The organism is Paracoccus sp. (in: a-proteobacteria) (assembly GCF_047973135.1).
Classification (GTDB): domain Bacteria; phylum Pseudomonadota; class Alphaproteobacteria; order Rhodobacterales; family Rhodobacteraceae; genus Paracoccus.
Genome location: NZ_JBKEBL010000027.1, coordinates 1 through 81,162 on the forward strand (window position 1 = coordinate 1; position 81,162 = coordinate 81,162).

Below are 81,162 nucleotides of genomic sequence, written 5' to 3' on the forward strand. Positions count from 1 at the left end.
TGACCGACGAACAGCTTGCGACCGCCCGCCCGTTCCGCAAGGCGCATCCCGAACTGCTTTCCGGGATGCAGGAAGAGGAGGCCCGCCGCGGGCGTCCGCCACTGGAAAATCCGAAGGTGTCCATTTCGGCCCGGCTGGACGCCGATCTGGTCGCGGCGCTGCGCGCGACCGGTCCCGGCTGGCAAACCCGCGTCAACGCGATATTGCGCGAGGCATTGGGACTGTAGGCCGCTGGCGCTGAAAGGAGAAACCCATGCGTTACGTTGCCTTCCTGCACACCGACGAAGCCGATGGCTTCGGCATCAGCTTCCCTGACTTCCCCGGCGCGATCTCGGATGGCGAGACCGTCGATCAGGCGATCCAGCGCGGCGAGGAAGCTCTTGCCTTCCATGTGCAGGGCATGCACGAGGATGGGCTGGGTATTCCCGTACCGCGAACCGTGGATGCCATTCTGGCCGATCCCGAGCTTGCCGAATGGCGCGCAGGCGCGCAGATCGCCCATGTGGCACTGATCCTTGACCGAGGGTCTCCGAAGCGTGTGAACGTGTCGCTGGACCCCGGCCTGCTGGAAGCCATCGATGCCGAGGCGGCGCGTCGCGGCATGACCCGCAGCGCCTTCCTGTCCTCGGCCGCGCGGGCGGAAATCAAAGCCGCGCATTGAGTGAAGGTGCGCTTTGGCAAGCTGTTTACCCACGCCCTCGGCGATAGCCAGCGAGGTTGTGATCGGATTTCCGGATTGATTGATTGATGGATGCGATGGCGCTCATTGTGCAGCCCTCCAGAGACAGGTGTTAACCCGACCACTGGGACGCCAATCCCGGCCACGCCTTTTTCGCGTGACTGGCCCGCGTGATGCGGACTTGCGATCACTCTGCCGTTCGTGGCGCGGTTTGTCAATCTGGCTGTCGATATTGCGCCATAGCATAACAATTCAGACGCCGATCTGATCGCATCGATGCCCGCGACCGGTCCCGGCTGGCAAACCCGCGTCCGCACCGTTGCAACACAGGCGATCATATCAGCACATCCTGCACGGATGCCTTGGGCGCGGGCGGTGCCACAAAAAGGTCTTTCTGGCGGTGCGCGTCGGTAACGCGGCTCACCGCGATATCAAAATATGCGGGGTTCGTCTCGATACCCACAGCCCTGCGCCCCATGCGCGCGGTGGCGACCAGCGTGGTGCCGGACCCCATGAAAGGGTCAAGGATGGTGTCGCCAGGATTGGTAAAATCGGCAATGATTTGAGACATTAAGCGCCATGGCTTTTCTGTTGGGTGCCCCCCGTGTCTGTCCGGCGGATTGGTCAGGTGTGTATACACCCCGCGCTTGCCCCCCGCGTTCCATTTCGCGTGACCCTGCCCGCACCACGCGGTGACAAAGCATTCCGCGCCCTGCGCCGGACCTTGGCCGTTCATTTGCGGCAGGCTGTCAGGCTTGACCCATATGCAGGCCCGCTTGTACTTAATCGGCGATGGGTTGATGACATCCGCCCACCGCGCCACGCCCTCGATTGTGCAAAAGGCGACAAACCAGCCACGGCAAAGACCGGCGCACAGGTCGATAAAATCCCCCCGAATCGCATCGATGCCCGCGAAATCAAGCCCGCGCAGTTCGGGTCCGCCATCGGTGCGCATGCGTCTTTTTGCGTTGTTTTTCAGATCGTGCAGCGATTGTTCGTAGGGCGGATCACAAATTATGTGGTCCACCGGGCCGACCATGGGCAACAGCGCCATCGCGTCGCCCTGTATCAGGCGACAATCCCCGATAGTCACCTCACGCACAGTGGATCCGCTCACGGCGCGCATCGCATCGGCGCTGGCCGAGCGTGACATTGCGGCGATGGAGGGCGGCGAATGACCCGTGACAGGCGGATCGTGGAGGGCTACGGCATCGTCTTCGATGAACCCACGCGGCTCGCCCATCAGGCGCTGCTCGAATGGGCCACCTATGACCCGGAGGGGGACGGCTGGCCGACCCCCGCTGACGTGGTGCGCTTCGCCCGCTTCTATGGCATCCCCGCCGCGCGGCTGGGCGGCCTGTTCGGGTTGCTCTCGCGCCGCGTCGGGCGGCGTGTCGTCTGGGCAGACATGGCTCGCGCGCCCGAGGTCGGGGCGCGGATCGGCGTGGCGACCTTCTCGCACGACGCCTTGGTGGCCTACGGCTTCTTCCGCGCAAGCTGGGCGGTGTTCGAGTGTGACCGGGCGACCATCCACTAGGGCAGTCGCCCGGTCCCTTGTCAGAATGGCACGTCATCACCGACCTGCGCGAAGTCCGGCCCGCGCAGGTCTTCGGGGTCGATGAAGATGTAGGCCCCGCCGGGGCCGTCGCGCGGCTCCTTCTCGGGCAGTTCGTCCAGCGGCACGACCTCATCGAGGCTGCCGTGGGCGTTGGTCACGCGGACAAACTTGCCGCCCTCCCGCTCACGCAGCCACGCGAGGGCCGAGAGGTTGACGTTGCCCGCTGCATCCTGATAGGCATACTGGCGCGACCGCGCGCCAGTATGGCCCACCTGAGAATCAAGATGGGGCGAGCCGGGTCGCATTGCAAGTGCGAGTTTCCCCGGGCTAGCCGCTCAGCGGCCCAAGCTCTCCGTTGGCATAGTCATAGAAGTCGGGGTTGCGGATTGCCGTCACCTGCAACAAATCATCCAGAGCTTCCGACAGTGCCACTTGCTTGTTGGGCTCTCCGACAAGGAAGACCCTGAAATTCGCGTGGCTGGAGGAGGCGTCAAGCAACACGATGTAGAGCCGTTCATACTGCTCATCGCGCCCACCGGGATCATCGCGTCCGGTGAAGAGGCGAAGCCGGGTGTGGGCATTCAGGAAGGTAGAGCGCTGCCCTCCTTCCGGGTTCTTCCGCTCCGGTTGTGGTTCACCATGCCAGAGACACAAAATCTAACCAACCGCAGAATACGCTGTTCTCACAATGTTCTCAAGAAATGATTGACCACGCGGCGCTCGGAGCCTTACGCGGGCTTTACTTTTCAGCCTTACGCGAGAAATTTCGGGAAAAGAAAAACCCTCTAAGTCATTGACCTAGAGGGCTTATCTTGGCTCCGGCGGTAGGGATCGAACCTACGACCAATTGATTAACAGTCAACTGCTCTACCGCTGAGCTACGCCGGAACACGGGGCGGATATAGCAATGTGTTTCGGAACCGTCCAGAGGGCGCGACGATTTTTTTACGCCGCCTGAAAACGAGCGTTTTCGGACAGGGTTTCCTGGGGAAAGACGACGCCGAGGGTTGTCAGGGCGACCAGATGGGCCAGGACGTTGCGGGCTGCGGCGGGCATCAGCAGCGGGGGGACATCATAGATTCTGCGGGCGAGTTCGGCGGCGGTGCCGGGGGTGTCGCGCAGGGTGGCGAGGATCTGGGCGGTGCGCTTGCGGCGGTGCGCGGCAAGTTCGGCAAGCCGCGCGGCGGGGGTCTCGACCGGATCGCCATGGGCGGGCAGCAGGCGTCGGGCGTCCAGCGCGGCGATCTTGTCGAGCGAGCGGAAATAATCGGCCAGATCGCCATCGGGCGGGGAAATCAGGGTCGAGGACCAGCCAAGCACGATGTCCCCGCAAAACAGCGTCTCATCCTGTTGAAAGCACAGGTGGTTTCCCGAATGGCCGGGGGTGTGGAGGGCGCGCAGGCTCCAGTCCGGGGTGGTGATCGTCTGGCCGTCGGTCAGGGGGATGTCAGGGCGAAAGCCCGTGTCCAGTCCCTCACCGCCGCCGGCCAATCCCGATTCGGCCAGCCTCTGCATGACCGGCGACCGGCCCGACAGGGCGTCGCCGAAAGCCAGCAGGGGCGCGCCGGTCATTCGCGACAGGGCAGAGGCACCGGCGCTGTGGTCGCGATGGGCATGGGTCACGAAGACATGGCTGATGCGGCCGCGGCCGGCCGTGACGATCGCGGCCAGATGGCCCTCGTCCTCGGGGCCGGGGTCGATGACGGCCACATGGTCCTGGCCGATCAGGAAGGTGTTCGTGCCTGGCCCGGTCAGGGGTGAGGGATTTGGTGCCAGCAGGCGAACCGGCTCTTTCGGAAGGTTGCTCATGGGGCTAGCCTAGGGCGGAACGGACGGGTTTTCCATGGTGAATGGCATCGAACCAAAGTGGCTGCGACTTGTGTTTCCGCGCGGGCTTTACTGGCGCGCGGCGCTGATCCTGTTTCTGCCGGTCGTCGTCGTGACGCTTGTGGTTACGGTGGTCTTTCTGCAGCGCCATTTCGAGGGCGTGACGCAGCAGATGACGGGCAACATGGTCCGTGAGCTGGGCTTTGTGGTGCAGCGCATGGATGGGGCAGCGGATCCGCAGGCCGCGATGCGGGCGGGTGAGGCGATTGCCGCGCCGCTGGAGCTGGTCGTGACCATGCCGGCACCTGAGGAGACCGGCGATGTGCGGCATTTCTATGACCTGTCCGGACGCGTGCTGATCCAAGAGCTGCATGACAGGCTGCCTCAGGTAACGGCGGTGGATCTGGCCAGCGATGACGGCAAGGTTGCTGTGACCATGACCGGGGTGTTCGGTCCCTATCTGCTGTCCTTTGAACGCAGGCGGGTCAGCGCCTCGAACCCGCATCAGTTGCTGGTGCTGATGGTGTTCACGTCGCTTTTGATGACCGGCATCGCATCGGTCTTTCTGCGCAATCAGTTGCGCCCGATCCGCAGGCTGGCGCGCGCGGCGGATGCCTATGGCAAGGGGCGGATCGTGCCCTATCGCCCGACCGGCGCGGTCGAGGTGCGCAGCGCAGGCACCGCCTTTCTGGATATGCGCAACCGGCTGGAGCGGCAGAACGAACAGCGCAAGATGATGCTGTCGGGAATCAGCCACGATCTGCGCACGCCGCTGACACGGCTGCGGCTGGGCCTGTCGATGATGGCGCCCGGCATCCCGCCCGAGCCGGACGAGATCGCCGCGATGGAGGCCGATATCGCCGAGATGAATCGCATGGTGAACGAATTTCTGGATTACGCCCGTGACGATGCGCAGGAATGTCCGCCTCAGGCGACCGAGGCGCTGGCCTTTCTGCGCGGTATCGTGACCGATGCGCAGCGGGCGGGGCAGAATGTCGGCATCGCCAGCCTGGAGGGGGACGAAGGCGGCCGGGTCACTTTCCGGCCCGACATGCTGCGCCGGGCGCTGGAAAACCTGATCAACAATGCCGCCCGTTACGGCAAGCGGATCGAGGTGGATGCGACGCTTGGCCCGCGCAGCCTGCGCATTGCGATCGAGGATGACGGGCCGGGCATCCCCGAGGACAGTCTGGATGCCGCGATGCGCCCCTTTACCCGGCTGGATGCGGCACGCAACCGTAACAACGGGCAGGGCGCGGGGCTGGGCCTGGCCATCGCTGCCGATGTCGCGCGCGGCCATGGCGGGCATCTGCGTCTGGGGCGTGGTCAACGGCTGGGCGGATTGCGCGCCGAAATCGTGCTGCCGCGCTGAACGCGTGCGTAAAAGGGAAATAGATCGTATTGTCGTGGTCATATTGAATGCGGCAGGGCCTGCGCTTAGATTGACGGCAGGCAGGGGCCGCGTGTCGCCATGACGGGACTGCGGCTTCGGGCGGAAAGGAAAGCATGACATGAGTGAATTCACTTCCCAGACCTATCCGGTATTGCCCCTGCGCGATATCGTGGTCTTTCCCCACATGATCGTGCCGCTGTTCGTCGGACGCGAGAAATCGGTTCGCGCGTTAGAGGCGGTGATGGAATCGGACGGCCCGATTCTTCTGGCCGCGCAGATCGACGCCTCGGTCGATGAGCCGACCGAAGATGGAATTTATCGCACAGGCGTTCTGGCGAATGTCCTGCAATTGCTGAAGCTGCCCGATGGCACGGTCAAGGTTTTGGTCGAGGGGCGCGAACGCGTGCAGATCACCGGCTTTGTTCCAAATGACGATCATTTCGAGGCGGCGGCGCTGTTCCTGCCGGAAACGGCGGGCGATGTGGCGACTGTGACTGCGCTGATGCGCACCGTGGCCGAGGAATTCGAACGCTATGTGAAGGTTCGCAAGAATATTCCCGAAGAGGTCGTGACTGCGGTTGCCGAGGCGGACGAACCCGGCAAGCTGGCCGATCTGGTTGCCGGCCATATGGGGATCAGTCTGGATCGCAAGCAGGATCTGCTGGACTCGCTGGACGTCGCCGAACGGCTGGAAAAGGTCTACTCCCACATGCAGGGCGAAATGTCGGTCCTGCAGGTCGAGAAAAAGATCAAGACCCGCGTCAAGACCCAGATGGAAAAGACCCAACGCGAATATTACCTGAATGAGCAGATGAAAGCCATTCAGAAGGAACTGGGCGATGGCGAGGACGGCCAGAACGAGATCACCGAACTGGAAGAAAAGATCGCCGGGACCAAATTCAGCAAGGAGGCCCGCGAAAAGGCCGAGGCCGAGCTGAAGAAACTGAAATCCATGTCGCCCATGTCGGCCGAGGCGACGGTCAGCCGCAATTACCTCGACTGGCTGCTGGCATTGCCCTGGGGCGTGAAATCGCGGACCCGCAAGGATCTGGGCAAGGCCGAAAAGGTGCTGGACGCCGATCACTATGGCCTGGAAAAGGTCAAGGAACGGATTGTCGAATATCTGGCTGTGCAGGCGCGCAGTCAAAAGCTGAAAGGCCCGATCCTGTGCCTTGTCGGCCCTCCGGGCGTGGGCAAGACCTCGCTGGGGCGGTCGGTCGCGCGGGCGACGGGGCGAGAATTTATCCGTATCAGCCTTGGCGGCGTGCGCGACGAATCGGAAATCCGGGGCCATCGGCGGACCTATATCGGCTCGATGCCCGGCAAGATCATTCAGGCGCTGAAAAAGGCAAAAACGACCAACCCGCTGATTTTGCTTGATGAAATCGACAAGATGGGTCAGGATTTCCGGGGCGATCCGGCCAGCGCCATGCTTGAGGTGCTGGATCCCGAACAGAACTCGACCTTCGTGGACCACTATCTTGAGGTGGAATACGACCTGTCGAACGTGATGTTCGTGACCACGGCCAACAGCTATAACATGCCGGGGCCGCTGCTCGACCGGATGGAGATCATTCCGCTGGCCGGCTATACCGAGGATGAAAAACGCGAAATCGCGCGTCAGCATCTGCTGCCCAAGCAGATCGCGGCCAATGGCCTGCGCAAGGGCGAATTCAGCGTCAGCGACGAGGCGCTGACCCATGTGATCCGCTATTACACGCGCGAGGCCGGGGTGCGGTCGCTGGAACGCGAAATCGCCAAGCTGGCTCGCAAATCCGTGACTGAAATCCTTAAGGGCAAGGTCACGTCTGTCGATGTGACGCCGACGAGGGCCGAAGAATATCTGGGCGTGCGTCGGCATCGTTATGGTCTGGCCGAAAAGGACGATCAGGTCGGCGTTGTCACCGGGCTTGCCTGGACGCAGGTTGGCGGCGATCTGTTGCAGATCGAGGCACTGCGTCTGCCGGGCAAGGGCCGGATGAAGACCACCGGGAAACTGGGCGAGGTAATGAAGGAATCGATTGATGCGGCCTCCAGCTTCGTGCGCTCGATTTCGCCCGAGATCGGGGTCAGGCCGCCGGAATTCGACAAGCGCGACATCCATGTCCACGTTCCCGAAGGTGCCACGCCCAAGGATGGACCATCGGCGGGTATCGCGATGGTGACAAGCGTGGTCTCGGTCATGACCGGCATTCCGGTCCGCAAGGATGTCGCCATGACGGGCGAGGTCACGCTGCGGGGCAATGTTCTGGCCATTGGCGGGCTTAAGGAAAAGCTGTTGGCGGCCCTTCGCGGCGGCATCAAGACGGTGCTGATCCCGGCTGATAACGAAAAGGATCTGGCCGAGATTCCGGATAACGTAAAAACCGGGCTGACCATCATCCCCGTCACCAATGTGCGCGAGGTGCTGAAACACGCCCTTGCCCGCATGCCCGAACCTGTGGATTGGGACGAGGCCGCCGAAGAGGCGGCCGAGGCCGCGCGCCTAGCCGCCCGCCGGGATGACGGCGCAAGTGGCGGTGCCGTCGCGCACTGAGTTTACATTCGTATCACGACAGGACCGAACCGGGGGCCAACCGGTTCGGTTTTGATTCTGCGTCGCGGCGCAGAATATAGTTGACGCATGGGCGCGATCGGACCACTTTCATAAACAGTTTGGTTCGCGAGAAGGGGGTGGGTCATGGTTGACCACTCAAATGAAATATCAGGCGACCGTCCCGATACACCGGGAAGGCCGCAGCCGGCGCAGGTCGTGCAGAAGAAAGATTTCGTGGATCGGGTGGTCGCCGCAACCGGCGCCAAGAAATCCGATGCACGGCCCATCATCGAGGCGACTCTGGAACAACTGGGCGCTGCGTTGTCGATGGGACAAACCCTTGCGGTGCCTCCTTTGGGGCGTGGCCGCGTCAATCTGGAAAAGGACCAGCGCGGCGGCGACGTAATCACGTTGCGATTGCGCCGCAAACCCACGGGTGTCAGCCAGGGCGTCGCCCGCTAGCCCGGCGCTTCGCCACCGGGCAAGGCGCTTGGCGCAGCTTGTCCGGTGGCGTGAAATCATCGTCGTCAGGGGCTTGCGGCTGGTTCTGCTTGCTGTTAGATGCGCCCTCATGGGTGATTAGCTCAGTGGTAGAGCGCTTCGTTCACATCGAAGATGTCAGCGGTTCAAATCCGTTATCACCCACCATTTCACCACAGCGGTGCGCCCAAAAAAGGCCGGACATGGTCCGGCCCTTTGGTATCTTGTCTGTCCGTGGCGACTATTCGCGGCTGCCCAGGAAGGACAGCAGGAACATGAACAGGTTCAGGAAGTCCAGATACAGATGCAGCGCGCCCATGATGGCGGATTTGCCCAGAAATTCCTGATCCGAGCCTGCCAGTTGCAGGTAGGTGTTCTTGATCCGCTGCGTGTCATAGGCGGTCAGCCCGGCAAAGACCAGTACGCCAAGGATCGAGATTGCGAATTGCATCGCCGGGGATTGCAAGAAGGAGTTCACGAGCAAGGCGACAATCAGCCCGATCGCGCCCATGATCAGGAAACTGCCCCAGCCGGAAATATCCTTCCTCGTAGTATAACCCCAAAGCGACAGCCCGGCAAAAGATATGGCCGTCACCAGGAATGTCTGGACGACGGAATAGGGGGTATACATCAGGAAGATCGAGCTGATCGACAGCCCCATAAGCGCGGCAAAGCCATAGAACAGCATGGTTGCGCCCTGCACAGACAGCCGGTTCAGCGCGGTGCCAAAGGCAAAGACCACCAGCAGCGGGGCTAACGTGATCACCCATTTCAATGGTGTGCCATAGATGGCATTGCCAAGCTGTGTCGCCTGACCGCTGGCATCCACCGCAGCCGAACTGATGCCATAGGCCGCGACGGCGGTTACGCCAAGGCCGACCGACATCAGCCCATAAACCTTGTTCATATAGGCGCGCAGGCCTTCGTCGGTCACCATGTCACGGGCGCCGATGCGCTGCGTGCTGCGGTAACTGTTGTAATCTGCCATCAAAGTCTCCCTTACAGAACGGCGTCCCGGATCCTGCCGGGGTTGATCGGATATCACTCTAATATTGGCGAAGCCGCGCCGCGATTCAACTGTCTGTGCGCCGAAATGCAAGCGTTTTACAGGGTAATGACGATCTTTCCGACCGCGCGGCGGGTCCGCAGCGCCTCGTACCCTTCGGCAATCCTTGTCAGAGGCAAAGTTTCGCCGGTGACGGGGCGCAGTTTTCCCGCCTCGAACAGGGTAAAAAGCTGCGACATGCTGCCGCGCAGCGCGGCAGGGTCGAGGCTGCGATACCCGGACCAGTAAAATCCGTGGATGGCGATATTCTTGACCAGTGCGTGATTCAGCGGCAGGCGCGGGGGGCGGCCGCCCGCAAAGCCGATGACCAGAAACCGCCCGCCACGCCGCAGCGCGCCAAAGCTGGCCTCGCCGGTGGCATCGCCCACCGCGTCATAAACGACATGCGCGCCGCCCAGGTCGCGCAGCGCGGTTTTCAGATCGTCGCATGTGTCGCTGTCGATCACGGTTTCGGCACCGGCGGCGCGCACGGCCTTCAGCCGGTCGGCGCCGCGCGCCACGCCGATCACCCGAGCGCCCATCGCATGCCCGATTTCCACCGCCGTCAGCCCGACGCCGCCCGCCGCGCCGGTGACAACCAGCGTTTCGCCCGGTTGCAGCGCGGCGCGGCCCGCCAACGCCAGGTGGCTGGTGCCATAGGCAATCTGGAACCCGGCGGCCTGTTCAAGGCTCATGCTGTCGGGGATGCCAAGCAGGTCCGTTCCGGGCACGGCGATCAGGTCGGCCATGGTGCCCGCCGTCAGAACTGCCACCCGGTCCCCCGGCGCAAAGGCGCTGCCTGGCCCGGCCTCCTGGACCACACCCGCGCCTTCTATTCCGGGGATGAAGGGCGGGGTTTCGGCCTCTTGGTACTGGCCCTTCGCCTTCAGCAGATCAGCGAAATTCAGGGCCGAAGCGTGCATCCTGACCAGAATCGCATCGCCCCGCCGGACGGCCGGATCGGCGGCGCGGATGACGGGATCGCTTCCCAAAGTCTCGACAAGGGCGATTCGGGGCGTATCGGACATCAAAACCTCGCGGAAATAAAACAATCAGTTCACTTACTTGTCTGGACATGGCTAAAAAGACAAGTCCCGCTTGATCGGAACCTGTCTTTTTGGTTAGAAACATAGACATTAACCACACTGACACTCGCAAATTGTCGGGGGTTGAGTTAGTACCAGTATAGATTGTAACGAGGTTGGGCTATGAAGCACGGTGTAGATGTTCATGTTGGCAAGCGTATCCGCCATCGTCGTTGGATGATTGGCATGACGCAACAGCAGCTTGCTGACAAGGTTGGGATCAAGTTCCAGCAGATCCAGAAATACGAAACCGGGATCAACCGTGTTTCGGCATCCCGTTTGTGGGATATCGCGCGGGCGGTCGATGTCCCGGTCAGCTTCTTCTTCGAAGGGCTGCATGAGGGCGCGCAAACCGAAGAGGTCGAGGGGGATATCCTCGCCGACAAAGAGGCCCTGCAACTGGTTCGCGCCTATTACGCGATGCCAGCCGCGCAGCGCCGCCAGATTTTCGAACTGGCGCGGGTTCTTTCCGACGCGGCCTGACGCCGCCACTTTCCGATACCGAACCAGAGCCGCGCTTGCCGTCGGCTCTGGCAGCTTTTGCGCTGGCGCGTTAAACCTGCCCCTGACCATGTGACGGGGGCGGCGATGGATGACGCGCAACAGATTATCGAAACCGCGCATCGGATGGCCGATGCCGCGCGGCATGCCATCCTGCCGTTGTTTCGCTGCGCCGGGCTGGAAGCCGACAACAAGCGTCCCGCCGATTTTGATCCGGTCACAGAGGCTGATCGTGCGGCGGAACGTGCCATGCGTGCGATTCTGGCCCAGGCCCGGCCGGATGACGCGATTCTGGGCGAAGAATATGGCCACAGCGCGGGGCGCAGCGGTCTGACATGGGTTCTTGACCCCATCGACGGCACTCGCGCCTTTATATGCGGTGCCGCTAGCTGGGGCGTGCTGATTGCGTTGCGCGACGCGCAGGGGGTCCGCTATGGCCTGATCGATCAGCCCTATACGCGCGAACGGTTCGAGGGCGGGCTGGGTCGTGCCGTGCTGAATGGTCCGGACGGGATGCGGCCTCTGGCGGTGCGGCGCGGGGTCGGGCTGGACGGCGCGACGCTGATGACCACCTATCCCGAGATCGGCACTCCGCCGGAATGCGCGGCCTTTCAGCGCGTCGCCTCGCGGGTCCGGCTGACGCGTTACGGGCTGGATTGCTATGCCTATGCCTTGCTGGCATTGGGGCAGGTCGATCTGGTGATCGAGGCCGGGTTGCAGCCCTATGACATCGCCGCGCCGATTGCGGTCATTCAGGCGGCGGGGGGCGTTGTCAGCGACTGGCAGGGCGGGCCTGCCGCCGGGGGTGGGCGGGTGATCGCCGCCGCGACGTCCGACCTGCATCGCGAGGCAATCGGCTTGTTGAACGGCTGATCCGTCCGTCCTATTCATCCGCTCAACCCCACACGCGAAGGAGACGCGGCATGGCTGACGACGAACGCCCCCAGCCCGAGGAAAAGCCCGCCGACGCATCGCCCGAGCGTGACGAGGAAGACGATTTCCTGCCCCGCCGCGAGCTGCTGGAGCAGATTGACGACGCCATCGAGGCCGAGGATGCGGCGCGGCTGAACCTGCTGCTGGAACCGATGCACGCGGCCGATATTGCCGATATCATCGAGCGGCTGGACGGGGCCGGGCGTCGCGCCTTTCTTGGCCTCTATTCGGGTGAGATCGACGGCGAAATCCTGTCCGAGATCGACGAGGCCATTCGCGAAGAGGTGCTGGACGCCCTTCCGCGCGCGGTCCTTGCCGAGGCCGTCCGCGAGATGGACAGCGATGACGTCGTTGACCTGATCGAGGATCTGGATCAGCCGGATCGCGAGGAAATCCTTGCTGCGCTGGATGAAAGCGATCGCGCCGCAGTCGAACAGTCGCTGACCTATCCCGAATATTCGGCCGGTCGCCTTATGCAATCAGAGGTTGTTACCGCGCCCGAGCACTGGACCGTGGGCGAGGCGATCGACTTTCTGCGCAGCGCCGACTGGCTGCCGGAACAGTTCTACCATGTGATTCTGGTCGATCCGCGCCGTCACGCGTTGGGGTATGTCGCCCTCGGGCGGCTGCTGGCGTCGCGGCGCGAGGTGGCGCTGCGCGACATCGTCGAGGACAGTTTCCGCACCGTCAGCGTCTATGCCGAGGAAGGCGATGTCGCCTATGCCTTTAACCAGTATCACCTGATTTCCGCGCCGGTCGTGGACAAGGATGACCGGCTGGTCGGTGTCATCACCATTGATGACGCCATGTCCGTGCTGGACGAGGAACACGAAGAGGACATCCTTCGCCTTGCCGGTGTGGGCGAGGATTCGGCCATCACCGACACGGTTCTTGAAACCCTGCGCCAGCGCCTGCCCTGGCTGATGGTGAACCTGATCACTGCCATCGTTGCATCGCTGGTCATCGCGCTGTTCGAGGGCACGATCCAGCAGATTGTGGCGCTGGCGGTACTGATGCCCATCGTGGCCTCGATGGGCGGCAATGCAGGCACCCAGACCCTGACGGTTGCGGTCCGCGCGCTGGCCACCAAAAGCCTGACGGGCAGCAATGTCTGGCGCGTCGTGCGGCGCGAGGCCATTGTCGGCCTGTTGAACGGGCTGGCCTTTGCGGTGGTGATGGGGATTGTCGCCTGGATCTGGTTCGACGGGGTCAATCTGGCCGCCGTGATCGGCATCGCGATGATCGTCAACCTTGCTGTGGCGGCACTGGCGGGGATCCTGATCCCGCTGGCGCTGGAAAAGGCCGGGGCGGATCCGGCGCTGGCCTCGGGGACATTCGTGACGACCGTGACCGATGTGGTCGGCTTTTTCGCCTTTCTGGGCCTTGCCTCGGCCGTGCTGCTATGAGCCTCAAGGCCGATTTGCGCGCGCGGGCGCTGGCTGTGCGGGCCGGGCAGGGGGGGGACGGGCAGGCGCTGACGGCGCGGCTGCTGGCGGCACTGGCCCCCTTTGCTGGCCGGGCGCTGGCCGGGTACTGGCCCATGCGCGACGAGGCCGATCCGCGGCCCGCCATGGCTGCCCATGAGGGGCCGCTATGCCTGCCGGTGGTGACGGGCAAGGGCGTGCCGCTGATCTTTCGGCAATGGAATGGCGGCGCGCTGGAGCCCGGTCCCTTTGGCACCTCGCATCCTGGCGAATCGGTCCCCGGAATTGTGCCACAAGTTCTGGTTGTGCCGCTTGCCGCCTTTGATCGTGCGGGAAACCGGATCGGTTATGGCGGAGGATACTATGACCGAACCCTGCAATTGCTGCGTGAAAACGGCGCGGTGACGGCGATCGGGCTGGCATTTTCCTGTCAGGAAGTTCCGGAAATTTCAGCGGAAAGCTATGATCAGCCGCTGGATATGGTGGTGACGGATTGCGAAATCATTGACCTGCGACGTTCCGGCGCAAAAACCTGACGCCTGTGGCGTGGCTGCATCAGGTGTGCACAACCTTGGGATGAATCAGGGGATAACCCTGTGGACGGACCGGGAAGGTTTCTCTATAATCAAATGAAATCACACATTAAATTGTGAACGTTGCAGGCTGACGTGAAGCCCGCGCGCTGCCCTGTGTGCGAATCTCTGGTTCTGCAACCTGACGTGATGTCAACGCGCTGCGGTTACGAAAAACTCAAAAAATGTGATTGAAATTTTGGTAAACTCACGTCAGTTTGTGCGTCGTGGCGAGGTTGGCACAAGATGTAGTGGTCTCAGACCGGCATCTAAAGAATCGACCGGCTGGCAATTCGACCCGGACTGACAGGCGGTTCGTCCGCCTGCCGCTTTTCCGCCCGTCAGCGAGGGCGGCGCCGTCCGGAAATCGGGGCCGGGGGACAGTGAAGATAAAGCTCAGAGGGGCAGGCATGAAGATCGAACGGCGCTTTACCAGTGAAAAGACCGGCGCTTACGGCGAGGTCGATTTCACGACGACGACCAGCGAAATCCGCAACCCGGACGGCAAGATCGTGTTCCGCAACGATCAGGTCGAGGTGCCGCATGGCTGGTCGCAGGTGGCAAGCGACGTCATCGCGCAGAAATATTTCCGCAAGGCTGGCGTGCCAGCCGCGCTGAAACGCGTCAAGGAAAAGGGCGTGCCCGAATTTCTGTGGCGCAGCGTTGCCGACAAGGACGCGCTGGACAAGCTGCCCAAGGATCAGCGGCATGTCGGCGAAACCAGCGCCCGGCAGGTCTTTGACCGTCTGGCCGGTGCCTGGGCCTATTGGGGCTGGAAGGGCGGCTATTTCAGCAAGGAAGCCGACGCCCGCGCCTATTACGACGAGATGCGCTTTATGCTGGCCCGGCAGATGGCTGCGCCGAACAGCCCGCAATGGTTCAACACCGGCCTGCACTGGGCCTATGGCATCGACGGCCCGAGCCAGGGGCATTACTATGTCGATTACAAGACCGGCAAGCTGGTCAAATCCGACAGCGCCTACGAACATCCCCAGCCCCATGCCTGCTTTATCCAGTCGGTCAGCGACGATCTGGTGAATGAGGGCGGCATCATGGATCTGTGGGTCCGCGAGGCGCGTCTGTTCAAATATGGCAGCGGCACCGGCACCAATTTCTCAAGCCTGCGCGGCGAGGGCGAGGCCCTGTCGGGCGGCGGAAAATCCAGCGGGCTGATGGGTTTTCTGAAGATCGGAGACCGCGCCGCAGGGGCGATCAAATCGGGCGGCACCACGCGCCGCGCCGCCAAGATGGTGATCTGCGACATGGATCACCCCGACATCGAGTCCTTCATCAACTGGAAAGTCATCGAGGAACAGAAGGTCGCAAGCCTTGTCGCAGGTTCCAAGATGCACGAGGCCCGTCTGAACGACATCTTCGCCGCGATCCGCGCATGGGATGGCGGCATGGACGACGCGACCGACCCGACGACGAATGACGGGCTGAAATCGGCGATCCGCGCGGCCAAACGCGCGATGATACCGGAAACCTATGTCAACCGCGTGTTGCAATATGCGCGTCAGGGCTTCGACAGCATCGAATTTCCGACCTATGACACGGACTGGGACTCGGAAGCTTACGTAAGTGTATCGGGACAGAACTCGAACAATTCGGTACGGGTGACGGACGCTTTCCTTGACGCGGTGCGCAATGATGCCCCGTGGGAGCTGCTGCGCCGCACCGATGGCAAGGTCGCCCGGACCATCAGCGCGCGAGAGTTGTGGGACCAGATCGGACATGCGGCCTGGGCCTGCGCCGACCCCGGAATCCAGTTCCACGACACCGTGAACGCCTGGCATACCTGCCCCGAAGACGGCGCGATCCGTGGCAGCAACCCGTGCAGCGAATACATGTTCCTGGACGACACCGCCTGCAATCTGGCCTCGATGAATCTGCTGACCTTCTGGCAGGATGGTCAGTTCGACGCCGACGCCTATGTCCACGCGACAAGGCTGTGGACCGTGACGCTGGAAATCAGTGTGCTGATGGCGCAGTTCCCGTCGAAAGAGATCGCTCAGCGGTCCTATGATTACCGCACGCTTGGGCTGGGTTACGCCAATATCGGCGGCCTGCTGATGAATATGGGCCTTGGCTATGACAGCGATCAGGGGCGCGCGCTGTGCGGTGCGTTGACCGCGATCATGACCGGCGTGGCCTATGCGACCTCGGCCGAGATGGCGTCGGAACTGGGGGCCTTTCCGGGCTACAAGCGCAACGCGAAGCACATGTTGCGCGTGATCCGCAACCACCGCGCCGCCGCGCATGGCACCGATGCCTATCACGGCGTCAATGTCCGCCCCGTCGCGATGGATGTGCAGAACTGCCCCGATCCGCGTCTGGTGGCGCTGGCCCGCGAGGCGTGGGACGAGGCGCTGACCATGGGCGAGGATCACGGTTTTCGCAATGCGCAGGCGACGGTCATTGCCCCCACCGGCACGATCGGGCTGGTCATGGATTGCGACACCACCGGGATCGAGCCCGATTTCGCCCTGGTCAAGTTCAAGAAGCTGGCGGGCGGCGGATATTTCAAGATCATCAACCAGTCGGTTCCCGCCGCGCTTGAGATGCTGGGCTATGGCAGTGCCCAGATCGAAGAGATCATCGCCAGTGCCGTGGGCCATGCCAGCCTTGGCAACTGCCCCGGCATCAACCATACGGCGCTGGCCGGTCATGGTTTCGGCCCGCGCGAGATCGAAAAGGTCGAGGCAGCGCTGGCCACTGCCTTTGACATCCGCTTTGTTTTTAACCAGTGGACTCTGGGCGAGGATTTCTGCACCCGCACCCTGGGCATCCCGGCTGACAAGCTGAACGATCCCGGCTTTGACCTGCTGCGTCATCTGGGCTTTACCCGTGCCCAGATCGACGCCGCCAACGACCATGTCTGCGGCACCATGACGCTGGAGGGCGCGCCGCATCTGAAGGCCGAACATTACGCGGTGTTCGACTGCGCCAATCCCTGCGGCAAGAAGGGCACGCGCTATCTGTCGGTGGACAGCCATATCCGCATGATGGCCGCCGCGCAGTCCTTTATCTCGGGCGCGATCTCCAAGACGATCAACATGCCGAACGACGCCACCATTGCGGATGCGCTGTCGGCCTATGAGCTGTCCTGGTCGCTGGGGATCAAGGCCAACGCGCTGTATCGCGATGGTTCGAAACTGTCGCAGCCGCTGGCCGCCGCTCTGGTCGAGGATGACGAGGAGGCCGAAGAAATTCTGGCTACCGGCAGCCCGCAGGAAAAGGCCGCCGTCATCGCCGAGAAGATCGTCGAAAAGATCATCGTGAAAGAGGCCGTCCGCAGCCATCGCGAGAAACTGCCGCAGCGTCGCAAGGGCTATACCCAGAAAGCCATTGTCGGCGGGCACAAGGTCTATCTGCGCACCGGCGAATATGATGACGGTGCCCTGGGCGAGATTTTCATCGACATGCACAAGGAAGGCGCAGGCTTCCGGGCGATGATGAACAATTTCGCCATCGCCGTGTCCGTGGGCCTGCAATACGGCGTTCCGCTTGAGGAATTTGTTGACGCCTTCACCTTCACGCGGTTCGAGCCGGCGGGCATGGTGCAGGGCAATGACAGCATCAAGAATGCGACCTCGATCCTTGATTACGTGTTCCGTGAACTGGCCGTGTCCTATCTGGACCGTACCGATCTTGCGCATGTGAAACCGCAGGGGGCAAGCTTTGACGATCTGGGCGAGGGCGAGGCCGAGGGGCCGAACCTTACCCCGGTCCGTCAGCAGACCGAACTGAAATCGCTGACCATGCTGAAACAGATCAGCAGCGCCGGCTATCTGCGCAAGCGTTTGCCGCAGGAATTGATGGTGTTGCAGGGCGGAGTCTCTACAGCCGCCGTCGCAACCGGCATGGCCGAAACCGCCACCGGCTTTCAGGCCGCAGCTTCGGTCAAGACCGAACTGGACGCGCGCACCAAGGCCAGGATGCAGGGATACGAGGGCGATCCCTGCGGCGAATGCGGCAACTATACGCTGGTCCGCAACGGTACCTGCATGAAATGCAACACCTGCGGCGGCACCTCGGGGTGCAGCTAAGCTGATCGCGCGGGCCGGGGAACCGGCCCCGCAACCGAACGTCAGGCGAAGGGCGCGGGTCTCCACAGTATTTCCCCCGCGCACCTATCGAAGCAGCCAGCCGCCCGGCAAGAGGCGCGCAGCCTGACTGCACAGCCCCCCGGACCGCGGCAGCCGGTTCCGGGGGGCTGATTTTTCTGGTGGTTCGCTGCGTCCCGCCGGAACACCCAGGCAATCGGCGGGTCGGGCAGGCTCAGACCGTCCAGCCACCGTCTATGATATGGCACTGGCCGGTGGTGAAACCGCTGTCCTCGCTGGCCAGATAGACGGCCAGCGCGGCGATTTCCCCGGCTTTGCCGACGCGGCCCATGGGCTGACGGGCGATGAATTCCGTCATGGCCTTGTCGTAATCGCCTGTGGCGCGCAGTCGGTCATGCAGCGAGGGGCTGTCCACGGTGCCCGGACAGATCGCGTTGCAGCGGATGCCGCGCGTGACGAAATCCGCAGCGACGGATTTGGTCAGGCCAATCACCGCTGCCTTGGACGCGCAATAGACAAAGCGGTTGGGCACGCCCTTCACCGAGGACGCGACCGAGGACATGTTGATGATCGATCCCGCCCCTTTGGCCAGCATTCCGGGCAGAACCGCGCGAATCAGGCGGTACTGTGCCTTGGCGTTCAGGTTGAACGAGAAATCCCAGTCCTTGTCCTCGCATTCCAGGATCGAGCCGGCATGCACGAAACCCGCGCAGTTGAACAGCACGTCCACGGTGCCGATCTCGGCCACCAGTGCGTCGATGGCGGATTTGTCGGTCACGTCCAGTTGCCGCGCGGTTGCGCCCGCGATCGAGGATACCGTCTCGACGTTCAGGTCGGTCGCCCAGACGGTTGCGCCTTCGCGCAGATAGGCCTCGACGGTCGCGCGTCCGATGCCCTGTCCGGCGGCGGTGACAAGGCAGGTTTTTCCGGTCAGTCTTGCCATGATCTCTCCTCAGGCTGGCAGGCAGGCGGGCCCGATGGGCTCGAAGCTTTTATAGGTCAGGATAAATTCGGCATGCCCAAGCGCCTCTGAGGCGGTTTGCTGGCCGCGTGCGACCTGCAGGGTCAGGTCGAAGATTTCGTCGCCCACATCGGACAGGGGCGTGCCGGACAGGATGCGACCGGCATTGACATCCATGTCATCGGCAAGGCGCGCATAGGTTTCGGGGTTGGCGCAGATCTTGATGACGGGCGCCAGCGCAGACCCCACGACCGAGCCGCGCGCCGTCACGAACAGCGTCAGATGCGCGCCCGAGGCCATCATCTCGACGATTTCGGCATTGTCCGAGATATTTGGAAAGCCAAAGCGCACCTCGCCATCCGGGACCACATCCATCAGGTACAGCCCGCCCTTCGGGGGAATGTCGCCCGGCTTGATCAGGCCGCTGATCGCCGAACTGCCGGATTTCGCATAGGCGCCCATCGATTTTTCCTCGATGGTGGACAGCCCGCCCTCGGCATTGCCGGCGGCAAAGCTGCCATATCCCAGAGTCGCATAATAAGAGGCGGCCTTTTCGACCGATGCGGTCAGCTCCGCCGCCAGTTCCGGGGTTTTCGCCCGCGCGGACATGATGCCCTCGCAGCCGATCAGTTCGCCGGTTTCCTCGAAGATGCAAGTCGCGCCCGCCTCGACCAGACGGTCGAAGGCCAGCCCGACCGCCGGGTTGCCGGTCAGCCCGCTGGTACCGTCGGATCCGCCGCAGACCGTGCCGACGACCAGCTCCGACAGCTCCATCGGCACTTTCTCGGCCTGTGCCAGCGCCTTGATCTGACCCGCCACCCAGTCGCGCCCCTTCTGGACCGAGGCGCGAGTGCCGCCGCTGCGCTGGATCACGATGGTCTCGACCGGTCGTCCGCTTGCCGCGATGATCTTTTCCAGCTTGAAGCGGTTGAAGCTTTCGCAGCCAAGCGACACCAGCACGACCGCGCCGACATTTGGATGGGTGCAAAGCTGTTCCATCATCCGTTGCGCATAGTCGTTCGGAAAGCAGCCCGGAAAGCCGATCACATGCGCGCCTTCCTCGCGATAGGGCAGAACGATTTCGGTCGCGACGTGGTGGGCGCATTCGACCAGATAGGCGACGGCGACGTGGTTGCGGATGCCCTTGCGGCCGTCGCTGCGCAAATAACCCTCAAGCATCGCTGCCCCCCTTCGCCGTTTCGTCCAGCACATGCGTGGCCGTATAGTCGCTTTTCATATTGTGGATATGCACATGTTCGCCTGCGGCGATGTCAGCCGTGGCCGAGCCTATGGGAACAGAGTATTTAAGGATTTTTTCGCCCCTGGCGATGTCTCGCGCGGCCACCTTGTGACCCAGAGTGACCGCCGCCAGCAGCGTGATCGGATCGCCGCCATTGACGTGGGCGGGGCCGGGGCCTGCCGGGCCGGTGGCAACCAGCACGTTGTCGCTGGCCGCCAGGCGTAACAACCCGCCTTGGGTGTTGGACATGCGTTCGCCTGACAATTACATCTTCTCCATGGTCGAGTTTTCGATCAGATCCCAGTCCAGAGACTGCCCCAGACCCGGTGCCTGCGGCAGTTCCGCGATGCCGTTCCGCACCGGCAGCCCGTCCTTCAGCCCGAAGGCGAAATCGCTGACCGGGGCCAGCAGTTCAAGATAGGTGCAGTTCCGCACCGCCGCGCAGAGATGCAGGTTCACCAGTTCCAGCGGGTGAAAGATTGCGGTGTGGATTTCACAGTTCATGCCAAATGCCTCGGCCAGATGCGCCGATTTCAGCACCCCGGTAACGCCGCCTGTCCAGCTTGCATCGGCGCGGATGGCATCGACCACATGGCGCGCGACGATGTCAGCCAGGCTATAGGGATGCCCGGCCAGCGTTTCGGTGCCAACCACCGGAATATCCAGTTGCCGGGTCAGTTCGGCCAGCGCGGGGATGCTTTCATCGGCCATCGGTTCTTCGAACCAGGCATAGTTCATCCGTTCCAGCCCGCGCCCGTAACGCAGCGCCTGCGGCAGGGTCATTGTCGTGACCGGGTCGCTCATCAGGGTATAGCCGGGACCGACGGCATTGCGCACCGCCTCGTGGATCAGCAGATCATCCTCGACCGAGCGGCCGGGGGGATGCAGCTTGTAGGCGGCAAAGCCCGCATCGCGGATCGACAGCGCCTCGGCGACGTAATCATCTGCCGTGTCCAGAAACATCGAACTGGCATAGACCGGCACCGTGTCACGCACCGCCCCGATATACCGGTACAGCGGCAGTTCCGCCGCCTCGGCCGCCAGAAGCCACAGGCAGCAATCGACCGGCCCCCAGATGTAGATCGGAAAATGCCCCCACATCCGGTTGCGCAGGCGGAAATCGTGCCACAACGCCTCTCGGTCATGGACATTGCGGCCAGCCAGGAACGGCGCCAGCGATTTCGCCAGATGGGCCGAACCAACTGCGCTGGCCCCGCCGAAACCGAACATCGAGGCGCTGCGCCCGCATTCGGTCCGCAGCGTATAAACCAGAAATTCGTGCCGCTTGCCCCCGCCCGGACCGCGCAACCCGCCCCGGATTTGCTGCTGATCGACAGCGCAGACGTGCAGCTCAAGGTCGGCGATGCGCATCAGAACTTGCCATATTTCAGATAGGCCTGCTGCGGGTCCGTGCCCGCAAGGATGGCGCTGCGGACCTTGCTTTCGGTCTGCATCGCCTCGACCGCCTTGTCGGTGACTTCGGCCACCACGCTGCGCGGCACCCGCACCATGCCGTCACGATCCCCCAGAAGGAAATCGCCCTGCGCGATCGCGACCTCGCCGATATGGATCACGTGGCCCGTGCCGGTCGGCAGCCAGCGTCCGACAACATCCTTTGGTGTATGCCCGCGTCGCCAGGTCTGAAAGCCGATCTTCACCAGAAAATGCGTGTCGCGCGCCTGCCCGTCCAGGACACAACCCGGAACGCCCTTGTTCTTCAGCGTTTCGGCCGACAATTCGCCCATCTGCGCAAGGTCGTGCGTATGCGGTTGACAGACCCAGACATGCCCCGAGGGGGCCTGCGACAAAAGCCCGGTCCAGGCCAGCAGCGTCTCGTGATCGCCCGCCGTATCGTCGGGATGCCCCTCGATGGTGAAGGCGGGACCGCAAAGAACCTTTTCCGGCATCAGCGGGGTAATTTCGGCGGGCAGGGTGAAATTCTTCAACCCCATCGCCCGCATCACATCATGCACGACCCCGGTATAACACCCTGAAAGCCGCTGGCTCAGCGCCGCATCGTCAGCCATTCCTCATCCCCCCGTGATCCCTCCTGTGCCACCCGCCGGCGGCGTGTCGAAACGGATTGCAAGCACCCTTAACCGCACCGTAATCAAAGATGTCGCAGAGAATCCAAAGGAGACGGCTGCCACGATCTTCACCTGAAAACTGCAGTCGCTAGTATTTGTATTTGAGTGGTGTATTCATAAGTGGGGGCTATTGCCGAGTCAACCGTTTTCTTGTGAAAAGCGGTGGCCACCGGTGGGCAAGAAGGGGGAAGGCATGTCGAACGGATCATCTGACGCGGTGCGCTATCGTGCGCCTGCGCTGGACAAGGGGCTGGATATTCTTGAACTGCTGGCCGCCTCGTCGGATGGTCTGACGCAGGCCGAAATCGCCAAGGGTCTTGGCCGCGGGCCGAATGAAATCTACCGGATGCTGGATACGCTGGTGCGGCGCGGATATGTAATCCGCAGCGTTGATGGCGACCGCTATTATCTCAGCCTGCGCCTGCTGGTGCTGGCCGATGCGCATCCGCCGCGCCGAAGGCTGCTGGACGCCGCCGAGGGGCGGATGCGGGTCTTTGTCCGCGAGGCCGAACAGTCGATCCACCTTGCCGTTCTGGAAGAGGGCGAGGTGATCATCAGCAGCGCTTTTTCCGCCCCCGGCAACTGGCGGCTATCGCTGCGGACGGGCTCGGTCATCGGCTTGTTCAACACCGGTTCGGGTGCGGTTCTGGCCGCGTTTCAACGCCCGGAAATCCGTGGTCGGCTGATGCAGGAACACCGGCTGGTGCGTGGCGAAACGGCCATTCCGCGCAAAGAGTTCGAGCCACATCTGGACCGGATCCGCGAGGCGGGTTTTTTCTGCGGGGCAAGCCAGACGGCGATTGGTGCGGTGAATATCTCGTTCCCGATTCTCGACCCGTTCGGCAATGCGATTGCCGCGCTGACCTGCCCGTATCTGCGCCGTATCGACAATTACGCCGCCCCGCCGCAAGACGACGTGCTGGCGATTCTGCGCGACACCGCCGGCGAAATCTCGGGGCAGGTACTTGGCCCGCCGCCCGATCCCGGTGTAGGGACAGATGAATGACGATCCGGCTGGACAGGATTTTTGACAAGGGCACGCTGGAACGCGGGCTGAACTATGCCCGGCGCGACCATGTCGTCTCGATCGATGTCGCGGATGACGGCCTTCTGCATACGCGGGTCGCGAACGGACGCGGGCGAAGCTATCGCCAGCAGATCAGCGTGGGAAGCTCGGCGGTCGAGGGGTTTTGCACCTGCCCGGTCGGCTATAACTGCAAGCATGTCGCCGCAGCGATGGTGGTCTGGATGGAACGGCAGGGCCAGAGCCCGTCGCTTTCGCCACAATATCTGGGCTGGCTGGGTCAGATCAAAAAATGTGCCGTGCCAGATACCGAAAAGCCCGAGGCGCGGCCCGAGGATTATCCTGACAAGGTCAACGCCCGGCTGCTTTACGTGCTGATCCCCCATGGTCAGCAGGTGAAGATCGACATTTACAAGGGGCAGATCAACGCTGCCAGGACCGGGCTGAACAAATCCATCCGGCGGCACGATGTCTCAGGTACCTTGCGGGGCGGTGTCGCCGAGGCATTCATCCGCCCCGTGGATCTGGATTTGCTGACGGCTCTGGCGCGGGCCGGGCTGTGGGACTGTCATTCCGGCTATGGCCTGCCCGAATTTCTGCGTCCGGCGGGCGGGGATGCCGCTGCCGTCATCCAGAGGCTCTGCGCGACCGGGCGGTTCCTGCATGACAACTTGCCCGATGCGCAACTGACATGGTCCGGCGAACGGCCAGAGCCGGAACTGGGCTGGACGACGATGGCGAACGGCAAACAGCGGCTGATCTTTCAGGACGGCCAGGGTCAGCCGCTGGATCTGCGCATGATGAATCGGGCAATGCTGTGGGTCGATGCCGCGCGGGGATTGATCGGCGAGGCCGGGCACTGCCTCAGCGACAAAATCCTGCGGATCGTGCAGTCCAGCCCCGAGGTCGAGCCCCTGGACGTTGCGCCGCTGGCCGAGGCGTTGCCCAAGGCGCTGGCCGGTCTGACGCTGCCCGCGCCCCGCACCATCCGCCAGACACGCCGCGCCGCGAAACAGCAGGTCGCGCGGCTGGTTTTGGGGGCTGAAACCGCGCGCCAGGGCGGGCGGTACCATGGCCAATCGGTGCAACTGCCCACGCTGACGCTGCAATTCATGTATGACGGGCAGCAGGTGCATTGCGGCGATGACGACCCGCGCCTTGTCGAGAACGGCGATGTCGTCGTCCTTGCCCGCGATCACCGATGGGAGGCGGATTGCGCCGCGCGGCTGCAAGAAGCGGGCGCATTGCCCGTGTCCGCGCTGGAATTTCATCGCCCCGGCGAACGTATGCAGGCCTGCGGTTTTGCCTTCGCCGAGGGCGAGCTGAACTGCCGCACGCAGAGGGTCTCGACCGCGCGGGACGGTATCGAATTTGCGTTCCATGTGGTGCCCGAATTGCAACGCGACGGATGGCAGATAGAAGAGACGAAGAAATGGCCCTTTCTTCGTGGTACGGAACGGGCGGTGCTGTCCGTTGAAACCCGGTCCGAGGCGGGTGCGGCGTTTCAGGGCAATGACTGGTTTTCGCTGGGGTTTCAGGCCGAGATCGGCGGCTATGTGCTGGATGTCGCCGCGCTGATCGCCGCCTTTCTGGAACAGGCGCGGCTGGCTTTGCCGGGCCTGCTGGATCTTGACACGCTGACACGCTACCTTGCGGAACGGCCAATCTGGCTGGATCGCGGCAAGCAGGGATATGTGCCGCTTGACCTTGGCCCCGTTGCGCCGCTGCTGCATCTGTTCCTGACCCATCACACTCAGCTTGGCGCGCTGCATCCCGCCGAGGCCGACATTGCCGGCCTTGCGGAAGAGGCGCTTGAGGGCAGTTCCATCCGCTTTGCCGACCATGCCGGGATCCTGCCGCTGGCGCGCAGCCTGCGGGTGCTGGCGAAGGCGCAGGCGCGGGATTTCGTGCCGCCACGGGGATTGACCGCAAAGCTGCGTGATTATCAGGCCTTTGGTGTCGCGTGGATGATGCGGCTGCTTGAGACGGGCTTTGGCGGCGTTCTGGCCGACGACATGGGGTTGGGCAAGACGATCCAGACCCTTGCCCTGTTGCAGACCCGGCACGAGGCGGGCGCGCCCGGCCCGGCGCTGCTGATCGTGCCGACCAGTCTGCTGCATGGCTGGCAGACGCAAGCGGCGCAGTTCACGCCCGGCCTGCGGCTGGTGATTCTGCACGGGCAGGGCCGCGCCGCGCTGCACGATCAGGTCGCTGGCGCCGATCTGGTGATCACGACCTATCCACTGCTGGCGCGCGATCGCGACTGGCTGGCGGAACAGGACTGGCCGCTGGTCATTCTGGACGAGGCGCAGACCCTGAAGAACCCGGCGTCGCTGATGGCCAAGGCCCTGCGCGATATTCCGGCAAAGGGGCGGCTGGCGCTGACCGGGACGCCGCTGGAAAACTCGCTGCAAGATCTGTGGACGCTGACCGATTGGGTGAATCCCGGCCTGCTGGGGGATCGCAAACGTTTTCAGACGCTGTTTCGCACGCCCATCGAAAAGCAGGGCGACATGGCCGCGCAAGCCCGTCTGAACCGCCGCCTGCGCCCCTTTCTGTTGCGCCGGACCAAGGAACAGGTGGCTGCCGAATTGCCTCCGCGAACCCAGATCCTCGACCGTGTCGATCTGCCGAAAACCCAGCAGGCGCTGTATGAAACCGTGCGCAGTGCCATGGATGCCCGCGTCCGCGAAGCCATCGCCGCGCGTGGCCTTGCTGCCTCGCGGATCACGGTGCTGGACGCGCTGCTGAAGCTGCGGCAGGTGTGTTGCGATCCGGTGCTGGTCAAGACAGATGCGGCCCGTTCCGTCGATAGCGCCAAGCGCGCCCGTCTGGGCGAATTGCTGGCGGAACTGATGGCCGAAAACCGCCGCGTGCTGGTCTTTTCGCAATTCGTTGAAATGCTGCGCCTGATCGAGACCGATCTGTCAGCGGCGGGCATCCCATTCTTGTCTTTGACCGGTCAGACAAGGAATCGTGCCGAGGTGCTGGACCGCTTTGCCCGTGGCGAGGCGCCGGTCTTTCTGCTCAGCCTCAAGGCCGGCGGGTTGGGTTTGACCTTGACCGAAGCTGACACCGTGATCCTGTATGATCCGTGGTGGAATCCTGCGGTGGAACGACAGGCGATGGACCGCACCCATCGCATTGGCCAGACCAAGCCGGTCTTTGTTCACCGTCTTGTGGCCGCCGGTACCGTCGAAGAGAAAATCCTGGAGATGCAGGCACGCAAGCAGGCGCTGGCGGATGCGCTATTCGACGAATCCTGCGAGGCCGCAGATATGCTGCTGAACGAGGCGACGTTGCAGGATCTGTTCGCGCCGTTGCAGGCGTAATGCGCCTGTCTCATGCGGTGACGTGGGATAGCCGGGCCTCTGCGGCTGCTGTCCCGGCGGGTGGAAGGGCGTTTTCCACCGCTGCCAGCAATTCGGCGCGGACATAGGGTTTCTTGAGAAAGCCGCTGATCGTGCCTGCGTCCAGCATCGCAGTGATCGAATCGTCCTCCATCCCGCTGGCGACCAGAACGGGGACGGGACCAATTTTCTGCCGGACGACGCTGACAATATCCGCTGATCTGGAATCAACCAGAATATTGTCGCTGATAACAATATCGCAGGGAATATCCGAGGCGTTGATCGCCTTCACGAAACTTGCCATTCCGTCAAAGGCGTGAACGGTGGCGCCGCGCGCCTCAAGTGAAATCCGGGTGATTTCCAGCAACGCCTCGTCATCGTCGAAAAGAAGAATTGAAATGCCGCCAAGGCCACGGCTTTTGACGACAGCCTTCTGCGCGGCTTTTCTTTCGATTGTCACCGCCGGCAGGATCATCCGCATCGTCGTGCCCTTGCCGACCTGACTTTCGCAAACCAGCTTGCCGCCATATTGCTGCGCAAAGCCATAAGCCATCGCAAGCCCAAGCCCGGTTCCCTTGCCTGCGGCCTTGGTGGTGAAAAACGGTTCAAAAATCCGCTCGATCACCTCTGGCGGCATGCCTTGTCCACTGTCAGTGAAGGCAAGGGAAATGAAATCTCCGGCAGCAAGATCATAATGCTTTTTCTCATTCTCCAGAATGCGCCGGGCCTCGATCCGGACCTTTCCACCATCGGGCATGGCATGTCTGGAATTGACCGAAAAATTCATCAGGACGACGTGAAGCTGATCCTTGTTGACATATATACCAAGACCCTGTTCGTAAGAAACGGCAAGCTTGATGTCAGCCATCAGCAGCGGTTGCAACAATGTGCTTGCCTCGTCAAGAAAGGCCGAAAGATCTATTTTTTCCTGCTCAAGCGGTTTGGTGCGGGAAAACAGCAAAAGCTGATTGATGATTGCCCGGCCCCGCTCTGCGGCATTCTGGATCAGCGAGATATTCCGGCTTGACGCATTCTCGGCTTTCGATCCCTCAAGCTCTGCCGCGCCAAGGATAATCGCAAGAACGTTGTTGAAATCATGGGCGACACCAGAGGCAAGCGAGCCAAGGGCCTCAAGCTTCTGCGTTTGTGCCCGCAGTTTTTCTGCCATGTAAACAGCGGTTTGGTCGGAAAAAATCATGGCGTCAAATTTGTCGGGATAACAGACGATATCGGCGACCCAGAATTTTCCGTCGTTCATCTCCATGAGAATCTGGCTTTTTGAGTCACGATCATCGGTCCCGTCGGCAATCAACAGGCGGTGCCCGGCACAGCTTGACGACTGGTCGCCGATCCAGTGTTCAAAATCCGAAATGGAATAGATCGGCTTTTCGGTCAATTCCTGAATGACCGGATTTTTAATATTTGAGAATCTGTTGAAGTTCGTCCGCGTTCGACCGTCTTTCGCCTCGACCACGATAACAGTATTCTGAGCGTACATGACATCCTGAAGAATTTCGCTTTCAAGGGTGCGAAGCTCTTTTTCAGTGCGAATTTTCTCCTGCATGTGGTTAAATTTTGTTGCCAGTGAACCGAAAGCGTTGGAACCCTCATAGTTCATCTGTGTCAGATCGCCAGTTTTCAGGGTGGAATCGACGGCGCGGGTCAACGCAGCCAAAGGTTTTCTTACATATCCGTTCAAGACATAATATAATGTCAGGCCGCAGGGAATAATAATCAGAAACGTCAGTAACGATGCCCAAAGCATAAGTCCGGGAAGTTCGTACAGAATGTTGCGCTGATTTCGCTCAACAGTTATCGATCCGACAATAACGCCTTTGGCATCTTTGATGTCATGGTTGTCGGTGAATATTTTGTCGTCTTCCAATGTGTCAAAAATGGCATAGCCGAATCTTTCGGAAACCTTGACACCTTTCAGATCTGCGATGGCCTGTAGCTCGGTCGCGTTTTTCTTGACCGTGTCGAAATCATAATTTTGCAACGACGGCAGGAAGAAATTTATATATTGAGCAATATGTTCCTTGGCCGCACGTTCTTCGTCACGAATTTCCCTTAGCGAGATGAACAGATAGTAACAGAAAAAACCGATGAAGAATAGCAATGTGAACTTTGTCAACGCACTATACAGCGCCTTGATGTCGGTTTCAAAGGATGCTTCAGAGCGTGAGGCGTGGTCAGCCCCGTCGTTTGGGGCAAAGGCAGGCTCGGCCATTTTCTACGATTTTTCTCTGATCTTCTTTTTCTTGACTATTTGGAAAAATTAATATTTAATATAAAAATCAAACAAGCAATATGGACGCTAAAACAGCGAGCTTGCGTAAGGTATTCTTACCTTTATTCTTCTGCTTTTATCGGCCATTATATTGCATGAATTTACCCTTTCAATCCTCATTCGCGTAGCGCTTGGGCAAAAAATGTTCCTGCCTCGGGGTCGCCAGCAACTCGGGCCTGAAATTTTGTACTTGAAATATTCAGGTACATGTGTTTGCATATATCCAGATAAAAGGCATGCCTCAAGGCACTGACAGGGAGTGAGTGATGAATACAACGGATGTTCTTGGAAAATTTGCGACCGGGTTGCTGGATGGGTCGATCCGGGTGGTGGACTGTTCGGCGCCGCTTGGACCCGAGACGCCGATCCTGAAGCTGCCGCCCGAACTGGCCGACGACACCCCCAAGGTCGAGATTCACAAAATCTCGGAATACGGTGATCGCGGGCCGTTCTGGGCGTGGAACTGGCTGAAACTGGGCGAACATTCGGGCACGCATTATGACGCGCCGCATCACTGGATCACCGGCAAGGATTTTCCGGATGGCGCGGTCGATACGATCAACCCACAGAATTTCGTCGCCCCCGCGAATGTCATCGACTGCTCGGCCGAGGCGGCGGCGGATGCCGATTTCCTGCTGACTCTGGACCATCTGAAGGCATGGGAGGCCGCGCATGGCACCATCAACGAAGGTGAATGGGTGCTGATGCGAACCGACTGGGATCAGTACAACACCGATGAGGACCGTTATCTGAACGCCGACGAAAACGGCCCGCATACGCCGGGGCCGACCGCCGAAGTGATCCAGTATCTGATGGACAAGAAGGCGCTTGGATGGGGAACGCAATGCGTGGGCACCGATGCAGGTGCGGCTGGCGGGTTCGAAATTCCATTTCCCGCGCATAACCTGCTGCACAAGAACAACCGCTATGGGCTGGCCTCGCTGACCAATCTGGACAAGCTGCCGCCCAAAGGGGCAGTGCTGATCACCGCGCCGCTGAAGATTGTCAACGGTACCGGCTCGCCCGTCCGCGCGCTGGCGCTGGTGGCGGGCTGATCGTCAGGGCGCGGGGATCATGGCCGCGGCTGGCGAGGTTGTCATCATCGGATCGGGCATCAACGCGCTGACCGCCGGGGCCATGCTGGCCAAGGCGGGCAGGCGGGTGACGCTGTTCGAACGCGAGGCGGTGGCAGGCGGCTGCATCCGCTCGGAAACGCTGGTCGAGGGGGTGGTGCATGATCCCCTTGCCACGACCTTTGTGCTGTGGGTCACGGGGGCCGCGCATGGCGCGCTTGCCGCCGATCTGGCCCGGCACGGGGTCGAATTTTGTGCAACCGATACCCCGACCGGGGTGCTGCTGCCTGACGGGCGGGCGCTGGTTTACAAAACCGACCGCGCGGCGAATGTGGCGGCCTTCGATGCGGCGCATCCGGGCGACGGGGCGCAGCTTGCGGCGGATCTGGACGCTTTCGCGGGCAATGCGAACCTGCTGTTCGGACTGATGGGGGGCGACCCGTGGTCGCGGTCCACGGCAAAGCTGCTGGCGAAAGAGGGCTGGCGGCGCAAGCCGCGCGGGCTTGCCAGCACGCTTGGCGGGGCGCTGACCTCGATGCGGGGCTGGCTTGAGACCTCGTTCGGGTCCGATCTGACACGCGCTCTGTGGGCACCGTGGTGCCTGCATGCGGGGCTTGGCCCCGAGGCGGCGTTTTCGGGGCAGATGGGGCAGGTGATCGGCTTTGCGCTTGAGGCGGCATCCGCGCCCGTGGTCAAGGGCGGGGCGGCGAATATCGTCCGCGCGCTGGTCGCGATCATCGAGGAACATGGCGGCACGCTGCGCACCAATGCCGAGGTGGCGGAAATCACCGTCGCGGGCGGGACGGCGACGGGCGTGCGACTGACAAGCGGCGAACAAGTCGCGGCGGCGACGGTGCTGGCATCGGTCACGCCAAACCAGCTTTACGGGCGGCTTGCGCCACAGCCCGCGCGGCAGGACGATCTGCGCAAGTATCGATATGGAAAGGCAAATTTTCAGATTCACTATCTGATTGACGGGGATGTGCGGTGGAAAACGCCGGGGTTGGAGAGGGTGCAATTGCTGCATCTGACGCCGGGGCTGGACGGGGTGTCAAAGGCTGGAAACGAGGCGGAACGCGGTATGCTGCCCGAAACCCCGACGATCTGCGTGGGCCAGCCCTGCGCCGCCGATCCGACCCGCGCGCCTGCGGGTCAGACCGTCCTGTGGCTGCAAATGCCCGAGGCTCCGCGCGTGGTCAAAGGCGATGCGCGGGGGGAAATTCCCGTGTCGGCTGACGGGCAATGGAACGAGGCGCTGCGCGAGGCCTTTGCCGACCGGATCGAAGCGATCCTTGACGAACACATCGAAGGGTTCCGCGACGGGGTGGTGAAACGCCGCGCGATCTCGCCCGCTGATCTTCAGGGCTATAACATGAACCTTGTCGGCGGCGATCCCTATGGCGGGGCCTGCACGCTGGACCAGTTCTTCCTGTTCCGCCCCTTTACGGACAGCCGCCGCCACGACACGGGCGTCGGGGGGCTGTATCACATCGGGGCCTCGACACATCCGGGGCCGGGGCTGTCAGGCGGATCGGGCTTTCTGGTCGCCAAGGAGTTGGGCGCATGACCAGCCTGCCCGGCGATCTGGAACAGTTCACCCCCTATCTGATGAATCGCATCATCGCGCGCTACAACAGGGCGGTCGAGACCGCGCTGAAAGAGGTTGGAATTTCCGTGCCGCAGATGCGCGCGCTTTCCGTTCTGGCCGAAAGCGGGCCACGCACGGTCAACGAGCTGTCGGTGATGACGGTGATCAAGCAATCGACCTTTTCGCGCACGCTGGATTCGATGGAGCAGGCGGGGCTGATCCGGCGCGAGGCGCAGGACGATGACGGTCGCGTCCGTCTGATCGTTCTGACCGATGCGGGCCGTGCGGCCTATCGCGCCGCCTGGCCCGCGATGTCGGGCATGCGCGACACGATGCTGGCCGCGCTGAGCGAAACCGAACGCGCGATTTTCAACGCGCTGCTGACGCGGATCCTGCATGACATCCGCCACCATGATTTCTGATCGTCGCCCGCGCCGTGCGGGCCAGATGTAACCTGAAGGGAACCACCCATGGCCGAACGCTCATTCGCCAAGGAAGTCAAAAAGTTGAAGATGGGTGCGGGCGAGACCTTCACCGGCGAGGGGATTCTTGCGATCACCAAGGCGCTGCTGGAAAGCGGTGTCGGCTATGTCGGCGGTTATCAGGGCTCGCCCATATCGCACCTGATGGATGTGCTGGCCGATGCGCAGGATATTCTGGGCGAGTTGGGCGTGCATTTCGAGGCTTCGGCATCCGAGGCGACGGCAACCGCGATGCTGGCCGCGTCGGTGCATTATCCGATCCGCGGGGCCGTCACCTACAAATCGGTGGTGGGCACGAATGTCGCCTCTGACGCGCTGTCCAATCTGGCATCCGGCGGAGTGACGGGCGGCGCGCTGATCATCGTGGGCGAGGATTATGGCGAAGGCTCGTCCATCATGCAGGAACGCAGCTATGCGTTTGCGATGAAATCGCAGGTCTGGATGCTGGATCCGCGCCCCAACCTGCCTTCGATCGTCAAGGCGGTGGGCGACGGTTTCGCGCTGTCCGAGATCTCGAATAGCCCGGTGATGTTGCAGGTGGGCATCCGGTCCTGCCATGTCCACGGCCAGTTTACCGCATCTGACAACCGGCGCCCGCCGCTCACGGTGTCGGATGCGCTGGAAAACCCGAAACGCGACCTGAACCGCATCGTCCTGCCGCCCGCGACCTATCTGCACGAGGCGGAAAAGCTGACGAAACGTCTGCCCGCCGCGCAGGATTTTATCCAGACACAGGGCATCAACGAACGTTTCGGCAAGCCGGATGCCAAAATCGGGCTGATCCTGCCTGGCGGAGCCTATAACACCGTCATCCGCGCACTGAACCGGCTGGATCTGGCCAATATCTATGGCGACACCGATCTGGACATGCTGGTCCTGAATTGCGTCTATCCGCTGGTGGACAGCCAGATCCTCGATTTCTGCGACGGCAAGGATGCCGTTCTGGTGATCGAAGAGGGGCATCCCAATTACATCGAACAGCAGATTGCCCATATGCTGTACAAATCCGGCCGCACCGTCGCGCTTGAGGGCAAGGGCATGCTGCCGATGGGCGGAGAGCTGACCGGGCAGGTCATGGTCGAGGGCATCGGCAAGTTTCTGACCGCCCATGCCCCCGACCGGATGCCGATCGCCAAGCTGGCCACGAACGAGGAACCCGTCGCCATCCCCGACCTGTCGCAGGTGCTGCCCGCGCGTCCGCCGGGGTTCTGCACCGGCTGCCCGGAACGCCCGATCTTTGCCGCGACCAAGCTGGTCGAACAGGAACTGGGCAAGCATCACATTTCATCGGATATAGGTTGCCATCTGTTCTCGATCATGCCGCCCTTCGATCTGGGCGCGACGACGATGGGCTATGGCCTTGGTCCGGCCTCGGCGGCGGCGTTTCACAACAAGAACAAGGGTGGACGGCGCGCGATTTCCTTCGTGGGTGATGGCGGGTTCTGGCATAACGGGCTGACCAGTTCCATCGGGAATGCGGTGTTCAACAAATCCGACAATGTGATCATCATTGTGGATAACTATTATTCCTCGGCCACGGGCGGGCAGGACATCCTGTCCTCGCGCGCAGATAACGCGACCAGGCAGACGCAAAATTCCATCACCGACGCAGTGAAGGGCATGGGCGTCAAATGGGTGCGCCAGATCGACCGCACCTATGACGTCACAAAGATGCGCGACACCCTGAAAGAGGCGCTGACCACCGAAGAAACCGGCCCCAAGGTCATCGTCGCCTCGTCCGAATGCATGCTGAACAAGCAGCGCCGCGTCAAACCCGAAATGGCAAAGGCCGCCGCCGATGGCCAGCGCGTCGTGCGGCCCCGGTTCGGCGTGGACGAGGATGTCTGCACCGGCGATCACGCCTGTCTGCGGCTGTCGGGCTGTCCGTCGCTGTCGATCCGCGACACCGGCGATCCGCTGCGCGATGATCCGGTCGCCTCGATCGATCAGACTTGCGTCGGCTGCGGCAATTGCGGCGAGGTCGCGGATGCCGCCGTGCTGTGCCCCAGTTTCTATCAGGCCGAAGTGGTCTCGAACCCGAATGAGCGTGAAAAGCGCCGCGCGGGCCGGGCGCAAAGGCTGATGTCGTGGCTACAAGCCCGCCGCGACGCCCGCCGCATCTTGATTGCCTGAGGATCGTTCCGATGAATGCGCAAACCAAACCCATCGTCGCCCGCCGCTCTCCCGGTCCTGATGGCGAAACCATTATTACCCTCGCCGCGCTGGCCGTGGGCGGGCAGGGCGGAGGCGTTCTGACCGACTGGATCGTCGGCGTGGCCGAGGCCAGCGGCTATCGCGCGCAATCCACCTCGGTTGCGGGCGTGGCGCAGCGGACCGGCGCGACCATCTATTATATCGAGATGTGCCGCGATACCGGGCGGGCGCCGGTCTTTGCGCTGTCGCCTGCCGTGGGCGATGTCGATATCCTGATCGCTGCCGAGCTGATGGAGGGCGGGCGCGCCGTCATGCGCGGTTTCGTGACGCCGGGCCGCACCACGCTGATCGCTTCGACCCACCGCATTCCCTCGGTCGCGGAAAAGATCGTTCCCGGCGATGGCCGTGCCGATGGCCCGCAGGTGCTGGAGGCGATGGGTATCGCCGCCGATCAGATCGTGGCTTTCGATATGGAAAACATCGCCAGGCAGGCCGGTTCGGTGATTTCCTCGTCGCTTCTGGGTGCGCTCGCCGGGTCGGGCGCGCTGCCCTTTTCGCGCGACGCCTATGAACAGGTGATCCGCAGTTCCGGGCGCGGGGTCGATGCCTCGCTGGCCGCCTTCGCCGAGGCTTACGAGGTCGCGCAGGGTAATAAATCGGCCCCGGTGCTTGAGGAAACCCCGCCACGGCCTGCCCCGGCGCTGAAGGTTCCGGACCGGCTCAAGGCCAGATGGCAGGCGCTTGAGGCACGGGTTGCCGCCCTGCCGGAACCCGCGCGCGACATGGCGCATGCGGGCTTGGGCAAGGTCGTCGATTATCAGGATGTGGCCTATGGCGCGCAATATCTGGACATGGTCGAAAAACTTGCCGCTCTGGATGCGGCACCTTTCGATCTGACGGTGAATGCCGCGAAATACTGCGCCCGCGCGTTGTGCTATGACGACATCCTGCGCGTGGCCGATCTGAAAACCCGCGCCGCGCGGATGGATCGCGTCCGGGCCGAGGTTTCGGTGGCGGATGATCAGGTTCTGATGCTGACCGAATATTTTCATCCCCGGTTCGAGGAATTCGTGACGACCCTGCCGACCCCGCTTGGCCGCCTGTTGCGCCGCAGCAAGGGGGTTCAGTCGCTGTATGCGCGCTGGTTCGACAAGGGCCGCCGCATCCGCACCGACCGCATCGGCGGGTTCCTGTCGCTGTGGATCGTGTCGGCGCTGCGGCCCCGACGGCGGTGGCTGCTGCGCCACAAGGGCGAGATGAGTTTCGTCGGCGAATGGTTCGTCACCGTCCTGCGGCTGGCCGCGACGGACCGGGCGCTGGCCGCCGAGCTGCTGGCCAATTACCGGCTGATCAAGGGCTATTCCGACACTCACAGCCGCAGCCTGTCGAAGTTTTCCCGCGTCATGGGCGCTTTGCCCCTGCTTGAGGGGCGGCCCGACGCCGCCGACTGGATGCGTCGCCTGCGCGTCGCCGCGCTGGAGGATGAGCAGGGCGAGAAACTGGACGGAGCCATCGCCACCGTCAAGTCTTTTGCGGCGGGCTGAGATGGACAAGCCGGTCCTGATCATCGGTTCCGGGATCAACGGTCTTGTCGCGGCTGCCGATCTGGCGGCGCGGGGCAAGCCTGTGCGGGTGCTGGAACGCGGGCCCGCGCCCGGTGGTGCGGTCAGAACCGAGGAGCTGACCTTGCCCGGCTTTCGCCACGATGTTGCGGCGATGAACCTGTCGATGTTCGCCGGTTCCGCCTTCATGGCGGCGCATGGGCCGGAAATGGCGCGGCACGGGCTGGAATTGGTGCCCATCTCCAACCCCTTCGCGCAGGCGCTTGAGCCGGGCGATTTCGTCGGCGTCTCGACCGATATGAACCGGACGCTGGCCAGCTTTGCCTCAGAGGCCGACAAGGACACCTGGCGCAAGCTGATGGATGATTTTCCCCGGCGTGTGGCCGTGATCGGTGCCCTGCTGGGTACGCCAATGACACGCGGTTCCCTTGCGCGCCTTCTGGGCAGGACGCTCTGGTCGTGTGGATTCGCCGAAACGATGCAGATCGCGCGGTTTCTTGTCACCTCGCCCCGAAGCTGGCTGGAACAGACCTTCGAGGATCCGCGCCTGATCACCGCCCTGTCCACCTGGGGCATGCATCTGGATTTCGCCCCCGACATCGCGGGCGGCGCGATTTTTCCGTATCTTGAGGCGATGGGCGGGCAGGCCATGGGCATGGTCATTGGCAAGGGCGGGGCCGATACGGTGACGCGCGCGCTGGTTGCCATGATCGGGGCGCATGGCGGCACGGTGGAATGTGGCTCTGAAGTCACCGCGATCCGGCACCGTGATGGCCGTGTGGCGGGGGTTGACGCGGGTGGCCAGACCATCGCGGCCGACAGGGTTCTGGCAGGGCTTGCGCCGAAACATCTGCTGCGCCTCATCGGTTCCTCCGGAGACCAGCGTTTCGACCGGGGCCTTGCGCAGTTCCGCCATGCGCCGGGCACGATGATGCTGCATCTTGCGCTGGACCAGCCGGTGCCCTGGCTTGCCCCGGACCTGAGGGATTTCGCCTATGTCCATATCGGTCGTTCCATCGACACGGCGGCGGCGACCTATGCGCAGGCCATGGCTGGGTTGCTGCCTGCGGCGCCGCTGCTGGTCGTGGGCCAGCCCTCGCTGTTCGACCCGGCCCGCGCGCCCGAGGGCAGGCATGTGCTTTGGGTGCAGGCGCGCGTCGTTCCCGCTGATATCAGCGGCGACGCCGCGGGCCGGATCGACGCGCGCGACTGGGATGCGGCAAAGCAGCCGATGGCCGATCGCGTGCTGGACCTGATCGAGGAACAGGCCCCCGGCTTTCGCCAGACGATCCTTGGCCTTGCCATCCACTCGCCGCCGGAACTGGAGGCCGACAATCCCAATCTGGTCGGCGGGGACCAGATCTGCGGCTCGCATCACCTGAACCAGAATTTCCTGTTCCGGCCCGTCAGCGGTTTTGCCGACGGGCGCACGCCACTGGCGGGATTGCACATGATCGGTGCGGCCTGCTGGCCGGGGGCGGGAACCGGCGCAGGATCGGGCTTTCTGACCGCCCGTTCAATCCGGTGACGGCCACGCATTCATAACACACCCGGCCAATCGGGGTTAACGACCAACAGGAGAGTGTAACGATGACCCAAGGGACAAATCTGACCAGGCGGGGCTTTCTTGGCAGTTCGGCCACGCTGACCGCGCTGCTGGCCTCGGGGCTGCCGGGGCTGGCGCAAGAGGGCGGGGATCTGACCATCGCCTATAATCTGCCCGTTCAAAGTTGGGATCCGACCACCGGCCCCTCGGCGGTGAATCCGGCGTTGCAGGCGGTCTATCTGGCGGTGTTCGACCGTTATATCGGCCAGAACCCGGATCTGTCCTTTGGCCCCGGCCTGCTGACCGAATGGGGCTTCAGCGAGGACAGGACAAAGATCACCATGACCGTCCGCGAGGGGGTCAAATGGCATAATGGCGACGATTTCACGCCCGAGGACATCGTCTGGTCGCTGACCCGCGCGGGCGATCCGGCAACGGGCAATCCGATGCAGTTCGTCTGGGGCAAGATCGGCAATTTCAGCGTCGAGGGGAATGTGATCACCGCCGACGTACTGGATTTCGAACCCGCGCTGTTCAAGTGGATGGCCTTTCTGACGGGTTTCGTCCTGCCCAAGACCTATTACGAACAGGCGGGTGCGGCGGGCTTTGAAAAGGCCCCGGTCGGCACCGGCCCCTATGTGGTCGATGCCTTCGAACAGGGGGCCTATCTGCGGTTGAAGGCGTTCCCGGATTACTGGGGCGACAAGCCCGCATTCGATACGGTGACGATCAAGTTCGTGACCGATGCCGCCTCGCGCGTGGCCGAGGTGGAATCGGGCAATTCCGATGTGACCGCCAATATCCCGTACGAGGAATATGACCGCCTGACCGCAAGGGACGGGCTGTCGGGCGAAGCCGTGCCCGTCACCGATATCGGCATGATCTTTTTGAACGATATCGGCGTCATGCTGGACAAAAATGTCCGCCTCGCCGCCCATCACGCCATCGACAAGCAACTGATCATCGACCGTCTGCTGCGCGGCTATGGCGTGCCGCTGTCCACGCTTGAGGCCCCCGGATACGCCGCCTATGACCCCGGTATCGTCATCGGATATGACCCGGAAAAATCGAAAGAGCTGCTGGCTGCCTCGGGCTTTTCGACCGACAACCCGGTGAAATTCACCATCCAGACCACGCGCGGCTTCAAGCCCAAGGATTACGAGATGATCCAGGCCATTGTCGGCATGTGGCGCAAGGTCGGGATCGAGGCCGAAATCGAGGTCTATGAGATTGCCAAGCATTACGAATTGCGCGCCGCCGACACGCTGGCCCCGGCGGCCTTCTACAATTGGGGAAATTCCATCGGCGACCCGTCTACCTCGACCGGGTTCGCGATGTTCGGCCCCTCGCCGCATTCGGTCTGGGATTCGTCCGATCTGGCCGACATGATCGCCCCGCTGTTCACCGAACCCGACGAGGAAAAGCGGATCGCGGGGTACAAGGCCGTGTCGGGCTATATCGCCGAACAGGGCTATGTCATCCCGATCCTGCAATATGTGATGCCTGTGGTGTTCCGTTCGGATCTGACGGTGACGCCTTACACCTCGGGCGACCTTCTGCCGCAGGCCATAGGCAGGGCCTGATCGGGTGCTGTTTCAGACCGTTCTGATCCGGCTTCTGACAACGGTGGTGACGCTGTTTGGTGTTGCCGTCGTGGTTTTCACGCTGGTGCGCGTCGCGCCCGGCAACCCGATCGCGATGATGCTGCCCCCCGGCGCGACCGAGGCCGACATCGCCCGCCTGACCGCCCTGTACGGGCTGGACAAAAGCCTGCCGCAGCAGTTCGCGATCTGGCTGGGCGATGTGATGCAGGGGGATTTCGGCACCTCGATCACGCTGCGCCAGCCCGTCGTCGGACTGGTGTTCAGTCGCCTTCCCGCAACGCTTGAACTGTCGCTGATGGCGCTGGTCATCGCGGTTCTGCTGGGGGGCTGCACCGCCATCCTTGGCGCGCGCAGGCGCGGCACCGTGACGGAACTGGGGCTGGATCTGACCTCGGGCGCGGTGCTGTCCATCCCCGATTTCCTGTGGGGTCTGATCTTTGTGCTGCTGTTCGGCGTGCTGTGGCCGGTCTTGTCCATCTCGGGGCGGATCGACCCGAGGCTGAGTTTCGATTTCACGACGAATTTCTATGTGGCCGAAGGGGTGCTGCGCGGTCGATGGGATGTGGTCGGATCGACGTTGGCGCATATGCTGATGCCGGCGATGGCGCTGGCCCTGCCTCTGGCGGCGATGATCGCGCAGATGCTGAAACAGAACCTGAAAGAGGCGCTGTTGCAGGATTATACGACGCTGGCGCGGGTGCGCGGCTTTTCGGAAACCGCCGTGATCCTGCGCGAGGCGTTGCGCAACGCCGCCCTGCCGACGCTGACCCTGATCGGGGTACAGTTCACATTCCTGATTGGCGGCACGGTGATCGTGGAAAGGCTGTTCGCCTATGAGGGGCTGGGGAACATGGCCATCGACGCGGTGATCAACCGCGACCTGCCACTGATTCAGGGCATCGTTCTGCTGTTCGCGGCGCTGTTCATCGCCATCAACCTGATGGTCGATCTGTCCTATACCCTGCTGAACCCGAGGCTGCGCCATGGCTGATCTTTCCGCCGCAAGGTCCCGCCGCACGGGCGGCCCGAACCTGAGGCTGTGGTTGCCGCTGATCTGGCTGGCCATCCTTGCGCTGGCCGCGATCCTTGCCCCGTATATCGCCCCACAGGATCCGCTGATGCAGGATCTGATGCTGGAACGCCTGCCGCCCTTGTTCATGGCAGGCACAGAACCGGGGTTCTGGCTGGGGACCGACAGTCTGGGGCGCGATGTCCTGTCGCGGATGATTTTTGGTGCGCGCATCGCGCTGTTCGTCAGCCTGATCGCCGCAACGCTGACCTGCCTCGTCGGATCGGCGCTTGGGCTGGTCGCAGGCTATTTCGGCGGTTGGTGGGATCGTGTCATCTCGCGGCTGATCGACATCTGGATGGCCTTTCCGCCGGTGCTGTTCGCCGTTCTGCTGGTCGCCGTGATGGGCACGGGCCTGACCTCGGTGATTGCCGCAATCGCGCTGATCGACTGGACCCGCTTTGCCCGCGTCATCCGGGCCGAGACGATGGTGCAGGCGCGCATGGACTATGTGGACAGCGCGCGGATCGGCGGGGCAGGGCGGCCGGGCACGCTGATCGGGGAAATCCTGCCCAACGTCCTGCCTTCGATCATTGCGCTGCTGATGCTGGAAATGGGTATCGCGGTCATTGTCGAGGCGATCCTGTCATTCGTGAACCTGTCGATTTCGTCCGACGATCCCACATGGGGCTCGATGATTGCCGAAGGGCGCAATGCCATCCATTTCGCCTGGTGGGTGCTGCTGTTCCCGCTGATTGCCCTGTTCCTGACCGTTCTCAGCTTTTCGACGCTTGGCGAGGGGTTGAAACAACGCTTTGATCCGGTGCTGCAATGACCCGGCCCCTGACGCTTGATGTGCAAAGCCTCAGCATCGCGCTGCCCAACGGCCAGCGGCTGCTGCGCGATGTATCGCTGACGCTTGAGCCGGGCGAGGTGCGCGCGCTGGTCGGAGAAAGCGGCGCGGGCAAGTCGATGATCGGCAAGGCGGTGCTGGGTATTCTGCCCCCGGCGTTGCGCGTCACCGGCGGTCGCATCCTGCTTGAGGACCGCGACCTTGGTGCGCTGACGCCCGCTGCCCGCCGTGCCGCGATTGCCGCGCAGGCAGCGCTGATCCCGCAGGATCCGCTGACCGCGCTGAACCCGGTGCGCCGCATCCAGCCGCAGATCACCGACCCGCTGGTCCGCATCCATGGCTGGAGCCGCGACCGCGCGCGGGCCCGCGCGAACGAATTGCTGGAACTGGTGCATATCCGTGACCCCCGCCGTGTTCTTGCCAGCTATCCGCATGAATTGTCGGGTGGTATGCGGCAACGGATCCTGATCGCCTCGGCCTTCGCGCCCTCGCCCCGGCTGATTGTCGCGGACGAGCCGACAACCGCGCTGGATGTGACCGTGCAGAAACAGATCCTGCGGCTGATCCGGGAATTGCAGCGCGATACCGGGGCCTCGGTCCTGTTCGTGACGCATGACATGGGCGTTGTCGCCAAGATCAGCCAGAAGGTCACGGTGCTGTTTGCCGGAAAGGTGATGGAAGACAGCCCCACCAGCCGGATTTTCGCCGATCCCCGCCATCCCTATACCCGCGCGCTGATCGACGTCACGCCCAGTCACGCGGATGCAAGCCATCCGTTCACCCCCGTCCCGCCCGCGCTGATCGCCGGTCTGCACCGCCAGATCGCCGAAGAGGACAGCCGCCACGCAGGGCCGCGCCGATGACCGAACCACTGTTTTCCGTGCGCGACCTGCGCCTTTCCTTTCCCGACATGGCGCATAAGCCGCTGTTCGGCGCGGCCCCGCGTGTCGAGGTTCTGAAAGGCATTTCCTTCGACATCCCCAGAGGCCGGATCACCGGCGTCGTGGGCGAAAGCGGTTCGGGAAAATCGACGGCGGGGCGGGTGCTGGTGCGCCTGCTGCGGCCGGATTCAGGGCAGGTGATCCTTGACGGCCGCGACATCGCCCATCTGGACGAGGATAGTCTGCGCCCGCTGCGCAGTGATTTGCAGATGATCTTTCAGGATCCCATGTCCTCGCTGAACCCGCGCCACCGGGTCTGGCGGCTGATCGCCGCGCCGTTGAAACGTTATGGCCGGGGCGGCACACGTGAACAGGCGGTCGGGATGCTGGTCAAGGTCGGGCTGCCGCCGGAATTTGCCGATCGCTATCCGCATCAGCTTTCGGGCGGCCAGCGTCAGCGCGTCGGTATCGCGCGGGCCATCGCATTGCAGCCGCGCTTTATCCTGGCGGATGAGATCGTGTCGGGGCTGGACGTCTCCAGTCAGGCGCAGGTTCTGGCCCTGCTGCGCGATCTGGCCCGCGACATGGGGCTGACCGTCGCCTTTATCAGCCACGACCTGTCGGTGATCAGGCTGCTATGCGATCATGTGATCGTGCTGAACCATGGCGAGATCGTGGATCAGGGGCCGGTCGAACAGGTTTTCGACCGGCCTGAATCCAAGGTCACGAGACAGCTTCTGTCGGCGATTCCCGTGCCGGAACCGGATGATGGCTGGTTCGACGATTAGGACAGGGCGCCATGGACCACGCGGCCCTCGAACAGGGTCGCGTCCGGCGTGATTGCGCCGATCTCTTCGGGTGTCATGTCCTCAAGCGGGCGCTCCAGCACGACCATATCCGCCGAAAAGCCGGGCTTCAGCCGACCGATGCGGTCTTGCAGATTCATCGTGCGGGCACCGTTCACGGTAAAGATCGTCAGCGCCTGTTCCAGCGTGATCGCCTGATCCGCGCCGACCGTTCCGGGGAAACGGCCGGTCGGGTCGCGGCGGCTGATCATTCCGGCAAGCCCGGTCCAGGGGTTCGCGTCCGGCGCTGCGGCGGGCCAGTCCGAGCCATAGGACACCTCGGCCCCGGCGCGCAGCAGATCGCCGATCCGGTGGCACAGATCGGCCCGTTCCTCACCCAGTGCCGCCTGTTGCCCTGCGGTCACGGGGTTCGGGAACCAGATTTTCGGCGAGACCTCGGCCACGGCATCCAGTTCGGCAAAGCGGGCGATGTCCTGATCGCGGATATAGGGGCAATGGGCCAGCTCGTGCCGCAGGCCGGACGGGCCGTTGGCCTTGCGCGCCGCCTCGATCCCGTCCAGTCCGGCCTGCACGGCGCGGTCGCCCACGGCATGCATCTTGACCGTGAACCCGGCTGCATCCAGTGCCGTCACCTCGGCGGCCACGACATCGGGCTTGAGGATCAGCATGGCCTGCGGGTCATGCGCGGCGGGATCGGCCCCCAGATAGGCCCCGACAAATGCCGCCGTCCGGCTGGGGGCGACGCCGTCCAGAAACAGCTTGGCAAAATCCGTCGAGATATGCGGCCTTGCATAACGTTTCCGCCAGTCTTGCAGGGTTTCGATCGGGGTCATGCTGGCGTCAACCGGAGATTGCCGGGTCAGATGCGCGGCGACATGGACGGTCAGCGTGCCTGCATCCTCGGCCTCGGCATAGCCTTCCAGTTCGGCTTCGAAGGCCATCGGTTCCTTGAAGGCGGTGATGCCGTGGCTGTTGAACGTCTTGATCATGTGTTGCACCGCGCGCGCGCGTTCCGACGGCGGCGGCAGGATCTGCGTTGCCACCAGCGACATGGCGTTTTCACGCAGGATGCCGGTGGGGTTGCCTTGCGCGTCGCGTTCGATCTCGCCCCCCGGAATATCGGCGGTCGAGGCGTCGATCCCGGCGTCGCGCATCGCGGCCGAGTTCAGCCACAGCGAATGCTGGGTAATGTCCTTGATCGCGACCGGAGTTTCCGGCGCGATCCGGTCGATGATATCCGCCGGACGCGACCCCATTTCGGGGCGCATATGCGTTTTCCACGGGCCCGCGATGATCCAGTGTCCTGGCTTGGTCTGCGGCACCCGCGCCGCGACGGCGGCCAGCATTTCGTCGTGACCGGAGGCGAGGCCGGTGAACACCTCGACCAGATCCCGCGTGGCCCCCCACAACCCATGCGTATGCGAATCGATCAGGCCGGGAATGACCGCCCGTCCGCCAAGGTCGTGGGTCCGGGTGTCGGGCCCGGCCAGCGAATCGACTTCTGCGGCGGTGCCAACCGCCACGATCACGCCCCCGGCGACGGCAATCGCTTCGGCAAAGGGTGTGTCGGGATCCATGGTTCGGATGCGGGCATTCGTCAGGATCAGATCGGGTTGGGTCATTCTTGGGTCTCCTCCAGGGCACTCGGTGTTTCAGGCAAGGGCAGGTCGGGCAGGGTCTCGCAAAGCTCGGTCAGGGCGTGCAGATGGTTCAGCAGTTCCAGCAGGCGTTCGCGGCCAAAGGCGTTTTCGATGTCACGGTAAACGGCTTCGGACAGCAGGGCGACCTTGTCGAACAGTGCGCGGCCTTCTGATGTCAGGCTCAGGCGCTGGCTTCGGCCATCCGGGGCGTCGTGCCGCTGGATCAGCCCGCGATCCAGAAGGACGCGAACGATCCGCGACACAGAGGGCGGCAACAGCGCGCAACGCAGTGCCAGCGTGCGCGAATCCAGCGGCGTGCCGGGGGCCAGCGCGCGCATGATCCGCCATTGCGGCTGGGTCAGGCCGGCGGCGTCCGTGTGTGGCTTGAACTTGTGGGCTGTCGCCGAACGCGCGCGCAGCAGCGCGATGGGTAAGGCGGCCTCGAATCCGCGGATCGCTGTCGGCTGGTTTTTGTCGGTCATGCGATCCTCTTGCGGACGGCCTGGGTTCTTTTCGCGGCAACCGATCAAGGCGCTTGACGAATTAACGTGTTAATAGTTAACCTATTAACTTATAACTTGGCAAGTGGCGGTTAGGGGCCACGACAAGATTGGGGGAGAGAACATGAATTACCTTCGCGGATTGGCCATGTCTGCGTTTCTGGCATTGCCTGTTGGTGCCTCGGCGGAAACCACGATCCTGTTCAACAATTTCATCGGGCCGAACGACACGTTGTATACGCAAGTCATCAGGCCCTGGCTGGACGAGATCGAAACCGTCACCGAAGGCCGCGTGAATTTCGAAATCCCCGAGGCGTCGCTGGCTCCGCCGCCAGAGTTGCTGACCATGGTGCAGCAGGGCATCGCCGATGGCGGTTATATCATGACGGGTTTTCTGGAGGGGTCGAATCCGTTGTTGCAGATCGCGATGCTGCCTGGCCTGAACGCCAGCGCGGAATCGGCCTCGGTCGCCTATTGGCGCACCTATCAAGAGTATTTCACCGAAGCTGATAAGCTTGAGGGGGTGGAACTTCTGGGCCTGCTGTCAGTGCCGACGGGCAGCTTTTATTCGATGACCAACCGCAGTTTCACCAGTATCTCGGATTTCAAGGGGGCGAAATTCTGGAGCCTGCCCGGATATTCCGCCCGCGCGCTGTCCGAACTGGGTGCGGTCGTTTCGCCCGGTCCGGCCGTGCGCATGTACGAGGTAATCTCGGGCGGGGTGGTCGATGCCTATTGCTGCATCAACTATCCCTCGGTCGAGAATTTCAACGTCAAGCAATTCACCAAATCCGTGACCGAGATGCCCAACGGCCTGTACGCACCGGCCTTTGCCTTTTATGTCAGCAGCGACATCTGGGGCACCATCTCGCCCGAGGATCAGGAGGCGATCCACAAGGTTTCAGGCGAGGCGCTGGCGCGACGCATGTCCGAATCGGATGCGCTGATGGCCGAAGCCCGCGACCGGATCGAGGCTGACGGCGTCACCGTCACCCCGGCATCCGACGAGATGCTGACCCAGCTATACGAGGCATGGCAACCCATCTATCAAACCTGGACCGATGCGGCAGATACTGCGGGCGTCGATGGCAAGGCCGCGCTTGATTTCTATCGGGAACAGGTGGCCCAGGTGGCCGCCGGCAACTGAGGCGATCCGGCAATGATCGGACGTATCTGGTTTGGGGTCGAAAAACTGCTTGAGGCGGTCATGGCCCTGTTTCTGCTGGCCATGGCCATCATCACCGCTATCGACGTCGTGGGGCGCTATTTCCTGAGCGCCCCGCTGCATGGCGGCTATGAAATGGTGCAGTACCTGATGGCGCTGTCCGTGTTCGCCGCGTTGCCTCTGGCGACGCGCGCCGATGCGCATCTGACCATCGACCTGTTCACCGGCAGGCTGCGTGGCCGCCCGCGCAAGGTGCATCGCGTCATTGTCCTGATCCTTTCCACCATCGTGCTGGCCTTTCTGGCATGGCGCATGGGGATTCAGGCGGGGCATCTGCAAAAGGGCCGCGCGCTGTCGGGATCGCTGGGGATGCCACTGGCACCGATCGCCTGGATCATGACGGTTCTGGCATGGCTGGCGGTCGCGGCCTCGGTGTCGCTGATCGTGCAGGCCGTAACCGGGCGCGAGGTCGCGCCATCACATCATGGTGAGGAAATCGGATGACCCTGTCCCTGATCGGTTTTGCCGTCCTTCTGGCGATGGCCTTTCTTGGCGTGCCGCTTGGCCTGTCGCTGATCGCGGTCGGGGTCATCGGCTTTGCCTGGGCCCGCGCAGATATGGTCAATCAGGCCCTGTTCTCGTGGGGCGATGCCGGGTTCGAGATCAACGCCCGCGCCTTCAATGCTGCCTATGCCATGGCCGGGCAGCAGATGTTCGATGTGGCCACATCCTATGCGCTGACAGTGATTCCGCTGTTCGTGCTGATGGGAGCCTTTATCCATCGCAGCCAGCTTAGTCAGGATCTGTATGACGCGGCCAATGCGTTTCTGGGTCACAGGCGTGGCGGGCTGGCGATGGGCACCATCGCAGCCTGCGCGGGCTTTGCGGCGGTTTGCGGATCGTCCATCGCGACGGCGGCGACGGTGTCGCGGGTGGCAATGCCCTCGATGCGGCGCTTTGGTTATGACGACGCGCTTTCCACCGGCTCTATCGCGGCGGGCGGCACGCTGGGGATCCTGATCCCGCCATCCGTGCCGATGGTGCTGTATGGCCTGCTGTCGGAAACCGACATCGCCAAGCTGTTCATCGCCGGTATCCTGCCGGGGCTGCTGCTGACGATGCTGTTCTTCCTGGCCATCGGCGTGACGACCATGCGCAACCCCGCTGCCGGCCCGCGTGCCGACAAGGTGCCGTGGCGCGCGCGAATGGGCCTTCTGGCCCGCGTCTGGGGGATCGTGGTCATCTTTGTCGTGATTATCGGCGGCATCTATCTGGGCATCTTTACCGCGACCGAGGCGGCGGGGATCGGCGTTGTAACGGCAGCGCTGTTTGCCGTGATGCGCGGCCGGCTGACCCCCCGGAGCCTGTGGGAAAGTCTGGTCGAGACCGGCATCACCACCGGCATGATCTTTGTCGTGGCCATCGGCGCACTGATCTTTTCGAATTTCGTGAACCTTGCGGGCTTCACGCGCGAAATGAGCGCGATCCTGACCGGGCTGGAAATCTCGGGCACCCAGATCGTGCTGTGCATCGTGGTGATGTATCTGCTGATGGGCTGCGTCTTCGACAGTCTGGCGATGCTGACCCTGACCGTGCCGGTCATCGCTGCGATCCTGAAACCGATGGGTGTGGACATGATCTGGTTCGGCATCGTCGCGGTGATCGCGGTCGAACTGGGCCTGATCACGCCACCGGTGGGGATCAACGTCTTTGTGGTGAAGGCCGCGACCGAAGATGTCAGCATCTGGACCATCTTCCGCGGCGTCGCGCCCTTCGTGGTGGCCATGCTGGCGCTGCTGGTGGCTGTGCTGATCTTCCCGCAGATCGCGACCCTGCTGCCCGCGCTGATGGGCCGATGACATCGCGACGGGCCGCGCTGGGGATTGGCGCGGCCCGTTTGCGCGGGGCAACCGGTCGCGGATTTGGCGGAATATCCGTCGATGGGAGGCTGTCCCATGAAAGGTCACGAAAAAAGCCCAAGAAAATCGCTTGACGCCCCCCGCGCCACCACGTAAATCGCCCACACTCTCTGGCGGAGTAGCTCAGTTGGTTAGAGCAGAGGACTCATAATCCTTGTGTCGGGGGTTCAAATCCCTCCTCCGCTACCAATCCCCCCCCTGTCGATGATCGCGACCGGCCCAAGGCCAGGGGCGCGGTGAAAACCGGGTTCCGGCCTGATATGGCTGCGGCGCAGGCAAACCCTGTGCCGGGTTCTGCCTGCGATCATGCGGAATCGGGGATCAGTCGCGGGGGGCCTTCCATGTGTCGATGGCCTCGACCGCCTCATCTGCGGTCTCGACATATCGGAACAGGTCCAGATCGCTGTCACTGATGGTTCCGGCCAGCGCCAGAGCCTCCCAGTCGATCACCTTGTCCCAGAAGTCGCGTCCGAACAGCAGGATCGGGATTCGGGTCATGCGTCCGGTCTGCACAAGGGTAAGGGTCTCGAACAGTTCGTCCAAGGTGCCAAGGCCACCCGGAAAGATCGTCACGGCCCGCGCCCGCATCAGGAAATGCATCTTGCGGATCGCGAAATAGTGGAAATTGAAGCACAGATCCGGCGTCACATAGGCGTTTGGTGCCTGTTCATGTTCCAGCACGATTCCCAGACCGATGGATTGCCCGCCCGCCTGATCGGCACCCAGATTGCCCGCCTCCATCACGCCGGGGCCACCCCCTGTGCAGATGACATATTCGCGGCCATAGGTTTTCAGGCTGCGTTCCGTCATCAGAAAGGCAAAGCGCCGCGCCTCTTCGTAGTAATGCGACAATTCGGCCAGAACCGGTGTGCGTGCCTCGCTTGCCCGTTCCGGCGCAAGGATGCGCGCACCGCCGAACATCACCACCGTCGATTCGATCCCGCGTTCGTCCATCACAAGCTGCGGCTTCAGCAGCTCCAGTTGCAGCCGTACCGGGCGCAGTTCCGGGCGCAGCAGGAAATCGCGGTCCGTGAAGGCCAGGCGATAGGCCGGGGCGCGGGTCTGCGGGGTATCCGGGGACTGGTCGGCGCGCGTGGCGTCCTCGCCGCTATGGGGAAAGGAATAGGCGCGGTCGGTGGGGTCGGTCATGCGGGCCTCGGGTCTGGGCGCGGATTGCGCGGACTGCCCGTCAGGCTTATAGCGGCGTGACGACAGTTTCCACCCGGACCGCAACGATTGAAAAAGAGGCCAGGATGACCAAAGCTCTGGAACATGCCATCGAAACCGCGTGGGAGAACCGCGCCGACATCAGCAGCGCCACCAGAGGCGAGGTCCGCGAGGCCGTGGACGAGACGCTGAACCGCATGGATACCGGCGCGCTGCGCGTGGCCGAGCGGCGCGGCGCGGACTGGCATGTGAACCAATGGGCCAAAAAGGCCGTGCTGCTGTCCTTTCGCCTGAACGACATGGAGGAAATGCCGGGCGGACCGCAGGGCGGCAACTGGTGGGACAAGGTGCCCAGCAAATTCGTCGGCTGGGGCGACAATCAGTGGCGCGCGGCGGGGTTCCGCGCCGTGCCGGGTGCCATCGTCCGCCGCTCGGCCTATGTCGCGCCGGGGGCGGTGCTGATGCCGTCCTTCGTGAACCTCGGCGCGCATGTGGGCGAGGGCACGATGGTTGACACCTGGGCCACGGTCGGATCCTGCGCGCAGATCGGCAAGAATGTACACCTGTCGGGCGGTGTCGGCATCGGCGGCGTGCTGGAACCCTTGCAGGCCGGCCCGACGATCATCGAGGATGACTGCTTCATCGGCGCGCGCTCCGAGGTGGTCGAGGGCTGTATCATCCGCGAGGGCAGCGTGCTTGGCATGGGCGTGTTCATTGGGCAGTCCACAAAGATCGTGGACCGCGAAACCGGGCAGGTCATGTATGGCGAGGTTCCTGCGGGATCGGTGGTCGTGGCCGGTTCGATGCCGTCGAGAAACGGCGTCAGCCTGTATTGCGCGGTGATCGTCAAGCGCGTGGATGCGCAGACGCGGTCGAAAACCTCGATCAACGAGCTTTTGCGCGACTGATCTGCCGATCGGCAAGAAAATTCGCAGGACCAGCGTGAACCTTGGCCGGACCTGCGCGTTGCCATCTCACAAGGGAACAGGCAACGGAGTTTCGCATGCAGGGTTTGGGATGGCTGGCCGCGATCATCGTCGGCGGCTTGGCGGGCTGGATCGCCAGCAGCATCATGAAGGCCGATACCGGGATCATCCTGAACGTGATCCTGGGCATTATCGGTGCGGTGGTCGGCAATGCGCTGCTGGGTCTTGTCGGACTAAGCGCACAGGCCGGCAGCTGGGTGGCGCAGGGCGTGGCGGGACTGTTCGGCGCGGTGGTGCTGATCTGGCTGTACCGGGCGGTGACCTGACGGCACGGCCATGCGGAAAAGGCAATGGGGCGGGGCTTTCGCCCTTTTTCATTGTGCCGGACGGTGGAATTCGGACAGCGCTATTCAGACGGTGAAATCGGCTTGTCGCGCAGACGTGATGCGGACCAGATCGGCCGGCGTAATTGCAAAGACATGGCGCGGCGTGCCGGCGGCGGCCCAGACCGTGTCGAATTCCATCAGCCGGGGGTCCACATAAGCCTCGATCCGGCGCAGATGCCCGATGGGGGCCACGCCGCCGATGGCAAAGCCGGTCTCGGCCCGGATCAGGTCGGCATCGGCCTTGCCAAGCGGTTGGCCCGCCACCGCGGTCGCCTTGGCGGGATCGACGCGATTGCCGCCTGCGGTCAGAAACAGCACGACATGGCCCGATACCTCGCCGCGAAAGATGATCGACTTGGCGATCTGGTCGATCTCGCAGCCGACTGCCGCCGCCGCGCCCTCTGCCGTGCGCGCGCTGTCGTCGGTTTCGCGAATTTCGATATTCAGGCCGGCGGCCTCAAGCGCGGCCTCGACGCGGTGCAAGCTCTTGCTCATTGTCACCTCCATGCGTTTCGGGCGATATGACCCCAGATCGCGGAAAAGGGAAAGCCATGGCAGAGCAGGTCTATACGCTTCTGGTTCAGGTCGGTCGCGCAGCCGATGACGGGTTGCCCAGGGGCGCAAGCGGCGCGGCGCTGGTCTGTTATGCCTCGGGCAAGGATGAGGGTGAGGCCGTGCGCGAAACCGTCGCCATCCTGAAACAGGCCGATCTTGCCCCCATCGAGGTCACCAGCCACGGCACCATCGGCGAGCGCCTGGCCGAGGGCCATGACATCCCTGATGAGGAACGCGCCCTGATGGATCGCGCGCTGGCCGAGAACGCCGTGATTGTGGCCCAGATCGAGCCGCTTTTCGACGAAGGGCAGGGTTGATCCGCCCCTATCCAGCCGGACCGGGCTGGGCTAGAGTGCCTGCAAAACTTGGGCAGATAATGAAACGGACAGGCACAGACATGACCAGACGCATTCCCCGTATCGCGCTGACGGCCCTGCTGATCGGCACGCTTTCCAGCTGCGGCGTCTCGCTCAGCCAGACGCCGGGTGCGGTGATCGGCGGTCAGTTCGGCGGTCTGCCCACAGCGAACGGTTACGGCAGCGAGACGGGTTTCCGCAACTGGGTCATGGCCTTTCGCCCCCGCGCGCTGGCGGCGGGGGTTTCACCGGGCGTTTTCGACAGCGCCATGGCCGGTGCGCATTATCAGCCCGGCATTGTGGCCTTGGACGGACGGCAAAGCGAATTTTCCAGGCAGATCTGGGAATATCTGGATGGCGCGGTCGGCGGCTCGCGCATTACGACAGGCCGGGCCATGGCCGGGCGCCATGCCAGTACGCTGTCGGCCATTGAGGCGCGTTATGGCGTCCCGCGCGAGGTGGTGCTGGCCGTTTGGGGCATGGAATCCAATTACGGCGCCAATCGTGGCAGCACGCAGATCGTACCGGCGCTGGCAACGTTGGCCTATGATGGACGGCGGGGCGAATTCTTTGCTGGCGAGTTGGTCGCCGCCCTGCGGATCATCCAGGCAGGCGATGTGGACAGCGCCCATCTGGTCGGCAGCTGGGCCGGCGCCATGGGGCATACGCAGTTCATGCCATCATCCTTCCTCAGCCATGCGGTTGATTTCAACGGCGACGGACGGCGCGACATCTGGTCGAACGATCCGACCGACGCGCTGGCCTCGACGGCCTCATATCTGCGCCAGATGGGATGGCGCCCCGGCCAGAGCTGGGGGACCGAGGTCGTGCTGCCACAAGGCTTCGACTATAATCAGACGGGCAAATCCGTCAGCCGTTCGGGCAGCCAATGGGCGGGAATGGGCGTGCGCACGATGAACGGCACGGCGGTGCCTTCGGGTTCGATCCTGCTGCCAGCGGGCGCGCGCGGCCCGGCCTTCCTGATCACGGAAAACTTCCGCGCCATCCTGAAATACAACACTTCGGACAGCTATGCGCTGGGGGTCGCCTATCTGGGCGAGGCCATCGCCGGCCGCTCGGGCATTCGCGGCAGTTGGCCGCGCGGCGATCGTGCGCTTTCCAGCAGTGAGAAAACGGAAATCCAGCGCCAGCTGAATGCGCGCGGTTTCGATACGGGCGGCGTGGACGGCAAGATCGGCAGCAAGACCTCGGATGCGATCAAGGCCTATCAGCGCACGCGCGGGGTGACGCCCGACGGCTATGCCGATACCCGCCTGCTGGCGCTGCTGCGCGGCTGAACGCGAACAGGGGCGGCCCGATGCGCCGCCCCCGTCTTTCTTCTTCATCCAAATATCCATACCGCCCGGATCATCGGGCCAGACCGTGCCGTATCTAGGCCAGAACGTCCCGAAACTCGCGCAGCACCTGCGTATAGACCGCGCGCTTGAAGGGTACGATGCCGTCGATCAGATCGGTGGCGCGCATCCATTGCCAGCGGTCGAATTCGGGATGCTCGGTCGCGATCTGCACCGCGCTGTCCTTGCCCAGAAAGCGCATGGCGAACCATTTCTGTTTCTGCCCGCCATATTTGCCCTTCCAGACCTTGCCCAGCAATTCGGGCGGCAGATCATAGGTCACCCAGCCGGAGGTTTCGGCCAGCACATCGACCAGACCAGCCGCGACGCCGGTTTCCTCGACCAACTCGCGCAATGCGGCCTCGCGCGGGGTTTCCCCCGTGTCGATCCCGCCCTGCGGCATCTGCCAGGCAGGCGGCGCGTCCCTGGGCCGGTCGATGCGTTGCCCGGCAAAGACAAGCCCTTGCGGGTTGATCAGCACGACCCCCGCGCAGGGGCGATAGGGCAGACCCGAAGGGCCAAGCGGCGCGTTCATTCCGTCCGCGCGCCCTGACCTGAAGCCTCGCCGGTATTGGCGGGCTTGGCTGCCTCGGATACCTCGCGGGCATTGTAATCCATCGCCACCAGCCCTTTCAGGATATCGACGGCATAGGCCAGTTGATAATCCTCTTCGCGCAGCTTGGCGGTGGCCTCGACCTGCTCGGCCTCGGCCTCGATCTGCTTGCGTTCCTCGTCGGTGATGGAATCGTTGTTCAGCGCGCCGCGCAGATCGGCTTCGGAACTCAGGAACCTGGATTCGGTACGCGGCTTGTCCTCTTCTTCCTCTTCGGCGGTCTTGGGGCGGGGCTGTTCGACGATGATGTCGGGCTGGATGCCCAGCGACTGGATCGAGCGCCCGGACGGCGTGTAATAACGCGCCGTGGTCAGGCGGATGGCGCTGTCGGCGGTGACCGGCATCACCGTCTGGACCGAACCCTTGCCAAAGGATTTGGTGCCCACGACGATGGCGCGGCGGTGATCCTGCAGGGCGCCGGTCACGATCTCGGAGGCACTGGCCGAACCGCCATTGATCAGCACGACGATGGGCTTGCCCTCGGCCAGATCGCCCATGCGGGCGTTCCAGCGCTCGCTTTCCTCGGCCTTGCGGCCACGGGTCGAGACGATTTCACCCTTGTCGAGGAAGGCGTCTGACACCTCGATCGCCTGATTGAGCAACCCGCCCGGATTGTTGCGCAGGTCAAGGACAAAGCCGGTGATCTTGTCGATGCCGCCGGCATCCTTGACCGCCTTTTCCATCTCGGATTTCAGCGTGTCCATGGTCTCGTCATTGAAGGTCGAGACGCGCAGCACGACGGAATGGCCCTCGACGCGGGTCTTGACGACGGTCAGCTTGATCGTGTCGCGCACGATGGTCAGATCGAAAGGCTCGGTCTCGCCTTCGCGCAGGATGGTGATCTTGATTTCCGAGCCGACCGGGCCGCGCATCTTTTCGACGGCCTCGTCCAGCGTCAGGCCCATCAGCGATTCGCCGTTCACATGGGTGATGAAATCGCCCGCCTCGACGCCTGCTTCGGCGGCGGGGGTGTCGTCGATGGGCGAGATCACCTTGACCAGCCCGTCCTCTTGTCCGACCTCGATGCCCAGACCGCCAAAGCTGCCGCGGGTCTGGGTCTGCATATCCTCGTAATCCTTGGCCGACAGGAACGAGCTGTGCGGATCAAGCGAGGTCAGCATGCCGTTGATCGCAGCCTCGATCAGGGTTTTGTCATCGACCTGCTCGACATAATCGGCGCGCACACGCTCGAACACGTTCCCGAACAGGTCGAGCTGTTCGTAGATCGAGGCATTTTTGCCGGTCTCCTGTGCGACCAGGGGGCCCGCGAATTGGGTGGCGACAACTGCGCCTGCCAGGGTGCCGACCACGCCGGCCAGAAGATAGTGTTTCATTCGGTCGTTCCGTCCTGCCCGGTTGTGTTCTGGCCCATTGTGCTCTGGCTGGCCTCGCCGATGATAGGATTCATCACGAACCATTCAGCCGGGTCCAGAGTTTCCTTGCCCTTGCGAAGTTCAACATACAGTGTCTCGGTCTGTCCAGCACCGCCGCCAACGGCGGCATTGGCGACGAATTCCGCGCCGAACTCCTGAGCCGGGGGTTCCGCCCCGCCCATCAGGCCGATCGGCTCGCCAGGGGCAAGGACATCCCCCACCTCGCCAAAGACCTGCGCAAGTCCGGCGAATATCAACAAATAACCCCTTGCGGGCTCGATGATCATCACATTGCCGTAATCAAGCAGCGGGCCGCGGTAGCGAATTGTCGCAGCCGTTGGCGTGGTGACCAGCGCCGCCGGTCCGGTGGCAATGACCAGACCGGGACGCCTGACCCCCGCCGCGTCGGCTTCGCCATAGGCGCGCAGCACCGTGCCAAAGACCGGCAAGGGCAGGCTGCCCTGCGCGCCCTCGAAATCAGACATGGGTGCGCCGATATCCTTTTCCATGCCGACGATTCCCTCGGCAAAGGCGTCGAGCGTATCGGCCGAGTTCACCAGCGCGGTCAGCTCGGCCGGGTCCTGCCCGAAACGCACCGGCATCGAACTGCGATCGGTCACCGCCGAGGCCAGCAGCTGGCGCGCTTCCTGCACCTGCGCCAGCCCCTGCGCCAGCGTATTGGCGGCGCTCAACTGCAGGGCACGGACAGTGGCGATCTCGGCAAGGCGGGATTGCATGATCTGGGCCTCGGCTTGCAGGCCGGGCGCGACCGAGGACAGGATCATGCCCGCCCGCGCCGAGGCTTCTGGCCCCGAAGGGTGCAGAAGCAGCATGGTCTCGGGTGAACGCTGCATGGCGGTCATCACGCCGACGACCCGGCCCAGCTTGTCACGGCGGGCGTCGAATTCGGCGCGGATCTGCTGTTCGCGGATACCCGCCCGGCGTAACCCGTCGCGCAGGGCCGACAGCCCCTTTTCATAGGCGCGGATCATCTGCGTCAGCGAGGCGACCTGATCTTGCTTGGTCAGCGCCTCGTCCAACTGCCCCGTCGCCTCGCGCAGCATCTCGGCGGCGGCTGCCGCCTCGCGCGCGGCCTCGCCCAAGGCGGAATCCGTCACAGCCGTGGTCTGTGCCGGGGCCGTCGTCGCAAGGCTCGCGGCAAGGCAAAGGGACGACAGGAACGGGCCGAACCTCATGCGCGCCGGATCAGCGAACTGCCCGTCATTTCGGGCGGCAGGTCGAGGCCCATCAGATCGAGCACGGTGGGGGCGACATCGGCCAGCCTGCCATCGGTCAGGCCAGCCCCTTCGGGGGCACCGAAGACGACGACCGGGACGGGATTGACGGTATGGGCGGTGTGCGGGCCGCCGGTCTCGGGGTCGATCATGGTTTCGCAATTGCCGTGATCGGCGATGACGACCGCAGCACCTCCGGCTTTTTCCAGCGCGTCCAGCATCATGCCCAGCCCCTTGTCCACGGCCTCGACGGCGCGGACGGCGGCGGGCAGGCTGCCGGTATGGCCGACCATGTCGGGATTGGCGAAATTCACCACGACCAGATCGTAGCCCGTTTCGATCGCCTCGACCAGCTTGGCGCTGACCTCGGGCGCGGCCATTTCCGGCGCGAGGTCATAGGTCGCGACCTTGGGGCTGGCGGGCATGAAACGGTCCTCGCCCGGCTCGGGGGCCTCGCGACCACCGTTCAGGAAGAAGGTGACATGGGGGTATTTCTCGGTCTCGGCGAGACGGAATTGCCTGAGTCCCTTGGCCGCGACCCATGCGCCCAGAGTGTTGAGGACCTGACGCTTGGGATAGGCGGCCTGCATATATTCGTCATGTTTGGCCGAGTAATCGACCATGCCCAAGAGCGCGGCCCATTGCGGGCGCATGCCGGTATCGAAGGCGTCGAAACCGGGCTGGCCGAGGGCGGCAAGGATCTCGCGCGCACGGTCGGCGCGGAAGTTCAGGCAGAAGATGCCGTCGCCATCCCTGGCCCCTTTGAACCCGTCCAGAACGGTCGGTTCGATGAACTCATCGGTCTCGCCACGGGCATAGGCAGCCTCAACTGCCTGCGCCGCGTCGGCAGCATGCAGCCCCTCGGCACGGGTCATCGCGGCAAAGGCGTGGCTGACGCGTTCCCAGCGGTTGTCACGGTCCATGGCGTAATAACGCCCGATCACCGTGCCGACTGAGACCCCGGCGGGCAGTTTTTTCAGCAGCGTGGCGACATAGCCATCTGCAGATTTCGGCGGAACGTCGCGGCCATCGGTGATGGCATGGATGACGACCGGCACGCCCTTGTCGGCCACGGCCTTCGCCGCCGCCAGAACATGCTGGATATGGCCATGCACGCCACCATCCGAGACGACGCCCATCAGATGCGCTGTGCCGCCGCTGGCTTTCAGCTTGTCGGCAAAGGCGAGGATCTCGGGGTTGGCAAAGAAGCTGCCATCTTCGATGGCAAGGTCGATCTGGCCCAGATCCATGGCGACGACGCGACCCGCGCCAATATTCGTGTGCCCGACCTCGGAATTGCCCATCTGACCACGCGGCAGGCCGACATCGGGACCAAAGGTGATCAGCGTGCCATGCGGACAGTCGCGCATCAGCCGGTCGAAATTCGGGGTATTGGCCTGATCAGGCGCGCTTTGCTCGGGGCGGGTGGAAATGCCCCAACCATCAAGGATGCAAAGGACGACGGGTTTGCGATTGCTCATTGGCGCCTCATTCTGGTCGTCCCGCTTCTACGACCCTGATCGGCTCAGGGCAAGTTTGCTGCCGTCAAGCCTTCGCGAAGAGAGGGCGGCGCTGGCCGAGAGCGGCAATCTCGCATGGGTATTTATGAAACGAAGAAGACCGGCGTCGGGGCAGGACACCAAGATCGGCTTCTTCGTTTTTCAAATACCCATGCCGAGGCTTGACGGAAGCGCCGCGCTTGCCGTTCAGGCGCGGGCCTCCGCAGCGATTTCGGCGCGGGATTTGCGACCGCGTTCGGTGGCCGACTTCAGCTGGCCGCAGGCGGCCATGATGTCCTCGCCGCGCGGGGTGCGGATCGGGCTGGCATAGCCCGCCTTGTGGATGATATCGGCGAATGCCTCGATCCGTTCCCAGCTGGAGCGCTTATAGGCGACGCCGGGCCATTCGTTGAACGGGATCAGGTTGATCTTGGCCGGGATGCCGCGGATCAGCTTGACCAGACGGCGGGCATCCGCGTCACTGTCGTTCACGCCGTCGAGCATGACATATTCGAAGGTGATGCGCTCGGAATTCGACAGGCGCGGGTACTCGCGCAGCGCATTCAGAAGCGTCTCGATGTTCCATTTCTTGTTCACCGGAACCAGCATATTGCGGGTCTCGTCGGTGGTGGCATGGAAGCTGACGGCCAGAAGGCAGCCGATCTCCTCGGCGGTCTTGGCGATCTCGGGGACGATGCCGGAGGTCGACAGCGTGATGCGGCGGCGCGACAGGCTGATGCCCTCGCCATCCATCACGACCTTCATCGCGTCGCGGACATTGTCGAAATTGTAGAGCGGTTCGCCCATGCCCATCAGCACGACGTTGCTGACCAGCCGCGTCTCGTCCTTGGGTGCGCCCTGCACCGGCCATTCGCCCAGATCGTCGCGTGCCACCATGACCTGCCCGACGATTTCCCCGGCCGTCAGGTTGCGCACCAGCTTTTGCGTGCCGGTGTGGCAGAAGGAGCAGGTCAGCGTGCAACCAACTTGACTGGAAATGCACAGCGTGCCGCGCGATTCCTCGGGGATATAGACGGTTTCGACCTCATGCCCCCCGGCGATGCGCAGCAGGTATTTGCGCGTGCCGTCGGCGCTGACCTGACGGGTGACGATCTCGGGGACCGAGATTTCAAACCGCTCGGCGAGGAAGGCGCGGTAATCCTTGGCGAGGTTGGTCATTTGCGCGAAGTCGCGCACGCCCCAGTGGTAGACCCATTGCCAGATCTGGCCGACCCGCATTCTGGCCTGCTTTTCGGGCGTCCCGGCCTCGATCAGTGCGTCGCGCAGCTGGTCGCGGGTCAGGCCGACGATATTCGTCAGCGCCGATTCCGGCAGTTTGCGCGGAATGGTCAAAAGGTCCTGCGTGATCGGGGCGGTCATGGCTGGGCTATCCGGGCGGCAATGGGGGAAGGCGTGTATATAGGCTAATCGGGGCCAAAAGAAAACAGGGGCCGAAGCCCCTGTCTCACAGATTCATCACGTCAATGCGGGATCGGCGCTTACTGGCAGCCCGATTTGGCCGCATTGGTCATCGCGGTGATGCCCGACAGGCTGAACGTGTCCTTGGTCACGGTGCCGCGCGCCGAGCGGCCGGTGACGATGGCGCTGGAACCCGAGCGCAGGGCCGAGATCAGCTTGCTGTCATCCGAGCTGGAGCCCGGCCATGCGCTTTCGCCCTCGGTGAAGAGGGTGAAGACCTGACCGCCGATGCTGACCTCGACCGTCGAATCCGGGGCGAAAGGATAGCCGCCAGCAAAGGAAACCTCGCCCGACTGGCCGGGGCGATAGGCGACATAAAGGCGGATATCGCCGCGCGTCACCTCTTTGGGATTGCCCTGCGAATCGGTGTTACGGGTGGATTTGGGCGCCGATACGGCCCAGCATTCCCGCGGGCTGCTGGCCGAGAACGACGTCCAGTCACCTTGCTGGCCGATCTCCTTGGTTGAATCCTGCGCGAAGACGGGGGTGGTATTGGCGACTGCGATTGCGGTGAGGACCGCCGCAACGCGCGACGCGGAATTCAACATGCTCTGGCCTCCTGCCATGGTCCGGTTTGTCCGGGCTTGTTGCCGATGAATGTGCTGCTTTCAAGCATCTTGGCGCAGGATAGTGCGAAAAAGGGGTGGCGAAAAAGCCCTGAAGGCCGAAATCGCGCAATTGTCAGTGGAAATAACTGTTTTGACAACGGAATCTTTGCCCGGAGGGTCATGGGGCGCGGCTGGCTTGTGGCGGCTTCAGCGCAGCGCCGGGCCACGTTTGTCCGATGCGGTGCGATGGATTGCCATTCGCGGTTTGGGCGGGTTTCGCGCGAATCGCGAAACCGGACGCTCAGAACAGGCGGCGCAGCAGCTGTAATGCGAGCAGGCTGGAGGTGATGACCAGAACCGGCTTGATCACCCGGGCGCCGACCCGCATGGCGAGGCGCGATCCCAGCATGGCCCCGGCGATCTGGGCCACGGCCATCACCGCGCCGAGCAGCCAGAGCGGTTTGGCCACTGCCGCAAAGGCGATGAGGCTGCCGAGATTGGAGGCGAAATTCAGCAGTTTGGTGTGGGCATTGGCCTTGAGCACGCCATATCCGGCCAGCGTCACGAAGCCCAGCATGAAGAAGGCCCCGGTGCCGGGTCCGATCAGCCCGTCGTAAAAGCCGATCAGGGGGACGATGCTGATCGCGAACAGGGCAGGCGACATGCGCCGCGCCCGGTCGAAATCGTTGAGGCCGGGCTTGAAGGCAAAGAACAGGGCAATGGCGATCAGCAGGACCGGCAGCAGGTAGCGCAGGGCCTCGGTCGGGATCGAGGTGACGCAGAGCGTGCCCAGAAACCCCGCGACAAGCGCCACCGCCGCCTCGCGGATCTGGGTCGAAGGGGTGACCAGCCCGCGCCTTGCATAGGAAATGGCGGCGGTTGCCGCGCCGAAGATGCCCTGCACCTTGTTCGTTGCCAGCGCCTGTGTCGGCGGCAGGCCCGCCAGCATCAGGACGGGCACGGTGATCAGCCCCCCGCCTCCGGCGATGGAATCGACGAAGCCCGCGGCGAAGGCCGCAGCGGCGAGCATAAGGATCAGATCAAGCGAGAGGTCGAGCATCGCGGCATTACTGGCCCGGCTGCGCGGGACTGTAAAGGCCGTGCGGGTGGCGCGGTGGCAGGGGTATTTGAAAAACGCAGAAGCGGCCGCTGCCGGGCGATTTCAGCCGCGCGGATGGGCTGCGCGGTAGACGGCGAGCAGGCGGGCGTCGTCGATCCCGGTATAGACCTGTGTCGTCGACAGGCTGGCATGGCCGAGCAGTTCCTGAATCGTGCGCAGATCGCCCCCGGCGGCCAGCAGGTGGCTGGCAAAGGAATGGCGCAGGGCATGGGGTGTCGCGGTCGGTGGCAGGCCCAGCGACTGGCGCATGATCCGCATCGCCTGCCCCATGACCGAGGCGTTCAGCCGGCCCCCGCGCGCGCCGCGAAACAGCGGGGCCTGGGCTTCGGTCGGGAAGGGGCAGAGGCGGAGATATTCCGCCACCGCCTCGCGGGCGACGGGCAGGACCGGGACCTGCCGTTCCTTTTGCCCCTTGCCGCGTATGGTCAGAGCCTCGCGCAGGGGCAGGTCGGCGCCGTCGAGTTGCAGCGCCTCGGAGATGCGCAGCCCGCAGCCGTAAAGCAGCGTCAGCACGGCAACGTCGCGGGCCGCGATCCACGGTTCGGGATGGGTTTCGGCGGCGATGTCGAGCAGGTCGCGGGCCTCGTCGGGGGCGAGCGGACGGGGCAGCGAGCGGGTGAATTTCGGCCCGCGCGAAGCCAGCGCCTTGGACGCGTCAAAGCCGTGGCGGTCCGACATCCAGCGGATAAAGCTGCGCACCGCCGAGAGCCTGCGCGCCAGCGAGCGTGCGCCCAGACCGCGCCCGCGTTCGGCGGCGGCAAAGGCGCGCATGTCGCTTTGCGTGAGCTGGCCCAGCGTGGCCGGGACCGCGGCACGGCCATGATAGCCGCCGAGAAAGCTGAGAAATGCCAGCAGGTCGGCCTGATAGGCGCGGATCGTGTGGTCCGAACGGTCGCGTGTCGCGCGCTCACTGTCGAGCCAGCGCGCGAGCTGTTCGGCCATCAGCGGGGCCAGTGCGAGCGGCGCGGCCGCGCCGGTCATTCGCGCAGCCAGGAGATCAGCACCAGCCGGAATGCCTGCCCGAAGAAGCGCAGCAGATCCGTACCATGTGCCGGGTTGAAGCGCCCGATATCGGCCGAGCCCATCAGCAGCAGCGCCGGAAAGCGGCCGGGGCCGAGGTCGATGGGCAGCAGCGCCTCGGAGCGGATCGGCGCGCGGGCATCGCCGTGATAGGGCTGGGATTGCTGGGCGGCGCGGCGCAGCACGATATCGTCGCCGCGCGGCGCGCGCCTGCCACCCGAGATCAGTTCCGCCACCGTGCCGGCGGGGACGATGCTGAGCGGGCCCGCCGTCTCGCGCGTCGAATTGGCCGAACCCGAGTCCATGATCAGGCGCAGGGTCTCGACGCGCAGGATCGGCGCCACAGAACTGTCGAGATTGTCGAGAAAGCCGTCGAAATCCATCGGTTCGAGCAGCGACAGCACCGCGCGGTGGATGGTGTTCATCCCCGACTGGTTGTCATAGGCCGCCGAGATCACTGTTTCATGGGCGGTTTCAAGCCGTTCGAGGCGGCTTTCCATCGCCTCCATCGCCCGGCCACGGATATCGACGACATTGTCGCCGAAATCCGCTTCGCGCGCGCCGATCAGCGCGCGCATCAGGTCGCGGTCGGAAAGGATCAGCTCGGGCCGGGCCATAAGCCGGGCGCGCAGATCCTCGGGAAGATCGACGGCCTGATCCTTGCTCATCAGCCGATCTTCTGCCCGGTCTTGGCCCAGTCGGCATCGAACTGCGCCAGACCCTTGTCGGTCAGCACATGATTGGCCATTGCCTTGATGACGGCGGGGGGCGCGGTGATGACATCGGCGCCGACGCGGGCGGCGTCGGTGATGTGGTTCACCGAACGGATCGAGGCCGCGAGGATCTCGGTCTTGAAGCCATAATTGTCATAGATCGTGCGGATGTCCTCGATCAGCTGCATGCCGTCGAGGTTGATATCGTCCAGACGGCCGATGAAGGGGCTGATGAAGGTCGCACCGGCTTTCGCGGCCAGAATCGCCTGCGCCGACGAGAAGCACAGCGTGACGTTGACCATATGGCCCTCGGACGACAGGGCTTTACAGGCTTTCAGCCCGTCCCAGGTCAGCGGCACCTTGACCGCGATATTCGGGGCGATCTGGGCCAGATGCTTGCCTTCGCGGATCATGTCGGCGGCGTCCTTGGCGACGACCTCGGCGCTGACCGGACCGGCGACCATGTCGCAGATCTCTTTGGTCACTTCGATGATATCGCGGCCCGATTTCAGGATCAGCGAGGGGTTGGTGGTGACGCCATCGACCATTCCGAGGTCGTTGAGCTCACGGATGGCAGCGGTGTCGGCAGTATCGACAAAGAATTTCATGGCAGATGCCCTTGTTGCGGGATTTGCACAGGGTTTAGCGCATAAACCGGCGCGGGTGAAGTGCGGGCGGGCGGGTTGCGATCGATCGACGCAACGTGTCACACTCGTGCCAGCCCCGCCGGAGACCGACGTGACCGCCCGATATTTCAAGACCACGCGCGCCTGATCCCATGGAGCGGCCCCTGTTCTATCCCCATGGCGCGCGGATCGCGGTGCTGACGCAAGAGGTCGTGGGCGTTCTCGACTATCTCGCGCCCGAGGGCGGTGCCCGGCTGGGACAGCTGGTTGTCGTGCCGCTGGGGCCGCGCCGGGTGATGGGGGCGGTCTGGGGGCCGGGCACGGGCGAATTTGACATGTCCCGGCTGCGCCCCGTCGCGCGGCTGGTCGATGCGCCGCCACTGGCCCCCGAGATGATCGAATTCCTGATCCGCATGGGGGAATATACCCTGACGCCCCTGCCTGCCCTGTTGCGCATGGCGACGCGAGCCCCGGATCTGGACCAGCCGCCATCGGCGCGGCGCATCCTGCATCGTGCCGGACCGGAACCCGAGCGCATGACCGATGCCCGCGCCGCCGTGCTGCGCGTGATCGCGGATCACGGCGGGGCAGGGTTTGCGCCGGGCGAGCTGGCCCAGCTTGCCGGTGTCAGCACCGGCGTGGTGCAGGGGCTGATCAAGGCCGGCACGCTGGCCGAGACGCTGGCCCCGCGCGACACGCCCTATCCCCGGCTCGATCCCGATCTGCCGGGCAAGCCGCTCGCCCCCGATCAGGCTGCGGCGGCGCAGCAGTTGCGCGATGCGCTGGCCGGGCGGCGCTATGGCACGACGATGCTGCGCGGGGTGACCGGCTCGGGCAAGACCGAGGTCTATCTGGAGGCCGTCGCGCAATGCCTGCGGCAGGGGCGGCAGGCGCTGGTTCTGCTGCCCGAGATCGCGCTGTCCTCGGAATTTCTCAACCGGGTCGAAGCGCGTTTCGGGGAACGTCCGGGCGAATGGCACAGCGGCATCACCCGGACCGAACGCAGGCGGCTCTGGACCATGGCGGCGCAGAACAATGTCGGTCTGGTCGTGGGGGCGCGTTCGGCGCTGTTTCTGCCCTTTGCCGATCTGGGCCTGATCGTCGTCGATGAAGAGCACGATTCCAGCTACAAGCAGGAAGATGCGGTGTTCTACAGCGCCCGCGACATGGCCGTGCTGCGCGCCAGCATCGGCAAGGCGCAGGTGGTGCTGGCCTCGGCCACGCCCTCGCTGGAGACATGGGTGAATGCCGGGGCGGGGAAATATGCGCGCATTGATCTGCGGTCGCGCTATGGCACCGCCGAACTGCCCGAGATGGGGGCCATCGACCTGCGCGCGCAAGAGATGGACAAGGGCCGCTGGATCAGCCCGCGCCTTGCCGCCGAGGTCAATGCCCGGATCGCGCGCGGCGAGCAGTCGCTGCTGTTTCTGAACCGCCGCGGCTATGCGCCGATCACCACCTGCCGGGCCTGCGGCCAGCAGGTCGGATGCGATCATTGCGACGCGCGCATGGTCGAACATCGCTTTCAGAACCGCCTCGTCTGCCACCAATGCGGCGAAACCAAGCCGGTGCCGGTGACCTGTCCAAGCTGCGGCACCGAGGGCAGGATGGCTGCCATCGGCCCCGGCGTCGAGCGCCTTGCCGAAGAGGTCGCCGAACGCTTCCCCGAGGCAAGGGCAAGCGTGCTGTCCTCGGATCTGTTTCATTCCGCCCGCGCGTTGAAAGAGGCCATTGCGCAGATCGGGGCAGGGCAGACCGATATCATCATCGGCACCCAGATCGTGGCCAAGGGGCACAATTTTCCCGGCCTGACGCTGGTCGGGGTGATCGACGCCGATCTGGGTCTGCAGGGCGCGGATATGCGCGCCGCCGAGCGCAGTTTCCAGCTGATGCGGCAGGTCGCGGGCCGGGCCGGGCGCGAGGGCGGCGAGGCGCGCGGGCTTGCGCTGCTGCAGACCTATCAGCCCGAGCATCCCGTTATCCGCGCGATCCTGTCGGGGCAGGACGAAGACTTCTGGGATGCCGAGGCGATGGGACGGAAAATGGCCGGGATGCCGCCCTTTGGCCGGTTGGCGGGGGTGATCCTGTCGCATCCCGATCTGGCCGTGGTCGATGACTATGCCCGCGAGATGGTGCGCCGGGCCGAGCCTTTGCGCGCCATCGGTGCCGATCTCTGGGGTCCGGCACCTGCGCCCATTGCCCGGGTGCGCGGGCGCTGCCGGGTGCGGATGCTGATCCGGGCGGCGCGGCAGGCCCCGGTTCAGCAAGCGATCTCGCGCTGGCTCGCCCTGCTGCCAAAGGCACCGCCCAATTTGCGCCTGTCGGTCGATATCGACCCGCAGAGTTTCCTCTGACCGCAATCCGCGCGCGCTCCGGCGTTGATCGGTTGCGGCGGGGCGGTTAGGTTTGTTGCGGGAATATGCAATGTTCAACCTGTCCGCTCACAGCTGAAAGAGGTGGCACAATGGTTTCGAATTCTCGCAGAGATCTCCTGAAAATCGCGCTGCTTGCCGGGGTCGCCCCGATGCTGGGCGGGCTGCTGCGCCCGGCCATGGCGGGTGATCGCGCCTATGCGCCCGCCGCCAGCGACTGGCGCCGGTTCCAGACCCGCACCGTGGTCACCCTGCCTGAGGCCAGCGGCCCGGCGCAGATCTGGCTGCCGGTGCCCTCGCTTGCCACCGATTATCAGCGCAGCCTTGACGACAGCTGGACCGGGAATGCGACCTCGGCGGAGCTGGTCACAGATCCGGGCGGGACGAAATTCCTGCATGCCAGCTTTGAAAACGGCGTCGCGCCGCATCTGGAACTGGTCAGCACGGTCGAGACCCGCAACCGTATCATCGACTGGACCAGCGAATCCGCCTTCAAAGAGGATGCGGCGGTCCTGAAGGCTGCGTTGCAACCGTCCGGCTACAAGCCTTTGGATGGCGTTGTGGCCGAGACAGCGGCCAGGATCACCAAGGGCGCTGAAACCGATGTCGACCGCGTCCGCCTGATCTATAATTGGATTGTCGAACATTGCTACCGCAACATGGACACCCCCGGCTGTGGTCCCGGCGACAATGTGGCGACGCTGACCACGGCGGGTCTGGGCGGCAAATGCGCCGATCTGAACGGGCTGTTCGTGGGTCTTGCGCGGGCCTCGGGCGTGCCGGCGCGGGATGTGTTCGGGGTGCGCGTCGCACCTTCGGCCTTTGGCTACAAGCAGCTTGGCGCGAACAGCGCGACCATCACCGGGGCACAGCATTGCCGGGCCGAGGTCTATCTGACCGGCTATGGCTGGGTGGCGATGGACCCGGCGGATGTCCTGAAAGTCATGCGCGCCGAGACCGAGACATGGATCAGGGACCCGAACGATCCGCTGGTCAAGCAGGTGAACGGGGCGTTGTTCGGCAATTGGGAAGGCAATTGGGTCGCCTATAACACCGCCGAGGATCTGCACCTGCCGGGCCGCGACCGGGTCCTGCCATTTCTGATGTATCCGCAGGCGACGATCGGCGGGCGCATCGTCGATGAGCTGGATGCCAAGGCCTTCACCTACGAGATCACCACACAAGCCTGATCAGGATCAGGGCTGCGACCGGCCCGTCAGCGGCAAGAGCCCGGATTGACGCCGACGCCGCGCAGCCCCCAATCGGTCATCTCGGCCAGCAATTGCTGGCTGGCGGCGTCGAATGCCGGGATCAGATCGGCATTGCGCGTCGAGGCGGCGGGGTGAGTGACCGCGAAATTCCCCCGCGCCGCGACCGAGGCGTCCATCTCGCGGATCAGTTGGGCATCGACCGAAAGCCGCACCAGCGCGCCGTCCTCGGTTACCTCGGCGTTGAAATCGTTGATTTCGCTGATCAGCGCGAAATCCCCCGCCGAACCCAATGGCGCGCGCCCGACATGGGTGAAGACGTCATAGCTGGCAAAGCCGCGCAGCAGCAGGTTCTGCAAGGTGATCGGCACCGTATCACCCCATTGCGCATCAGGCAGATATTGCGTCTGGATCGCCGAGGGCCGGATCATGATGCGTTCGGTATTCAGCGTGCCGCGTGATTTCGGCTCTTCGATGATGAGCTGCGCGACGCGCCCGCGCCCGCAGCTCTTGCGCGATTCCTGCAAGGGACGCAGCTCGAACACGTCCAGCCTTTCGCCGCCCGACAGGTTGGCGATGGCGGCGCAGCCCGACAGGGCGGGGGTCAGAGCCAGGGCGATCATGGGCAGGATTCGGGACATGGCAACTCTCAGCGGCGGAATTCGGGCGTGCGCGGCCCGGTGATGATCTGCGAGGGGTTGCGCCGCAGCGCGTCGACCAGACGGTTCACATTCTGCACCAGCCCGCGCAGATCGCGGGCCAGACTGGAGAATTGCGGCAGTCCCTCGCTGGTGAAAGCCTGCACCGGGGCGCGGGCGCTGTCCAGCAGCGCCTCAAGGCTGGAAAATGCGCTGTCAGCACTGTCGGCGGCATTGCGCAGGCGGGCGGTGATTTCGGGGATGTCCTCGGTGACGCTGCCGATGGCCTCGTTGAAGCGGGCAAGGGTGGCGCGCAGATCGGTGGCGACGGGGCCGACCTCGGTATTGATCATGCGGTCCGCGCCCTCGAATGTGCGTTCCGCCGCGCTCAGGGTGCGGCTGCCGATTTCGAGCGTGGCATCCAGCCCGTCCATGGTCGTGCCCGCGCGCCGGGTCAGCCCGGCAATGTCGCTGCGCAGCCCGCTGGCGGTTTCGTCCAGCGTTCTGGTCAGGCCGCGCAGATCGCCCGAAACGTAATCGCGCATCTCGTCCAGCGTGGCGGTGCCCGATTGCAGCGCCGCATCGGCCTTGTCCGCGGTTTCGCCGAAACGCGCCAATGCGGCATCGAGATTGCCCATCGTGTTTTCCGCCGCCTTGCCGATGCCGTCGAGCTTGTCGCCGAATGACGAAATATTCGCCGCCGCATCCGAGATCGAGCTGGTGGCGCTGGAGACATCGGCCAGTGCCTGATCCAGATTGGCACTGGAGCGTTCCACATTGTCGAGGATATTGCGCACGCGGGTCTGGTTTTCCTCGCCCAGAAGGCGGGTCATCTGCTCGGCCACGGTATTGAGCCGTGAAATCATTTCCGGCCCCTGATCGGTCAGGGTCTGCAAGGCCGAACGGTTCGCGGTGATCACCGGCACGCCGTCGGCACTGACCTCGCGCAGCAGCGCGCTGCCCGCCGAGCCGGGGCTGATCGAGACATTGGAATAGCCGGTCACGCCCTGCACCTCGATCGAGGCGCGGGAATCGACGCGCACCGGGGTATCCTCGGCGACCTCGATGCGCACGCGCACCGCGCCGCTCGACCCGCCGACCAGCTGCATGTCCAGAACCCGCCCGACCAGCAGCCCGGCAAAAGCGACATCCGAGGATTGTCCCAGCCCCGAAACCTCGGGGAAATATATGTCGTAATAGGCGAACTGGCGGTTCATTTCGATCTTGGCGAACCAGATCAGAAAGCCCAGCAGCCCGACAAAGCCCGCAATCGTAAAGGCCCCGATCAGGATAAAATTGGCTCTGGTTTCCATGATCTCACTCCTTCGCGCCAAGGGCGGCGCGGGCGCGTGGCCCGTGGAAGTATTCGCGCACCCAAGGGTGATCGACTTGCAGCATTTCGGCCATGCTTCCCGTGGCCAGAACGCGTTTTTCCGCCAGAACGGCGACCCGGTCGCAACAGGCATGCAGCGTATCGAGGTCATGGGTGACCAGAAACACCGACAGATTCAGCGCATCGCGCAGCCCCACGATCAGCCGGTCGAAGGCATCCGCGCCGATCGGGTCCAGCCCGGCGGTCGGCTCGTCCAGAAAGACGATCTCGGGGTCCAGCGACAGCGCCCGCGCCAGCCCGGCGCGCTTGCGCATCCCGCCCGACAGTTCCGACGGGTATTTTTCGTTCGCGATCCATGGCAGGCCTGCCATCGATACCTTGAGCTGGGCCAGCGCGGCGCGGTCCTTGTCGCTCAGCCCGGGCACGGCATGCAGCGGCACCTTGACATTTTCCTGAACGCTCAGCGCCGAGAACAGCGCGCCGTCCTGAAACATCACGCCCCAGCGCCGTTCCAGCGACTCGCGCGCCGTGCCGGACAGCGCCATGACATCCTGATCCAGCACCCGGATGCTGCCCGCGGCAGGCCGGATCAGCCCGACAATGGCGCGCAGCAGCACCGATTTCCCGGTGCCCGAGCCGCCGACCACGCCCAGAATCTCGCCGCGCCGCAGATCCAGATCCAGCCCGTCATGCACGACATGGCGGCCAAAGCGGGTGCACAGCCCGCGCACCTCGACGACATTCGCGCTCATAGTCCGACCTTTGCGAAAAAGACCGAGAACAGCGCATCCAGCACGATCACGGCAAAGATCGCCTTGACCACCGCGCTGGAGGTTTCCGCGCCCAGCGATTCCGCGTCCTTGCCGACCTTCATCCCGGCATGGCAGCCGATCACCCCGATCACCAGCGCAAAGACCGGAGCCTTGGCCAGACCGACGATGACATGATCGACGCTGGTATCGGCAATGAGGCGATAGCGAAACAGCGAGGGCGACAGGCCCAGCTCGACCCATGTCATCATCGCTCCGCCGACCAGCCCGGCGATATTGGCGATCAGCCCGAGGATCGGCAGCGTCACCACCAGCGCCAGCACGCGCGGCAGGATCAGCACCATGTCCGGGTCCATGCCCAGCGTGCGCATGGCGTCGATTTCCTCGCGCATCTTCATCGAGCCGATGGCGGCGGTCAGCGCCGATGCCGTGCGCCCGGCGACGATGATCGCGGTCAGCAGGATGCCCAGTTCGCGCAGGATCGAGATCGCGATCAGATCGACGACAAAGACCTCGGCCCCGAACTGGCGCAATTGCTCGGCCCCCTGATAGGCCAGCACGACCCCGATCAGGAATGACATCAGCGCGACGATGGGCACCGCGCGCAGCCCGGTTTCCTGACAGTGATGCACAAAGGATGTCAGCCGGAACTGTGACGGGTGGCGGATCGCCCGGCCAAGCGCGGCCAGAAACCGGCCCAGATATTCGGCCAGTTCGCGGATGAAGATCAGCCCGTTCACCACGCCGCGCCCGACCGCCTCGCATAGCGCGCGCCAGCCGGTCGGGGCATGGGGCAGGGTCTCGGGCTGCGGGCGGGCCTTGGCGACGGCCTCCAGAAAGCGGGCCTGCGTCGCGTCGAGGCCAAGGATGCTGGCCCCGGCATCGCGCCGCCCGGCCAGATACCATGCCCCCGCGCTGTCCAGCCGGGTGATCCCGCTCAGCTCGATGCGGCTGGCATTGGCGGCCCCGGCGGGCAGGTCGGGCAGGGTCCAGACGGTGAACTCGCCCGCCAGCCGCAACAGGTCGCCGCTTTGTTCGACGATCAGGGCCGGATCGCTCGAAAGATCGTTCATGACAATTCCCGCCGCCTGCTCAGGGGAAAGTTTTCAAGGGATTGCCGGGCAATGTCAAACCACGGCGTCCCGGTGTCATGTGCTGCGGCCCTGTGGCTGGGGGCGCATCATGCGCACCGGCTCGGTACGGGCAAGGCGCAGGATATGGGCCATATAGGGTTGCCCCAGATCCTCCTCGCGCACGGCGGCATAGAGCCTGCGCAACATGCCGCGCTGGCCCAGCGGCAGCAGCGCCAGCTCGGGATTGGCGGCATGGGCGCGCAGCACCCAGTCGGGCATGACCGCGACACCGCGCCCCGAGGCCACCAGCATCAGCGTGACGGCGGTCTGTTCGACCTGACGGTGATGGGCGGGTTCGATCCCGGCAGGGTCGAGGAATTGCGAATAGACATCCAGCCGCGCCCGGTCCATCGGATAGGTGATCAGCGTTTCGCCGGTCAGGTCCTGCGGCTCGGCATAGCCCTTGGCGACCAGCGGATGGCTGGCGGGAACCACCATGGTCGGGGCATAGTCGAACAGCGGCTGATAGGTCACCCCGGCCATGTCCTCGGGGTCCGAGGTGATGACCAGATCGACCTGTCCGCGCACCAGCGCGGGCAATGCCTTGAGCGACAGGCTCGACCGGATGTCCAGATCGACCTCGGGCCAGATGCGGCGGAACTGATCGAGCACCGGCAAAAGCCAGTCATAGCAGTGATGGCATTCCATCGCGACATGCAGCCTGCCCGCGCGGCCCAGCTCGACGGCGCGGAACTCGGCCTCGGCGGCGTCGATCAGGGGCAGGACCTGCTCGGCCGTGCGCAACAGCCGCATCCCCGAGGCCGACAGCCGCAAGGGCTTGGTCTTGCGCAAGAACAGATCCACTCCGACCTGTTCCTCCAGCGCCTTGATCTGATGCGACAGCGCGGATTGGGTGATGTTCAGGATCTCGGCGGCGCGGGCCAGACCGCCCTGTTCGTGAATGGCGCGCAGGCTGCGCAAATGGCGAAGCTCGAGGTGCATCTTGAATGTTTCTCAACACTATCTTGAGGATTATGAATTTGTCTCACGTCCGGGGACATGCGACAAGCCGTCTCAGGATAAGGAACCCGCCATGAACACGCCCGCCGTCAGCTTTGAATTCTTTCCGCCCCGGAATCTGGATCAGTCGTTCCGGCTGTGGGACACGGCGCGCGCGCTGGCACCGCTGGGGCCGGATTTCGTCTCGGTGACCTATGGTGCGGGCGGCACGACGCGGCAGCTGACGCATGAGGCGGTGACGGCGCTGGCCAGCCATTACGGTCTGAATGTCGCCGCGCATCTGACCTGTGTCGATGCCACGCGCGAGGAAACCTTGCAGATCGTCGCGGATTACGCCGCTGCGGGCGTGCATGAGATCGTCGCCCTGCGCGGGGATGCGCCGCAGGGGCAGGACCGCTTTACCCCCCATGCCGACGGTTTCGCCAATTCGGTCGAGCTGATCGAGGCGATCGCGGGCCGTGGCGACATGAAGATCCGTTGTGGTGCCTATCCCGAACCCCATCCCGACAGTCCGGATACGGCGGCGGATGTGGCATGGCTCAAGCGCAAGTCGGATGCCGGTGCGACCAGCGCGATCACCCAGTTCTTTTTCGATGCCGACACGTTCTTTCGCTTTCGCGATCAATGCGTGAAGGCGGGCGTCACCGCCGAGATCCTGCCCGGCATCCTGCCGATCCAGAGCTGGGGCGGCGCCCGCCGCTTTGCCGAGCGCTGCGGCACCTCGGTTCCCGCCTGGGCCGAAGCGGCATTCGCTCAGGCAGGCAAAGAAGGCGAGGCCCGGCTGGCGCTGGATGTCTGCGTCAGGCTGTGCGAGCAGCTGGTCGCGGGCGGCGTCGACAAGCTGCATTTCTACACGCTGAACAAGCCCGATCTCGTCCTCAAGGTCTGCGCGGCTCTGGGCGTCACGCCCAAGGACGCGCTGCCCGACGTGGCCTGAACGCGCCGCCTAGGCGACGGATTTGCATGACAGCTGCATCATCTGGCCGAAACCGTTGAAGCGGGTATTGGTCACGGTGGAATAGGCCCCCGCGCCGTGAAAGATCACGTAATCCCCTTCCTGCAGATCGGCGGGCAGGGGGATCTCTCCGGGCAGCCGGTCGAGGGAATCGCAGGTCGGACCAAAGACCTCGCGCGGGATATCCGGGCGTTTGCGGTGCAGCCCCTCGGGGGTCAGGACCTCGACCCGGCCCAGATTGCCGATCTGGGGAAATTCGGTCAGCCCGCCATAGACGCCATCATTCAGAAACACATGTGCGCCGTCGCGGATCGCCTTGACACGGGTGATCAGGGCAAAGGCATCGGCGCATAGCCCGCGCCCCGGCTCGCAGACCAGTTCCGGGTGATCCGCGCCGAATGCCGCCACCGTCGCGCGCTTGATCGCGGCAAAGATGGATTCCAGATCCGGCGCGCCATCCGCATTGCGATGCGAGGGAAAGCCGCCGCCGACATTCAGCCGCTTGGCCCTGACCCCGGCCATGGTGCAGATCCGGGCGGCCATTTCGATATAGCTTTCCCATGCGCGCGGGTCGGTGCATTGCGTGCCGGGATGGAAGGTCAGCGAGGGGATATAGCCGCGATCCGCGCTGGCGCGCAGAAGCTCGGCCGCAAGTTCCGGCGTCGCCCCGAATTTCGAGCCGAAATCATAGGCCGCGCCGCGCACCGGCAGTTTGAACCGGGCCGAGATCTCGCAATCCTTGGGCGATACCAGTTCGCAAAGCTTGGCCAGTTCGGAATGGCTGTCCACCGACCATGCCCTGACACCCGCGGCATCGGCATGGGCGATCTCGGCACGCGCGCGGACGGGATTGTGGTAATGCCGCGCGGCCTTGGGCGCGATGCGTGAAATCAGGTCGATCTCATCGGGCGAGGCGACATCAAAGCCGGTGATGCCCGCGCGGTGCAGAACCCGGATCACCCGCGTGTCGGGATTGGCCTTGACCGCATAGGTGACCAGCCCCGGAAAGCCGTCGATGAAGCGCCGGGCATTCGCCCACAGGGCCGCGGGATCAAAGACCATGACCGGATTATCGGGCGCGAGCGCACGGATGATCTCGGCGGGGTTGGTCCAGATTCGCTTGGGGCCGCGGCCCTCAGTCAGTCCCATGGGCATATTCCTCCGATAGTTTGTGATCATTCTCCCTGTTTTCAGTCTGCGCCCGGTCGCCGCCATTTGGACCGATTATTCAGGTGGAATCGTCGGAATTATTAGCTAAATTAACGAAACTGATGGCAATATGTCTGGAGAGGGGCATGGACGAACTGGACCGGGGCATTCTGGCCCATCTTGCGCAGGACGCGCGGCAATCCGTGGCGGTGCTGGCAAGGCGGCTCAAGGTCGCGCGCTCGACCGTGCAGGCGCGGCTTGAGCGGCTGGAAACCACGGGGGCGATTGCGGGCTATACGCTGCGACTGGGCGATGCCGCGCGGGAAAACCGCATTCGCGCGACCTGTCTTCTGAACATCGAGCCCCGCGCGCAGGCGGCGATTCTGGCGCGGCTGCGCAGCCTGCCCGAGGTCGAGCGCATCCACACGACCAGCGGGCGCGTCGATCTTTTGCTGCAACTGGCCGCCACATCGACCAGCCAGCTTGACGATGTGCTGGATCAGATCGGCAGTCTGACCGGGGTCAAATCCAGCGAAAGCCTGATCCACCTGTCGACCAAGATGGATCGCGCGACCTAGCCCTGTGCCGGGCGCAGCAGGGTGACCACGGTATCGCCATATTTGCGCTGGTCGATCCGCTCCAGCCCGGCGACCGGGGCGGGCGGGGTCGATTCCTCCCAGACGATCATGGCCTGTGGCGCAATCCAGCCCCCCGCCAGCGCCGAGGCCAGCGCGATCTCGCCCAGAGCCTTGCCATAGGGCGGATCGAGAAAGACCAGATCATAGGCCGGGCCGCGATTCTCGCCCAGCCGGGTCGCATCGCGCCGCCAGACATCGGTCGTGCCCATGGCGCGGGCCTTGTCGATATTCTGGCGCAGCAGCGCCCGCGCGGTCACGCCGTCATCGACGAATGCCACGCGCGCGGCGCCCCGTGACAGCGCTTCAAGCCCCAGCGCCCCGGTCCCGGCGAACAGGTCCAGCACCCGCGCATTCGGGATCGGATTGCCATGCGTGCCATTGACCAGCAGGTTAAAGATCGACTCGCGCACCCGGTCGGTGGTCGGGCGCAGATGCACCTGCGCATCGCCCGCGCCGACATCCGCCAGTTTCAGCCCGCGAAGATTGCCGCCGATGATCCGCATCACATCAGCGCCTTCAGCTCGGTGGCCGCAAGCACGGCCTCGGGCGAGGGGGACTTGCCCCCCTCGATCAGGCGCTTGCCGATCATATAGGCGCGGGCGTCGTTCAGGGCATCGACCGCGATCAGCCGACCCTCGCGCCAATACCAGACCGAGCCGCCATGCGTGCCCGCCCCGGGGCGTTCGACGACCCGGTCATAACCGAGATTCAGCCCGGCGATTTGCAGTTTCGCGTCGAACTGATCCGACCAGAACCACGGTTTGGGGTGATAATCCCGGTTGGCGCCCAGAATATTGGCGGCGACGGCCTCGGCCATGTCGATGGCATTGCCGACGCTTTCCAGCCGCATCGGGCCATCGGGCCCGGGAAAGCTGGCGCAATCCCCCGCCGCCCAGATTGCCGGGTCCGAAGTCCGGCCCTGCGCATCGGTGGCGATGCCGTTCTGAATGTCGATCCCCGCAGCCCCGGCCAAGGCGGTTTCGGGGGTAATGCCGATGCCGCAGATGACCAGATCGGCGGGCAGGTGGCGGCCATCGGCCAGCATCACGCCATTGGCTGCATCGTCGCCGGTGATACGCTCGATGGCGGTGCCCTCGATGATCTCTACGCCATGGGCCCGGTGCAGATCGCGGATCATGTCGGCGGTTTGCGGGGCGGCGACGCGGCCAAGGATGCGGGGGGCGGCCTCGACCAGCGTGACCTCAAGGCCCAGCTTGCGGGCGACCGCCGCAGCCTCAAGCCCGATATAGCCGCCGCCGATCACGACAAGGCGGCGACCCGCGACCAGCGCAGGCTGCACGCCCGCGATATCGGCAAGGTTGCGTACGACATGGACAGCGGGCAGATGGCCGCCCATCGCCTCGGGCAGGCGGCGGGGGGCTGCGCCCAGCGTCAGGGCCAGCGCGTCATAGGGATATTCGCCCCGGCCGGTGGTCACGACGCGCCGCGCCCTGTCGATTGTGGTCGCGGGCTCGGCAAGGCGCAGGGTGATGCCCTGTTCGTTCCACCATTCCGGCGCACGCAGGGTCAGCCGGTCCAGCCCCATCTCGCCCAGCAGATAGGCCTTGGACAAGGGCGGGCGCTGATAGGGGGGCGCGGGCTCATCGCCGATCACGGTGATCGGGCCGTCATGTCCCAGCTGCCGCAGTGTCGCCGCCATCGAGGCCGCTGCCTGCCCCGCGCCAAGGATCACGATCTTCATTCCACGCCCTTACTGGTCTGCCCAAGGCGCGCAGACTATAGTCCCCCCCGCATTGATGCAATTCTTGGAGAACGCGCATGTCCATTTCGAAAGGCGACAAACTGCCCGCCGGCAAGCTGCTGCAACTTGGCGAGAACGGCCCGGCCGAGGTCGATGCCGCCGAGCTGTCGCAGGGTCGCGTGGTGATCTTTGCCGTGCCGGGTGCCTTTACCCCCACCTGCACGAACAGCCATATGCCGAGCTTTGTGAAAAACGCGGGCAAACTGCGCGACAGCGGCATTGCCCGCATCGCCTGCATCACCGTCAACGACCCCTTCGTGGCCGGTGCATGGGCCGCTGAAACCGGCGCGAACGGGGCCGGGATCGACGTGCTGGCCGATGCCGATGGCAGCTATACCAAAGCGCTTGGCCTGAATATCGAGGGCGCGGGCTGGATCAATGGCCGCTCCAAGCGCTACGCCATGATCGTCGAGAATGGTGCCGTGACCGAGCTTCAGATCGAAGAAGCGCCGGGCACCTGCGCGCTGTCCTCGGGCGATTCGATCCTTGGGCTGATCTGAGGCGTCAGGCTGAACAGGCTTGTGAACTCCTGCGCGGCGGCCGGATCGCCGTGCAGGGCAATACGCCCCGCAGCCGCCAGCGCGGCGGGCGGCGGGCCATAGATCGCAGCGGCAAGGTTGTTGCCGCGCCCCTCCAGCACGAAATCGCCAGCCGGCGCGCGCACGGCGCGGACCAGCGGCAGCCCGTCCGGGCGCAGCGTCACCTCGAACCCCTCATGGCCCGACAGAAAGCCCGCGCGCAGGGTCCGGCCTGCGGCGCGCGCGCGATCCACGGTGGCCGAGATCGAGATCATCAGCGCCGAAATGCTGATATGGCGGGCAGGATCGTGCCCCGGCAGCAGCAGCGCCCAGCGGCACAGTTCGGTCAGCATGGGATGCAGCGCGCGCCCCAGATCGGTCAGCGTGTAGATCCCCAGCACCTCGTCATGCGCGACGATGCCGCCCTGTGTCAGTTGCGCCAGCCTTTGGGTGAGCACGCTTGCGGTGATCCCCGGCATTCCGGCCCGGATCATCTGAAAGCGCTTGGGCGCAAACATCAGTTCGCGCACCACCAGAAGCGCCCAGCGGTCGCCGATGGCATTGAGCGCATGAGCGCCCAAGCATCCCTCATCATAGCGGAGTCGCGAAGTTTGGCCGATCTGTCCCATGTTTTGATATTATCAGTTGCTTTTTACTACTGCAACTGAGAACCTCCGACTCACCGGTGATTTCCCCACCGGATCAGGAGGACGACAGATGACTTACTTTTCCGGTTTTCTTCTGGCTGTGCCGACCGCGAACAAACAGAAATATATCGAGCATGCCAAAACGGCCTGGCCCTATTTCAAGAAATGGGGCGCGACCCGCATGGTCGAGAACTGGGGCGTCGATGTTCCCCATGGCAAGGTCACCGATTTCTACATGGCCACCAAGGCCAAGGATGACGAGACGGTGATGTTTTCCTGGATCGAATGGCCCGACAAGGCGACCGCCGATGCCGCCTATGAAAAGATGATGTCCGACCCCGAGATGGAAAAGATGGGCGATATGCCCTTTGACGGGATGCGGATGATGTGGGGCGGCTTCGAGCCTGTCCTCGACGCAAGCTGAAGGGGGCGGTCATGTTTCATGGCAAACCATGCTGGTTCGAACTGTCCACCGCCAAGGGCGGGTTGAGCGCGGCCGAAGACTATTACGGCAAGGTTCTGGGCTGGACCTCCGAGGATTCCGGCGTGCCCGGTTTTACCTATCATCTGGCAAGCCATGGCGGCGATATGGTGGCCGGGCTGATGGAGATGCCCGACGATTGCGCCGATACCCCGCCCTTCTGGATGATCTATCTGGATGTGGACGATACCGACGCGGCGGTGGCCAAGATCCGCGCGCTGGGTGGCAAGGTCTTTCGCGAACCTGCCGATATTCCGGGGACCGGGCGCTTTGCCGTGGTGACCGATCCGCAGGGCGCGGTATTCGGCCTGATGCAGCCCCTGCCGATGGACCCCCAGCCCCCGGTCGGGGACGGGGCATGGAACCAGAACAAGGACGGTCACGGCAACTGGATCGAACTGATGTCCACCGACCCCGCCGCCGCGCTGGATTTCTATGCCGAACTGTTCGGCTGGACGAAATCCACATCGGTCGACATGGGCGGGATGGGAACCTATCAGCTGTTCGCATGGCATGGCGCCGATATCGGCGGGATGATGGGTCTGGGCAATTCGCCGGTGCCCTGCTGGCTGCCCTATTTCGGGGTGAACGGGGTTGATGCCGCGATCTCGCGCATCACCCAAGGCGGCGGGCAGGTCCTGCACGGCCCCGCCGAGGTTCCGGGCGGGGCCTATATCGCCTTTGCCCGCGATCCGCAGGGGGCGCATTTCTGCGTCGTCGGACCCAAAGATGTGACATGATCGGGATGGCCTGACCCCGGACAGGCCCACCGCGCCGCCCCGGCGGCGCGGACCCATATCGGCCCGGCGATCCGGCAGCGCCGGTTGCAGGGCCCGGCGGATCAATGAGGTGGTGCAATGCTGACCCTGTTTGGTCATCCCCTGTCGTCCTATACGCAAAAGGTGCTGGTCGCGTTTTACGAAACCGATGTGCCGTTCAACTTTCACCATATCGATCTGGGCAATTCCGATGACCGCGCCCAGATGGCCGAGATCGAGCCGATGGGCCGGATGCCCGGCCTGCGCGATGCGGCGCGCGGCGTGATCCTGTCGCAATCCTCGGTCATTATCGAATATGCCGGGCGGCACTATCCGGGGGCGGCGCGGCTGATCCCGCTGGACCCCGATGAGGCGCTTTTCACCCGGCAATGGGACCGTTTCTTCGATTTCCAGATCATGCAGATGATGCAGCAGATCGTCGATGCGCGCCTGTTCATGGGTCCCGAGGCCGAGGCCCTGGTCGGCACCTTCGCGCGCGAGCGGCTGGATCGGGCCTATTCCGCGCTGGAAAGGCATCTGGCGGGGCGGGAATGGGCGGCGGGCGATTTCGGGCTGGCCGATTGCGCGGCCTGTCCGGCGCTGTTTTACGCGGGCATCCTGCATCCCTTTGATGGCTATCCGGCGCTTACGTCCTATTTCGAGCGTCTGCTTTTGCGCCCCTCATTCCATCGCGCGCGCAGCGAGGCGCTGCCATGGCTGAGCTATTTCCCCTTTCCCGAACGGGTTCCGGCAAGGTTCCTGACCTAGCGCCTCTTGGCCTTTTGTCTGTGTTTCGCTATCCCCTTTTGCGATCAAAGGGGTGACCAGATGGCCATGGAAAAGAATTTCGACGCGACTGCCGCCGAGACGCGCATCGCGGGTGAATGGGCGGCAAACGACGCTTTTGCCGCAGGTGCCAACGCAAATCCGGGGGCCGAAAGCTTTTCGGTCGTAATCCCGCCCCCGAACGTGACCGGCAGCCTGCATATCGGCCACGCGCTGAACAATACGCTGCAGGATATCCTTGTGCGCTGGCACCGGATGCGCGGCTTCGACACGCTCTGGCAGCCCGGTCAGGACCATGCCGGCATCGCCACCCAGATGGTGGTCGAGCGCAAGCTGGCCACTGAGGGCAAGCCGCCGCGCCGCGAATGGGACCGCAAGGATTTCACCAATGAGATCTGGCGCTGGAAACAGGAATCGGGCGGTCAGATCATCAACCAGCTCAAGCGCCTCGGGGCTTCCTGCGACTGGTCGCGCAATGCCTTCACCATGTCCGGCGCGCCCGGCGCCCCGGCGGGCGAAGAGGGCAATTTCCACGATGCCGTGATCAAGGTCTTCGTGGACATGTATAACAAGGGCCTGATCTATCGCGGCAAGCGGCTGGTCAACTGGGACCCCCATTTCGAGACCGCGATCTCGGATCTTGAGGTCGAGAACCGCGAAGTTCCCGGCCATATGTGGCATTTCAAATACCCGCTGGCCGGGGGCGAAACCTATGAATATGTCGAGCGCGACGAGGACGGGAACGTCATCCTGTCCGAGACGCGCGACTATATCAGCATCGCCACCACCCGCCCCGAGACCATGCTGGGCGATGGCGCGGTCGCGGTTCACCCCAGCGATGCCCGCTATGCCCCGATCGTCGGCAAACTGGTCGAGATCCCGGTCGGCCCGAAAGAGCATCGCCGCCTGATCCCGATCATCACCGACGAATATCCCGAACCCGATTTCGGTTCGGGCGCGGTCAAGATCACCGGCGCGCATGATTTCAACGATTACGGCGTCGCCATGCGCAACGGCATTCCGCTCTATGCGCTGATGGACAGCAAGGGCGCGATGCGTCAGGACGGGTTGTCCTATGAAGACAGCGCCGAGATCGCGACCCGCGTGGCGCGCGGCGAAGAGGTGGGCGATGTCTCGAACGTGAACCTCGTCCCCGAGGAGTTGCGCGGTCTGGACCGTTACGAGGCGCGCAAGCTGGTCATCGAGCAGATCAATGCCGATGGGCTGGCGGTGACCTATCTGCATAAGGAAATCGACAAGGAAACCGGGGCCGAGCATCTCGAACGCCGCGCGCTGGTCGAATCCAAGACGATCATGCAGCCCTTTGGCGACCGTTCGGGCGTGGTCATCGAGCCGATGCTGACCGATCAGTGGTTCGTCGATACCGCCCGGATCGTCGGCCCTGCGCTGGATGCGGTGCGGTCGGGCAAGACCCGCATCCTGCCCGAGCAGCACGAAAAGGTTTATTTCCACTGGCTGGAAAACATCGAGCCCTGGACCATCAGCCGCCAGCTCTGGTGGGGCCACCAGATCCCGGTCTGGTATGGTCTGGACCTGCGCCCCGAAGGGCAGGTCGATGACGACCACGACGGCGCGCTGGACAATGTCGAGATCTTTGCCCTGCTGGAAGAGGGTCTTGTCCATCGCGACGAGATCCACCATGCGGGCGCGAATTTCGATGCTGTCATCGAGCAGTTCCGCGACAGCATCGCGGGCCTGCCGCAGCCTCTGGAAATCAGCCGCATCGTCGAGGTTGCCGACCGTGCCGCCGCCATTGACCTGTTCGCGCAATCGCTGGCCGATTACAATCTCTCGCAGGACCCGACTTTGCTGGTCTATCCGGTCTGGCGCGATCCCGATGTGCTGGACACCTGGTTCAGCTCGGGCCTGTGGCCCATCGGCACGCTGGGCTGGCCGGACAACACCCCGGAGCTGGCGCGCTATTTCCCGACCAGCACGCTGATCACCGGCTTTGACATCATCTTCTTCTGGGTCGCCCGGATGATGATGATGCAGCTTGCCGTTGTCGGTGACGTGCCCTTCCGCACCGTCTATGTCCACGGTCTGGTGCGCGACGAAAAGGGCGCGAAGATGTCGAAATCCAAGGGCAATGTCATCGACCCTCTGGTGCTGATCGACGAATTCGGCGCCGATCCGCTACGCTTCACGCTGACCTCGATGGCGGCGATGGGGCGCGACCCGAAGCTGGGGCCGAAACATGTCGAGGCGAACCGCAATTTCGTCACCAA

At 63.8% G+C, this 81,162-nt stretch carries 75 protein-coding genes and 3 tRNA genes; 42 read left to right on the forward strand and 36 right to left on the reverse strand.

What is annotated here, in order from left to right:
* Both ACK5L9_RS01775 and ACK5L9_RS01780 read left to right on the forward strand, forming a co-directional pair.
* The coding region (locus ACK5L9_RS01775; RefSeq protein ID WP_416909731.1) for a BrnA antitoxin family protein at nucleotides 1–227 on the forward strand (227 nt) is incomplete at its 5' end.
* Nucleotides 228–253: 26 nt separating this feature from the next.
* The gene (locus tag ACK5L9_RS01780) at nucleotides 254–661 is read left to right on the forward strand and encodes a type II toxin-antitoxin system HicB family antitoxin (protein WP_416909732.1); all 408 of its coding nucleotides are present in this window, start codon (nucleotides 254–256) and stop codon (nucleotides 659–661) included.
* Nucleotides 662–1,013: 352 nt separating this feature from the next.
* Here the strand turns inward: ACK5L9_RS01780 and ACK5L9_RS01785 are convergent, their stop codons facing one another.
* A complete protein-coding gene (locus ACK5L9_RS01785; RefSeq protein WP_416909733.1) occupies nucleotides 1,014–1,733 on the reverse strand; it encodes a DNA-methyltransferase in 720 nt (239 codons plus the stop codon).
* Nucleotides 1,734–1,853: 120 nt separating this feature from the next.
* On the opposite strand from ACK5L9_RS01785, the gene ACK5L9_RS01790 reads away from it, so the two are divergent.
* The gene (locus ACK5L9_RS01790) at nucleotides 1,854–2,216 is read left to right on the forward strand and encodes a hypothetical protein (RefSeq protein WP_416909734.1); all 363 of its coding nucleotides are present in this window, start codon (nucleotides 1,854–1,856) and stop codon (nucleotides 2,214–2,216) included.
* Between the two features lie 20 nt (nucleotides 2,217–2,236).
* On the opposite strand, the gene ACK5L9_RS01795 is transcribed toward ACK5L9_RS01790, so the two are convergent.
* From ACK5L9_RS01795 to ACK5L9_RS01810, 4 genes are all read right to left on the reverse strand, one after another.
* Nucleotides 2,237–2,509, reverse strand: a complete 273-nt coding sequence (locus ACK5L9_RS01795) for a hypothetical protein (protein ID WP_416909736.1) — start codon at nucleotides 2,507–2,509, stop codon at nucleotides 2,237–2,239.
* A 55-nt stretch (nucleotides 2,510–2,564) separates the two neighbouring features.
* The gene (locus ACK5L9_RS01800) at nucleotides 2,565–2,738 is read right to left on the reverse strand and encodes a hypothetical protein (RefSeq protein WP_416909737.1); all 174 of its coding nucleotides are present in this window, start codon (nucleotides 2,736–2,738) and stop codon (nucleotides 2,565–2,567) included.
* A 312-nt stretch (nucleotides 2,739–3,050) separates the two neighbouring features.
* A tRNA-Asn gene (locus ACK5L9_RS01805) sits at nucleotides 3,051–3,125 on the reverse strand.
* Nucleotides 3,126–3,182: 57 nt separating this feature from the next.
* Nucleotides 3,183–4,046 (reverse strand): MBL fold metallo-hydrolase, encoded by an 864-nt coding sequence (locus ACK5L9_RS01810; RefSeq protein WP_416909738.1) that lies wholly within the window; start codon nucleotides 4,044–4,046, stop codon nucleotides 3,183–3,185.
* A gap of 34 nt (nucleotides 4,047–4,080) precedes the next feature.
* On the opposite strand from ACK5L9_RS01810, the gene ACK5L9_RS01815 reads away from it, so the two are divergent.
* The 4 genes from ACK5L9_RS01815 to ACK5L9_RS01830 all read left to right on the forward strand — a co-directional run bounded on the left by ACK5L9_RS01815 (nucleotide 4,081) and on the right by ACK5L9_RS01830 (nucleotide 8,641).
* On the forward strand, nucleotides 4,081–5,436 hold the full coding sequence (locus ACK5L9_RS01815; protein ID WP_416909739.1) for an ATP-binding protein: 1,356 nt from the start codon (nucleotides 4,081–4,083) through the stop codon (nucleotides 5,434–5,436).
* A 139-nt stretch (nucleotides 5,437–5,575) separates the two neighbouring features.
* The gene (gene lon / locus ACK5L9_RS01820; RefSeq protein ID WP_416909740.1) at nucleotides 5,576–7,993 is read left to right on the forward strand and encodes an endopeptidase La; all 2,418 of its coding nucleotides are present in this window, start codon (nucleotides 5,576–5,578) and stop codon (nucleotides 7,991–7,993) included.
* A gap of 144 nt (nucleotides 7,994–8,137) precedes the next feature.
* The gene (locus ACK5L9_RS01825) at nucleotides 8,138–8,455 is read left to right on the forward strand and encodes an HU family DNA-binding protein (protein ID WP_416909741.1); all 318 of its coding nucleotides are present in this window, start codon (nucleotides 8,138–8,140) and stop codon (nucleotides 8,453–8,455) included.
* Nucleotides 8,456–8,566: 111 nt separating this feature from the next.
* Nucleotides 8,567–8,641: transfer RNA gene (locus ACK5L9_RS01830), tRNA-Val, on the forward strand.
* A gap of 73 nt (nucleotides 8,642–8,714) precedes the next feature.
* Here the strand turns inward: ACK5L9_RS01830 and ACK5L9_RS01835 are convergent.
* Both ACK5L9_RS01835 and ACK5L9_RS01840 read right to left on the reverse strand, forming a co-directional pair.
* Nucleotides 8,715–9,461 carry a Bax inhibitor-1/YccA family protein gene (locus ACK5L9_RS01835; RefSeq protein ID WP_416909742.1) on the reverse strand — a complete coding sequence of 249 codons (747 nt, stop codon included), beginning with the start codon at nucleotides 9,459–9,461 and terminating at the stop codon, nucleotides 8,715–8,717.
* A 116-nt stretch (nucleotides 9,462–9,577) separates the two neighbouring features.
* Nucleotides 9,578–10,546, reverse strand: a complete 969-nt coding sequence (locus tag ACK5L9_RS01840; RefSeq protein ID WP_416909743.1) for an NADPH:quinone oxidoreductase family protein — start codon at nucleotides 10,544–10,546, stop codon at nucleotides 9,578–9,580.
* A gap of 180 nt (nucleotides 10,547–10,726) precedes the next feature.
* Here ACK5L9_RS01840 and ACK5L9_RS01845 point away from each other — a divergent pair, with 180 nt between their 5' ends.
* The 5 genes from ACK5L9_RS01845 (at nucleotide 10,727) to ACK5L9_RS01865 (ending at nucleotide 18,082) form a co-directional block, all read left to right on the forward strand.
* Nucleotides 10,727–11,086 carry a helix-turn-helix domain-containing protein gene (locus tag ACK5L9_RS01845; RefSeq protein ID WP_416909744.1) on the forward strand — a complete coding sequence of 120 codons (360 nt, stop codon included), beginning with the start codon at nucleotides 10,727–10,729 and terminating at the stop codon, nucleotides 11,084–11,086.
* Between the two features lie 105 nt (nucleotides 11,087–11,191).
* Complete coding sequence (locus tag ACK5L9_RS01850; protein ID WP_416909745.1) at nucleotides 11,192–11,977, forward strand: inositol monophosphatase family protein; 786 nt, start codon at nucleotides 11,192–11,194, stop codon at nucleotides 11,975–11,977.
* Nucleotides 11,978–12,027: 50 nt separating this feature from the next.
* Nucleotides 12,028–13,443: a magnesium transporter gene (gene mgtE / locus ACK5L9_RS01855; protein WP_416909746.1), complete on the forward strand. Its 1,416-nt coding sequence runs from the start codon at nucleotides 12,028–12,030 to the stop codon at nucleotides 13,441–13,443.
* Nucleotides 13,440–13,997: a 5-formyltetrahydrofolate cyclo-ligase gene (locus tag ACK5L9_RS01860; RefSeq protein WP_416909747.1), complete on the forward strand. Its 558-nt coding sequence runs from the start codon at nucleotides 13,440–13,442 to the stop codon at nucleotides 13,995–13,997. Before mgtE ends, ACK5L9_RS01860 begins: the two co-directional genes overlap by 4 nt.
* Before the next feature lie 446 nt (nucleotides 13,998–14,443).
* A complete protein-coding gene (locus tag ACK5L9_RS01865; protein ID WP_416909748.1) occupies nucleotides 14,444–18,082 on the forward strand; it encodes a vitamin B12-dependent ribonucleotide reductase in 3,639 nt (1,212 codons plus the stop codon).
* Between the two features lie 232 nt (nucleotides 18,083–18,314).
* Here ACK5L9_RS01865 and ACK5L9_RS01870 read toward each other — a convergent pair whose 3' ends face one another.
* From ACK5L9_RS01870 to ACK5L9_RS01890, 5 genes are read right to left on the reverse strand one after another with little or no spacing between them, the layout of a single operon-like run.
* Nucleotides 18,315–19,043 carry an SDR family oxidoreductase gene (locus ACK5L9_RS01870; RefSeq protein ID WP_416909749.1) on the reverse strand — a complete coding sequence of 243 codons (729 nt, stop codon included), beginning with the start codon at nucleotides 19,041–19,043 and terminating at the stop codon, nucleotides 18,315–18,317.
* 9 nt (nucleotides 19,044–19,052) lie between these two features.
* Nucleotides 19,053–20,240 carry a UxaA family hydrolase gene (locus ACK5L9_RS01875; protein ID WP_416909750.1) on the reverse strand — a complete coding sequence of 396 codons (1,188 nt, stop codon included), beginning with the start codon at nucleotides 20,238–20,240 and terminating at the stop codon, nucleotides 19,053–19,055.
* The gene (locus ACK5L9_RS01880) at nucleotides 20,233–20,550 is read right to left on the reverse strand and encodes a UxaA family hydrolase (protein WP_416909751.1); all 318 of its coding nucleotides are present in this window, start codon (nucleotides 20,548–20,550) and stop codon (nucleotides 20,233–20,235) included. The genes ACK5L9_RS01875 and ACK5L9_RS01880 overlap by 8 nt, the downstream gene beginning before the upstream one ends.
* Before the next feature lie 15 nt (nucleotides 20,551–20,565).
* Nucleotides 20,566–21,672 carry an enolase C-terminal domain-like protein gene (locus ACK5L9_RS01885; protein ID WP_416909752.1) on the reverse strand — a complete coding sequence of 369 codons (1,107 nt, stop codon included), beginning with the start codon at nucleotides 21,670–21,672 and terminating at the stop codon, nucleotides 20,566–20,568.
* Nucleotides 21,672–22,328: an RraA family protein gene (locus tag ACK5L9_RS01890; RefSeq protein ID WP_416909753.1), complete on the reverse strand. Its 657-nt coding sequence runs from the start codon at nucleotides 22,326–22,328 to the stop codon at nucleotides 21,672–21,674. Before ACK5L9_RS01890 ends, ACK5L9_RS01885 begins: the two co-directional genes overlap by 1 nt.
* A gap of 253 nt (nucleotides 22,329–22,581) precedes the next feature.
* Between ACK5L9_RS01890 and ACK5L9_RS01895 the strand changes: the two genes are divergently transcribed.
* Nucleotides 22,582–23,394, forward strand: a complete 813-nt coding sequence (locus tag ACK5L9_RS01895) for an IclR family transcriptional regulator (RefSeq protein WP_416909754.1) — start codon at nucleotides 22,582–22,584, stop codon at nucleotides 23,392–23,394.
* Nucleotides 23,391–26,744, forward strand: a complete 3,354-nt coding sequence (locus ACK5L9_RS01900; RefSeq protein WP_416909755.1) for an SNF2-related protein — start codon at nucleotides 23,391–23,393, stop codon at nucleotides 26,742–26,744. Before ACK5L9_RS01895 ends, ACK5L9_RS01900 begins: the two co-directional genes overlap by 4 nt.
* Nucleotides 26,745–26,754: 10 nt before the next feature.
* Here ACK5L9_RS01900 and ACK5L9_RS01905 read toward each other — a convergent pair whose 3' ends face one another.
* Nucleotides 26,755–28,992, reverse strand: a complete 2,238-nt coding sequence (locus ACK5L9_RS01905; protein ID WP_416909756.1) for an ATP-binding protein — start codon at nucleotides 28,990–28,992, stop codon at nucleotides 26,755–26,757.
* A gap of 326 nt (nucleotides 28,993–29,318) precedes the next feature.
* Between ACK5L9_RS01905 and ACK5L9_RS01910 the strand changes: the two genes are divergently transcribed.
* The 11 genes from ACK5L9_RS01910 (at nucleotide 29,319) to ACK5L9_RS01960 (ending at nucleotide 42,592) form a co-directional block, all read left to right on the forward strand.
* Complete coding sequence (locus ACK5L9_RS01910; protein ID WP_416909757.1) at nucleotides 29,319–30,107, forward strand: cyclase family protein; 789 nt, start codon at nucleotides 29,319–29,321, stop codon at nucleotides 30,105–30,107.
* 19 nt (nucleotides 30,108–30,126) lie between these two features.
* Entirely contained in the window at nucleotides 30,127–31,692 is a 1,566-nt protein-coding gene (locus tag ACK5L9_RS01915; RefSeq protein ID WP_416909758.1) for a phytoene desaturase family protein, read from the forward strand.
* On the forward strand, nucleotides 31,689–32,135 hold the full coding sequence (locus ACK5L9_RS01920) for a MarR family winged helix-turn-helix transcriptional regulator (protein ID WP_416909759.1): 447 nt from the start codon (nucleotides 31,689–31,691) through the stop codon (nucleotides 32,133–32,135). The genes ACK5L9_RS01915 and ACK5L9_RS01920 overlap by 4 nt, the downstream gene beginning before the upstream one ends.
* A gap of 48 nt (nucleotides 32,136–32,183) precedes the next feature.
* Nucleotides 32,184–34,328: a thiamine pyrophosphate-dependent enzyme gene (locus tag ACK5L9_RS01925; RefSeq protein WP_416909760.1), complete on the forward strand. Its 2,145-nt coding sequence runs from the start codon at nucleotides 32,184–32,186 to the stop codon at nucleotides 34,326–34,328.
* A gap of 11 nt (nucleotides 34,329–34,339) precedes the next feature.
* Nucleotides 34,340–35,893 (forward strand): indolepyruvate oxidoreductase subunit beta family protein, encoded by a 1,554-nt coding sequence (locus ACK5L9_RS01930; protein ID WP_416909761.1) that lies wholly within the window; start codon nucleotides 34,340–34,342, stop codon nucleotides 35,891–35,893.
* 1 nt (nucleotide 35,894) lies between these two features.
* Nucleotides 35,895–37,439: a phytoene desaturase family protein gene (locus ACK5L9_RS01935; protein WP_416909762.1), complete on the forward strand. Its 1,545-nt coding sequence runs from the start codon at nucleotides 35,895–35,897 to the stop codon at nucleotides 37,437–37,439.
* Between the two features lie 62 nt (nucleotides 37,440–37,501).
* Entirely contained in the window at nucleotides 37,502–39,040 is a 1,539-nt protein-coding gene (locus ACK5L9_RS01940; protein ID WP_416909763.1) for an ABC transporter substrate-binding protein, read from the forward strand.
* Nucleotides 39,041–39,044: 4 nt separating this feature from the next.
* Nucleotides 39,045–40,052, forward strand: coding sequence for an ABC transporter permease (locus ACK5L9_RS01945; protein WP_416909764.1), 1,008 nt, complete (start codon nucleotides 39,045–39,047; stop codon nucleotides 40,050–40,052).
* Nucleotides 40,045–40,905, forward strand: a complete 861-nt coding sequence (locus tag ACK5L9_RS01950; RefSeq protein WP_416909765.1) for an ABC transporter permease — start codon at nucleotides 40,045–40,047, stop codon at nucleotides 40,903–40,905. Before ACK5L9_RS01945 ends, ACK5L9_RS01950 begins: the two co-directional genes overlap by 8 nt.
* The gene (locus ACK5L9_RS01955) at nucleotides 40,902–41,786 is read left to right on the forward strand and encodes an ABC transporter ATP-binding protein (RefSeq protein WP_416909766.1); all 885 of its coding nucleotides are present in this window, start codon (nucleotides 40,902–40,904) and stop codon (nucleotides 41,784–41,786) included. Before ACK5L9_RS01950 ends, ACK5L9_RS01955 begins: the two co-directional genes overlap by 4 nt.
* Nucleotides 41,783–42,592 (forward strand): ABC transporter ATP-binding protein, encoded by an 810-nt coding sequence (locus ACK5L9_RS01960; protein WP_416909767.1) that lies wholly within the window; start codon nucleotides 41,783–41,785, stop codon nucleotides 42,590–42,592. The genes ACK5L9_RS01955 and ACK5L9_RS01960 overlap by 4 nt, the downstream gene beginning before the upstream one ends.
* Here ACK5L9_RS01960 and ACK5L9_RS01965 read toward each other — a convergent pair.
* Both ACK5L9_RS01965 and ACK5L9_RS01970 read right to left on the reverse strand, forming a co-directional pair.
* A complete protein-coding gene (locus ACK5L9_RS01965) occupies nucleotides 42,589–44,232 on the reverse strand; it encodes an amidohydrolase (protein WP_416909768.1) in 1,644 nt (547 codons plus the stop codon). The genes ACK5L9_RS01960 and ACK5L9_RS01965 overlap by 4 nt on opposite strands.
* Nucleotides 44,229–44,732, reverse strand: coding sequence for a MarR family transcriptional regulator (locus tag ACK5L9_RS01970; protein ID WP_416909769.1), 504 nt, complete (start codon nucleotides 44,730–44,732; stop codon nucleotides 44,229–44,231). The genes ACK5L9_RS01965 and ACK5L9_RS01970 overlap by 4 nt, the downstream gene beginning before the upstream one ends.
* 142 nt (nucleotides 44,733–44,874) lie before the next feature.
* Between ACK5L9_RS01970 and dctP the strand changes: the two genes are divergently transcribed.
* From dctP to ACK5L9_RS01990, 4 genes are all read left to right on the forward strand, one after another.
* Nucleotides 44,875–45,897, forward strand: coding sequence for a TRAP transporter substrate-binding protein DctP (gene dctP, locus ACK5L9_RS01975; RefSeq protein WP_416909770.1), 1,023 nt, complete (start codon nucleotides 44,875–44,877; stop codon nucleotides 45,895–45,897).
* 12 nt (nucleotides 45,898–45,909) lie between these two features.
* Complete coding sequence (locus ACK5L9_RS01980) at nucleotides 45,910–46,419, forward strand: TRAP transporter small permease (protein ID WP_416909771.1); 510 nt, start codon at nucleotides 45,910–45,912, stop codon at nucleotides 46,417–46,419.
* Complete coding sequence (locus ACK5L9_RS01985) at nucleotides 46,416–47,774, forward strand: TRAP transporter large permease (protein ID WP_416909772.1); 1,359 nt, start codon at nucleotides 46,416–46,418, stop codon at nucleotides 47,772–47,774. The genes ACK5L9_RS01980 and ACK5L9_RS01985 overlap by 4 nt, the downstream gene beginning before the upstream one ends.
* Nucleotides 47,775–47,946: 172 nt before the next feature.
* A tRNA-Met gene (locus ACK5L9_RS01990) sits at nucleotides 47,947–48,023 on the forward strand.
* A 132-nt stretch (nucleotides 48,024–48,155) separates the two neighbouring features.
* On the opposite strand, the gene ACK5L9_RS01995 is transcribed toward ACK5L9_RS01990, so the two are convergent.
* On the reverse strand, nucleotides 48,156–48,983 hold the full coding sequence (locus ACK5L9_RS01995; protein ID WP_416909773.1) for an LOG family protein: 828 nt from the start codon (nucleotides 48,981–48,983) through the stop codon (nucleotides 48,156–48,158).
* Nucleotides 48,984–49,087: 104 nt separating this feature from the next.
* Here ACK5L9_RS01995 and dapD point away from each other — a divergent pair, with 104 nt between their 5' ends.
* Both dapD and ACK5L9_RS02005 read left to right on the forward strand, forming a co-directional pair.
* Nucleotides 49,088–49,909 carry a 2,3,4,5-tetrahydropyridine-2,6-dicarboxylate N-succinyltransferase gene (gene dapD, locus ACK5L9_RS02000; protein ID WP_416909774.1) on the forward strand — a complete coding sequence of 274 codons (822 nt, stop codon included), beginning with the start codon at nucleotides 49,088–49,090 and terminating at the stop codon, nucleotides 49,907–49,909.
* Between the two features lie 95 nt (nucleotides 49,910–50,004).
* The gene (locus ACK5L9_RS02005; RefSeq protein ID WP_416909775.1) at nucleotides 50,005–50,253 is read left to right on the forward strand and encodes a GlsB/YeaQ/YmgE family stress response membrane protein; all 249 of its coding nucleotides are present in this window, start codon (nucleotides 50,005–50,007) and stop codon (nucleotides 50,251–50,253) included.
* A gap of 84 nt (nucleotides 50,254–50,337) precedes the next feature.
* Here ACK5L9_RS02005 and ACK5L9_RS02010 read toward each other — a convergent pair whose 3' ends face one another.
* Nucleotides 50,338–50,808: a YbaK/EbsC family protein gene (locus ACK5L9_RS02010; RefSeq protein ID WP_416909776.1), complete on the reverse strand. Its 471-nt coding sequence runs from the start codon at nucleotides 50,806–50,808 to the stop codon at nucleotides 50,338–50,340.
* 56 nt (nucleotides 50,809–50,864) lie between these two features.
* Between ACK5L9_RS02010 and ACK5L9_RS02015 the strand changes: the two genes are divergently transcribed.
* Nucleotides 50,865–51,185: a hypothetical protein gene (locus tag ACK5L9_RS02015; RefSeq protein ID WP_416909777.1), complete on the forward strand. Its 321-nt coding sequence runs from the start codon at nucleotides 50,865–50,867 to the stop codon at nucleotides 51,183–51,185.
* Between the two features lie 80 nt (nucleotides 51,186–51,265).
* Complete coding sequence (locus tag ACK5L9_RS02020; RefSeq protein WP_416909778.1) at nucleotides 51,266–52,522, forward strand: lytic murein transglycosylase; 1,257 nt, start codon at nucleotides 51,266–51,268, stop codon at nucleotides 52,520–52,522.
* A 94-nt stretch (nucleotides 52,523–52,616) separates the two neighbouring features.
* Here ACK5L9_RS02020 and ACK5L9_RS02025 read toward each other — a convergent pair whose 3' ends face one another.
* The 10 genes from ACK5L9_RS02025 to fsa all read right to left on the reverse strand — a co-directional run bounded on the left by ACK5L9_RS02025 (nucleotide 52,617) and on the right by fsa (nucleotide 62,787).
* Nucleotides 52,617–53,114, reverse strand: a complete 498-nt coding sequence (locus ACK5L9_RS02025) for an RNA pyrophosphohydrolase (protein ID WP_416909779.1) — start codon at nucleotides 53,112–53,114, stop codon at nucleotides 52,617–52,619.
* Nucleotides 53,111–54,526 (reverse strand): S41 family peptidase, encoded by a 1,416-nt coding sequence (locus tag ACK5L9_RS02030; RefSeq protein WP_416909780.1) that lies wholly within the window; start codon nucleotides 54,524–54,526, stop codon nucleotides 53,111–53,113. The genes ACK5L9_RS02025 and ACK5L9_RS02030 overlap by 4 nt, the downstream gene beginning before the upstream one ends.
* Nucleotides 54,523–55,761, reverse strand: a complete 1,239-nt coding sequence (locus ACK5L9_RS02035; protein WP_416909781.1) for a murein hydrolase activator EnvC family protein — start codon at nucleotides 55,759–55,761, stop codon at nucleotides 54,523–54,525. The genes ACK5L9_RS02030 and ACK5L9_RS02035 overlap by 4 nt, the downstream gene beginning before the upstream one ends.
* Entirely contained in the window at nucleotides 55,758–57,281 is a 1,524-nt protein-coding gene (gpmI, locus tag ACK5L9_RS02040; RefSeq protein ID WP_416909782.1) for a 2,3-bisphosphoglycerate-independent phosphoglycerate mutase, read from the reverse strand. The genes ACK5L9_RS02035 and gpmI overlap by 4 nt, the downstream gene beginning before the upstream one ends.
* A 225-nt stretch (nucleotides 57,282–57,506) precedes the next feature.
* Complete coding sequence (rlmN, locus tag ACK5L9_RS02045) at nucleotides 57,507–58,679, reverse strand: 23S rRNA (adenine(2503)-C(2))-methyltransferase RlmN (RefSeq protein ID WP_416909783.1); 1,173 nt, start codon at nucleotides 58,677–58,679, stop codon at nucleotides 57,507–57,509.
* Nucleotides 58,680–58,798: 119 nt separating this feature from the next.
* The gene (locus ACK5L9_RS02050) at nucleotides 58,799–59,326 is read right to left on the reverse strand and encodes a hypothetical protein (protein ID WP_416909784.1); all 528 of its coding nucleotides are present in this window, start codon (nucleotides 59,324–59,326) and stop codon (nucleotides 58,799–58,801) included.
* A 301-nt stretch (nucleotides 59,327–59,627) separates the two neighbouring features.
* Nucleotides 59,628–60,386, reverse strand: coding sequence for a TSUP family transporter (locus tag ACK5L9_RS02055; protein WP_416909785.1), 759 nt, complete (start codon nucleotides 60,384–60,386; stop codon nucleotides 59,628–59,630).
* 102 nt (nucleotides 60,387–60,488) lie between these two features.
* Nucleotides 60,489–61,427 (reverse strand): tyrosine recombinase XerC, encoded by a 939-nt coding sequence (locus ACK5L9_RS02060; RefSeq protein ID WP_416909786.1) that lies wholly within the window; start codon nucleotides 61,425–61,427, stop codon nucleotides 60,489–60,491.
* Nucleotides 61,424–62,134 (reverse strand): DUF484 family protein, encoded by a 711-nt coding sequence (locus ACK5L9_RS02065; RefSeq protein ID WP_416909787.1) that lies wholly within the window; start codon nucleotides 62,132–62,134, stop codon nucleotides 61,424–61,426. The genes ACK5L9_RS02060 and ACK5L9_RS02065 overlap by 4 nt, the downstream gene beginning before the upstream one ends.
* Nucleotides 62,134–62,787, reverse strand: coding sequence for a fructose-6-phosphate aldolase (gene fsa / locus ACK5L9_RS02070; protein WP_416909788.1), 654 nt, complete (start codon nucleotides 62,785–62,787; stop codon nucleotides 62,134–62,136). Before fsa ends, ACK5L9_RS02065 begins: the two co-directional genes overlap by 1 nt.
* Nucleotides 62,788–62,957: 170 nt before the next feature.
* Here fsa and ACK5L9_RS02075 point away from each other — a divergent pair, with 170 nt between their 5' ends.
* Together ACK5L9_RS02075 and ACK5L9_RS02080 are read left to right on the forward strand one after the other, a co-directional pair.
* On the forward strand, nucleotides 62,958–65,159 hold the full coding sequence (locus tag ACK5L9_RS02075; protein WP_416909789.1) for a primosomal protein N': 2,202 nt from the start codon (nucleotides 62,958–62,960) through the stop codon (nucleotides 65,157–65,159).
* Nucleotides 65,160–65,269: 110 nt separating this feature from the next.
* A complete protein-coding gene (locus ACK5L9_RS02080) occupies nucleotides 65,270–66,367 on the forward strand; it encodes a transglutaminase-like domain-containing protein (RefSeq protein WP_416909790.1) in 1,098 nt (365 codons plus the stop codon).
* A gap of 26 nt (nucleotides 66,368–66,393) precedes the next feature.
* On the opposite strand, the gene ACK5L9_RS02085 is transcribed toward ACK5L9_RS02080, so the two are convergent.
* The 5 genes from ACK5L9_RS02085 to ACK5L9_RS02105 all read right to left on the reverse strand — a co-directional run bounded on the left by ACK5L9_RS02085 (nucleotide 66,394) and on the right by ACK5L9_RS02105 (nucleotide 71,201).
* Entirely contained in the window at nucleotides 66,394–67,026 is a 633-nt protein-coding gene (locus ACK5L9_RS02085) for an ABC-type transport auxiliary lipoprotein family protein (protein WP_416909791.1), read from the reverse strand.
* 8 nt (nucleotides 67,027–67,034) lie between these two features.
* The gene (locus ACK5L9_RS02090) at nucleotides 67,035–68,336 is read right to left on the reverse strand and encodes an MlaD family protein (protein ID WP_416909792.1); all 1,302 of its coding nucleotides are present in this window, start codon (nucleotides 68,334–68,336) and stop codon (nucleotides 67,035–67,037) included.
* Nucleotides 68,337–68,340: 4 nt separating this feature from the next.
* Complete coding sequence (locus ACK5L9_RS02095; protein ID WP_416909793.1) at nucleotides 68,341–69,108, reverse strand: ABC transporter ATP-binding protein; 768 nt, start codon at nucleotides 69,106–69,108, stop codon at nucleotides 68,341–68,343.
* Nucleotides 69,105–70,199, reverse strand: coding sequence for an MlaE family ABC transporter permease (locus ACK5L9_RS02100; protein WP_416909794.1), 1,095 nt, complete (start codon nucleotides 70,197–70,199; stop codon nucleotides 69,105–69,107). The genes ACK5L9_RS02095 and ACK5L9_RS02100 overlap by 4 nt, the downstream gene beginning before the upstream one ends.
* Before the next feature lie 75 nt (nucleotides 70,200–70,274).
* The gene (locus tag ACK5L9_RS02105) at nucleotides 70,275–71,201 is read right to left on the reverse strand and encodes a LysR family transcriptional regulator (RefSeq protein WP_416909795.1); all 927 of its coding nucleotides are present in this window, start codon (nucleotides 71,199–71,201) and stop codon (nucleotides 70,275–70,277) included.
* Nucleotides 71,202–71,292: 91 nt separating this feature from the next.
* Here ACK5L9_RS02105 and metF point away from each other — a divergent pair, with 91 nt between their 5' ends.
* The gene (gene metF, locus ACK5L9_RS02110) at nucleotides 71,293–72,156 is read left to right on the forward strand and encodes a methylenetetrahydrofolate reductase [NAD(P)H] (protein ID WP_416909796.1); all 864 of its coding nucleotides are present in this window, start codon (nucleotides 71,293–71,295) and stop codon (nucleotides 72,154–72,156) included.
* 9 nt (nucleotides 72,157–72,165) lie between these two features.
* Here metF and ACK5L9_RS02115 read toward each other — a convergent pair whose 3' ends face one another.
* Nucleotides 72,166–73,323: a type III PLP-dependent enzyme gene (locus ACK5L9_RS02115; RefSeq protein ID WP_416909797.1), complete on the reverse strand. Its 1,158-nt coding sequence runs from the start codon at nucleotides 73,321–73,323 to the stop codon at nucleotides 72,166–72,168.
* Nucleotides 73,324–73,469: 146 nt separating this feature from the next.
* Here ACK5L9_RS02115 and ACK5L9_RS02120 point away from each other — a divergent pair, with 146 nt between their 5' ends.
* Complete coding sequence (locus ACK5L9_RS02120; RefSeq protein ID WP_416909798.1) at nucleotides 73,470–73,901, forward strand: Lrp/AsnC family transcriptional regulator; 432 nt, start codon at nucleotides 73,470–73,472, stop codon at nucleotides 73,899–73,901.
* Here the strand turns inward: ACK5L9_RS02120 and rsmD are convergent.
* Both rsmD and ACK5L9_RS02130 read right to left on the reverse strand, forming a co-directional pair.
* Entirely contained in the window at nucleotides 73,898–74,464 is a 567-nt protein-coding gene (gene rsmD, locus ACK5L9_RS02125; RefSeq protein ID WP_416909799.1) for a 16S rRNA (guanine(966)-N(2))-methyltransferase RsmD, read from the reverse strand. The two genes, ACK5L9_RS02120 and rsmD, sit on opposite strands and share 4 nt — an antisense overlap.
* The gene (locus ACK5L9_RS02130; protein ID WP_416909800.1) at nucleotides 74,464–75,663 is read right to left on the reverse strand and encodes an NAD(P)/FAD-dependent oxidoreductase; all 1,200 of its coding nucleotides are present in this window, start codon (nucleotides 75,661–75,663) and stop codon (nucleotides 74,464–74,466) included. The genes rsmD and ACK5L9_RS02130 overlap by 1 nt, the downstream gene beginning before the upstream one ends.
* Nucleotides 75,664–75,740: 77 nt before the next feature.
* On the opposite strand from ACK5L9_RS02130, the gene ACK5L9_RS02135 reads away from it, so the two are divergent.
* On the forward strand, nucleotides 75,741–76,223 hold the full coding sequence (locus ACK5L9_RS02135; RefSeq protein ID WP_416909801.1) for a peroxiredoxin: 483 nt from the start codon (nucleotides 75,741–75,743) through the stop codon (nucleotides 76,221–76,223).
* Here ACK5L9_RS02135 and ACK5L9_RS02140 read toward each other — a convergent pair.
* Complete coding sequence (locus tag ACK5L9_RS02140) at nucleotides 76,157–76,822, reverse strand: winged helix-turn-helix transcriptional regulator (protein ID WP_416909802.1); 666 nt, start codon at nucleotides 76,820–76,822, stop codon at nucleotides 76,157–76,159. The two genes, ACK5L9_RS02135 and ACK5L9_RS02140, sit on opposite strands and share 67 nt — an antisense overlap.
* 136 nt (nucleotides 76,823–76,958) lie before the next feature.
* Between ACK5L9_RS02140 and ACK5L9_RS02145 the strand changes: the two genes are divergently transcribed.
* From ACK5L9_RS02145 to ACK5L9_RS02160, 4 genes are all read left to right on the forward strand, one after another.
* Nucleotides 76,959–77,312 carry a DUF1428 domain-containing protein gene (locus ACK5L9_RS02145; protein WP_416909803.1) on the forward strand — a complete coding sequence of 118 codons (354 nt, stop codon included), beginning with the start codon at nucleotides 76,959–76,961 and terminating at the stop codon, nucleotides 77,310–77,312.
* 11 nt (nucleotides 77,313–77,323) lie between these two features.
* Nucleotides 77,324–78,109 (forward strand): VOC family protein, encoded by a 786-nt coding sequence (locus tag ACK5L9_RS02150; protein WP_416909804.1) that lies wholly within the window; start codon nucleotides 77,324–77,326, stop codon nucleotides 78,107–78,109.
* 117 nt (nucleotides 78,110–78,226) lie between these two features.
* Nucleotides 78,227–78,895, forward strand: a complete 669-nt coding sequence (locus tag ACK5L9_RS02155) for a glutathione S-transferase family protein (RefSeq protein WP_416909805.1) — start codon at nucleotides 78,227–78,229, stop codon at nucleotides 78,893–78,895.
* 60 nt (nucleotides 78,896–78,955) lie between these two features.
* On the forward strand, nucleotides 78,956–81,162 hold a 2,207-nt coding region (locus tag ACK5L9_RS02160), incomplete at its 3' end, for a valine--tRNA ligase (protein ID WP_416909806.1).

What these genes read in the sequence shown, in the direction of transcription:
- ACK5L9_RS01985 (WP_416909772.1), top strand. Translation starts at nt 46,416, where the DNA reads ATGACCCTGTCCCTGATCGGTTTTGCCGTCCTTCTGGCGATGGCCTTT.
- ACK5L9_RS02135 (WP_416909801.1), top strand. Translation starts at nt 75,741, where the DNA reads ATGTCCATTTCGAAAGGCGACAAACTGCCCGCCGGCAAGCTGCTGCAA.
- ACK5L9_RS01900 (WP_416909755.1), top strand. Translation starts at nt 23,391, where the DNA reads ATGACGATCCGGCTGGACAGGATTTTTGACAAGGGCACGCTGGAACGC.
- ACK5L9_RS02090 (WP_416909792.1), bottom strand. Translation starts at nt 68,336, where the DNA reads ATGGAAACCAGAGCCAATTTTATCCTGATCGGGGCCTTTACGATTGCG.
- ACK5L9_RS02060 (WP_416909786.1), bottom strand. Translation starts at nt 61,427, where the DNA reads ATGACCGGCGCGGCCGCGCCGCTCGCACTGGCCCCGCTGATGGCCGAA.
- ACK5L9_RS02030 (WP_416909780.1), bottom strand. Translation starts at nt 54,526, where the DNA reads ATGAAACACTATCTTCTGGCCGGCGTGGTCGGCACCCTGGCAGGCGCA.
- ACK5L9_RS02065 (WP_416909787.1), bottom strand. Translation starts at nt 62,134, where the DNA reads ATGAGCAAGGATCAGGCCGTCGATCTTCCCGAGGATCTGCGCGCCCGG.
- dapD (WP_416909774.1), top strand. Translation starts at nt 49,088, where the DNA reads ATGACCAAAGCTCTGGAACATGCCATCGAAACCGCGTGGGAGAACCGC.
- ACK5L9_RS01895 (WP_416909754.1), top strand. Translation starts at nt 22,582, where the DNA reads ATGTCGAACGGATCATCTGACGCGGTGCGCTATCGTGCGCCTGCGCTG.
- ACK5L9_RS02015 (WP_416909777.1), top strand. Translation starts at nt 50,865, where the DNA reads ATGGCAGAGCAGGTCTATACGCTTCTGGTTCAGGTCGGTCGCGCAGCC.
- ACK5L9_RS01850 (WP_416909745.1), top strand. Translation starts at nt 11,192, where the DNA reads ATGGATGACGCGCAACAGATTATCGAAACCGCGCATCGGATGGCCGAT.
- ACK5L9_RS01965 (WP_416909768.1), bottom strand. Translation starts at nt 44,232, where the DNA reads ATGACCCAACCCGATCTGATCCTGACGAATGCCCGCATCCGAACCATG.
- ACK5L9_RS01865 (WP_416909748.1), top strand. Translation starts at nt 14,444, where the DNA reads ATGAAGATCGAACGGCGCTTTACCAGTGAAAAGACCGGCGCTTACGGC.
- ACK5L9_RS02025 (WP_416909779.1), bottom strand. Translation starts at nt 53,114, where the DNA reads ATGAACGCGCCGCTTGGCCCTTCGGGTCTGCCCTATCGCCCCTGCGCG.
- metF (WP_416909796.1), top strand. Translation starts at nt 71,293, where the DNA reads ATGAACACGCCCGCCGTCAGCTTTGAATTCTTTCCGCCCCGGAATCTG.
- ACK5L9_RS01880 (WP_416909751.1), bottom strand. Translation starts at nt 20,550, where the DNA reads ATGTCCAACACCCAAGGCGGGTTGTTACGCCTGGCGGCCAGCGACAAC.
- ACK5L9_RS02010 (WP_416909776.1), bottom strand. Translation starts at nt 50,808, where the DNA reads ATGAGCAAGAGCTTGCACCGCGTCGAGGCCGCGCTTGAGGCCGCCGGC.
- ACK5L9_RS02050 (WP_416909784.1), bottom strand. Translation starts at nt 59,326, where the DNA reads ATGTTGAATTCCGCGTCGCGCGTTGCGGCGGTCCTCACCGCAATCGCA.
- ACK5L9_RS01875 (WP_416909750.1), bottom strand. Translation starts at nt 20,240, where the DNA reads ATGCTTGAGGGTTATTTGCGCAGCGACGGCCGCAAGGGCATCCGCAAC.
- gpmI (WP_416909782.1), bottom strand. Translation starts at nt 57,281, where the DNA reads ATGAGCAATCGCAAACCCGTCGTCCTTTGCATCCTTGATGGTTGGGGC.
- ACK5L9_RS01930 (WP_416909761.1), top strand. Translation starts at nt 34,340, where the DNA reads ATGAATGCGCAAACCAAACCCATCGTCGCCCGCCGCTCTCCCGGTCCT.
- ACK5L9_RS01935 (WP_416909762.1), top strand. Translation starts at nt 35,895, where the DNA reads ATGGACAAGCCGGTCCTGATCATCGGTTCCGGGATCAACGGTCTTGTC.
- ACK5L9_RS02130 (WP_416909800.1), bottom strand. Translation starts at nt 75,663, where the DNA reads ATGAAGATCGTGATCCTTGGCGCGGGGCAGGCAGCGGCCTCGATGGCG.
- rlmN (WP_416909783.1), bottom strand. Translation starts at nt 58,679, where the DNA reads ATGACCGCCCCGATCACGCAGGACCTTTTGACCATTCCGCGCAAACTG.
- ACK5L9_RS02120 (WP_416909798.1), top strand. Translation starts at nt 73,470, where the DNA reads ATGGACGAACTGGACCGGGGCATTCTGGCCCATCTTGCGCAGGACGCG.
- ACK5L9_RS02105 (WP_416909795.1), bottom strand. Translation starts at nt 71,201, where the DNA reads ATGCACCTCGAGCTTCGCCATTTGCGCAGCCTGCGCGCCATTCACGAA.
- ACK5L9_RS02075 (WP_416909789.1), top strand. Translation starts at nt 62,958, where the DNA reads ATGGAGCGGCCCCTGTTCTATCCCCATGGCGCGCGGATCGCGGTGCTG.
- ACK5L9_RS01785 (WP_416909733.1), bottom strand. Translation starts at nt 1,733, where the DNA reads ATGGCGCTGTTGCCCATGGTCGGCCCGGTGGACCACATAATTTGTGAT.
- rsmD (WP_416909799.1), bottom strand. Translation starts at nt 74,464, where the DNA reads ATGCGGATCATCGGCGGCAATCTTCGCGGGCTGAAACTGGCGGATGTC.
- ACK5L9_RS02100 (WP_416909794.1), bottom strand. Translation starts at nt 70,199, where the DNA reads ATGAACGATCTTTCGAGCGATCCGGCCCTGATCGTCGAACAAAGCGGC.
- mgtE (WP_416909746.1), top strand. Translation starts at nt 12,028, where the DNA reads ATGGCTGACGACGAACGCCCCCAGCCCGAGGAAAAGCCCGCCGACGCA.
- ACK5L9_RS01915 (WP_416909758.1), top strand. Translation starts at nt 30,127, where the DNA reads ATGGCCGCGGCTGGCGAGGTTGTCATCATCGGATCGGGCATCAACGCG.
- ACK5L9_RS01840 (WP_416909743.1), bottom strand. Translation starts at nt 10,546, where the DNA reads ATGTCCGATACGCCCCGAATCGCCCTTGTCGAGACTTTGGGAAGCGAT.
- ACK5L9_RS01960 (WP_416909767.1), top strand. Translation starts at nt 41,783, where the DNA reads ATGACCGAACCACTGTTTTCCGTGCGCGACCTGCGCCTTTCCTTTCCC.
- fsa (WP_416909788.1), bottom strand. Translation starts at nt 62,787, where the DNA reads ATGAAATTCTTTGTCGATACTGCCGACACCGCTGCCATCCGTGAGCTC.
- ACK5L9_RS01860 (WP_416909747.1), top strand. Translation starts at nt 13,440, where the DNA reads ATGAGCCTCAAGGCCGATTTGCGCGCGCGGGCGCTGGCTGTGCGGGCC.
- dctP (WP_416909770.1), top strand. Translation starts at nt 44,875, where the DNA reads ATGAATTACCTTCGCGGATTGGCCATGTCTGCGTTTCTGGCATTGCCT.
- ACK5L9_RS02035 (WP_416909781.1), bottom strand. Translation starts at nt 55,761, where the DNA reads ATGAGGTTCGGCCCGTTCCTGTCGTCCCTTTGCCTTGCCGCGAGCCTT.
- ACK5L9_RS01835 (WP_416909742.1), bottom strand. Translation starts at nt 9,461, where the DNA reads ATGGCAGATTACAACAGTTACCGCAGCACGCAGCGCATCGGCGCCCGT.
- ACK5L9_RS01810 (WP_416909738.1), bottom strand. Translation starts at nt 4,046, where the DNA reads ATGAGCAACCTTCCGAAAGAGCCGGTTCGCCTGCTGGCACCAAATCCC.
- lon (WP_416909740.1), top strand. Translation starts at nt 5,576, where the DNA reads ATGAGTGAATTCACTTCCCAGACCTATCCGGTATTGCCCCTGCGCGAT.
- ACK5L9_RS02145 (WP_416909803.1), top strand. Translation starts at nt 76,959, where the DNA reads ATGACTTACTTTTCCGGTTTTCTTCTGGCTGTGCCGACCGCGAACAAA.
- ACK5L9_RS01995 (WP_416909773.1), bottom strand. Translation starts at nt 48,983, where the DNA reads ATGACCGACCCCACCGACCGCGCCTATTCCTTTCCCCATAGCGGCGAG.
- ACK5L9_RS02155 (WP_416909805.1), top strand. Translation starts at nt 78,227, where the DNA reads ATGCTGACCCTGTTTGGTCATCCCCTGTCGTCCTATACGCAAAAGGTG.
- ACK5L9_RS01955 (WP_416909766.1), top strand. Translation starts at nt 40,902, where the DNA reads ATGACCCGGCCCCTGACGCTTGATGTGCAAAGCCTCAGCATCGCGCTG.
- ACK5L9_RS01910 (WP_416909757.1), top strand. Translation starts at nt 29,319, where the DNA reads ATGAATACAACGGATGTTCTTGGAAAATTTGCGACCGGGTTGCTGGAT.
- ACK5L9_RS02020 (WP_416909778.1), top strand. Translation starts at nt 51,266, where the DNA reads ATGACCAGACGCATTCCCCGTATCGCGCTGACGGCCCTGCTGATCGGC.
- ACK5L9_RS01980 (WP_416909771.1), top strand. Translation starts at nt 45,910, where the DNA reads ATGATCGGACGTATCTGGTTTGGGGTCGAAAAACTGCTTGAGGCGGTC.
- ACK5L9_RS01790 (WP_416909734.1), top strand. Translation starts at nt 1,854, where the DNA reads ATGACCCGTGACAGGCGGATCGTGGAGGGCTACGGCATCGTCTTCGAT.
- ACK5L9_RS01970 (WP_416909769.1), bottom strand. Translation starts at nt 44,732, where the DNA reads ATGACCGACAAAAACCAGCCGACAGCGATCCGCGGATTCGAGGCCGCC.
- ACK5L9_RS01905 (WP_416909756.1), bottom strand. Translation starts at nt 28,992, where the DNA reads ATGGCCGAGCCTGCCTTTGCCCCAAACGACGGGGCTGACCACGCCTCA.
- ACK5L9_RS01890 (WP_416909753.1), bottom strand. Translation starts at nt 22,328, where the DNA reads ATGGCTGACGATGCGGCGCTGAGCCAGCGGCTTTCAGGGTGTTATACC.
- ACK5L9_RS02005 (WP_416909775.1), top strand. Translation starts at nt 50,005, where the DNA reads ATGCAGGGTTTGGGATGGCTGGCCGCGATCATCGTCGGCGGCTTGGCG.
- ACK5L9_RS01845 (WP_416909744.1), top strand. Translation starts at nt 10,727, where the DNA reads ATGAAGCACGGTGTAGATGTTCATGTTGGCAAGCGTATCCGCCATCGT.
- ACK5L9_RS01950 (WP_416909765.1), top strand. Translation starts at nt 40,045, where the DNA reads ATGGCTGATCTTTCCGCCGCAAGGTCCCGCCGCACGGGCGGCCCGAAC.
- ACK5L9_RS02080 (WP_416909790.1), top strand. Translation starts at nt 65,270, where the DNA reads ATGGTTTCGAATTCTCGCAGAGATCTCCTGAAAATCGCGCTGCTTGCC.
- ACK5L9_RS02115 (WP_416909797.1), bottom strand. Translation starts at nt 73,323, where the DNA reads ATGGGACTGACTGAGGGCCGCGGCCCCAAGCGAATCTGGACCAACCCC.
- ACK5L9_RS01870 (WP_416909749.1), bottom strand. Translation starts at nt 19,043, where the DNA reads ATGGCAAGACTGACCGGAAAAACCTGCCTTGTCACCGCCGCCGGACAG.
- ACK5L9_RS01940 (WP_416909763.1), top strand. Translation starts at nt 37,502, where the DNA reads ATGACCCAAGGGACAAATCTGACCAGGCGGGGCTTTCTTGGCAGTTCG.
- ACK5L9_RS02150 (WP_416909804.1), top strand. Translation starts at nt 77,324, where the DNA reads ATGTTTCATGGCAAACCATGCTGGTTCGAACTGTCCACCGCCAAGGGC.
- ACK5L9_RS01780 (WP_416909732.1), top strand. Translation starts at nt 254, where the DNA reads ATGCGTTACGTTGCCTTCCTGCACACCGACGAAGCCGATGGCTTCGGC.
- ACK5L9_RS01920 (WP_416909759.1), top strand. Translation starts at nt 31,689, where the DNA reads ATGACCAGCCTGCCCGGCGATCTGGAACAGTTCACCCCCTATCTGATG.
- ACK5L9_RS02085 (WP_416909791.1), bottom strand. Translation starts at nt 67,026, where the DNA reads ATGTCCCGAATCCTGCCCATGATCGCCCTGGCTCTGACCCCCGCCCTG.
- ACK5L9_RS02095 (WP_416909793.1), bottom strand. Translation starts at nt 69,108, where the DNA reads ATGAGCGCGAATGTCGTCGAGGTGCGCGGGCTGTGCACCCGCTTTGGC.
- ACK5L9_RS01925 (WP_416909760.1), top strand. Translation starts at nt 32,184, where the DNA reads ATGGCCGAACGCTCATTCGCCAAGGAAGTCAAAAAGTTGAAGATGGGT.
- ACK5L9_RS01815 (WP_416909739.1), top strand. Translation starts at nt 4,081, where the DNA reads ATGGTGAATGGCATCGAACCAAAGTGGCTGCGACTTGTGTTTCCGCGC.
- ACK5L9_RS02055 (WP_416909785.1), bottom strand. Translation starts at nt 60,386, where the DNA reads ATGCTCGACCTCTCGCTTGATCTGATCCTTATGCTCGCCGCTGCGGCC.
- ACK5L9_RS01825 (WP_416909741.1), top strand. Translation starts at nt 8,138, where the DNA reads ATGGTTGACCACTCAAATGAAATATCAGGCGACCGTCCCGATACACCG.
- ACK5L9_RS01885 (WP_416909752.1), bottom strand. Translation starts at nt 21,672, where the DNA reads ATGCGCATCGCCGACCTTGAGCTGCACGTCTGCGCTGTCGATCAGCAG.